Annotated in this window: 118 protein-coding genes, 2 tRNA genes and 4 rRNA genes (2 of these 124 cut by a window edge); 33 read left to right on the plus strand and 91 right to left on the minus strand. The window is 54.4% G+C overall.

What is annotated here, in order from left to right; translation table 11 throughout:
* Together KGP21_RS26180 and KGP21_RS26185 are read right to left on the minus strand one after the other, a co-directional pair.
* Positions 1 to 132, minus strand: partial view of an FAD-binding oxidoreductase gene (locus KGP21_RS26180; protein WP_094982857.1) — the start only. 1,323 nt of this gene lie to the left of the window's left edge; only the first 132 of its 1,455 coding nucleotides appear in the window; the start codon lies at positions 130 to 132; its stop codon lies beyond the left edge, outside the window.
* 70 nt (positions 133 to 202) lie between these two features.
* On the minus strand, positions 203 to 988 hold the full coding sequence (locus tag KGP21_RS26185) for an SDR family oxidoreductase (protein WP_071681636.1): 786 nt from the start codon (positions 986 to 988) through the stop codon (positions 203 to 205).
* Between the two features lie 464 nt (positions 989 to 1,452).
* Between KGP21_RS26185 and KGP21_RS26190 the strand changes: the two genes are divergently transcribed.
* Positions 1,453 to 2,733: a nitrate/nitrite transporter gene (locus KGP21_RS26190; RefSeq protein ID WP_071681657.1), complete on the plus strand. Its 1,281-nt coding sequence runs from the start codon at positions 1,453 to 1,455 to the stop codon at positions 2,731 to 2,733.
* Positions 2,734 to 2,753: 20 nt separating this feature from the next.
* Positions 2,754 to 4,202, plus strand: coding sequence for an FGGY-family carbohydrate kinase (locus KGP21_RS26195; RefSeq protein ID WP_021180846.1), 1,449 nt, complete (start codon positions 2,754 to 2,756; stop codon positions 4,200 to 4,202).
* 34 nt (positions 4,203 to 4,236) lie between these two features.
* Here KGP21_RS26195 and KGP21_RS26200 read toward each other — a convergent pair whose 3' ends face one another.
* Together KGP21_RS26200 and metH are read right to left on the minus strand one after the other, a co-directional pair.
* The gene (locus KGP21_RS26200; protein WP_071681639.1) at positions 4,237 to 4,803 is read right to left on the minus strand and encodes a glycerol-3-phosphate responsive antiterminator; all 567 of its coding nucleotides are present in this window, start codon (positions 4,801 to 4,803) and stop codon (positions 4,237 to 4,239) included.
* A 37-nt stretch (positions 4,804 to 4,840) separates the two neighbouring features.
* Positions 4,841 to 8,521 carry a methionine synthase gene (gene metH / locus KGP21_RS26205; protein ID WP_223500480.1) on the minus strand — a complete coding sequence of 1,227 codons (3,681 nt, stop codon included), beginning with the start codon at positions 8,519 to 8,521 and terminating at the stop codon, positions 4,841 to 4,843.
* 275 nt (positions 8,522 to 8,796) lie between these two features.
* Here metH and iclR point away from each other — a divergent pair, with 275 nt between their 5' ends.
* From iclR to edd, 3 genes are all read left to right on the plus strand, one after another.
* Positions 8,797 to 9,627, plus strand: coding sequence for a glyoxylate bypass operon transcriptional repressor IclR (gene iclR / locus KGP21_RS26210; protein WP_024484007.1), 831 nt, complete (start codon positions 8,797 to 8,799; stop codon positions 9,625 to 9,627).
* A 258-nt stretch (positions 9,628 to 9,885) separates the two neighbouring features.
* A complete protein-coding gene (gene gntK, locus KGP21_RS26215; RefSeq protein ID WP_059199047.1) occupies positions 9,886 to 10,425 on the plus strand; it encodes a gluconokinase in 540 nt (179 codons plus the stop codon).
* Between the two features lie 65 nt (positions 10,426 to 10,490).
* Positions 10,491 to 12,305 carry a phosphogluconate dehydratase gene (gene edd / locus KGP21_RS26220; protein WP_223500481.1) on the plus strand — a complete coding sequence of 605 codons (1,815 nt, stop codon included), beginning with the start codon at positions 10,491 to 10,493 and terminating at the stop codon, positions 12,303 to 12,305.
* 33 nt (positions 12,306 to 12,338) lie between these two features.
* Here edd and aceK read toward each other — a convergent pair whose 3' ends face one another.
* The 10 genes from aceK to KGP21_RS26270 all read right to left on the minus strand — a co-directional run bounded on the left by aceK (position 12,339) and on the right by KGP21_RS26270 (position 23,987).
* Positions 12,339 to 14,084 carry a bifunctional isocitrate dehydrogenase kinase/phosphatase gene (aceK, locus tag KGP21_RS26225; RefSeq protein WP_223501565.1) on the minus strand — a complete coding sequence of 582 codons (1,746 nt, stop codon included), beginning with the start codon at positions 14,082 to 14,084 and terminating at the stop codon, positions 12,339 to 12,341.
* 61 nt (positions 14,085 to 14,145) lie between these two features.
* A complete protein-coding gene (aceA, locus tag KGP21_RS26230) occupies positions 14,146 to 15,453 on the minus strand; it encodes an isocitrate lyase (RefSeq protein ID WP_021180852.1) in 1,308 nt (435 codons plus the stop codon).
* Between the two features lie 46 nt (positions 15,454 to 15,499).
* Positions 15,500 to 17,098: a malate synthase A gene (gene aceB, locus KGP21_RS26235; protein ID WP_094982862.1), complete on the minus strand. Its 1,599-nt coding sequence runs from the start codon at positions 17,096 to 17,098 to the stop codon at positions 15,500 to 15,502.
* Between the two features lie 375 nt (positions 17,099 to 17,473).
* Positions 17,474 to 18,403, minus strand: a complete 930-nt coding sequence (gene metA / locus KGP21_RS26240) for a homoserine O-succinyltransferase (protein WP_059199050.1) — start codon at positions 18,401 to 18,403, stop codon at positions 17,474 to 17,476.
* Between the two features lie 195 nt (positions 18,404 to 18,598).
* A 5S ribosomal RNA gene (gene rrf, locus KGP21_RS26245) occupies positions 18,599 to 18,714 on the minus strand.
* 52 nt (positions 18,715 to 18,766) lie between these two features.
* Positions 18,767 to 18,842 (minus strand) — tRNA-Thr (locus tag KGP21_RS26250).
* A 13-nt stretch (positions 18,843 to 18,855) separates the two neighbouring features.
* Positions 18,856 to 18,971 (minus strand): 5S ribosomal RNA (gene rrf, locus KGP21_RS26255).
* Positions 18,972 to 19,075: 104 nt separating this feature from the next.
* A 23S ribosomal RNA gene (locus KGP21_RS26260) occupies positions 19,076 to 21,983 on the minus strand.
* 242 nt (positions 21,984 to 22,225) lie between these two features.
* A tRNA-Glu gene (locus KGP21_RS26265) sits at positions 22,226 to 22,301 on the minus strand.
* A gap of 145 nt (positions 22,302 to 22,446) precedes the next feature.
* A 16S ribosomal RNA gene (locus KGP21_RS26270) occupies positions 22,447 to 23,987 on the minus strand.
* Together the 16S, 23S and 5S rRNA genes with 2 tRNA genes alongside form the textbook arrangement of a ribosomal RNA operon.
* Positions 23,988 to 24,503: 516 nt before the next feature.
* Here KGP21_RS26270 and KGP21_RS26275 point away from each other — a divergent pair.
* The gene (locus KGP21_RS26275) at positions 24,504 to 25,046 is read left to right on the plus strand and encodes a gamma carbonic anhydrase family protein (RefSeq protein WP_021808115.1); all 543 of its coding nucleotides are present in this window, start codon (positions 24,504 to 24,506) and stop codon (positions 25,044 to 25,046) included.
* Between the two features lie 33 nt (positions 25,047 to 25,079).
* Here the strand turns inward: KGP21_RS26275 and aroE are convergent, their stop codons facing one another.
* From aroE to dprA, 5 genes are read right to left on the minus strand one after another with little or no spacing between them, the layout of a single operon-like run.
* Entirely contained in the window at positions 25,080 to 25,898 is an 819-nt protein-coding gene (gene aroE, locus KGP21_RS26280) for a shikimate dehydrogenase (RefSeq protein WP_179249392.1), read from the minus strand.
* A gap of 11 nt (positions 25,899 to 25,909) precedes the next feature.
* Positions 25,910 to 26,479: an L-threonylcarbamoyladenylate synthase type 1 TsaC gene (gene tsaC / locus KGP21_RS26285; protein ID WP_021808117.1), complete on the minus strand. Its 570-nt coding sequence runs from the start codon at positions 26,477 to 26,479 to the stop codon at positions 25,910 to 25,912.
* Between the two features lie 7 nt (positions 26,480 to 26,486).
* On the minus strand, positions 26,487 to 27,032 hold the full coding sequence (locus KGP21_RS26290; RefSeq protein ID WP_021182205.1) for a type I DNA topoisomerase: 546 nt from the start codon (positions 27,030 to 27,032) through the stop codon (positions 26,487 to 26,489).
* A 25-nt stretch (positions 27,033 to 27,057) separates the two neighbouring features.
* The gene (locus KGP21_RS26295) at positions 27,058 to 27,531 is read right to left on the minus strand and encodes a DUF494 family protein (protein ID WP_021182206.1); all 474 of its coding nucleotides are present in this window, start codon (positions 27,529 to 27,531) and stop codon (positions 27,058 to 27,060) included.
* Positions 27,503 to 28,624, minus strand: coding sequence for a DNA-protecting protein DprA (gene dprA, locus KGP21_RS26300; protein ID WP_059199488.1), 1,122 nt, complete (start codon positions 28,622 to 28,624; stop codon positions 27,503 to 27,505). Before dprA ends, KGP21_RS26295 begins: the two co-directional genes overlap by 29 nt.
* Positions 28,625 to 28,756: 132 nt before the next feature.
* On the opposite strand from dprA, the gene def reads away from it, so the two are divergent.
* The 5 genes from def to mscL all read left to right on the plus strand — a co-directional run bounded on the left by def (position 28,757) and on the right by mscL (position 33,593).
* The gene (gene def, locus KGP21_RS26305) at positions 28,757 to 29,266 is read left to right on the plus strand and encodes a peptide deformylase (RefSeq protein WP_021182208.1); all 510 of its coding nucleotides are present in this window, start codon (positions 28,757 to 28,759) and stop codon (positions 29,264 to 29,266) included.
* Positions 29,267 to 29,283: 17 nt separating this feature from the next.
* Complete coding sequence (fmt, locus tag KGP21_RS26310) at positions 29,284 to 30,228, plus strand: methionyl-tRNA formyltransferase (RefSeq protein ID WP_071683074.1); 945 nt, start codon at positions 29,284 to 29,286, stop codon at positions 30,226 to 30,228.
* A gap of 72 nt (positions 30,229 to 30,300) precedes the next feature.
* The gene (rsmB, locus tag KGP21_RS26315; protein ID WP_223536543.1) at positions 30,301 to 31,590 is read left to right on the plus strand and encodes a 16S rRNA (cytosine(967)-C(5))-methyltransferase RsmB; all 1,290 of its coding nucleotides are present in this window, start codon (positions 30,301 to 30,303) and stop codon (positions 31,588 to 31,590) included.
* A 70-nt stretch (positions 31,591 to 31,660) separates the two neighbouring features.
* Positions 31,661 to 33,037 (plus strand): Trk system potassium transporter TrkA, encoded by a 1,377-nt coding sequence (gene trkA, locus KGP21_RS26320; RefSeq protein ID WP_021182211.1) that lies wholly within the window; start codon positions 31,661 to 31,663, stop codon positions 33,035 to 33,037.
* Positions 33,038 to 33,176: 139 nt separating this feature from the next.
* Positions 33,177 to 33,593 carry a large-conductance mechanosensitive channel protein MscL gene (gene mscL, locus KGP21_RS26325; RefSeq protein ID WP_021808121.1) on the plus strand — a complete coding sequence of 139 codons (417 nt, stop codon included), beginning with the start codon at positions 33,177 to 33,179 and terminating at the stop codon, positions 33,591 to 33,593.
* A 51-nt stretch (positions 33,594 to 33,644) separates the two neighbouring features.
* Here mscL and KGP21_RS26330 read toward each other — a convergent pair whose 3' ends face one another.
* From KGP21_RS26330 to fkpA, 41 genes are all read right to left on the minus strand, one after another.
* Positions 33,645 to 33,851, minus strand: coding sequence for an alternative ribosome-rescue factor A (locus tag KGP21_RS26330; protein WP_021808122.1), 207 nt, complete (start codon positions 33,849 to 33,851; stop codon positions 33,645 to 33,647).
* Between the two features lie 80 nt (positions 33,852 to 33,931).
* Positions 33,932 to 34,363, minus strand: coding sequence for a Zn(2+)-responsive transcriptional regulator (zntR, locus tag KGP21_RS26335; protein WP_223538549.1), 432 nt, complete (start codon positions 34,361 to 34,363; stop codon positions 33,932 to 33,934).
* Positions 34,364 to 34,514: 151 nt separating this feature from the next.
* Complete coding sequence (gene rplQ / locus KGP21_RS26340; RefSeq protein ID WP_004929726.1) at positions 34,515 to 34,904, minus strand: 50S ribosomal protein L17; 390 nt, start codon at positions 34,902 to 34,904, stop codon at positions 34,515 to 34,517.
* A gap of 40 nt (positions 34,905 to 34,944) precedes the next feature.
* Complete coding sequence (gene rpoA / locus KGP21_RS26345; protein ID WP_002919219.1) at positions 34,945 to 35,934, minus strand: DNA-directed RNA polymerase subunit alpha; 990 nt, start codon at positions 35,932 to 35,934, stop codon at positions 34,945 to 34,947.
* A gap of 26 nt (positions 35,935 to 35,960) precedes the next feature.
* Entirely contained in the window at positions 35,961 to 36,581 is a 621-nt protein-coding gene (gene rpsD, locus KGP21_RS26350; RefSeq protein WP_021182216.1) for a 30S ribosomal protein S4, read from the minus strand.
* A 33-nt stretch (positions 36,582 to 36,614) separates the two neighbouring features.
* The gene (rpsK, locus tag KGP21_RS26355) at positions 36,615 to 37,004 is read right to left on the minus strand and encodes a 30S ribosomal protein S11 (protein ID WP_004929731.1); all 390 of its coding nucleotides are present in this window, start codon (positions 37,002 to 37,004) and stop codon (positions 36,615 to 36,617) included.
* Between the two features lie 16 nt (positions 37,005 to 37,020).
* The gene (gene rpsM / locus KGP21_RS26360) at positions 37,021 to 37,377 is read right to left on the minus strand and encodes a 30S ribosomal protein S13 (protein ID WP_021182217.1); all 357 of its coding nucleotides are present in this window, start codon (positions 37,375 to 37,377) and stop codon (positions 37,021 to 37,023) included.
* Between the two features lie 146 nt (positions 37,378 to 37,523).
* The gene (gene rpmJ, locus KGP21_RS26365) at positions 37,524 to 37,640 is read right to left on the minus strand and encodes a 50S ribosomal protein L36 (RefSeq protein ID WP_002227352.1); all 117 of its coding nucleotides are present in this window, start codon (positions 37,638 to 37,640) and stop codon (positions 37,524 to 37,526) included.
* 33 nt (positions 37,641 to 37,673) lie between these two features.
* The gene (gene secY, locus KGP21_RS26370; protein WP_021182218.1) at positions 37,674 to 39,005 is read right to left on the minus strand and encodes a preprotein translocase subunit SecY; all 1,332 of its coding nucleotides are present in this window, start codon (positions 39,003 to 39,005) and stop codon (positions 37,674 to 37,676) included.
* 8 nt (positions 39,006 to 39,013) lie between these two features.
* Positions 39,014 to 39,448 (minus strand): 50S ribosomal protein L15, encoded by a 435-nt coding sequence (gene rplO, locus KGP21_RS26375; RefSeq protein ID WP_021182219.1) that lies wholly within the window; start codon positions 39,446 to 39,448, stop codon positions 39,014 to 39,016.
* 3 nt (positions 39,449 to 39,451) lie between these two features.
* On the minus strand, positions 39,452 to 39,631 hold the full coding sequence (rpmD, locus tag KGP21_RS26380; protein ID WP_004956161.1) for a 50S ribosomal protein L30: 180 nt from the start codon (positions 39,629 to 39,631) through the stop codon (positions 39,452 to 39,454).
* Between the two features lie 6 nt (positions 39,632 to 39,637).
* Positions 39,638 to 40,138, minus strand: a complete 501-nt coding sequence (rpsE, locus tag KGP21_RS26385; RefSeq protein WP_021182220.1) for a 30S ribosomal protein S5 — start codon at positions 40,136 to 40,138, stop codon at positions 39,638 to 39,640.
* 14 nt (positions 40,139 to 40,152) lie between these two features.
* Positions 40,153 to 40,506, minus strand: coding sequence for a 50S ribosomal protein L18 (gene rplR, locus KGP21_RS26390; protein ID WP_021182221.1), 354 nt, complete (start codon positions 40,504 to 40,506; stop codon positions 40,153 to 40,155).
* Positions 40,507 to 40,515: 9 nt separating this feature from the next.
* A complete protein-coding gene (rplF, locus tag KGP21_RS26395) occupies positions 40,516 to 41,049 on the minus strand; it encodes a 50S ribosomal protein L6 (protein WP_021182222.1) in 534 nt (177 codons plus the stop codon).
* A gap of 14 nt (positions 41,050 to 41,063) precedes the next feature.
* Entirely contained in the window at positions 41,064 to 41,456 is a 393-nt protein-coding gene (gene rpsH / locus KGP21_RS26400) for a 30S ribosomal protein S8 (RefSeq protein ID WP_021182223.1), read from the minus strand.
* A gap of 30 nt (positions 41,457 to 41,486) precedes the next feature.
* Positions 41,487 to 41,792: a 30S ribosomal protein S14 gene (rpsN, locus tag KGP21_RS26405; protein ID WP_021182224.1), complete on the minus strand. Its 306-nt coding sequence runs from the start codon at positions 41,790 to 41,792 to the stop codon at positions 41,487 to 41,489.
* 13 nt (positions 41,793 to 41,805) lie between these two features.
* The gene (gene rplE / locus KGP21_RS26410) at positions 41,806 to 42,345 is read right to left on the minus strand and encodes a 50S ribosomal protein L5 (protein WP_021808125.1); all 540 of its coding nucleotides are present in this window, start codon (positions 42,343 to 42,345) and stop codon (positions 41,806 to 41,808) included.
* A 14-nt stretch (positions 42,346 to 42,359) separates the two neighbouring features.
* Positions 42,360 to 42,674, minus strand: a complete 315-nt coding sequence (gene rplX, locus KGP21_RS26415) for a 50S ribosomal protein L24 (protein WP_021808126.1) — start codon at positions 42,672 to 42,674, stop codon at positions 42,360 to 42,362.
* Positions 42,675 to 42,684: 10 nt separating this feature from the next.
* Positions 42,685 to 43,056, minus strand: coding sequence for a 50S ribosomal protein L14 (gene rplN, locus KGP21_RS26420; protein WP_020837240.1), 372 nt, complete (start codon positions 43,054 to 43,056; stop codon positions 42,685 to 42,687).
* 166 nt (positions 43,057 to 43,222) lie between these two features.
* Complete coding sequence (rpsQ, locus tag KGP21_RS26425; protein ID WP_021182227.1) at positions 43,223 to 43,477, minus strand: 30S ribosomal protein S17; 255 nt, start codon at positions 43,475 to 43,477, stop codon at positions 43,223 to 43,225.
* Between the two features lies 1 nt (position 43,478).
* Positions 43,479 to 43,670, minus strand: coding sequence for a 50S ribosomal protein L29 (rpmC, locus tag KGP21_RS26430; RefSeq protein WP_002218942.1), 192 nt, complete (start codon positions 43,668 to 43,670; stop codon positions 43,479 to 43,481).
* The gene (gene rplP / locus KGP21_RS26435; protein WP_004929764.1) at positions 43,670 to 44,080 is read right to left on the minus strand and encodes a 50S ribosomal protein L16; all 411 of its coding nucleotides are present in this window, start codon (positions 44,078 to 44,080) and stop codon (positions 43,670 to 43,672) included. Before rplP ends, rpmC begins: the two co-directional genes overlap by 1 nt.
* Before the next feature lie 12 nt (positions 44,081 to 44,092).
* Positions 44,093 to 44,791: a 30S ribosomal protein S3 gene (rpsC, locus tag KGP21_RS26440; protein WP_004956187.1), complete on the minus strand. Its 699-nt coding sequence runs from the start codon at positions 44,789 to 44,791 to the stop codon at positions 44,093 to 44,095.
* A gap of 17 nt (positions 44,792 to 44,808) precedes the next feature.
* Complete coding sequence (gene rplV, locus KGP21_RS26445) at positions 44,809 to 45,141, minus strand: 50S ribosomal protein L22 (RefSeq protein WP_004391423.1); 333 nt, start codon at positions 45,139 to 45,141, stop codon at positions 44,809 to 44,811.
* 14 nt (positions 45,142 to 45,155) lie between these two features.
* Positions 45,156 to 45,434 carry a 30S ribosomal protein S19 gene (gene rpsS / locus KGP21_RS26450; RefSeq protein WP_004929772.1) on the minus strand — a complete coding sequence of 93 codons (279 nt, stop codon included), beginning with the start codon at positions 45,432 to 45,434 and terminating at the stop codon, positions 45,156 to 45,158.
* A gap of 14 nt (positions 45,435 to 45,448) precedes the next feature.
* Entirely contained in the window at positions 45,449 to 46,273 is an 825-nt protein-coding gene (rplB, locus tag KGP21_RS26455) for a 50S ribosomal protein L2 (protein WP_021182228.1), read from the minus strand.
* A gap of 18 nt (positions 46,274 to 46,291) precedes the next feature.
* Positions 46,292 to 46,594 carry a 50S ribosomal protein L23 gene (gene rplW, locus KGP21_RS26460; RefSeq protein WP_021182229.1) on the minus strand — a complete coding sequence of 101 codons (303 nt, stop codon included), beginning with the start codon at positions 46,592 to 46,594 and terminating at the stop codon, positions 46,292 to 46,294.
* The gene (gene rplD, locus KGP21_RS26465; protein ID WP_021182230.1) at positions 46,591 to 47,196 is read right to left on the minus strand and encodes a 50S ribosomal protein L4; all 606 of its coding nucleotides are present in this window, start codon (positions 47,194 to 47,196) and stop codon (positions 46,591 to 46,593) included. The genes rplW and rplD overlap by 4 nt, the downstream gene beginning before the upstream one ends.
* A 10-nt stretch (positions 47,197 to 47,206) precedes the next feature.
* On the minus strand, positions 47,207 to 47,836 hold the full coding sequence (rplC, locus tag KGP21_RS26470; RefSeq protein WP_004956193.1) for a 50S ribosomal protein L3: 630 nt from the start codon (positions 47,834 to 47,836) through the stop codon (positions 47,207 to 47,209).
* 31 nt (positions 47,837 to 47,867) lie between these two features.
* Positions 47,868 to 48,179 carry a 30S ribosomal protein S10 gene (gene rpsJ, locus KGP21_RS26475; protein WP_001181005.1) on the minus strand — a complete coding sequence of 104 codons (312 nt, stop codon included), beginning with the start codon at positions 48,177 to 48,179 and terminating at the stop codon, positions 47,868 to 47,870.
* Positions 48,180 to 48,652: 473 nt separating this feature from the next.
* Positions 48,653 to 49,132: a bacterioferritin gene (gene bfr / locus KGP21_RS26480; RefSeq protein ID WP_021182231.1), complete on the minus strand. Its 480-nt coding sequence runs from the start codon at positions 49,130 to 49,132 to the stop codon at positions 48,653 to 48,655.
* Between the two features lie 74 nt (positions 49,133 to 49,206).
* A complete protein-coding gene (bfd, locus tag KGP21_RS26485) occupies positions 49,207 to 49,401 on the minus strand; it encodes a bacterioferritin-associated ferredoxin (RefSeq protein ID WP_024485620.1) in 195 nt (64 codons plus the stop codon).
* Positions 49,402 to 49,534: 133 nt separating this feature from the next.
* Positions 49,535 to 50,719, minus strand: a complete 1,185-nt coding sequence (gene tuf / locus KGP21_RS26490) for an elongation factor Tu (protein ID WP_046808053.1) — start codon at positions 50,717 to 50,719, stop codon at positions 49,535 to 49,537.
* Positions 50,720 to 50,790: 71 nt separating this feature from the next.
* Complete coding sequence (fusA, locus tag KGP21_RS26495) at positions 50,791 to 52,905, minus strand: elongation factor G (RefSeq protein WP_021181636.1); 2,115 nt, start codon at positions 52,903 to 52,905, stop codon at positions 50,791 to 50,793.
* Between the two features lie 90 nt (positions 52,906 to 52,995).
* Positions 52,996 to 53,466, minus strand: a complete 471-nt coding sequence (gene rpsG / locus KGP21_RS26500; protein ID WP_021181637.1) for a 30S ribosomal protein S7 — start codon at positions 53,464 to 53,466, stop codon at positions 52,996 to 52,998.
* A gap of 91 nt (positions 53,467 to 53,557) precedes the next feature.
* A complete protein-coding gene (rpsL, locus tag KGP21_RS26505) occupies positions 53,558 to 53,932 on the minus strand; it encodes a 30S ribosomal protein S12 (RefSeq protein ID WP_021181638.1) in 375 nt (124 codons plus the stop codon).
* Positions 53,933 to 54,076: 144 nt separating this feature from the next.
* The gene (gene tusB / locus KGP21_RS26510) at positions 54,077 to 54,364 is read right to left on the minus strand and encodes a sulfurtransferase complex subunit TusB (protein WP_021181639.1); all 288 of its coding nucleotides are present in this window, start codon (positions 54,362 to 54,364) and stop codon (positions 54,077 to 54,079) included.
* A gap of 9 nt (positions 54,365 to 54,373) precedes the next feature.
* Positions 54,374 to 54,733 carry a sulfurtransferase complex subunit TusC gene (tusC, locus tag KGP21_RS26515; protein ID WP_021808024.1) on the minus strand — a complete coding sequence of 120 codons (360 nt, stop codon included), beginning with the start codon at positions 54,731 to 54,733 and terminating at the stop codon, positions 54,374 to 54,376.
* Positions 54,734 to 54,742: 9 nt separating this feature from the next.
* Positions 54,743 to 55,132, minus strand: a complete 390-nt coding sequence (tusD, locus tag KGP21_RS26520; RefSeq protein ID WP_021808025.1) for a sulfurtransferase complex subunit TusD — start codon at positions 55,130 to 55,132, stop codon at positions 54,743 to 54,745.
* Positions 55,132 to 55,854 carry a transcriptional regulator gene (locus KGP21_RS26525; protein WP_021181642.1) on the minus strand — a complete coding sequence of 241 codons (723 nt, stop codon included), beginning with the start codon at positions 55,852 to 55,854 and terminating at the stop codon, positions 55,132 to 55,134. Before KGP21_RS26525 ends, tusD begins: the two co-directional genes overlap by 1 nt.
* 326 nt (positions 55,855 to 56,180) lie before the next feature.
* The gene (gene fkpA / locus KGP21_RS26530) at positions 56,181 to 57,059 is read right to left on the minus strand and encodes an FKBP-type peptidyl-prolyl cis-trans isomerase (RefSeq protein WP_024482692.1); all 879 of its coding nucleotides are present in this window, start codon (positions 57,057 to 57,059) and stop codon (positions 56,181 to 56,183) included.
* A gap of 317 nt (positions 57,060 to 57,376) precedes the next feature.
* Between fkpA and KGP21_RS26535 the strand changes: the two genes are divergently transcribed.
* Positions 57,377 to 57,604, plus strand: coding sequence for a SlyX family protein (locus tag KGP21_RS26535; protein WP_021808027.1), 228 nt, complete (start codon positions 57,377 to 57,379; stop codon positions 57,602 to 57,604).
* A gap of 45 nt (positions 57,605 to 57,649) precedes the next feature.
* Here the strand turns inward: KGP21_RS26535 and slyD are convergent, their stop codons facing one another.
* From slyD to kefG, 4 genes are all read right to left on the minus strand, one after another.
* Positions 57,650 to 58,237: a peptidylprolyl isomerase gene (gene slyD / locus KGP21_RS26540; RefSeq protein ID WP_021181645.1), complete on the minus strand. Its 588-nt coding sequence runs from the start codon at positions 58,235 to 58,237 to the stop codon at positions 57,650 to 57,652.
* A gap of 94 nt (positions 58,238 to 58,331) precedes the next feature.
* A complete protein-coding gene (locus KGP21_RS26545; protein ID WP_037376686.1) occupies positions 58,332 to 58,535 on the minus strand; it encodes a YheV family putative zinc ribbon protein in 204 nt (67 codons plus the stop codon).
* 14 nt (positions 58,536 to 58,549) lie between these two features.
* On the minus strand, positions 58,550 to 60,361 hold the full coding sequence (gene kefB, locus KGP21_RS26550) for a glutathione-regulated potassium-efflux system protein KefB (protein WP_021808028.1): 1,812 nt from the start codon (positions 60,359 to 60,361) through the stop codon (positions 58,550 to 58,552).
* A complete protein-coding gene (gene kefG, locus KGP21_RS26555; RefSeq protein ID WP_071681295.1) occupies positions 60,361 to 60,915 on the minus strand; it encodes a glutathione-regulated potassium-efflux system ancillary protein KefG in 555 nt (184 codons plus the stop codon). Before kefG ends, kefB begins: the two co-directional genes overlap by 1 nt.
* Positions 60,916 to 61,049: 134 nt before the next feature.
* On the opposite strand from kefG, the gene KGP21_RS26560 reads away from it, so the two are divergent.
* Positions 61,050 to 62,969, plus strand: a complete 1,920-nt coding sequence (locus tag KGP21_RS26560; RefSeq protein ID WP_115159427.1) for an ABC transporter ATP-binding protein — start codon at positions 61,050 to 61,052, stop codon at positions 62,967 to 62,969.
* Positions 62,970 to 63,006: 37 nt separating this feature from the next.
* On the opposite strand, the gene KGP21_RS26565 is transcribed toward KGP21_RS26560, so the two are convergent.
* On the minus strand, positions 63,007 to 64,497 hold the full coding sequence (locus KGP21_RS26565; RefSeq protein ID WP_223498568.1) for a nicotinate phosphoribosyltransferase: 1,491 nt from the start codon (positions 64,495 to 64,497) through the stop codon (positions 63,007 to 63,009).
* Between the two features lie 10 nt (positions 64,498 to 64,507).
* Positions 64,508 to 65,368, minus strand: coding sequence for a ribose-phosphate diphosphokinase (prs, locus tag KGP21_RS26570; protein ID WP_223536545.1), 861 nt, complete (start codon positions 65,366 to 65,368; stop codon positions 64,508 to 64,510).
* A 192-nt stretch (positions 65,369 to 65,560) separates the two neighbouring features.
* Here prs and KGP21_RS26575 point away from each other — a divergent pair, with 192 nt between their 5' ends.
* Entirely contained in the window at positions 65,561 to 66,280 is a 720-nt protein-coding gene (locus tag KGP21_RS26575; RefSeq protein WP_021808033.1) for an NUDIX domain-containing protein, read from the plus strand.
* Positions 66,281 to 66,283: 3 nt separating this feature from the next.
* Here the strand turns inward: KGP21_RS26575 and tauD are convergent, their stop codons facing one another.
* From tauD to KGP21_RS26620, 9 genes are all read right to left on the minus strand, one after another.
* A complete protein-coding gene (tauD, locus tag KGP21_RS26580) occupies positions 66,284 to 67,132 on the minus strand; it encodes a taurine dioxygenase (protein ID WP_071681300.1) in 849 nt (282 codons plus the stop codon).
* Complete coding sequence (gene tauC, locus KGP21_RS26585) at positions 67,129 to 67,962, minus strand: taurine ABC transporter permease TauC (protein WP_021181658.1); 834 nt, start codon at positions 67,960 to 67,962, stop codon at positions 67,129 to 67,131. Before tauC ends, tauD begins: the two co-directional genes overlap by 4 nt.
* Positions 67,959 to 68,726, minus strand: a complete 768-nt coding sequence (gene tauB / locus KGP21_RS26590; protein WP_223536547.1) for a taurine ABC transporter ATP-binding subunit — start codon at positions 68,724 to 68,726, stop codon at positions 67,959 to 67,961. The genes tauC and tauB overlap by 4 nt, the downstream gene beginning before the upstream one ends.
* A 10-nt stretch (positions 68,727 to 68,736) precedes the next feature.
* Complete coding sequence (gene tauA, locus KGP21_RS26595) at positions 68,737 to 69,732, minus strand: taurine ABC transporter substrate-binding protein (protein ID WP_223536549.1); 996 nt, start codon at positions 69,730 to 69,732, stop codon at positions 68,737 to 68,739.
* Between the two features lie 93 nt (positions 69,733 to 69,825).
* On the minus strand, positions 69,826 to 70,953 hold the full coding sequence (locus tag KGP21_RS26600) for a Gfo/Idh/MocA family protein (RefSeq protein ID WP_223536551.1): 1,128 nt from the start codon (positions 70,951 to 70,953) through the stop codon (positions 69,826 to 69,828).
* Complete coding sequence (locus tag KGP21_RS26605; protein WP_021808038.1) at positions 70,950 to 72,014, minus strand: sugar phosphate isomerase/epimerase; 1,065 nt, start codon at positions 72,012 to 72,014, stop codon at positions 70,950 to 70,952. The genes KGP21_RS26600 and KGP21_RS26605 overlap by 4 nt, the downstream gene beginning before the upstream one ends.
* On the minus strand, positions 72,011 to 73,087 hold the full coding sequence (locus KGP21_RS26610; RefSeq protein ID WP_223536553.1) for a Gfo/Idh/MocA family protein: 1,077 nt from the start codon (positions 73,085 to 73,087) through the stop codon (positions 72,011 to 72,013). The genes KGP21_RS26605 and KGP21_RS26610 overlap by 4 nt, the downstream gene beginning before the upstream one ends.
* Positions 73,080 to 74,342, minus strand: a complete 1,263-nt coding sequence (locus KGP21_RS26615; RefSeq protein ID WP_223536555.1) for an MFS transporter — start codon at positions 74,340 to 74,342, stop codon at positions 73,080 to 73,082. The genes KGP21_RS26610 and KGP21_RS26615 overlap by 8 nt, the downstream gene beginning before the upstream one ends.
* Positions 74,343 to 74,389: 47 nt before the next feature.
* Entirely contained in the window at positions 74,390 to 75,307 is a 918-nt protein-coding gene (locus KGP21_RS26620) for a GNAT family N-acetyltransferase (protein ID WP_223536557.1), read from the minus strand.
* A 234-nt stretch (positions 75,308 to 75,541) separates the two neighbouring features.
* Here KGP21_RS26620 and KGP21_RS26625 point away from each other — a divergent pair, with 234 nt between their 5' ends.
* Complete coding sequence (locus tag KGP21_RS26625; RefSeq protein WP_223536559.1) at positions 75,542 to 76,522, plus strand: LacI family DNA-binding transcriptional regulator; 981 nt, start codon at positions 75,542 to 75,544, stop codon at positions 76,520 to 76,522.
* Here KGP21_RS26625 and KGP21_RS26630 read toward each other — a convergent pair.
* Entirely contained in the window at positions 76,514 to 77,296 is a 783-nt protein-coding gene (locus KGP21_RS26630) for a PhzF family phenazine biosynthesis protein (RefSeq protein ID WP_223536561.1), read from the minus strand. The genes KGP21_RS26625 and KGP21_RS26630 overlap by 9 nt on opposite strands.
* A 10-nt stretch (positions 77,297 to 77,306) precedes the next feature.
* Positions 77,307 to 77,909, minus strand: coding sequence for a LysE family translocator (locus tag KGP21_RS26635; protein ID WP_021808042.1), 603 nt, complete (start codon positions 77,907 to 77,909; stop codon positions 77,307 to 77,309).
* A 117-nt stretch (positions 77,910 to 78,026) separates the two neighbouring features.
* Between KGP21_RS26635 and KGP21_RS26640 the strand changes: the two genes are divergently transcribed.
* The 3 genes from KGP21_RS26640 to KGP21_RS26650 all read left to right on the plus strand — a co-directional run bounded on the left by KGP21_RS26640 (position 78,027) and on the right by KGP21_RS26650 (position 80,258).
* Positions 78,027 to 79,007, plus strand: a complete 981-nt coding sequence (locus KGP21_RS26640) for a hydrolase (RefSeq protein ID WP_021808043.1) — start codon at positions 78,027 to 78,029, stop codon at positions 79,005 to 79,007.
* Positions 79,004 to 79,237 carry a YheU family protein gene (locus KGP21_RS26645; protein ID WP_021808044.1) on the plus strand — a complete coding sequence of 78 codons (234 nt, stop codon included), beginning with the start codon at positions 79,004 to 79,006 and terminating at the stop codon, positions 79,235 to 79,237. Before KGP21_RS26640 ends, KGP21_RS26645 begins: the two co-directional genes overlap by 4 nt.
* Positions 79,238 to 79,388: 151 nt before the next feature.
* Entirely contained in the window at positions 79,389 to 80,258 is an 870-nt protein-coding gene (locus KGP21_RS26650) for a phosphoribulokinase (protein WP_021808045.1), read from the plus strand.
* A gap of 36 nt (positions 80,259 to 80,294) precedes the next feature.
* Here KGP21_RS26650 and KGP21_RS26655 read toward each other — a convergent pair whose 3' ends face one another.
* Together KGP21_RS26655 and KGP21_RS26660 are read right to left on the minus strand one after the other, a co-directional pair.
* Positions 80,295 to 81,473, minus strand: coding sequence for an amidohydrolase (locus KGP21_RS26655; protein ID WP_223536563.1), 1,179 nt, complete (start codon positions 81,471 to 81,473; stop codon positions 80,295 to 80,297).
* Positions 81,470 to 82,669, minus strand: coding sequence for an MFS transporter (locus KGP21_RS26660; RefSeq protein ID WP_059199473.1), 1,200 nt, complete (start codon positions 82,667 to 82,669; stop codon positions 81,470 to 81,472). The genes KGP21_RS26655 and KGP21_RS26660 overlap by 4 nt, the downstream gene beginning before the upstream one ends.
* Before the next feature lie 192 nt (positions 82,670 to 82,861).
* Between KGP21_RS26660 and KGP21_RS26665 the strand changes: the two genes are divergently transcribed.
* Positions 82,862 to 83,770, plus strand: a complete 909-nt coding sequence (locus KGP21_RS26665) for a LysR substrate-binding domain-containing protein (RefSeq protein WP_209529990.1) — start codon at positions 82,862 to 82,864, stop codon at positions 83,768 to 83,770.
* A 2-nt stretch (positions 83,771 to 83,772) separates the two neighbouring features.
* On the opposite strand, the gene KGP21_RS26670 is transcribed toward KGP21_RS26665, so the two are convergent.
* Positions 83,773 to 84,180 carry an OsmC family protein gene (locus KGP21_RS26670; RefSeq protein WP_021181673.1) on the minus strand — a complete coding sequence of 136 codons (408 nt, stop codon included), beginning with the start codon at positions 84,178 to 84,180 and terminating at the stop codon, positions 83,773 to 83,775.
* Positions 84,181 to 84,561: 381 nt separating this feature from the next.
* Here KGP21_RS26670 and crp point away from each other — a divergent pair, with 381 nt between their 5' ends.
* Both crp and KGP21_RS26680 read left to right on the plus strand, forming a co-directional pair.
* On the plus strand, positions 84,562 to 85,194 hold the full coding sequence (gene crp / locus KGP21_RS26675) for a cAMP-activated global transcriptional regulator CRP (RefSeq protein WP_005969523.1): 633 nt from the start codon (positions 84,562 to 84,564) through the stop codon (positions 85,192 to 85,194).
* A gap of 56 nt (positions 85,195 to 85,250) precedes the next feature.
* Entirely contained in the window at positions 85,251 to 87,326 is a 2,076-nt protein-coding gene (locus KGP21_RS26680) for a YccS/YhfK family putative transporter (protein ID WP_094981644.1), read from the plus strand.
* Positions 87,327 to 87,357: 31 nt separating this feature from the next.
* Here the strand turns inward: KGP21_RS26680 and KGP21_RS26685 are convergent, their stop codons facing one another.
* Both KGP21_RS26685 and KGP21_RS26690 read right to left on the minus strand, forming a co-directional pair.
* Positions 87,358 to 88,575, minus strand: coding sequence for an aspartate aminotransferase family protein (locus tag KGP21_RS26685; protein WP_223536565.1), 1,218 nt, complete (start codon positions 88,573 to 88,575; stop codon positions 87,358 to 87,360).
* A 94-nt stretch (positions 88,576 to 88,669) separates the two neighbouring features.
* Positions 88,670 to 89,245: an aminodeoxychorismate synthase component II gene (locus KGP21_RS26690; protein WP_059199470.1), complete on the minus strand. Its 576-nt coding sequence runs from the start codon at positions 89,243 to 89,245 to the stop codon at positions 88,670 to 88,672.
* A 216-nt stretch (positions 89,246 to 89,461) separates the two neighbouring features.
* Here KGP21_RS26690 and KGP21_RS26695 point away from each other — a divergent pair, with 216 nt between their 5' ends.
* Positions 89,462 to 89,821: a type II toxin-antitoxin system RelE/ParE family toxin gene (locus KGP21_RS26695; protein WP_071681329.1), complete on the plus strand. Its 360-nt coding sequence runs from the start codon at positions 89,462 to 89,464 to the stop codon at positions 89,819 to 89,821.
* Positions 89,805 to 90,128: a DNA-binding transcriptional regulator gene (locus tag KGP21_RS26700; RefSeq protein WP_021181678.1), complete on the plus strand. Its 324-nt coding sequence runs from the start codon at positions 89,805 to 89,807 to the stop codon at positions 90,126 to 90,128. The genes KGP21_RS26695 and KGP21_RS26700 overlap by 17 nt, the downstream gene beginning before the upstream one ends.
* Positions 90,129 to 90,337: 209 nt before the next feature.
* On the opposite strand, the gene KGP21_RS26705 is transcribed toward KGP21_RS26700, so the two are convergent.
* The 5 genes from KGP21_RS26705 to ppiA form a co-directional block, all read right to left on the minus strand.
* The gene (locus tag KGP21_RS26705) at positions 90,338 to 91,864 is read right to left on the minus strand and encodes a helicase HerA-like C-terminal domain-containing protein (RefSeq protein WP_223536567.1); all 1,527 of its coding nucleotides are present in this window, start codon (positions 91,862 to 91,864) and stop codon (positions 90,338 to 90,340) included.
* Between the two features lie 170 nt (positions 91,865 to 92,034).
* Positions 92,035 to 93,189: an IS481 family transposase gene (locus KGP21_RS26710; RefSeq protein WP_371824832.1), complete on the minus strand. Its 1,155-nt coding sequence runs from the start codon at positions 93,187 to 93,189 to the stop codon at positions 92,035 to 92,037.
* A gap of 554 nt (positions 93,190 to 93,743) precedes the next feature.
* Positions 93,744 to 94,469, minus strand: coding sequence for a two-component system response regulator BtsR (gene btsR, locus KGP21_RS26715; RefSeq protein ID WP_021181680.1), 726 nt, complete (start codon positions 94,467 to 94,469; stop codon positions 93,744 to 93,746).
* Positions 94,469 to 96,154 (minus strand): sensor histidine kinase, encoded by a 1,686-nt coding sequence (locus KGP21_RS26720; protein ID WP_021807483.1) that lies wholly within the window; start codon positions 96,152 to 96,154, stop codon positions 94,469 to 94,471. The genes btsR and KGP21_RS26720 overlap by 1 nt, the downstream gene beginning before the upstream one ends.
* Before the next feature lie 167 nt (positions 96,155 to 96,321).
* Positions 96,322 to 96,891 (minus strand): peptidylprolyl isomerase A, encoded by a 570-nt coding sequence (gene ppiA, locus KGP21_RS26725; RefSeq protein ID WP_021181682.1) that lies wholly within the window; start codon positions 96,889 to 96,891, stop codon positions 96,322 to 96,324.
* A 311-nt stretch (positions 96,892 to 97,202) separates the two neighbouring features.
* Between ppiA and KGP21_RS26730 the strand changes: the two genes are divergently transcribed.
* From KGP21_RS26730 to tsgA, 6 genes are all read left to right on the plus strand, one after another.
* A complete protein-coding gene (locus KGP21_RS26730; protein WP_037376515.1) occupies positions 97,203 to 97,508 on the plus strand; it encodes a PTS sugar transporter subunit IIB in 306 nt (101 codons plus the stop codon).
* A 16-nt stretch (positions 97,509 to 97,524) separates the two neighbouring features.
* Positions 97,525 to 98,850, plus strand: coding sequence for a PTS sugar transporter subunit IIC (locus KGP21_RS26735; protein WP_094981654.1), 1,326 nt, complete (start codon positions 97,525 to 97,527; stop codon positions 98,848 to 98,850).
* Positions 98,851 to 98,875: 25 nt separating this feature from the next.
* A complete protein-coding gene (locus KGP21_RS26740) occupies positions 98,876 to 99,214 on the plus strand; it encodes a PTS lactose/cellobiose transporter subunit IIA (protein ID WP_094981676.1) in 339 nt (112 codons plus the stop codon).
* A complete protein-coding gene (locus KGP21_RS26745) occupies positions 99,211 to 100,521 on the plus strand; it encodes a 6-phospho-beta-glucosidase (RefSeq protein ID WP_094981655.1) in 1,311 nt (436 codons plus the stop codon). The genes KGP21_RS26740 and KGP21_RS26745 overlap by 4 nt, the downstream gene beginning before the upstream one ends.
* Before the next feature lie 89 nt (positions 100,522 to 100,610).
* Positions 100,611 to 101,591, plus strand: a complete 981-nt coding sequence (locus tag KGP21_RS26750) for a LacI family DNA-binding transcriptional regulator (RefSeq protein ID WP_071681335.1) — start codon at positions 100,611 to 100,613, stop codon at positions 101,589 to 101,591.
* Positions 101,592 to 101,824: 233 nt separating this feature from the next.
* The gene (gene tsgA, locus KGP21_RS26755) at positions 101,825 to 103,009 is read left to right on the plus strand and encodes an MFS transporter TsgA (protein WP_021181688.1); all 1,185 of its coding nucleotides are present in this window, start codon (positions 101,825 to 101,827) and stop codon (positions 103,007 to 103,009) included.
* A gap of 55 nt (positions 103,010 to 103,064) precedes the next feature.
* On the opposite strand, the gene KGP21_RS26760 is transcribed toward tsgA, so the two are convergent.
* On the minus strand, positions 103,065 to 104,348 hold the full coding sequence (locus tag KGP21_RS26760) for a cytosine deaminase (RefSeq protein WP_115159412.1): 1,284 nt from the start codon (positions 104,346 to 104,348) through the stop codon (positions 103,065 to 103,067).
* Positions 104,349 to 104,635: 287 nt separating this feature from the next.
* On the opposite strand from KGP21_RS26760, the gene nirB reads away from it, so the two are divergent.
* From nirB to cysG, 4 genes are all read left to right on the plus strand, one after another.
* Entirely contained in the window at positions 104,636 to 107,185 is a 2,550-nt protein-coding gene (gene nirB / locus KGP21_RS26765) for a nitrite reductase large subunit NirB (RefSeq protein WP_021807477.1), read from the plus strand.
* A complete protein-coding gene (nirD, locus tag KGP21_RS26770; protein WP_071681341.1) occupies positions 107,182 to 107,511 on the plus strand; it encodes a nitrite reductase small subunit NirD in 330 nt (109 codons plus the stop codon). The genes nirB and nirD overlap by 4 nt, the downstream gene beginning before the upstream one ends.
* 71 nt (positions 107,512 to 107,582) lie before the next feature.
* The gene (gene nirC, locus KGP21_RS26775; RefSeq protein ID WP_021807475.1) at positions 107,583 to 108,383 is read left to right on the plus strand and encodes a nitrite transporter NirC; all 801 of its coding nucleotides are present in this window, start codon (positions 107,583 to 107,585) and stop codon (positions 108,381 to 108,383) included.
* Positions 108,384 to 108,436: 53 nt separating this feature from the next.
* Positions 108,437 to 109,840 carry a siroheme synthase CysG gene (gene cysG, locus KGP21_RS26780; protein ID WP_223498579.1) on the plus strand — a complete coding sequence of 468 codons (1,404 nt, stop codon included), beginning with the start codon at positions 108,437 to 108,439 and terminating at the stop codon, positions 109,838 to 109,840.
* A gap of 125 nt (positions 109,841 to 109,965) precedes the next feature.
* On the opposite strand, the gene trpS is transcribed toward cysG, so the two are convergent.
* The 3 genes in view from trpS to rpe are tightly spaced (at most 2 nt apart) and all read right to left on the minus strand, a layout consistent with a single transcriptional unit that may run on beyond the window.
* On the minus strand, positions 109,966 to 110,970 hold the full coding sequence (gene trpS / locus KGP21_RS26785; RefSeq protein ID WP_223536569.1) for a tryptophan--tRNA ligase: 1,005 nt from the start codon (positions 110,968 to 110,970) through the stop codon (positions 109,966 to 109,968).
* Between the two features lie 2 nt (positions 110,971 to 110,972).
* Positions 110,973 to 111,671 carry a phosphoglycolate phosphatase gene (locus KGP21_RS26790; RefSeq protein ID WP_021807473.1) on the minus strand — a complete coding sequence of 233 codons (699 nt, stop codon included), beginning with the start codon at positions 111,669 to 111,671 and terminating at the stop codon, positions 110,973 to 110,975.
* A protein-coding gene (gene rpe / locus KGP21_RS26795; protein WP_024482734.1) for a ribulose-phosphate 3-epimerase crosses the window boundary here: on the minus strand, positions 111,664 to 112,111 show its 3' portion. 230 nt of this gene lie beyond the right edge of the window; 448 of the gene's 678 nt are visible here — the last part of the coding sequence; its start codon lies off the right edge, out of view; the stop codon is at positions 111,664 to 111,666. Before rpe ends, KGP21_RS26790 begins: the two co-directional genes overlap by 8 nt.

The following is a 112,111-nucleotide window of genomic DNA, read 5'->3' on the forward strand; positions in this document are numbered from 1 at the left end:
GCCATGAATATCGGCATATTTGCGGAAACGGTCTACGCTGTTTTTCTGCAGCACTTTTTCGTCGGTAATCACCCGCTCTGGGCCAACAAGTTCTTTTAACTGGACGACAATTTCTTCACGGGACAGAGACATAAATAACCCTTCCTAAATTAAGAATAGATAAAATCGGCTTAAGTAAAATTAAAAGGAACCACCCATTAATTTAGCGAACCAAATAACCGCCATCGACAACCAACAAATGACCATTAACATAATCAGAGGCTCGACTGGCTAAAAATACCATCGCGCCCATCAGATCCTGCGTTTCACCCCAACGATTAGCCGGAATATGGTCAAGAACGCGCTTATTGGTTTCTGGGTTTTTACGCGTTTCGATCGTAATATCTGTCGCATAATAGCCTGGCGCAATACCATTAACCTGAATATTGTATTGCCCTAATTCATCGCAATAGGCCTTGGTAAAACCGGCCAACGCATGTTTAGTGGCCGAGTACGCCGGTGACCATTGGCCGCCCAAATAAGAGAACAGGGAACAGATATTAATGATTTTCCCCTGTTTTTTCGGGATCATGATTTTTGCTGCTTCATAGCTCAATTCAAAGGCTGCGGTCAGGTTAATATCGATCATCGGATCCCAGTCTTCGCGGCCGAAATCCAGTACCTTATTCAGCTTACAGATACCGGCGTTGTTCACCAAGATATCCACCGAACCGAAGGTCTCCAGACACTGGGCAATCACTCTGGCAGGCGCGCCTTTCTCAGTAATGTCCACCTGCATAAACTCAACCTTCACCCCTTGCCGCTCAATCATTTCGCGGGTTTCGCCCTTATCCATGATAAAGCTTGGGATGAACAGGTTGGCACCGGCTTTGGCCAACGCCATGGCAAATGCCTGCCCCAGACCGCTGTTGCCACCGGTGACGATGGCGGTTTTGCCTTTTAGCGAGAAGAAATCTAACGAGAACTCATTTAACGCGTTTATTGACATGATTTTGCCCCTTGGTCTGGAAAAAACGCAAAAAAAAGAGAAAAGCAACCTCCCTGCGCTTGGCAGAGAAGTTACTTTTCTCTTCATCTCTAGTAACTGGCAAAAAAAGTAACACATAGGGTCAAGGCTATTCCGTGATGCCTATCACAGTTTCATTTCTTGCCAGGTCGGATTGATATTAAAACTTATTTATTTCGCACTAACTCGGTGAATTACTATGCAATCAGATCCCGTCTAATGTTCCCTACTTCGGTTTTGTGATAACTCTCACAGATGAATTATAGGTTGCCGTGCTATTTATTACCGCAGTTACTGAAAGAGACGAAGAGAAAAGTAACTTCCTGCACTGCGGGAAGCTTGCTTTTCTCTTTTTTTGTTTAACGCGATGTACCCAATAACGGTTAAAAGAAGGGAGTCACTCCAAACATTAACCATTAATGGGTGTATTTATGCGGAACTTCACCATGGAAAAAAACAATTCCCACCGTTGGTTAACGCTGGCAATAATAAGTATCAGCGGCGGAGTAAGTTTCGATCTCGCCTATCTGCGTTATATTTACCAAATCCCGATGGCCAAGTTTATGGGGTTCTCCAATACCGAGATCGGCTTGATTATGAGTACTTTCGGCATCACCGCGATTATTCTGTATGCCCCTAGCGGGATCGTTGCCGATAAGTTCTCTCATAGAAAGATGATGACTTTCGCGATGATCGCCACTGGCCTGCTGGGGTTGCTGATGGCAGTCTATCCACCGTTCTGGGTGATGATCCTGATCCAGGTCGCCTTCGCGATCACCACTATCCTGCTGTTGTGGTCGGTTTCGATCAAGGCGGCCTCGCTGCTCGGCAACCATGAAGAGCAGGGCAAAATCATGGGTTGGATGGAGGGGCTACGCGGCGTGGGTGTGATGGCCCTGGCCGTATTCACCATGTGGATCTTCTCGCTGTTCGCGCCGGAAAACCCCAACAGCCTGAAGGCGGTGATCCTGATCTACAGCGGCGTATATATCCTGTTGGGCATTCTCTGCTGGTTCTTTGTTACAGACGGCTTTGTCACCAGTGACGAGAGCGAAAAACCGCATAAATTCAGCCTGGGGGATATTCTCTCGGTGCTCAAAATCAGCACCACCTGGTATTGCAGCATGATTATCTTTGGCGTCTATACCATCTACGCCATCCTCAGCTACTCCACCAACTACCTGACCGAAATGTACGGTATGACCCTGGTCGCCGCCAGCTATATGGGGATTGTGATCAACAAAATCTTCCGGGCCATGTGCGGGCCACTCGGTGGGATCATCACCACTTACACCCGGCTGAAATCACCCACGCGAGCTATTCAGTTACTGGCGTTAGTCAGCCTGGCCACCCTGGCCGTCTTGCTGATCACCAACCAGAACCCGACCTCGGTCGCCGTGGGGATTGGCCTGATCCTGTTGCTGGCCTTCACCTGCTACGCGTCACGTGGGCTGTACTTTGCCTGTATCGGCGAAGCCAGAACGCCAAAATACATTATGGGCACCACCGTGGGGATCTGCTCGGTGATCGGCTTCCTGCCCGACGTGTTTGTTTACCCGGTTATCGGCCATTGGCAGGACACGCTGCCCGCCGCCGAGGCTTATCACAATATGTGGCTGATGGGGTTAGGGGCAACCTGCCTGGTCGTGGTGTTCACCTTCCTGCTGTTTAACAACATCAAGCGCGCCGGCGCCAAAAACACAACAACACAGCCGGTCACCGAATAATTATCTCAAGGAGTTGCGACATGAAGAGCAAGTACCTGATGGGTGTGGACGTGGGCACCCAGAGCGCCAAAGTGGTGATTTTTGATCTGGACGGCAACGCCATTTGCGAAGGGAAACAGCAGTTACGCAAGATGGATATCCCAGCCCCGCTGCTGGCAGAACACCCGGACGACGATCTATGGGATTCACTTAAGGTGGCTTTCCGCCGCGCCATGCAGCGTTTTGGCGAACGTGGTGGCAAGCCGCAGGACATTCTGGCGATGGGCATTTGCATCGTCCGCTGTTGCCGGGTGCTGCTGAAGGACAATGGTGAGCTGGCCTATCCGGTAATCAACTGGATGGATAAGCGCCTGAACAAACCTTACGAATATATCGATGCCTATCAGGGCGTACGTTATGTGACGACCACCTCGGGTTACATCACCCATCGCCTGACCGGTGAGTTCAAAGACACCTGTGCCAACTACATCGGTTGGTGGCCGATGGACAACGACAGCCTCGATTGGAGCACCGATCCCGCCGCCTGGCAAAGCTGCAACCTGACGCGCGACATGGTACTGGACGTGGTGAAACCCGGTGAAATCCTCGGCCATATCACCCAGCAGGTAGCGCAGCAGCTTGGCATCCCCGCAGGTATTCCGGTGGTGGCTACCGCACATGACAAAGCGGTGGAAGCACTGGGTGCCGGTTCACTGGATGAAGGCGTCGCGCTGATTTCCCTCGGTACCTATATCGGTGCCATGGTACACGGCCATGCCAACGTGAAGGACGCGCAAAACTTCTGGCCGTTCCAGGCTTCTATCCCAGGGCGTTACCTGTATGAGTGCATGGGCGTGCGCCGTGGCATGTGGACCATCAGTTGGTTCCGCGATCAGTTTGGCGCGGCCGCACTGTCGGATGCCCATGACGCCGGAACCAGCATTGAGGAGTTACTGAATCAGGAAGCAGAGCGCGTTCCTGCGGGTTGTGAAGGCCTGATCACCGTACACGACTGGGCACCACCGTCAGAAGCGGAATTCCGTAAAGGGGCCATGATTGGCTTCGATGGCCGCCATACCCGTGCCCATATGTACCGTTCGGTGCTGGAGGGCATCGCCTTCACCATGAAAAACCATATGGACAAGATGGCGCTGGAGCTGAAAACCCCGTTCAAGCACCTGATTATTTCCGGCGGCGGGGCCAACAGCGATCTGTTTATGCAGATCTTTGCCGACGTGTTTGGCATCCCCACCAGCCGTAACGTGATGAAAGGTTCGGCAGCGGTGGGCTGTGCCATCAACGCCGGGATGGCGGTGAACGTCTTTACCGATTACGAACAGGCCGCGCAGAAGCTGGTACGAATGGGGGACAGTTTTACACCGAATATGGCTAATCATCGGTTCTACAATCAGTTGAATCAGCAGGTGTATCAACGGGTAAACCAACATCTGGACCCGCTGCTACAGGCACTCAGTCCGTTGGTCGACTAACTGGCAGGGGCACCGGCCTTCGGTGCCCTTATCATTACAATTTCAACTTCCATACGTCGTGATTGGTGGTGGCAACAGCGATGGCCCCGGCATTCAGCGCGGTTTGCGCATCATCCTCATCACACACCAAGCCACCGGCAATAATCGGCAAGTCGATCTTTTCTGCCACCCAACCGAGCACCTTAGGCATGCAACCCGGCAAGATTTCGATGCAGTCCGGCGTCGATTGCGCCACCTGCTTGTCGATATTGTGGAAGGAAATCGAGTCCATGATAAACAGCCGGTGAATGGTGTAGAAGCCTTGCTGACGCGCCGCCTTCACCATCGAGGCCTTGGTGCTGATAATGCCATCCGCCGCCGTGACGATTTTCAGGAAATTAATCACGATCTCCTTGTTGGAGCTGCCTTCCAGCAAATCAACATGCACAAAAGCGTATTTGCCAGCCTCCTTCACCTGCTGCACGATGCGCCCAATATTACAGATATTGCCGTACAGCACCGAGATGATCTGGCAGTTCGACTTGACCGCGATCTGCAGGCTCTCATTATCTTTTACCGCTGCGATCACCGGGTGCAGCTTTAACAGTTCTTCGATAGACACGTTGTTCCCCTGTCTCTTTCAGCCTGCTGGCTGAAAATTAATCTGCATCGTATCCCAGATTCGGGGCCAGCCAGCGCTCTACGTCACCGATCTTCATCCCCTTACGCTGCGCGTAGTCTTCGACCTGATCGCGCTGGATCTGGGCCACGGCAAAGTACTTGCTTTGCGGATGGCTGAAATACCAGCCGGATACCGCTGCCCCAGGCCACATGGCGAAGGATTCGGTCAGTTCCATGCCGGTATGGCGGTTAACGTCCAGCAACTGCCAGATCTCCGCTTTTTCGGTATGTTCTGGACAAGCAGGATAGCCGGGGGCCGGGCGAATACCTTGATAATTCTCACGGATCAGCTCTTCGTTACTCAGGTTTTCATCGGCGGCAAAGCCCCAGTGCAGCTTGCGCACCTGCTCGTGGAGATATTCGGCAAAGGCCTCTGCCAGACGATCGGATAACGCTTTGACCATGATCTTGTTGTAGTCGTCATGCTTGGCATCATAAGCCGCCGCCAAAGCATCCTCTTCCAAGCCGCCCGTGACTGCGAATGCGCCAAAATAGTCGGCTTTGCCGCTGCTTTTCGGGGCCACAAAGTCGGCCAGACAGTAGTTAGGGAAATCGGTCTTTTCCGTTTGCTGACGCAGATGACGGCTGACCACCAGCACCTCTTCACGGCTTTCATCCCGGTAGACTTCCACATCATCCCCGACGCGGTTGGCCGGGAACAGACCATAGACGCCACGCGGGTTGAGGCTACCGTTAGCGGCCAGCATATCCAGCATTTCGTTGGCATCCTGGAACAGGCGCTTGGCCTCTTCCCCTACCACTTCATCCTCCAGAATGCGCGGATACTTGCCCGCCAGTGACCAGGTCATAAAGAACGGCGTCCAGTCGATATAGTGACGCAGCGTGTCAATGCTGGCCTCAACCGGGAACACACCAAGTTTGTTCGGCACCGGAGGCTGGTAGTTTTCCCAGTCCAGCACCAAGGCGTTATCCCGTGCCTGTTGCAGGCTGACCGGCGGCGTACGCGGTTTTTTACGCCCGTGCTGGATACGCACAGTTTCGTACTCTTTGCGGGTACGGGCGACAAACTCGTCCCGCTGAGTGTCTGACAGCAGCGCCGCAACCACACCAACGGTACGCGAGGCGTTCTGCACGTAGGTAGTCGGGCCGCTGTAGTTCTGCTCAATCTTCACTGCGGTATGAGCCTTGGAGGTGGTTGCCCCACCGATCAGCAGCGGTAGGGTAAAGCCTTGGCGTTCCATCTCTTTTGCCACGTTGACCATTTCGTCCAGTGACGGGGTGATCAGGCCAGACAGACCGATAATATCCACGTTCTGTTCGCGGGCGGTTTTCAGGATCTTGTCCGTCGGCACCATCACGCCCAGATCGATAATTTCGTAGTTGTTACATTGCAGCACCACGCCGACGATGTTTTTGCCGATGTCGTGCACGTCGCCCTTCACCGTCGCCAGCAGAATTTTCCCGGCGGTGGTGCCTTTCTGTTTGCTGGCCTCAATGTAAGGTTCGAGATAGGCCACCGCCTGCTTCATCACGCGGGCCGATTTCACTACCTGCGGCAGGAACATTTTGCCCTCGCCAAACAGGTCACCAACCACGTTCATGCCAGCCATCAGCGGCCCTTCGATCACTTCGATCGGGCGATCCGCCTGCTGGCGCGCTTCTTCGGTGTCTAACTCGATAAATTCGGTAATACCTTTAACCAGCGAATACTCCAGGCGCTTCACTACCGGCCAGCCGCGCCATTCGGCCTGCTGCACCGCCACTTCATTGTCTTTGCTGCCCCGGTATTTTTCCGCCAGTTCCAGCAGACGCTCGGTGCCGTCCTGACGGCGATTGAGCACCACATCCTCAACTGCTTCACGCAGTTCAGTGCTGAGATCGTCATAGATCGCCAACTGCCCGGCGTTGACGATCCCCATATCCATGCCGTTGCGAATGGCGTGATACAGGAACACCGCGTGGATCGCTTCACGCACCGGATCGTTGCCACGGAACGAGAAGGAGACGTTGGACACACCGCCGGAAATCATCGCATGCGGCAGGTGGGTTTTGATGTCGGCACAGGCTTCAATAAAGTCGACGGCATAGTTGTTATGCTCTTCGATACCGGTCGCGACGGCAAAAATGTTCGGGTCAAAAATGATATCTTCCGGCGGGAAACCCACGCGCTCGGTCAGGATCTGGTAAGCACGGCGGCAAATCTCAAATTTGCGTTGGCGAGTATCTGCCTGACCAACTTCATCGAAGGCCATCACCACCACGGCGGCACCGTAGCGGCGCACCAGTTTGGCATGGTGGATAAAGGCTTCTTCGCCCTCTTTCATCGAGATCGAGTTGACGATGCCTTTACCCTGAATGCATTTCAGGCCCTTTTCGATCACGCTCCATTTGGAGGAGTCGATCATGATCGGAACACGGGCGATATCCGGCTCACCGGCGATCAGGCTGAGGAAACGCACCATCGCCGCTTCGGCGTCAAGCATCCCTTCATCCATGTTGATGTCGATGATCTGGGCGCCGCTCTCCACCTGTTGGCGGGCCACGGCCAGCGCCTCGTTATACTTTTCTTCTTTAATCAACCGTTTGAATCGGGCCGAGCCGGTCACGTTGGTACGCTCACCCACGTTGACGAACAGCGATTTGGCATCAATATTCAGCGGTTCCAGGCCGGACAGGCGGCAAGCTACCGGTAACTCTGGCAACTGCCGTGGCGGTACGCCCTCGACCGCTTTAGCCATTGCGGCGATATGCGCCGGAGTGGTGCCACAGCAGCCACCGATGATATTGAGGAAACCGGCGTGCGCCCATTCGCCCACCTGTTTGGCCATCTCTTCGGCATCGAGATCGTATTCACCAAAGGCATTGGGTAAACCGGCGTTTGGGTGAGCAGTAACATAGCTTTCAGAGATGCGAGACAACTCCGCCACGTATTGGCGTAACTCATCCGGGCCGAGCGCACAGTTCAGGCCAAAGGTCAGCGGCTTAACGTGACGTAGCGAGTTGTAAAACGCTTCTGTAGTCTGGCCGGAAAGAGTGCGGCCAGAGGCGTCGGTGATGGTGCCGGAAATCATGATCGGTAAGGTCACGCCCAGCGCTTCAAATTCGGTTTCGACCGCAAAGGCCGCCGCTTTGGCATTCAGGGTATCGAAGATGGTTTCGATCATGATCAGATCGACGCCCCCTTCCACCAGCGCGCGGGTTGATTCGCGATAGGCCTCTACCAATTGGTCAAAAGAGACATTACGGAAGGCCGGATCGTTAACGTCAGGGGAAATGGAGGCAGTACGGTTGGTTGGGCCCAGTACGCCAGCAACGTAGCGCGGTTTTTCCGGGGTGCGTGCCGTCCATTCATCAGCACAAGCGCGCGCCAGCAAGGCGGCCTGGTAGTTAATTTCGGCGGACAGCGACTCCATATGGTAGTCGGCCATCGCGATAGTGGTCGAGTTGAAGGTGTTGGTTTCGAGGATGTCGGCCCCCGCCTCCAGGTAACCGTTGTGGATCGCAGTGATCACCTCCGGCTTGCTTAACACCAGTAGGTCGTTATTGCCTTTCAGATCGCTTTGCCAATCGGCAAAACGCTCACCGCGGTAGTCTGCCTCCTCCAGCCGATAGCTCTGGATCATGGTGCCCATACCGCCGTCCAACACTAAAATACGCTGCGATAGCTGCTGACGCAGTTGTTCCACTCGATTTGTCACTGTAGCCCCTTCACACCCGATTATCCGCCCGACGACTTATTACCCCACATCCCAATGTTGTAGCGGCGCGGCACGCTGCGCCCGTCATGCATCCTGCAACTTGAAAGATGGAGGGTCTGACATCCTAGCACAGGTTATGGCGGCAAAGATGCGAGCGGGTATTGAGAGTTTTTCAGGTTCGCCGAACAACAGATCCGATGAGCGGAGAAGCAACTTGCAATTCATACTCAAAAAACGAAAATGAATTCCATCATACGGAAAGCACAAGGTGAATCATGGCCACTCCCGTTCCCGCCAAACGCGGTAAAAAACCCCGCGCCGCCGCACCCGCTACCAGCACGGCGACCGGCCAGGTCCAGTCATTGACCCGTGGCCTGAAACTATTGGAATATATTGCCGAAGCGCAGGGCAACGTAGCGCTAACCGATCTGGCCCAGCAAGCCGGGTTGCCCAACTCCACTACCCATCGCCTGCTGACGACCATGCAACAGCAGGGGTTTGTCCGTCAGGTGGGCGATCTTGGCCTGTGGACCATGGGAGCACATGCGTTTGTGGTGGGCAGCAGCTTCCTGCAAAGCCGTAACCTGCTGGCGATGGTGCACCCAACGCTGCGCCGCCTGATGGAAGAGTCGGGGGAAACGGTCAATCTGGCGGTGATGGACAAAGCCGAGGATCAGGCGGTGATTATCGATCAGGTACAATGCACCGCGTTGATGCGCATGTCAGCCCCGATTGGCGGCAAGCTGCCGATGCACGCCTCTGGCGCTGGCAAAGCCTTTCTGGCCAGCATGCAGGACGATGAGGTAACCCGGTTGCTGCATAAAAAAGGCATGCACACCTATACCCCACACACGCTCACGCCACATAACCTGAAAGAAGGGTTGGCGGTGATCCGCAAGCAGGGGTTCTCGTTCGACGATGAAGAGCATGCCCTGGGCCTACGCTGTCTGGCCGCCTGCATCTTTGATGAACACCGCGAAGCCTTTGCCGCCATCTCCATCTCCGGCCCGGTATCACGCATTACCGACGATCGCGTTACCGAACTGGGTGCGCTAGTGATCCATGCGGCAAAAGAAATCAGCCTGGAGTACGGCGGCGTACGGTGATTAGACGGGCGCAGCATTGCGCCCTAAGCCCTGAGCAAATTCCCGCTGTTATTTTTCTGTATCGCGCTGTAGAGACTTTGTTTCGCCTCCCGCGAAAAGTATGAATTCGATCACAATTAGCGATCTTGCCACCGAAAGCCGATTGCAACCTTTGGCGCTTCCCCTGACAATGTTACCGATAACATGTTACCGGTAACAATCATTCGTAAAATAATATAGCCGCAGCAGACTATGACTCGCAGGTGGGGGAACCAAACCATGATCAATAATCAGAATCGTGTTTACGTCATTATGGGCGTATCCGGCAGCGGTAAGTCTGCCGTCGCCAATGCCGTGGCCCAACGGCTATCCGCCAACTTCCTGGACGGTGACTTTCTCCATCCGCGCTGCAATATCCAGAAAATGGCCTCAGGCGAACCGCTCAATGACGACGATCGCGCACCATGGTTGGCCGCCCTGAACGACGCGGCTTTCGCTATGCAGCGTACCAATGCGGTCTCGATCATCGTCTGCTCTGCACTGAAAAAACATTATCGCGATCGGCTGCGTGCCGGTAATGACAATCTGTCATTCATCTATCTGCACGGCGACTTCCCGGTGATCGAGGCTCGGCTGGCTGCCCGCAAGGGGCATTTCTTCAAACCCCAAATGCTGGTGACCCAGTTCGCCACGCTGGAGCAGCCGGGCCAAGATGAAATTGACGTCCAGGCCATCGATATCGATCAGTCACTGGATGCGGTGATTGCCGACACTGTGCGGCATATCCAGAGTTTCCAACCACAAGAAGCCTGTGCATAACGAGATGTTCTGAACGACATAACTGGCCCTCGCCGCGCGCATTAGGGCTGCATTGTGAGGATGATATGATTAACAGCACCCTGGCACGTGTAACACAACGCATTATTGAACGTTCAAAAGAGAGCCGAGCTGCCTATCTGGCACGTATTAGCGCAGCCCGCACGCAGACGGTACACCGCTCGCAGCTAGCCTGTGGCAACCTGGCCCACGGTTTTGCCGCCTGCCAGCCCGACGATAAAGCCGCCCTGAAAAACATGGTGCGCAGCGATATCGCCATCATCACCGCCTACAACGATATGCTCTCTGCCCACCAACCTTATGAAAACTATCCACAACGGCTAAAGCAGGCGTTACACAGCGTTGGCGCCGTTGGCCAGGTCGCAGGTGGTGTGCCAGCCATGTGCGACGGCGTGACGCAGGGGCAGGACGGCATGGAGCTATCGTTGATGAGCCGCGATGTGATAGCCATGTCCGCAGCCATCGGCCTTTCCCATAACATGTTCGACGGCGCATTGTTTCTGGGTATCTGTGACAAGATTGTGCCAGGGCTGGTAATGTCCGCCTTGTCCTTCGGCCATTTGCCTGCCGTATTTGTGCCTGCCGGGCCGATGAGCAGCGGCCTACCTAATAAAGAGAAAGTACGTGTGCGCCAGCTGTATGCCGAGGGCAAAGCCGATCGCCACGCGCTGCTGGAAGCCGAGGCCGCCTCTTATCATGGCGTTGGTACCTGCACCTTCTACGGCACGGCCAACACCAACCAGATGGTGATGGAAGTGATGGGCCTGCATCTACCCGGCGCCTCTTTCATTCATCCAGACACGCCACTGCGCGATGCGCTCAATGATGCCGCCGCTCGCCAAGTCACCCGCCTGACAGAAACCGCCGGTAATTACCTGCCGATAGGCCAATTGGTGGATGAAAAAGTGGTGGTTAACGGCATCGTATCGCTCCTGGCCACCGGGGGCTCCACCAACCTGACGATGCATATGGTAGCCATGGCTCGCGCAGCGGGCATCATCATCAACTGGGACGACTTCTCTGAGCTTTCCGATGCAGTGCCACTGCTATGCCGCATCTACCCCAACGGCCCGGCGGATATCAACCAGTTCCAGGCGGCGGGCGGTGTGCAATTGGTCGTGCGTGAGCTGTTGAACAACGGCCTGTTGCATCAGGATGTGCATACCGTCGCCGGTTTCGGCCTGGAGCGCTACACTCAGGAGCCTTGGCTGGACAATGGCCAGTTGGCCTGGCGCAACGGGGCAGCAAGTTCGCTGGACGCTAACGTGATTGCCAGCATAGCCAAACCGTTCGAGCACCATGGCGGCACCAAGGTGCTGGCCGGTAATCTGGGCCGTGCGGTGATGAAGACGTCTGCGGTGCCTGCCGAAAATCAGATTATCGAAGCCCCGGCGGTCGTATTCGAAAGCCAGCACGATATCGTCCCCGCCTTCGAAGCAGGCAAACTGGATCGGGACTGCGTGGTGGTCGTGCGTTTCCAGGGGCCACAGGCCAATGGCATGCCTGAACTGCATAAGCTGATGCCACCGCTTGGGGTATTGATGGATCGCGGCTTCAAGGTGGCGTTGGTGACCGATGGCCGCCTGTCCGGCGCTTCCGGCAAGGTTCCTTCGGCGATCCATGTCACCCCGGAGGCGTACACCGGCGGTATGCTGGCCAAAGTACAAAGCGGCGATATGATCCGGGTGAATGGACACACCGGCGAGCTGCAACTGCTGGTTGCGGAAGCAGAGCTGGCCCAGCGCATTCCCTATCAACCCGATCTGAGCGGTGAAAGGAACGGCTGTGGCCGTGAGCTGTTCAGCGCGTTACGCAGCCAGCTTTCCGGGGCCGAACAGGGCGCCTGCTGCATCACGTTTTAATCCTGACCATGGCCCAGCCTGCTGGGCCTGCTATCAGCCAGCCTGCGCGTACCCCGAAGGTAGCCTCTGGCTGAAACGCCGCTTTTTACGGTAGGCAAACACATCCTCGACGTGCCCCTCCTTGATACGCTGCTGCAACCCTCGCCAGTAGTCCGCTTCAAACAGATCGCTGTGCATCTCCTCAAAGACCTTGCGGATGCGCCGGTCGCCACACAGGAAATGGCGGAACTCTTCGGGGAAAACATCGTTAGGTGAAATGCTGTACCAGGGTTCGCTGGCCAGTTCATCTTCCGGGTAGCGCGGCGGCGGGATATTACGGAAGTTCACCTCGGTCATGTAGCAAATCTCGTCGTAGTCGTAAAACACCACGCGCCCATGGCGCGTCACGCCGAAGTTTTTGAACAGCATATCGCCTGGGAAGATATTGGCCGCAGCCAGCTGTTTGATCGCATTACCATATTCTTCAATGGCGTCATGCATTTGCCGTTCGTCTGCCTGCTCAAGATACAGATTTAACGGCGTCATCCGCCGCTCCATATACAGATGCTTGATGACCACCCGATCGCCGAGATCTTCCAGCTTTTCCGGCACTTCACGCTGCAACTCCGCCAACAGTTGCGGGCTGATACGCGCCTTATCCACCACAAAATTCTCATATTCCTGGGTATCGGCCATCCGCCCGACGCGATCGTGCTCTTTTACCAGTTGGTAGCAGGCCATCACCTGTGCCTGTGTGACCTCTTTCTGCGGCGCAAATTCGTCTTTGATCACTTTGAATACCCGATCGAAGGACGGCAGCGTAAACACCAGCATCACCATGCCTTTCACGCCCGGCGCAATAATGAATTGCTCCTGCGACTGCGCCATAAAATTCAGGTATTCACGGTAGCATTCGGTTTTACCATGCTTCTGGCAGCCGATCGCCATATACAGTTCGGCGGTGGTTTTACCCGGCAGGATCTCCCGCAACCATTCGACCATCGCCGCTGGTAATGGGGCATACACCATAAAGTAGGAACGGGCGAAGCCAAACACGATGCTGGCTTCGGCCTTGCTGGTCAGGCAGGTATCAATGAACAACGCGCCGGACTCGCTGTGGTGGATCGGCAACAGAAACGGGTAAACCCCGTCGGCCACGCGCAGCTTACCGACCAACCAGGCCGCCTTGTTACGGTAGAACAGCTCATTGCCGATTTGGAACGTCGCTCTAGCTAGCTGTTGGGAGCTGAAGGTCTGTAGTAAGGCTTGGGTGATATAGCGAATATCGCGTGGCAGGTCTTCCCACGGCAGGCGCAGCGGCAAGTCGATCAACAGGCTATGCAGCATGGCAGCCAAATCACCATTGGGAGTAAAATCACGTGCCAACGGCCTGGGAATATCACGAAAGCGCCGTTCGGGCTGCGAGCTGAAAACGAACAGCTTGTCCGGGGTTAAATCCCGATGTTTGAACAGCCGACAGTAAACCGAATTAAAGAAGCTTTCGGCAATCTCAAAACGCGGGTAGTCGGGCAACAGTTCGGTATAAACCGCCTTCACCCTATTAGGGAAATCCGCATCGTAATATTTCTGCCCGGTGATGCATTTCAGTTGCTCTACCACCAGACCGACGTGATGATCGTAAAGATGGATACGTCGTTTCATCGCCTGTTGTACGGCGGGCCAGTCTGCCTGCTCAAAACGCTGCTGTGCTCCGGCCGTGACTTCAAGAAAGCGGCCATATTGCGCATCAAAGCCCTGCAGGATCGTCTGTGCAATCAACAGCTCCAGTTTTTCCGCCATCTTTGCCTCTGCCATTCAGGAATGAAACCAGAGCCTGGCGCCATGCCAGGCCCCTTGGGGATCAGAACTGCTGTTCTTCGGTGGAACCGGTCAGTGCCGTTACCGAGGAAGCGCCCCCCTGAATAATGGTGGTTACCTTATCGAAGTAGCCGGTCCCCACCTCCTGCTGATGCGAAGCAAAGGTGTAGCCACGCTCGACTGCGGCAAATTCCGGCTGCTGCACTTTTTCAACATAGTGCTTCATGCCTTCGCCACGCGCATAAGCATGTGCCAGATCGAACATGTTGAACCACATGCTGTGGATACCGGCCAGCGTGATGAACTGGTATTTGTAGCCCATGGCGGACAGTGCATCCTGGAAGCGGGCGATAGTCTGATCGTCCAGGTTCTTCTTCCAGTTGAACGACGGTGAGCAGTTATAGGCCAACAGCTTGCCCGGGAACTTGGCATGGATCGCATCGGCAAAGCGTTGAGCTGCTTCAAGATCCGGCGTTGAGGTTTCGCACCACACCAGATCGGCATAAGGGGCATAAGCCAAGCCACGGCTGATGGCCTGCTCAATACCAGCATGGGTGCGGTAGAAACCTTCGGCGGTGCGTTCGCCAGACACAAAGGCACTGTCATACGGATCGCAGTCGGAGGTCAGCAAATCCGCCGCATCGGCATCGGTACGGGCAATCAACAGGGTTGGCACACCGAGAACGTCAGCCGCCAAGCGCGCCGCAACCAGCTTCTGGATAGCTTCCTGGGTCGGTACCAAGACCTTGCCGCCCATATGGCCACACTTCTTCACTGCCGCCAGTTGGTCTTCAAAATGTACCCCGGCCGCACCGGCTTCGATCATCGCCTTCATCAGTTCAAAGGCATTCAGCACGCCGCCAAATCCGGCTTCAGCATCCGCCACGATCGGCAGGAAGTAATCGGTATAGCCTTTGCTGCCGGGTTCAATCTGGTTTGCCCACTGGATCTGATCCGCCCGACGGAAGGTATTATTGATGCGCTCAACCACCGTCGGGACCGAGTCGACCGGATACAGTGATTGATCGGGATACATGGCAGCAGCGGTATTGGCATCAGCCGCTACCTGCCAACCGGACAGATAGATCGCTTCGACACCGGCTTTCGCCTGTTGCAGCGCCTGGCCACCGGTCAGCGCCCCAAGGCTGTTCACGTACCCTTTGCGGGATTTGCCATGCAGCAGTTCCCAGAGTTTCGCTGCACCGTTTTGCGCCAACGTGCAAACCGGATTGACCGAGCCACGCAGGTTGATCACGTCTTCGGCGCTGTAAGGGCGGGTGATGCCCTCCCAGCGTGCTGATTTCCATTCCTGTTCCAGCTGTTGGATCTGTTGGGTACGAGAGGTCGTCATATTTTTATCCTTTTCAATACTGTAGGGTTAAAGGTCAGGAACGGTTTCAGGCCAGTAATTCGTAGCCGGGTAAGGTCAGGAAATCGATTAATTCATCTTGCGTGGTGATACGCTCCATCAGCTGTGCCGCCTCTTCGAAGCGGCCTGCGTGATAACGCGCTTCACCCAGTTCTTTACGAACGACCTGCATCTCTTCCTGCAGCATCTGGCGGAACAGGGCCTTGGTTACCTGTTGGCCATTGCTGAGGCTTTTCTCGTGATGGATCCACTGCCAAATTGAGGTACGTGAAATCTCGGCAGTAGCGGCATCTTCCATCAGGCCATAAATCGGTACGCAGCCATTGCCGGAGATCCAGGCTTCAATGTATTGCACCGCTACGCGGATATTGGCGCGCATGCCAGTTTCGGTACGCTCACCGTCACACGGTTCCAGCAGTTGCGCCGCCGTGATAGGTGCATCATTCTCACGCAGCACCTCTAGTTGATTCTGCCGCTCCCCCAGGATGCGGTTGAACACTTCCATCACCGTATCGGCCAAACCTGGATGTGCCACCCAAGTCCCGTCATGGCCATTGGTCGCTTCCAGTTCTTTATCCGCACGCACCTTGCCCAACACCACCGCGTTTTGCTCGGCGTCTTTGCTGGGGATAAACGCCGCCATCCCCCCCATCGCAAAAGCACCGCGGCGGTGGCAGGTCTTGATGAGCAAGCGAGAATAAGCACTGAGGAAAGGCTGGGTCATAGTGACGGACTGACGGTCCGGTAGCACCCGATCGCCATGGTTCTTCAGCGTTTTGATATAGCTGAAGATGTAGTCCCAACGGCCACAGTTCAGCCCGACGATATGATCGCGCAGGTGATACAGGATCTCGTCCATCTGGAATACCGCAGGCAAGGTTTCAATCAATACCGTGGCCTTGATGGTGCCGCGCGGCAACCCGAAGCGATCCTCGGTAAAGCTAAAGACTTCACTCCACCAGGCAGCCTCCTGCCAGGACTGGGTTTTCGGCAGGTAGAAATACGGGCCGCTGCCTTTTGCCAGCAGTTGGCGATAGTTATGGAAGAAATAGAGTGCAAAATCGAACAACCCGCCAGGGATCGCTTCCCCCTGCCACTGCACGTGTTTTTCCGGCAAATGCAGGCCACGTACGCGGGCAATCAACACCGCCGGGTTGGGTTTGAGCTGGTAAATCTTGCCGGCTTCATTGGTGTAAGAGATGGTGCCGTTGACCGCATCATGCAGGTTGATCTGCCCGTCGATAACCTTGTCCCAGCTGGGTGCCAGTGAGTCTTCAAAGTCGGCCATAAACACTTTGACGTTGGCATTGAGGGCATTGATCACCATTTTGCGTTCAACCGGACCGGTAATCTCAACCCGACGGTCGCGCAAGTCAGCGGGAACGCCGCGGATCTGCCAGTCACCCTGCCGAATGGAATCCGTTTCCGAAATAAATCCAGGCAGCTCGCCACGATCGATTTTCTCTTGCCAGCTGGCGCGTGCCGCCAACAGTTTGTTGCGTTGCGGCGTAAATTTCCCCACCAGTTCAGCCAGGAACTCGACCGCGTCATCCGTCAGTATCTGCCGCTCTGCAGAGCCGAAAGCCTGTGTAAACGCTAATTCTGTGCCTACCATCTGTTGCGTCATTGTCTTGATCCTTTCCATCATTCCACGCCGCCATTGCAGGCCAGGCGAAGCATTGTTGTCGGAAATCGGGTGAAAAAAAGACCGCCAACTGGTCAGATGTCATCCCGCAGGATCCTAGAATAACCAACAAAAATTAAAAATCAAAAACGATTTCCATTTTTTTAATAAATATTTTATTAACCTTTTACTATCAATTGATTAGATTATTTATCATTTATAGCTAACCAGGAAACCGGTTCCATTACGATAAAGGAATGCCGGTAATACATTGTTTTTAAATAAGTTATCGATGCTGAAACGTTGCAGGTTTGGCAGGAAAAACGGCAGGGTAAACCAGGGCGGCCTCGATTCAGCCACCCGGTGCAGAGAAAAATGTTACTCGAGGGTAGGATTCATATGACGCAGATCGAACGGCGTGATCTGGTAAACGTAGTAGTTCAACCAGTTGGAAAACAGCAGGTGACCATGGCTTCGCCATGAAGCTGCGGGGGGCAATTCGGGGTTATCATCGGGGAAATAATTTAGCGGTACGCTCGGGTTGAGGCCTGCATCGTTATCACGACAATACTCACCCGCTAACGTCAGGGCGTCATATTCCGGATGCCCGGTGACAAAGGCCATGCGCTTATCCTTGGTAGCGAACAGATAGGCGCCAGCCAGTTCTGATTCAGCCAGGATATCCAGATCGGTGTACTGCCGCAGGATCTCGGTTGGGAAATCAGCATAGCGGGAGTGAGGAGCCAGGAAGGTTTCATCAAAACCTCGGGTCAGCAAGGCATGTTGGTGCAGCGTACGATGCTGGTACACTCCGGAGAGCTTCACCTCACGCGTCTTCTTTGGAATGCCGTACAGGATGTTTAGCGCGGCCTGCACTGCCCAGCAGACAAACAGGGTTGAAGTCACATGATCCTTGGCCCACTCGATCACTCGCTCGATCTGCGGCCAATAGGCAACATCACAGAAGTCCACCAGGCCCAGCGGAGCGCCAGTGACGATCAGCCCGTCAAAGTTCTCATTCTGGATATCTTCAAAGTTACAGTAGAAATTATTCAGGTGCTCCGTGGGCGTATTCTTCGACTCACGGCTATCGATGCGCAGTAGCTGAATATCGATCTGCAATGGCGAGTTGGAAAGCAAACGCAGAAACTGGTTTTCCGTTTCGATCTTTTTCGGCATCAGGTTGAGGATAAGTACCTTTAACGGCCTGATTTCCTGTGTTTTTGCGCGTGAGGATGTCATGACAAACACGTTCTCATTACGCAAGAAATTGACCGCAGGTAACTCATCAGGAACACGAATCGGCATTGCTTACCCCTCACACATCCGTTTATACGTTTAGACTTCTAGATGCCCGAAGATAGCGCTTTTTTAGCGTCATGTCGAGGATTCAACGGGAAGGTGAAAATGTTTCATCGCCAGGCTGTCAGCCAGTATGGGGAATTTCAAACCGCACAAAAGCAAAAAGGCCATCCTTGCGGATGGCCTCTTGGCTTAATTGATGCTTGGCAGTGTCCTACTCTCGCATGGGGAGACCCCACACTACCATCGGCGCTACGGCGTTTCACTTCTGAGTTCGGCATGGGGTCAGGTGGGACCACCGCGCTATTGCCGCCAAGCAAATTCTTTTGATTCTTTTTTCTGCCGAACTTCTAAACCACTTAAATAAAGTGGTGCTGATACCCAGAGTCGAACTGGGGACCTCACCCTTACCAAGGGTGCGCTCTACCAACTGAGCCATATCAGCACGCTAATTTGATGCCTGGCAGTGTCCTACTCTCGCATGGGGAGACCCCACACTACCATCGGCGCTACGGCGTTTCACTTCTGAGTTCGGCATGGGGTCAGGTGGGACCACCGCGCTATTGCCGCCAGGCAAATTCGTTTCATTTCAACCGCTTCACTCTCGTGTCGCCATCGAAACCAATCTCGGAACTTCGCTGAAAATTGTCGTCTACTCTAAAACACCTTTGGTGTTGTAAGGTTAAGCCTCACGGATCATTAGTACTGGTTAGCTCAATGCATCGCTGCACTTACACACCCAGCCTATCAACGTCTTAGTCTTAAACGTTCCTTCAGGGACCTTAAAGGCCCAGGGAAGACTCATCTCGAGGCAAGTTTCGCGCTTAGATGCTTTCAGCGCTTATCTTTTCCGCACTTAGCTACCGGGCAGTGCCATTGGCATGACAACCCGAACACCAGTGGTGCGTTCACTCCGGTCCTCTCGTACTAGGAGCAACCCCTCTCAATCTTCCAACGCCCACGGCAGATAGGGACCGAACTGTCTCACGACGTTCTAAACCCAGCTCGCGTACCACTTTAAATGGCGAACAGCCATACCCTTGGGACCTACTTCAGCCCCAGGATGTGATGAGCCGACATCGAGGTGCCAAACACCGCCGTCGATATGAACTCTTGGGCGGTATCAGCCTGTTATCCCCGGAGTACCTTTTATCCGTTGAGCGATGGCCCTTCCATTCAGAACCACCGGATCACTAAGACCTACTTTCGTACCTGCTCGAGCCGTCACTCTCGCAGTCAAGCTAGCTTATGCCTTTGCACTAACCTCACGATGTCCGACCGTGATTAGCTAACCTTCGTGCTCCTCCGTTACTCTTTGGGAGGAGACCGCCCCAGTCAAACTACCCACCAGACACTGTCCTCACCCCGGATCACGGGGCCGAGTTAGAACATCAAACATTAAAGGGTGGTATTTCAAGGTTGGCTCCATGCAGACTGGCGTCCACACTTCAAAGCCTCCCACCTATCCTACACATCAAGGCTCAATGTTCAGTGTCAAGCTATAGTAAAGGTTCACGGGGTCTTTCCGTCTTGCCGCGGGTACACTGCATCTTCACAGCGAGTTCAATTTCACTGAGTCTCGGGTGGAGACAGCCTGGCCATCATTACGCCATTCGTGCAGGTCGGAACTTACCCGACAAGGAATTTCGCTACCTTAGGACCGTTATAGTTACGGCCGCCGTTTACTGGGGCTTCGATCAAGAGCTTCGCCTTGCGGCTGACCCCATCAATTAACCTTCCAGCACCGGGCAGGCGTCACACCGTATACGTCCACTTTCGTGTTTGCACAGTGCTGTGTTTTTATTAAACAGTTGCAGCCAGCTGGTATCTGCGACTGGCTTCAGCTCCGAGAGCAAGTCTCTTCACCTACGCGCCAGCGTGCCTTCTCCCGAAGTTACGGCACCATTTTGCCTAGTTCCTTCACCCGAGTTCTCTCAAGCGCCTTGGTATTCTCTACCTGACCACCTGTGTCGGTTTGGGGTACGATTTGATGTTACCTGATGCTTAGAGGCTTTTCCTGGAAGCAGGGCATCAACTACTTCTGCACCGTAGTGCATCGTCATCACGCCTCAGGGTTGGTAGCGTTCCGGATTTACCAGGAACACCCCCCTACACGCTTAAACCGGGACAACCGTCGCCCGGCTAGCCTAGCCTTCTCCGTCCCCCCTTCGCAGTAACACCGAGTACAGGAATATTAACCTGTTTCCCATCGACTACGCCTTTCGGCCTCGCCTTAGGGGTCGACTCACCCTGCCCCGATTAACGTTGGACAGGAACCCTTGGTCTTCCGGCGAGCGGGTTTTTCACCCGCTTTATCGTTACTTATGTCAGCATTCGCACTTCTGATACCTCCAGCAAACCTCACAGTTCACCTTCAACGGCTTACAGAACGCTCCCCTACCCAACAACGCCTGAGCGTCGCTGCCGCAGCTTCGGTGCATGGTTTAGCCCCGTTACATCTTCCGCGCAGGCCGACTCGACCAGTGAGCTATTACGCTTTCTTTAAATGATGGCTGCTTCTAAGCCAACATCCTGGCTGTCTATGCCTTCCCACATCGTTTCCCACTTAACCATGACTTTGGGACCTTAGCTGGCGGTCTGGGTTGTTTCCCTCTTCACGACGGACGTTAGCACCCGCCGTGTGTCTCCCGTGATAACATTCTTCGGTATTCGGAGTTTGCATCGGTTTGGTAAGCCGGGATGGCCCCCTAGCCGAAACAGTGCTCTACCCCCGAAGATGAGTTCACGAGGCGCTACCTAAATAGCTTTCGGGGAGAACCAGCTATCTCCCGGTTTGATTGGCCTTTCACCCCCAGCCACAAGTCATCCGCTAATTTTTCAACATTAGTCGGTTCGGTCCTCCAGTTAGTGTTACCCAACCTTCAACCTGCCCATGGCTAGATCACCGGGTTTCGGGTCTATACCTTGCAACTATTCGCCCAGTTAAGACTCGGTTTCCCTACGGCTCCCCTATACGGTTAACCTTGCTACAAAATATAAGTCGCTGACCCATTATACAAAAGGTACGCAGTCACACCACGAAGGTGCTCCCACTGCTTGTACGTACACGGTTTCAGGTTCTATTTCACTCCCCTCGCCGGGGTTCTTTTCGCCTTTCCCTCACGGTACTGGTTCACTATCGGTCAGTCAGGAGTATTTAGCCTTGGAGGATGGTCCCCCCATATTCAGACAGGATGTCACGTGTCCCGCCCTACTCATCGAACTCACAGTTAATGCATTTTAGTGTACGGGGCTATCACCCTTTGCTGCGCGACTTTCCAGACGCTTCCACTAACACAAGAACTGATTCAGGTTCTGGGCTGTTCCCCGTTCGCTCGCCGCTACTAGGGGAATCTCGGTTGATTTCTTTTCCTCGGGGTACTTAGATGTTTCAGTTCCCCCGGTTCGCCTCGTATGGCTATGTATTCACCATACGATAGTGTGTCGAAACACACTGGGTTTCCCCATTCGGGTATTGCCGGTTATAACGGTTCATATCACCTTACCGACACTTTTCGCAGATTAGCACGCCCTTCATCGCCTCTGACTGCCTAGGCATCCACCGTGTACGCTTAGTCACTTAACCTCACAACCCGAAGGTGTTTCTGTAAACAGAGACACTGTCGTGCTGTTTATTTGAGAGACTCTATGACAGGTTAATCCTTACCCCAATACTTCTACGGAGGGATAAGTTTCAGCTGTCATGTTTCAATTTTCAGCTTGTTCCAGATTGTTAAAGAGCAATATCTTAAACACGACTCGCAAGAGTCATCTTTAAGATAATCAGTCACGAATGACCGGTGATAATGTCTTTCACTCATTATCGGATGGCGTCCCCAAGGGGATTCGAACCCCTGTTACAGCCGTGAAAGGGCAGTGTCCTAGGCCTCTAGACGATGGGGACACAAAATCCGATTAAACCCAGGGTTTAACCGTTTCTCGTATCAGCATGAGTCCAGAAGACTCATTACATCAACAGGTAGCGCTTTGCTCATTACTTTTCATCAGACAATCTGTGTGGACACTGCACGCAACTGCATATCTTTAGGTAAGGAGGTGATCCAACCGCAGGTTCCCCTACGGTTACCTTGTTACGACTTCACCCCAGTCATGAATCACAAAGTGGTAAGCGCCCTCCCGAAGGTTAAGCTACCTACTTCTTTTGCAACCCACTCCCATGGTGTGACGGGCGGTGTGTACAAGGCCCGGGAACGTATTCACCGTAGCATTCTGATCTACGATTACTAGCGATTCCGACTTCACGGAGTCGAGTTGCAGACTCCGATCCGGACTACGACATACTTTATGAGGTCCGCTTGCTCTCGCGAGTTCGCTTCTCTTTGTATATGCCATTGTAGCACGTGTGTAGCCCTACTCGTAAGGGCCATGATGACTTGACGTCATCCCCACCTTCCTCCGGTTTATCACCGGCAGTCTCCTTTGAGTTCCCGCCATTACGCGCTGGCAACAAAGGATAAGGGTTGCGCTCGTTGCGGGACTTAACCCAACATTTCACAACACGAGCTGACGACAGCCATGCAGCACCTGTCTCACAGTTCCCGAAGGCACCAATCCATCTCTGGAAAGTTCTGTGGATGTCAAGAGTAGGTAAGGTTCTTCGCGTTGCATCGAATTAAACCACATGCTCCACCGCTTGTGCGGGCCCCCGTCAATTCATTTGAGTTTTAACCTTGCGGCCGTACTCCCCAGGCGGTCGACTTAACGCGTTAGCTCCGGAAGCCACGCCTCAAGGGCACAACCTCCAAGTCGACATCGTTTACAGCGTGGACTACCAGGGTATCTAATCCTGTTTGCTCCCCACGCTTTCGCACCTGAGCGTCAGTCTTTGTCCAGGGGGCCGCCTTCGCCACCGGTATTCCTCCAGATCTCTACGCATTTCACCGCTACACCTGGAATTCTACCCCCCTCTACAAGACTCTAGCTTGCCAGTTTCAAATGCAGTTCCCAAGTTAAGCTCGGGGATTTCACATCTGACTTAACAAACCGCCTGCGTGCGCTTTACGCCCAGTAATTCCGATTAACGCTTGCACCCTCCGTATTACCGCGGCTGCTGGCACGGAGTTAGCCGGTGCTTCTTCTGCGAGTAACGTCAATGAACAGTGCTATTAACACCGAACCCTTCCTCCTCGCTGAAAGTGCTTTACAACCCGAAGGCCTTCTTCACACACGCGGCATGGCTGCATCAGGCTTGCGCCCATTGTGCAATATTCCCCACTGCTGCCTCCCGTAGGAGTCTGGACCGTGTCTCAGTTCCAGTGTGGCTGGTCATCCTCTCAGACCAGCTAGGGATCGTCGCCTAGGTGAGCCATTACCTCACCTACTAGCTAATCCCATCTGGGCACATCCGATGGTGTGAGGCCCGAAGGTCCCCCACTTTGGTCCGAAGACGTTATGCGGTATTAGCTACCGTTTCCAGTAGTTATCCCCCTCCATCGGGCAGTTTCCCAGACATTACTCACCCGTCCGCCGCTCGTCACCCAGGAGCAAGCTCCTTGTGCTACCGCTCGACTTGCATGTGTTAGGCCTGCCGCCAGCGTTCAATCTGAGCCATGATCAAACTCTTCAATTAAAAGCTTGATTTGCTGCAACTCGTGCAGCGATGCTCGAAAATTAACTTTCGTAATCATTCATTCGCATGAATGACTGCTTGGTCACTCTTCAAGACTTGATATTTTTTTGCTACCGAAGCAGCTGGATATCGTCTTGTGAGTGCCCACACAGATTGTCTGATAAATTGTTAAAGAGCAGTGAGTTACGCGCTTTCGCTTGCTAACTCGAGGTGGCGTATATTACGCTTTCCTCTTTCAGAGTCAACCTTAATTTCAGGTTTTTTCTCTGCGACCCCCGGAGACTCTGTGAAGTTGTTCACATGTTCCGTGTCGATGGAGGCGCATTATAGGGATCCCATTTTTTTCCACAACCCCTTTTTAGATCTTTTCTTACCGACTGCGCACTTTTCCGCCCTTTCGCACGGATCTTGCCCGATCAAGGTCGTTTTACCGACGATCCCCCGTGTTAACTGGTTGTAATTCCACCGTCAAAGTCTAGTATTGCCGGTAATAAGATCCTTATACGAGGCAATCCCATGTCCAATTCAGTGCGTCCTTATCTGCATTACTCCCCTCAAATTGGCCAACGCGTCATGATCGATCCTTCCAGCGTAGTGATCGGCAACGTTGATCTGGCTGATGACGTCAGCGTTTGGCCCTTGGTTGCCATCCGCGGTGATGTCAACGCGGTAAAGATCGGCGCACGCAGTAATATCCAGGATGGCAGCATTCTGCATGTCACCCATCAATCCGATTATAATCCGGCGGGTTACCCTTTACTGATCGGCGAGGATGTCACCGTTGGGCATAAAGCCATGCTGCATGGTTGTACCATCGGTAATCGCGTTTTGGTGGGGATGGGCTCCATTCTGCTCGACGGTGCCGTAATAGAAGATGATGTGATGATTGGTGCAGGTAGCCTGGTCGCACCCGGCAAGCATCTGGAGAGTGGCTACTTATATGTAGGCAGCCCTGCACGCCGGGTTAGAGCCTTGACCCCGGCGGAACTGGAAGGGCTACGCTATTCGGCCAATAACTATGTACGTTGGAAAGACGAATATCTCAGTGAAGATATCTAACTGCCCCGCCCTGCTTGCCAGAGCGGGGCCCCCTCACACCGCCATTTCCTGACGTAATTGCTGCAATACCGGTTCGATCTCCGGCATCACGCCATGCCATAAAAAGAAAGCATGGGCAGCCTGCCCCACCAGCATGCCTAAACCGTCCGCATAATGTTGCGCCCCCAACTGCTGAGCCCAGGCCAGGAATGGGGTGCTGCCCTGTTGGTAGAACATGTCATAGCACCGGGTCGTGCTGTGGATAATACTGTCAGGCAGTGCCGGGATCTCCCCCTTGAATCCTGAAGCAGTCGCGTTGATCACTAAATCAAAATGCTGTTGATCCAGCCGATCCAGCGGCAAGGCAGCGATCTCCCCCAGATGCCGGAACGCCGCTGCCAACTCCTCGGCACGGCTGAAGGTGCGGTTGGTCAACACCACTTCACAACCAAAAGAGAGCAATGGCAGGATCACGCCGCGCGCAGCACCACCGGCTCCAACCAGCAACACGCGGTCACTTGGCAGAATCAAACGTTGGCGTTCAAGATCAGACAGCAAACCGATACCGTCGGTGTTATCCCCCAGCAGCTTTCCATCGGGCAATACCTTTAGCGTATTCACCGCACCGGCCATTGCCGCCCTTTCGCTAAGTTCGCTTGCTGCCTCATAGGCACATTCTTTAAAAGGGACGGTGACGTTGGCCCCTTGGCCACCAGCAGCAATAAACCGTTGCAAGGTAGGTACAAATCCGTCCAACGGAGCCAGTACCGTGCCGTAGGGGTGTTCGATCCCGGTTTGCTGCGCAAACAGCGCGTGGATGCGTGGGGACTTGCTATGAGCAATCGGGTTACCGAATACCGCGAACTTCTCCATAGATCTAGCCTCTAGCCCTGACGGATCTGCTCACCGGTCAAAGCATCTCTGATTTCAGAAGGGTTTAACCGGCCACCCACGTTACCTGCCAGCACCGGGAAAGCGTCACCAAACTGCTGTATCACTTCGGCTACGGTGCGGCACGGCTCCTCACCGCTTAAGTTGGCACTGGTTGACACCAGCGGCTTACCGAACTGGCGGCACAGCTGTTGCACCAAAGGATGATCGCTAACGCGCACGGCCAACGAACTAAAGCGCCCTGTCAGCAGGGCTGGCGTTTGCGGTTTTGCCGGGATCACCCAGGTTACCGGGCCAGGCCAACTGGCAAAGATCGTGGCACGCTGCTGCTCGTTCAATGCGCCATCATCAATATACGGCGCTAGCTGAGCATAATCGGCAGCGATCAGGATCAAGCCTTTTTCCCACGGACGTTGTTTCAAGGCCAACAGCTGTCTGACGGCCTGTTCGCTATCTGGGTCACACCCCAGACCGAATACCGCTTCTGTTGGATAAGCGATTACTTGCTGGTTTTCCAGCGCGGCAATAATAGGCGCGAATGCGGAAGTTTGTTCTGGGTTCATAGCTTGATTATTCTGAGATAGCGACGGGTTTTCCGCACAGTTTACTGGCGCAGCAAAGCGTTGGGCCTTTTGCCGTGCGCTTTTCCATCAGTAATGGATAGTGGCAGTAAGCACACTCACCGGCGACGGGTTTAAAATTGAGTACAAACTGACATTCCGGATAGCGATCGCAGGAATGGAACACCTTGCCATAGCGAGATTTGCGCTGCAGCAGTTGGCCTTGGCCACACTGAGGGCAGGCGATGCTGGTTTCATCCGGTTTGTCGATCACTTCAGTATGATCGCAGTCGGGATAATGGCTGCAACCGATAAACATGCCATAACGTCCCTGGCGCAACACCAGCGTTGCCTGGCATTTCGGGCATTGCTGGCCCTCCAGCACTTTGACGATATGGCCATCCGCCTGCGCTTTCAAAGGCCGGATATACTCGCACTGCGGATATTGAGAACAGCCGAGAAAGGGGCCGTGGCGACCACTGCGGATCACCAACTCGGCCCCGCATTCCGGACAGGGTTCATTTTGCCTCGCGGCAAAAATCGCTGGTTTTGTCATAACGTCTTCTATGCCTGTTACCTACTCAGTGCAGGTAACCTTCGTTTACTTCAAATAACAGTTCTTCCATCTGCTGATAGGCGCTCTCATATCCGGGGATATTGAACAACACCATCAGCACTACCCATTTCAGATCTTCGAGATCAAATTCCGTATTATCCAAAGCCATAACACGATCGATAACCATTTCACGGGTTTCGAGGTTCAATACCTGGATCTGTTCTAGGAACAGGAGAAAACCACGGCAACCGGCATCTAAACGCACGCTCTCTTCTTCGGTGTAGATCCGCATAGCCAGCGGATCGGCATCCATAAAATAAGGGGCATTCTCGCCTTCCTGGAGGTCTGCAAGCTTTTCGAGCCAATTCAACGCGTTGAAGATATCATCACGATCAAATCCTGCTTCGGTAAGATCGTCGGTCAAGGTATCCTGATCAACGTGCATCTCTGGCTCATTGTGGATATAGGTCTCAAACAAATACATGAGTACGTCGAACATGGCATGCCCTCCTTATTCGGACATAGCCGCCGGGTACAGCTGCGATCCAACCTGCTAACTCCAGATCGAGTAATTTGATTACTACCTCTGGCACAGGTTGGCCGGCACGTTCAGCGACGACGTCAACAGGTGTCACCTCATCTCCTACGTTAGCCAACACATCGGCAAATGGCAATTCAACTTCGGCCTCTGATGCAGAAATAGTTGTATTTTCGCTCACGGACAGCCATTGCAGCCCACTTCCCAGCTGTTCTGCGATATCTTTTGGGCCGGTGACCAGGCTGGCCCCCTGCTGGATCAGCCAATGAGTTCCCTCGCTCATCGGGTTACCCAATGCTCCCGGCAGGGCAAACACTTCGCGCCCCTGTTCTAACGCATAGCGCGCGGTGATCAGCGACCCGCTACGCAATGAAGCCTCTATGACCACCACGCCCGCGCTTAACCCACTAATAATACGGTTACGACGCGGGAAATGAGCCGCCAGCGGCAAATCGGTAGCCAGATGCTCGGAAATCACCGCGCCACCCTGCTCAATGATTTGCTCCGCCAGCCGGCGATGGCGGCGTGGGTAGATATTTGCCAGACCGCTACCCAATACCGCAATGGTGACCCCTTCAGCCTCCAAAGTGGCACGGTGACAAATCCCGTCAATGCCAATCGCCAAGCCGCTGGTGATGGCGAAACCGCAATGCACCAACCCGCTGGCAAAGTAACTGCCCCACTGCTCGCCATAGTGGCTGAACTGACGGCTACCCACCATAGCGATTTGCGGCTGTTGCAAAACCTCTATATCGCCCTGCACCATCAGTAATAACGGCGCGTCATCGATATGCGCCAAGAGTTCGGGATACGCTGGCTCACCGTATCGCACCATCTGATTGCCCGGCTGCTCCAGCCAGTTGAGCGTTGCCTTGAGATATTGCCCATGCCCCCGCCGAAACTGCCTTTGCTGCTGGTCATTCAGCCCCAGGGGCTTAAGCAACCGATAAGGATCGCCGCCTTCGGCAATCAGGCGATCGATAATCTGGCTGGCCTGCGGGGCGTCGATCTTTGTCACCGCATGCATACGTAGAGCGATTTCTTCTGGCCGCATGGAGCATTCCCTCGCTGCAATTAGGGGATTACCAATTCGTGCAATTGGTCTGGGATGCTGTCAATCAGGCCAAGAAATGTCTAGAATAGAAGCTAATCACTGTTCATCACTCGGATACAGATCTTAAGATATATGTCAGTCTTGCAGGTATTACATTTCCCAGACGAGCGGCTACGCAAAATTGCGGCCCCGGTAAAAGAAGTCAATGCAGATATCCAGCGCATCGTGGATGATATGTTTGAAACCATGTACGCAGAGGAAGGCATTGGCCTGGCTGCGACACAGGTCGATATTCATCAGCGCATTATTGTCATCGACGTTTCTGAAAACCGCGATCAACGCCTGGTGTTGATCAACCCGGAACTGCTGGAAAAAAGCGGTGAAACCGGTATCGAAGAAGGCTGCCTTTCCATCCCTGAGCAACGCGCCCTGGTGCCACGCGCAGAGAAAGTGAAGATCCGCGCCCTCAATCGTGAAGGACAACCTTTTGAGCTTGAGGCCGATGACCTGCTGGCAATCTGTATCCAGCACGAAATGGATCATCTGGTTGGCAAACTGTTTGTCGATTACCTGTCGCCGTTGAAACGCCAACGTATCCGTCAGAAACTGGAAAAAATGGCCAAGCTTGAAGCTCGCGCCTAACCGATCAGGAAATCAACGTGTCTGACTCTTTACGGATTATTTTTGCCGGAACTCCAGACTTTGCAGCGCGTCACCTAGACGCGCTGTTGTCATCTGGGCACCAGGTGGTCGGCGTCTTCACCCAGCCCGATCGCCCCGCAGGCCGCGGTAACAAACTGACGCCAAGCCCGGTCAAGGTGCTGGCCGAACAGCATCAAATCCCCGTTTTCCAGCCTAAGTCACTGCGCCCGCAAGAGAATCAGCATCTGGTTGCCGACCTGAATGCGGACGTGATGGTGGTGGTAGCCTATGGCCTGATCCTGCCGAAAGCCGTGCTGGATATGCCTCGCCTGGGCTGTATCAACGTTCATGGTTCTCTGCTGCCACGCTGGCGCGGTGCGGCACCGATCCAACGCGCTTTGTGGGCTGGCGATAGCGAAACTGGCGTAACCATCATGCAAATGGACGTGGGTCTCGATACCGGCGACATGATGCACAAGATCGCTTGCTCGATCGAAGCCACGGATACCAGTGCCAGCCTGTACAACAAGCTGGCAGAACTGGGGCCACAAGGGCTGTTGATTACCTTGCAGCAATTGGCGGCGGGTACGGTGCAGCGAGAAGTTCAAGACGAAGCGCTGGTGACCTACGCAGAAAAGCTGAGCAAGGAAGAGGCACGCCTGGATTGGAGCCTTTCTGCCGAACAGTTGGAACGCTGTATTCGTGCTTTCAACCCTTGGCCAATCAGCTATTTCACCATCGACGATCAACCGGTGAAAGTCTGGCAGGCAACCGTGCTGGCGGAAACCGCCAACGCAGAACCGGGTACTATCGTGCACGCCGACAAGCACGGCATTCAGGTGGCTACCGCGCAAGGTATTCTCAACCTCACGCAGCTCCAGCCTGCTGGTAAAAAACCGATGTCGGCACAAGATTTACTGAATTCTCGCCGCGAATGGTTCACGCCGGGCAACCGGTTATAAGCCACTCCCATTGCCCGGCCATTGTTGCCGGGCTGTTCGTTTCTTAATGCCGATCGTAATCCGCCTTAGCCTATGAAAAACAATTACAATCTCCGAAGCATTGCTGCCAAGGCCATCGGCCAGGTACTGGATCAAGGGCAGTCGCTCAGCACCATTTTGCCCGCATTACAAAAAAACATTTCTGATAAAGACCGTGGGCTATTGCAGGAGCTCTGCTTTGGTACGCTGCGGGTGCTGCCGCAGCTCGAATGGTGCATCCAGCAGTTAATGGCAAAGCCTATGACCGGTAAACAGCGCCCACTGCACTATTTGCTGATGGTTGGCCTGTATCAGTTGCTGTATACCCGTATTCCACCGCACGCAGTGTTAGCCGAAACGGTTGAAGGCGCGGTCGCCTTGAAGCGCCCACAGCTGAAAGGATTGATTAACGGTGTACTGCGCCAGTTCCAACGCCAGCAAGAAGAACTGCTGGCACGTGCAGCCAATAACGAAAGCCGCTATCTGCACCCTAGCTGGTTGCTTAAACGCATCAAACTGGCTTATCCGGCACAGTGGGAACAGATCGTTGATGCCAATAATCAGAAGCCGCCAATGTGGCTGCGCGTTAATCGTCTGCACCATACCCGTGAAGATTATCTGCAGCTTATGCAGCAGGCTGGCATTGCTGCCGAGCCTCATGCGGAGTATCGCGACGCAGTGCGCTTGTTGGCCCCGTGCCCAGTAACGGACTTGCCCGGCTTCTCCGAGGGCTGGGTAACGGTACAAGACGCCTCCGCTCAAGGTTGCGTTGATCTGCTGGATCCGCAAAACGGCGAACAGATCCTCGATCTTTGCGCAGCCCCCGGCGGCAAAACGACCCATATTCTGGAAGCCGCTCCTAAAGCTCACGTGCTCGCCGTGGATATTGACGAACAGCGTTTAAGCCGGGTGAAAGAAAACCTGCAGCGCCTGCGCCAGCATGCAGAAGTTCGCCAGGGTGATGGCCGCACCCCGCAGGAATGGTGCGGTGACCAACAGTTCGATCGTATCCTGTTAGATGCCCCTTGTTCCGCCACCGGCGTTATTCGCCGCCACCCGGATATCAAATGGCTGCGTCGTGACAGCGATATCGCCGAACTGGCCGCCTTACAGAGTGAGATTTTGGAAGCCATCTGGCCACGCCTGAAACCCGGCGGCGTGATGGTCTATGCCACCTGCTCTATTCTGCCGCAGGAAAATAGCGAGCAGATGGCCGCGTTCCTGCAACGTCACGGCGATGCCAAGCTGGTTGAAACCGGCGATGTACAATCACCAGGTAAACAGAATCTTCCTCATCCTGAGGATGGCGATGGTTTCTTTTACGCTAAGCTGATTAAAATATAACTGTTCAGGGAGCGCCCGCGGGCATTCTCAACTATCGGCTACGGCCGTCGCAGATCGAGCAGAGAAATCGATGAAAATAATTATTCTTGGCGCAGGACAAGTAGGCGGAACACTGGCTGAAAACCTGGTGGGTGAAAATAACGATATCACCGTGGTCGATACCGATACCGGGCGCCTACGCCAGTTGCAGGACAAGTTTGACCTGCGCGTCGTCCAGGGGCACGGCTCCCACCCACGTGTGTTACGTGAAGCCGGTGCCGAAGATGCCGATATGCTGGTTGCCGTCACCAACTCTGACGAAACCAATATGGTCGCCTGCCAGATCGCTTATACGCTGTTTAACACCCCGAACCGCATTGCACGGATCCGGGCGCCGGATTATATCCGTGAGTCCGAGAAGCTATTCCATCCAGAAGCGGTGCCCATCGACCACCTGATCTCACCCGAGCAGTTGGTTATCGATTACATCTACAAGCTGATCGAATACCCTGGCGCCTTGCAGGTGGTGAACTTTGCCGACGGCAAGGTCAGCATCGCCGCTGTGAAGGCCTATTATGGCGGCCCACTGGTGGGGAATGCTCTGTCTGCCATGCGTGAGCATATGCCACATATCGATACTCGCGTGGCGGCTATTTTTCGCCATGACCGCCCGATACGCCCGCAAGGCTCGACCATAATCGAAGCCGGCGATGAGGTGTTCTTCGTTGCCGCATCACAGCATATCCGCGCAGTAATGAGTGAGCTGCAACGGCTCGAAAAGCCCTATAAACGCATCATGATCGTCGGCGGTGGTAACGTAGGTGCCGGACTGGCGCATCGGTTGGAAAAATCGTACAACGTGAAGCTGATTGAGAAAAACCAGCAACGTGCCGCCGAACTGGCAGAGCAACTGCACGATACCATCGTATTTTACGGTGATGCCTCCGATCAGGAACTGCTGGCCGAAGAGCATGTCGAGCAGGTGGACGTATTTATTGCCATCACCAACGATGACGAAGCCAATATCATGTCTGCCATGCTGGCCAAGCGCATGGGGGCCAAAAAGGTGATGGTATTGATCCAGCGCCGTGCCTATGTCGATCTGGTCCAGGGCAGCGTGATTGATATCGCAATTTCGCCACAGCAGGCCACCATCTCCGCGCTGCTGGGGCACGTACGTAAAGCCGATATTGTCAGCGTCTCCTCATTGCGCCGCGGCGTTGCCGAAGCCATTGAAGCGATTGCCCATGGCGATGAAAGCACCTCCAAGGTGGTAGGCCGTATGGTCGAAGAGATTAAGCTGCCGCCAGGTACCACCATTGGCGCGATCGTGCGCGGCGATGATGTGATCATTGCCAACGGCAACAGCCGGATCCAGCAAGGTGACCACGTGATCATGTTTATTACCGATAAGAAATTTGTGCCAGACGTTGAGCGCCTGTTCCAACCAAGCCCGTTCTTCTTATAGATACTTAAATCATGCGAATGATTTTTTGACACATCCCAAGTCGAGGATTAGGAAAAACAAAAAATTTTCCTATACTGATTGTGTCAAAGGGGAATTGCTTTGTTAAAATTGCGTTACTAATTTTTTGAGGGGTGTTTTGATGGGTATGTTAAAAGAGTTCCGCGAATTTGCCATGCGTGGCAACGTGGTCGATCTGGCAGTAGGTGTGATCATTGGTGCGGCATTCGGTAAAATTGTGTCTTCCCTGGTTGCCGACATCATCATGCCACCTTTGGGGCTGCTGATCGGTGGCGTTGATTTCAAACAGTTCCATCTGGTACTGCGTGAAGCCAAAGACAATGTCCCAGCGGTAGTGATGAACTATGGCTCCTTCCTGCAGAATATCTTTGATTTCGTGATCGTCGCCTTTGCGATCTTTATGGCCATCAAATTGATGAACAAAATGCGCCGTAAAGAAGTTGAAGAGCCGGCCGCACCGCCAGCGCCAACCGCAGAAGAGAAGCTGCTGACAGAAATCCGCGATCTGCTGAGTCAGCAACAGCAGCCGAAGCTGTAATTCACCGCTTATAACGCTAAAAGCCATCTTACGAGATGGCTTTTTTGTGGGTTAAAACCAGAAGGCCAGTGGTAAATTGTCGTTGGGCAATTTACCACTGGCCTCCCAGTTACCGCCTTTTGCATGTTTGTCTTTACGCCGGTAGCTGCCTTTCCCTTTACTGTTCTTCTCTACCCGTTGGCGGAAAAGAGGGTCATGTAGCAACGCCTCAATGGCATTGTCCTGGATCTTGCCTTTGGTATGACGATATTGAGTCATCATGGTCTTCCTGTTGGTTGGTGATAATAAACGCGCCGATAATACTGCTGGCCAGATAAAAATTAAAGCCCCATACGCCGTTAAACCGCACTTTTAGCTTTCTCTTCGCTGGCTCCCTGCTCCAAAGCCTCCAGGATCGAACAATAATTGCTGGTGTGTTCGCTACCACAGCAGGCATCGCTGAGCCTTTTCAGCGACTTACGCATTCTGGTTAACTCGATCAGCTTGCTTTCAACCTCATGCAGGCGCGCATCAACGATGGACTTCGACTCTTCGCAGGTGTGATGCTCTGGATCTACACGGATAGACAGCAACTCGGCAATAGTTTCCAGCGTAAAGCCCAGTTGCTTGGCATAGCGGATAAAACGCAGGCGTTGTAAGTCCTGATCGCTATACAGCCGGTAGCCGCCCTCGGTACGAACATGATGATCCATCATGCCTTGCTTCTCGTAATAGCGCACAGTATCTGGCGTTACGCCAGCCAGCTTGGCTAATTGCCCAATCTTGAACATCATGACTTCTCCGTGTTGCACTTATCACTGATAGCCTGAGCATAGCGAATATGGGGAGGGATCTTAAGCATTGCCGGGAGGGAAGAGCACGTTTGGCGAGCTACAGATGTAAAAAAACCGGGCAAGCCCGGTTTTTTTACGCTTCCACAGATTACTCTGCAGTTGCTACTTCTGCTTGAGACTCAGCACGATCAACCAGCTCGATGTATGCCATCGGCGCGTTGTCGCCTGCGCGGAAGCCACACTTCAGAATGCGAGTGTAACCACCGGCACGGCTCGCAAAACGCGGGCCTAGCTCGTTAAACAGTTTTGCCACGATCTCGTTATCACGAGTACGGGCGAATGCCAGACGACGATTAGCAACGCTGTCGGTCTTGGCAAGAGTAATCAGCGGCTCAACAACGCGACGCAGCTCTTTCGCTTTTGGCAGGGTCGTCTTGATGATCTCATGACGAACCAAAGAGCCGGCCATGTTACGGAACATAGCCTGGCGATGGCTGCTGTTACGGTTCAGTTGACGACCACTCTTACGATGGCGCATGACCTTATCCTTCTCAGTAAAACCTTAACCTGTGATCCGGTTACTCGTCAGCAATGCTAGCCGGTGGCCAATTTTCCAGGCGCATGCCCAGAGAAAGTCCACGGGAAGCCAGCACGTCTTTAATCTCAGTAAGAGATTTTTTACCCAGGTTAGGCGTTTTCAACAGCTCAACCTCGGTACGCTGTACCAGATCACCGATGTAGTGGATAGCTTCTGCCTTAAGGCAGTTAGCAGAGCGGACAGTCAATTCCAGATCGTCAACAGGGCGCAGCAGGATCGGATCGAACTCTGGTTTCTCTTCTTTCACTTCCGGCTGACGTACATCACGTAGGTCAACGAAAGCTTCCAGTTGTTCAGCCAGAATGGTGGCCGCACGGCGGATCGCCTCTTCAGGATCGATCGTACCATTGGTTTCCATCTCGATGACCAGCTTGTCCAGGTCAGTACGCTGTTCTACACGCGCTGCTTCAACATTGTAGGCAATACGCTCTACAGGGCTATAGCAGGCGTCAACCAACAGACGACCAATCGGGCGCTCATCTTCTTCCGAATGAATTCGGGCAGAAGCCGGCACATAACCACGACCGCGCTGAACTTTGATACGCATGCTGATAGCAGCGTTCTCATCGGTCAGGTGGCAGATAACGTGCTGCGGCTTGACGATTTCGACATCACCATCATGGGTAATGTCGGCAGCGGTCACAGGGCCAATGCCAGATTTATTCAGGGTAAGAATAACTTCATCTTTCCCTTGAACTCTCACCGCCAGCCCTTTCAGGTTGAGCAAGATCTCCAGGATATCTTCCTGTACGCCTTCTTTGGTGCTGTACTCATGTAGTACACCATCAATCTCAACCTCGGTCACCGCGCAACCCGGCATAGATGAAAGCAGAATACGGCGCAGTGCGTTGCCAAGAGTATGGCCAAAGCCACGCTCTAACGGCTCAAGGGTCACCTTGGCGTGCGTCGAACTGACTTGCTCGATATCTACCAGGCGCGGTTTTAGAAACTCTGTCACAGAACCCTGCATTGTGTCCTCTCTTTGAAACTCAAGCCTTACTTGGAGTAAAGCTCGACGATCAGGTGTTCGTTAATGTCGGCGGACAGATCGGTACGTTCAGGAATACGTTTGAACACACCTTCCATCTTCGCAGCATCAACTTCCAGCCAAGTCGGCTTTTCACGCTGCTCAGCCAGCTCCAGAGAAGCCTTAACACGAGACTGCTTTTTAGCTTTCTCGCGGATGCTGACTACGTCATTCGGAGATACCTGATAAGAAGCGATGTTAACAACGCGACCATTTACCATAACGGCTTTATGGCTAACCAGCTGACGTGATTCTGCACGAGTGGCGCCGAAGCCCATACGGTAAACTACGTTGTCCAGACGACCTTCCAGAAGGGTCAACAGGTTTTCACCGGTGTTGCCTTTCAGGCGGGTTGCTGCTTTGTAATAGTTACGGAACTGACGCTCCAGAACACCGTACATACGGCGAACTTTTTGCTTTTCACGTAACTGTACACCGTAGTCAGACAGACGCGGTTTACGCGCACCGTGTTGACCAGGTGGCTGTTCAATTTTGCACTTTGAATCTATCGCGCGAACGCCAGACTTCAGGAACAGGTCTGTGCCCTCGCGGCGGCTAAGCTTGAGCTTAGGACCCAAATATCTTGCCATTTTCTTTCTCCAACAATCCGAAAAGCAGGGGCGTTACACGCGACGCTTTTTCGGTGGACGACAACCGTTATGAGGAATCGGAGTCACATCGGTAATATTAGTGATGCGGAAACCAGCCGCGTTCAGAGCGCGGATAGTAGACTCACGACCAGGACCAGGTCCTTTAACCATAACTTCCAGGTTCTTGATACCGTATTCTTTAACTGCGTCAGCACAACGCTCGGCTGCAACCTGAGCTGCAAACGGAGTTGACTTACGAGAACCACGGAAACCGGAACCACCGGCTGTTGCCCAACCCAAAGCATTACCCTGACGATCGGTAATAGTCACAATGGTGTTGTTGAAAGAAGCATGGATATGAGCCACGCCGTCAGAGACTTGTTTTCTTACACGCTTACGTGTACGAACAGGTGCCTTTGCCATTATTCAATCACCCCGATTATTTCTTGATCGGTTTACGCGGACCCTTACGGGTACGTGCGTTGGTCTTAGTACGCTGACCGCGAACTGGCAGACCACGACGATGGCGTAAACCACGGTATGTACCAAGATCCATCAGACGCTTGATGCTCAGGGTAACTTCACGACGCAAATCACCTTCAACAGTGAATTTGGCAACTGCTTCACGCAGTTGTTCAATTTGCTCTTCAGACAGCTCACTGATCTTAACATTTTCAGCAATACCCGTCTCAGCACAGATAGACTGTGAACGAGTTTTGCCGATTCCGAAGATCGACGTTAACGCGATAACGGTATGTTTATGATCAGGAATGTTAATGCCTGCTATACGGGCCACTATGCACTCCTACTAATTTTTACGGCAACACCATTCTGAAAAGCCCGTTTTCAGGATACTCAAATAATGTTGCAGCTACATACAAAAGATTGGCTGGCTAATCTAGCCAGCTCAACCCAACTTTGCAAGAAAAATATGCGAGATAATCAGCCTTGACGCTGTTTATGCTTCGGCTCGGCGCTGCAAATCACACGAACGACACCGTTACGCTTAACGATTTTGCAGTTACGACATAATTTCTTGACGGAAGCACGAACTTTCATTTTTACTCTCCGTAACTTCTCAAACGCACCAGATTAGCGGTTATAGCCTTTCAGGTTTGCTTTCTTCAATGCAGACTCGTACTGACTTGACATCATCAGAGTTTGCACTTGAGCCATAAAGTCCATGATGACGACAACCACGATCAGTAGCGAGGTACCACCAAAGTAGAATGGTACTTTCATTGCATCACGCATGAACTCCGGGATCAGGCAGATGAAAGTAATGTACATCGCGCCCACCAGGGTTAAACGCGTCATCACTTTATCGATATATTTCGCCGTTTGCTCTCCCGGACGAATTCCTGGTACGAAGGCACCGGACTTCTTCAGGTTATCTGCTGTTTCACGCGGGTTGAAAACCAACGCCGTGTAGAAGAAACAGAAGAAGATGATTGCAGACGCATAGAGTAACACATAAAGCGGTTGTCCAGGCTGCAAATACAGCGAAATCGTTGTCAGCCAGTTCCAACCGGTACCGCCCCCAAACCATGATGCAATCGTGGCAGGGAACAGAATAATGCTGGAAGCGAAGATTGCCGGGATTACCCCTGCCATATTCACTTTCAACGGTAAGTGTGTGCTCTGTGCTGCGTAAACACGACGACCCTGTTGACGTTTCGCATAGTTAACGACGATACGACGTTGACCACGTTCAATGAAAACAACGAAGAAGGTTACTGCAAACACTAATACTGCAACCAACAGCAACAAGAGGAAGTGCAGGTCGCCTTGCCGAGCTTGCTCAATAGTATGGCCAACTGCCGGCGGAAGACCCGCCACAATACCCGCGAAGATAATGATTGAGATACCGTTACCGATACCACGTTCAGTAATCTGCTCACCCAGCCACATCAGGAACATTGTCCCGGTAACCAGACTCACAACCGCAGTAAAGTAGAATGCAAAGCCTGGGTTTAACACCAGGCCCTGCATACCAGGCATATTCGGCAGACCGGTAGCAATACCGATCGACTGGAATATGGCCAACACCAGCGTACCGTAGCGGGTGTACTGGCTAATCTTGCGACGGCCAGCCTCCCCTTCTTTCTTGATTTCCGCCAACGCTGGGTGAACCACCGTCAGTAACTGGATAATGATCGAGGCCGAAATGTACGGCATGATCCCCAGAGCAAAAATAGAAGCACGGCTGAGAGCACCACCAGAGAACATGTTAAACATTTCAATGATGGTGCCTCTCTGCTGTTCGAGCAGTTTGGCAAGCACAGTGGCATCGATACCAGGAATCGGAATGAAAGAGCCAATGCGGAAAACAATCAGCGCGCCGATAACAAACAAAAGTCTGCGCTTCAGCTCGCCGAGTCCGCCTTTAGCACTTTGAAAATCTAATCCTGGTTGCTTAGCCATCAGCTTACTTATTCCTCAATTTTACCGCCAGCAGCCTCGATAGCAACACGAGCGCCTTTGGTGACACGCAGACCACGCAGGGTAACCGGACGAGTGATTTCGCCAGAAAGCATAACTTTCGCGAACTCGATCTGGGTACCAACAACGTTAGCGGCTTTCAGCGTGTTCAGGTCGATTACGTCGCCTTCAACAAGAGCCAGTTCAGACAGACGAACTTCTGCCGTGATCATAGCTTTGCGAGAGGTGAAGCCGAATTTCGGCAAACGACGATATAAAGGCATCTGACCACCTTCAAACCCACGACGTACGCCACCGCCAGAACGTGAGTTCTGACCTTTGTGACCACGACCGGCGGTTTTACCCAGGCCAGAACCAATACCACGACCTACACGCTTAGGCGCATGCTTGGCACCTTCAGCCGGAGACAGAGTATTTAAACGCATCTGTTACTCCTCAACCTTAACCATGTAGGAAACCAGGTTGATCATACCGCGTACAGCAGGAGTATCCTCGCGCTCTACGGTGTGACCAATACGACGCAGACCCAGACCGAGCAGTGTAGCTTTATGCTTCGGCAGACGGCCAATGGAGCTGCGAACTTGTGTAACTTTGATAGTCTTAGCCATGGTCAATTACCCCAGAATGTCTGCAACGGATTTACCACGCTTGGCAGCGACCATTTCAGGAGACTTCATATTAGCCAAAGCGTCGATAGTTGCACGAACCACGTTGATCGGGTTGGTGGAACCATAAGCTTTAGCCAGTACGTTGTGCACCCCAGCAACTTCGAGAACGGCGCGCATTGCACCACCCGCGATGATACCGGTACCTTCATGAGCTGGCTGCATGAACACACGGGAACCCGTATGAGCACCTTTAACAGGGTGCTGCAGGGTGCCGCCGTTCAGCGCGACATTCATCATGTTGCGACGGGCTTTTTCCATCGCTTTCTGGATCGCTGCTGGAACTTCGCGTGCTTTGCCGTAGCCAAAACCAACGCGACCGTTACCATCACCAACTACTGTCAGTGCGGTAAAGCTGAAAATACGGCCACCTTTTACGGTTTTAGATACGCGGTTTACCGCGATCAGCTTTTCCTGCAGTTCGCCAGCTTGTTTTTCGATGTGAGCCATCTTAAACCTCTTCCTTAGAACTGAAGGCCAGCTTCACGGGCAGCATCTGCCAGTGCCTGGACTCGACCATGATATTGGAAACCGGAACGGTCAAAGGATACTTTCGCAATCCCTTTTTCCAACGCGCGCTCAGCCAGAGCTTTACCTACGGCTGCTGCTGCGTCTTTGTTACCGGAGTACTTCAATTGCTCAGTGATAGCTTTTTCTAAAGTAGAAGCGGCTACCAGAACTTCAGAACCATTAGGAGCAATGACCTGTGCGTAAATGTGACGCGGGGTACGATGTACCACCAGGCGGGTTGCACCCAGTTCTTTGAGCTTACGGCGTGCGCGGGTCGCACGACGGATACGAGCAGATTTCTTATCCATAGTGTTACCTTACTTCTTCTTAGCCTCTTTGGTACGCACGACTTCGTCGGCGTAACGGACACCCTTGCCTTTATAAGGCTCAGGACGGCGGTAGGCACGCAGATCTGCAGCAACCTGGCCAATAACCTGCTTATCAGCGCCTTTCAGCACGATTTCAGTTTGGCTTGGGCATTCAGCAGTAATACCTGCTGGCAGCTGGTGATCGATTGGGTGAGAGAAGCCCAGGGCTAAATTCACCACGTTGCCTTTAACAGCAGCACGATAACCAACACCTACCAGTTGAAGCTTCTTGGTGAAACCTTCGGTAACACCGACAACCATTGCGTTCAGCAGAGCGCGCGTGGTACCCGCTTGGGCCCATGCGTTAGCAAAACCTTCGCGCGGTGCGAAAGTCAGTGCGTTAGCTTCTTGCTTCACTTCAACGGCGTCATGGACTGTACGAGTCAGCTCGCCGTTCTTACCCTTAACCGAAATAACCTGACCGTTGAGTTTTACCTCTACGCCGGCAGGAATGACGACGGGTGCTTTTGCAACACGAGACATTCTTTCCTCCCGAATTAAGCTACGTAGCAGATAATCTCGCCACCAAGACCAGCTTGGCGAGCTGCACGATCGGTCATAACACCTTTAGAGGTAGAAATAACAGCGATACCCAGACCGGCCATAACTTTTGGCAGTGCATCTTTTTTCTTATAGATGCGCAGACCTGGACGACTGATACGCTGAATGCTTTCTACCACTGCCTTGCCCTGGAAGTACTTCAGTACCAGTTCCAGAACAGGCTTGGTGTCGCCTTCAATTTTGAAATCTTCAATAAAACCTTCTTCCTTCAGCACGTTGGCAATTGCCACTTTCAGCTTGGAGGAAGGCATGGTGACCGCAACTTTGTTCGCGGCTTGACCGTTACGGATACGGGTCAGCATATCCGCGATCGGATCTTGCATGCTCATCTGTCTTTACTCCCGTGATTCAATTGGTAATTACCAGCTAGCCTTTTTCAAGCCTGGTACTTCACCGCGCATAGCGGCTTCACGTAGCTTGATACGGCTCAACCCGAATTTGCCCACATAACCATGTGGACGGCCAGTTTGACGGCAGCGTTTACGCTGACGAGACGGGCTGGAATCACGCGGCAGAGACTGGAGCTTGAGAACAGCATCCCAACGATCTTCGTCAGAAGAGTTCACACCAGAAATGATAGCTTTCAATTCCTCGCGTTTAGCGCGGTACTTGTCAGCCAGTTTCACGCGAACGACTTCGCGTGCTTTCATTGATTGCTTAGCCATTAGTAACCCTGCCTTACTTGCGGAACGGGAAGTTAAAAGCAGCCAACAGCGCGCGGCCTTCATCATCAGATTTCGCAGAAGTGGTAATGGTAATATCCAAACCACGAACGCGATCGACTTTGTCGTAGTCGATTTCTGGGAAGATGATTTGCTCACGCACACCCATGCTGTAGTTACCACGGCCATCGAATGACTTAGCGGACAAGCCACGGAAGTCACGGATACGTGGAACAGCAATGGAAATCAGACGCTCAAAGAACTCCCACATGCGTTCGCCACGCAGAGTTACTTTACAGCCGATCGGATAGCCCTGGCGGATTTTGAAGCCTGCAACAGATTTGCGTGCTTTGGTGATGAACGGCTTTTGACCGGAGATTGCTGCCAAGTCAGCTGCTGCATTATCCAGCAGTTTCTTGTCAGCGATCGCTTCACCAACACCCATATTCAGGGTGATCTTCTCGACCCGAGGGACTTGCATGACAGAGTTGTAATCAAACTGAGACATCAGTTGTTTGACTACCTCGTCTTTGTAGTAATCATGCAGTTTCGCCATCGTCATACTCCAAATTACTTGATAGTTTCGCTATTTGATTTGAAGAAACGGACTTTTTTGCCGTCTTCGAATCTAAAGCCTACACGGTCAGCCTTACCGGTAGCCGAGTTGAACAGCGCAATGTTGGAAACCTGAATAGCAGCTTCTTTTTCAACAATGCCACCTGGTTGGTTCAGGGCCGGGACCGGCTTCTGATGTTTCTTAACCAGGTTGATACCTTCAACAATGACCTTACCAGCAGACAGGACATTTTTTACTTTACCGCGTTTACCTTTGTCTTTCCCGGTAAGCACGATAACTTCGTCATCACGACGGATTTTCGCTGCCATGGTTCGCTCCTTAGAGTACTTCTGGTGCCAGAGAGATAATTTTCATGAACTTCTCATTACGCAGTTCACGAGTTACCGGCCCAAAAATACGCGTACCGATAGGTTGCTCGCTGTTATTGTTTAAAATAACGCATGCATTACCATCGAAGCGAATGACAGAACCGTCCGGGCGACGTACACCCTTCTTGGTGCGCACCACTACCGCCTTCAGCACATCGCCTTTCTTCACCTTACCGCGCGGAATTGCTTCCTTGATGGTAATTTTGATGACGTCGCCGATGCCTGCGTAGCGACGGTGCGAGCCACCTAGAACCTTGATACACATTACGCGACGTGCACCGGAGTTGTCGGCCACGTTCAGCATAGTCTGTTCTTGGATCATGTTAGTGCTCCGCTAATGTCAACTACAACTTTAGGACCTATTACTAGGTCGTTGAAAAGCCCCATAACCGAGGGCGCAGCATTATAACACCGCTTCCAGAGTATGGGTAGAAAAAATAAACGGCTCACTTTCTGAGCCGTTTATTAAGTTAGAGTCAGCTACTCTATTACAGAATCGCTTTATCTACAATGCGAACCAACGTCCATGACTTAGTCTTGGACAGTGGACGGCATTCGCGGATTTCTACCACGTCACCGATACCACATTCGTTGTTCTCATCATGTACATGCAGCTTAGTCGTACGCTTGATGAATTTCCCGTAGATCGGGTGCTTCACCGTACGTTCGATAGCAACAACCATGGATTTCTCCATTTTGTCACTAACAACACGACCTTGCAGAGTACGGATAATATCAGTCATTTTACGCACCCGCCTTTTCAGTCAGTAAAGTCTTAACGCGTGCGACATTACGACGCACTTGTTTCAACAGGTGAGTTTGTTGCAGTTGGCCACTCGCCGCCTGCATGCGTAAGTTGAATTGCTCACGCAGCAGGTTGAGCAGCTCAGTGTTCAGCTCTTCAACACTTTTTTCACGCAGCTCTTGTGCTTTCATTACATCACCGTCTTAGTTACAAAGGTGGTTTTGATCGGCAGTTTAGCTGCTGCCAGCTTGAACGCTTCACGGGCGACTTCTTCTGGAACGCCGTCCATTTCGTACAGGACTTTGCCAGGTTGGATCAGGGCAACCCAATACTCCACGTTACCCTTACCTTTACCCATACGCACTTCAAGAGGCTTCTCGGTGATTGGTTTGTCCGGGAATACACGGATCCAAATCTTACCTTGACGCTTCACTGCACGAGTCATTGCACGACGAGCTGCTTCGATTTGACGAGCAGTCAGACGGCCACGGCCAACAGCTTTCAGACCGAAAGTGCCGAAGCTAACATCCGTACCTTGCGCCAGACCACGGTTGCGGCCCTTGTGCACCTTACGGAATTTTGTACGCTTTGGTTGTAACATCAGCGACTCTCCTTACTTGCGGCCTTTACGCTGCTGCTTTTTAGGTTGAGCAGCCGGTTCCGGTTGTTCAACTGCAGCCATACCACCCAGGATCTCACCTTTGAAGATCCATACCTTAACGCCGATTACACCATAAGTGGTGTGCGCTTCAGATGTGTTGTAATCGATATCCGCACGCAGTGTATGCAACGGAACACGACCTTCACGGTACCATTCGGTACGCGCGATTTCAGCACCGCCAAGACGGCCGCTTACTTCAACTTTGATACCTTTAGCGCCAAGACGCATTGCGTTCTGTACAGCACGCTTCATAGCACGACGGAACATAACGCGACGTTCCAGCTGTGAAGTGATGCTGTCAGCAACCAATTTTGCGTCCAGTTCCGGTTTACGGACTTCGGCGATGTTAATTTGCGCAGGAACGCCAGCGATATCCGCTACGACCTTACGCAGTTTTTCGACATCTTCACCTTTCTTGCCGATAACGATGCCAGGACGAGCGGTGTGAATAGTCACACGGATGCTCTTCGCTGGACGCTCGATAACGATGCGAGAAACGGAAGCTTTCGCCAGTTCTTTAGTCAAGAATTGGCGAACTTTAAAGTCGCTGTCCAGGTTGTCAGCGAATTCTTTGGTATTCGCATACCAAGTAGAGTTCCAAGGTTTGACAATACCCAGGCGAATACCATTAGGATGTACTTTCTGACCCATTGCTAGTCTCCAGAGTCTCAGCGATCGGACACAACCACAGTAATGTGGCTGGTGCGCTTCAGGATGCGATCTGCACGACCTTTTGCACGAGGCATAATGCGCTTCATGCTTGGGCCTTCGTCTACGAAGATTTTCGTGACTTTCAGATCATCGATGTCAGCGCCATCGTTGTGTTCTGCGTTAGCAATGGCAGACTCCAGCACTTTCTTGACCAGACCAGCAGCTTTCTTGTTGGTGTAGGCCAGAGTTTCCAGAGCTTGCGACACTTTCTTACCGCGGATCAGGTCTGCAACAAGGCGAACCTTCTGAGCAGAAGAACGAGCGTGGCGATGTTTAGCGATAGTTTCCATCTCTTCCTCCTACCTTAGCGCTTTTTAGCTTTTTTATCAGCCGCATGGCCGCGATAAGTACGAGTCGGCGCGAATTCACCCAGTTTGTGACCGACCATTTCATCGGAAACAAATACTGGTACGTGCTGACGACCATTATGGACAGCGATGGTCAAACCGATCATGTTAGGAAAGATCGTTGAACGACGGGACCAAGTGCGCAAAGGCTTCTTGTCACCGCTTTCCACCGCTTTCTCTACCTTCTTCAGCAAGTGCAGGTCAATAAAAGGACCTTTCTTGAGAGAACGTGGCATGGCTTATCCTCTAATTATTTTTTACTACGGCGACGTACGATGAACTTGTCAGTACGCTTGTTGCTACGGGTCTTCTTACCTTTGGTCTGAACGCCCCACGGAGTTACCGGGTGCTTACCAAAGTTACGACCTTCACCACCACCGTGCGGGTGATCGACTGGGTTCATCGCCGTACCGCGAACGGTAGGACGAATACCACGCCAACGTGCAGCACCTGCTTTACCCAGAACGCGAAGCATATGTTCAGCGTTACCGACTTCACCCAGGGTGGCGCGGCAATCAACTGGAACTTTACGCATTTCGCCAGAGCGCAGACGCAGAGTTACGTAGGAACCATCACGTGCGACGATCTGAACGTAGGCACCAGCAGAACGAGCCAGCTGGCCGCCTTTACCTGGTTTCATTTCTACGTTATGAACCGTTGAACCTACTGGGATGTTGCGCATAGGCAGGGTGTTACCCGCTTTGATTGCAGCATCAACACCAGATTGGATCTGGTCACCAGCTTTCAGGCCTTTCGGCGCCAGGATGTAACGGCGTTCGCCGTCCTTGTACAGAACCAGCGCGATGTTCGCGGAACGGTTCGGATCGTACTCCAGACGCTCAACCACAGCAGGGATACCATCTTTGTTGCGTTTGAAGTCAACCAGACGATAATGTTGCTTGTGGCCACCACCGATATGACGGGTGGTGATACGGCCATTGTTGTTACGACCACCGCTTTTGCTCAGTTTCTCAAGCAGCGGGGCATAAGGTTTACCCTTGTGCAGCTCAGGGTTAACCACTTTAACAACGTGGCGACGACCCGGAGATGTAGGTTTACATTTAACAATTGCCATTGTTCTTACTCCTCCGACTTACTCTGCGCCGCCGATGAAGTCCAAGTTCTGGCCTTCCTTCAGGGTGACGTAAGCTTTTTTCCAGTCGCTACGACGACCAACACGCTGACCTTGACGCTTCACTTTCCCTTTTACTACCAGGGTGTTAACGTCTTCGACTTCGACTTCAAACAGTTTCTGCACTGCAGCTTTGATTTCTGCTTTGGTCGCGTCTTTGGCAACTTTGAGTACGATGGTGTTGCTTTTTTCCATCGCAGCGGATGCTTTTTCAGATACGTGCGGTGCACGCAGCACTTTCAGCAAACGTTCTTCACGGATCATGCCAGCATCTCCTCAACTTGCTTCACAGCATCAGCAGTCATAACCACTTTGTCGAAGGCGATCAGGCTAACTGGGTCGATACCTGCTACATCGCGCACGTCAACCTTGTACAGGTTGCGAGCTGCCAGGAACAGATTCTCATCCAGTTCACCGGTCACGATCAGCACATCTTCCAGGGCCATATCTTTCAGTTTCTGTGCCAGCAGCTTAGTTTTAGGCGCTTCTACAGAGAACTTCTCGACAACGATCAGACGATCTTGACGTACCAGTTCGGACAGGATGCTTTTCAGCGCGCCGCGGTACATCTTTTTGTTTACTTTCTGACTGTGGTCTTGTGGCTTCGCAGCGAAGGTTACACCACCAGAACGCCAGATCGGGCTCTTTACAGTGCCTGAACGCGCACGGCCAGTACCTTTCTGGCGCCACGGTTTTTTACCGGAACCAGTCACTTCAGCACGGGTCTTCTGAGCACGGGTACCTTGACGGGCACCTGCTGCATAAGCAACAACAACCTGGTGTACCAGCGCTTCGTTGAAATCACGACCGAAGGTAGTTTCGGAAACAGTCAGCGCGCTTTGCGCGTCTTTCAATACTAATTCCATTGCTATCCCCTTACGCCTTCACAGCTGGTTTAACGATCAGGTTGCCACCGGTTGCGCCCGGTACAGCACCCTTAACCAGCAGCAGGTTGCGCTCAGCGTCAACACGTACTACGTCCAGGCTTTGAACGGTTACACGCTCGTCACCCAGGTGGCCAGCCATTTTCTTGCCTTTGAACACTTTGCCCGGAGTCTGGTTCTGACCGATAGAACCCGGAACGCGGTGAGACAAGGAGTTACCGTGGGTTGCATCCTGAGTACGGAAGTTCCAGCGCTTTACAGTGCCAGCAAAACCTTTACCTTTGGAAGTACCGGTAACATCGACTTTTTTAACGTCAGCGAAGATTTCTACGCTGATTTCTTGACCTGCAGCGAACTCTTGACCTTCTTCAAGGCGGAATTCCCACAGACCACGGCCAGCTTCGACGCCAGCTTTAGCGAAATGACCCGCTTCCGGTTTGGTCACACGGTTAGCTTTTTTGCTACCGGTAGTGACCTGAATGGCACGGTATCCGTCGTTGTCCAGGTCTTTAACCTGAGTCACGCGGTTCGCTTCAATTTCAATCACGGTTACTGGGATAGAAACGCCATCTTCAGTGAAGATACGAGTCATGCCCACTTTTTTACCGACTAAACCAATCATTGTTTCAACCTCTCAATCGTCAATGACCTGATTAACCCAGGCTGATCTGCACGTCTACACCGGCAGCCAGATCCAGACGCATCAGAGCATCAACGGTTTTCTCAGTTGGCTCAACGATGTCAACCAGACGCTTGTGAGTGCGGATCTCGTACTGATCACGCGCGTCTTTGTTGACGTGCGGGGAGATCAGAACGGTAAAGCGCTCTTTGCGAGTTGGCAGCGGGATCGGACCACGGACTTGCGCACCAGTGCGCTTGGCAGTCTCGACGATTTCCGCAGTTGATTGATCGATCAGACGATGATCAAACGCTTTCAGGCGGATACGGATTCTTTGGTTCTGCATGAGACCAGAGCTCCAATTATTTATAAACGTAAATAATTACTCCTCACACCCATTTCGATTGATGGGGGAGTGTAATCGTCAACATATAACCCCCATATCGGGAGTATTGTTCGAAGGGCAAAACGTGCTTGCCAATCGACTGATTCGCTAAAATCAGGCTTACCAAGATTAGGTAAGCCCGCGCATTATACGCAAACCAGGCCAGGTTGCAAGCCACGGATGGAAATATGCTCAGAATGAGCGGTATTTAATGCGTTTTACCCCTCACCCCAACCCTCTCCTTAAGTGAGAGGGAGCCGATCGGCGCTGTTAGCAAGTTCAGAAGATAATCTGTAACAGGGGAATGTGAGGACTGGTATGGGGTTAAAGCTGGTATGTGATAGTGGAATGTAAAGGATGAATATCGTAGTTAAGTTGTGGCACGGGCTGTCCCCTCTCCCTGTGGGAGAGGGCTAGGGTGAGGGGCCGTGATGTCAGTCTTTACGTTCCAGCACTTGCGCCTGGCAATAGTTTTGGATGCCAAGCCGCTCGATCAGGCTCAGCTCAGTCTCCAACCAGTCGATATGCCCTTCCTCATCGGCCAACACCTCTTTCATCAGATCGCGGCTGACGTAATCATGGATAGAGTCGGCATAGGCGATACCTTCCCGTAGGTTCTTGGCACCATCCAGTTCCAGAGCCAAATCGGACCTCAGCATCTCTTCGACATCTTCGCCGATATTCAGCTTGCCAAGATCTTGCAGGTTCGGTAGCCCTTCAAGGAACAGGATACGCTCGATGTAGCGATCGGCATGTTTCATCTCATCGATCGACTCGTGATATTCCTTCTCATTGAGACGCATCAGGCCCCAATTTTTGAACATACGCGCGTGCAGGAAGTATTGATTGATGGCAACCAGCTCGTTACCGAGCAGCTTGTTGAGGTGAGCAATGATCTTTTTATCGCCTTTCATAGGTAAATCCTCCTGGGCAGTTCTAAAAGTGTAGAAGCTGCGGGCCAAGAGTCAAAAAATAACCCTACTATTTATTAGGCGACTTCGTGCATATGAATCAGGGTTGCGCGTTCCTCCACCATAATTTGCCTTGCCTGACGAATGCATTTACCGCAGTCGGTTCCAATCGGCACCAGCTCACGCAGTTGCTTCATGGTATGGGGATTGTGCTGACGCACCGCTTTGCGGATCGCTTTGTCGGACACAGCATTACACAAACATACGTACATAGAGAGACTCACTTCTTAACCAATGCAGTAAGTCTAAATAAGAATCGTTTTTATTTCAATTAAGATTGGTAAAAAATTGTATAAAAAAAGGGCACCGAAGTGCCCTCTTTTAGTGCTTATAAATTATTCGCGATTAAGCGATAACTTTAGCAACAACGCCCGCACCTACAGTACGGCCGCCTTCACGGATTGCGAAACGCAAGCCTTGGTCCATAGCGATTGGGTGGATCAGGGTAACAACCATGTTCACGTTATCGCCTGGCATTACCATCTCTACGCCTTCTGGCAGTTCGATGGTACCGGTCACGTCAGTTGTACGGAAGTAGAACTGTGGACGGTAGCCTTTGAAGAATGGAGTATGACGACCACCTTCTTCTTTGCTCAGGATATACACTTCTGAATCGAACTGAGTGTGTGGCTTGATGGAACCTGGTTTAGCCAGTACCTGACCACGTTCGATGTCTTCACGCTTGATACCACGCAGCAGAACACCAACGTTCTCACCAGCACGGCCTTCGTCCAGCAGTTTGCGGAACATTTCAACGCCGGTACAGGTAGACTTAACGGTGTCTTTGATACCAACGATTTCAACTTCTTCGCCAACTTTAACGATACCGCGCTCAACACGACCGGTAACTACGGTACCACGACCGGAGATGGAGAAGACGTCTTCGATTGGCAGCAGGAACGGCTGGTCGATAGCACGCTCTGGTTCTGGGATGTAAGAATCCAGGTGACCGGCCAGCTCGATGATTTTAGCTTCCCACTCAGCTTCGCCTTCCAGTGCTTTCAGCGCTGAACCACGAACAACCGGCAGGTCATCACCAGGGAAGTCATAAGCAGACAGAAGTTCACGAACTTCCATTTCTACCAGTTCCAGCAGCTCTTCATCATCAACCATGTCGCATTTGTTCATGAATACGATGATGTAAGGAACGCCAACCTGACGACCCAGCAGGATGTGCTCACGAGTCTGAGGCATAGGGCCGTCAGTCGCAGCGACAACCAGGATAGCGCCGTCCATCTGAGCAGCACCGGTGATCATGTTTTTCACGTAGTCGGCGTGCCCTGGGCAGTCAACGTGCGCGTAGTGACGAGTCGGGGTGTCATATTCAACGTGAGAAGTGTTGATGGTGATACCACGAGCTTTTTCTTCTGGCGCGTTATCGATCTGGTCGAAAGCACGTGCAGAACCACCGTAGGTTTTAGCCAGAACGGTAGTGATTGCAGCGGTCAGGGTAGTTTTACCGTGGTCAACGTGGCCGATAGTACCAACGTTAACGTGCGGTTTGGAACGTTCAAATTTTTCTTTAGACACGGCTATATTCCTTAACTCTTTTGCTCCCCCCTCATGGAGGGAGCACTGATCAATGTGTTAAACCCGAAAGCTTATTTACCACGGGCTTCAATAACGGCCTGAGCGACGTTGTTCGGCGCATCATCGTACTTCAGGAACTCCATGGAGTAAGAAGCACGGCCTTTGGTCAGAGAACGCAGTTGAGTTGCGTATCCAAACATCTCGGACAACGGAACTTCAGCGTGAATCTGAACGCCAGTAGCGTTGGATTCCTGACCTTTCAGTTGACCACGACGACGGCTAAGGTCACCGATGACGTCACCAGTGTTCTCTTCCGGCGTTTCAACTTCAACCTTCATGATAGGCTCAAGCAAAACAGGTTTTGCTTTCTTAAAGCCATCTTTAAAGGCGATAGACGCGGCCAGTTTAAACGCCAATTCGGAGGAGTCAACATCGTGGAAAGAACCGAAATGCAGACGCACACCGAGATCAACTACCGGATAACCGGCCAGTGGACCAGACTTAAGTTGCTCCTGGAGGCCTTTATCAATGGCAGGGATGTATTCCGTTGGGATCACACCGCCTTTAATGTCATTGATGAACTCGTAACCTTTCGGATTTGAGCCCGGCTCCAGTGGGTACATGTCGATAACAACATGACCATACTGACCACGACCACCAGACTGCTTGGCGTGTTTACCTTCGATGTCAGTAACTTTCGCGCGAATCGCTTCACGGTAAGCAACCTGTGGTTTACCCACGTTCGCTTCAACGTTAAATTCACGACGCATACGGTCAACCAGGATATCCAGGTGAAGTTCACCCATACCTGCGATGATGGTCTGACCTGATTCTTCGTCAGTCCATACGCGGAATGATGGGTCTTCCTTCGCCAGACGGCCCAGAGCCAGACCCATTTTTTCCTGGTCAGCTTTGGTTTTTGGTTCTACCGCTACGGAGATTACCGGCTCAGGGAACTCCATACGCTCAAGAATGATCGGGCTAGCAGGATCACACAGCGTATCACCGGTAGTTACGTCTTTCAGACCGATTGCTGCAGCGATGTCGCCTGCACGAACTTCTTTAATCTCTTCACGCTTGTTAGCGTGCATCTGAACGATACGGCCCAGACGCTCACGCGCGGCCTTAACGGAGTTCAGAACTGTGTCACCGGAGTTAACAACGCCAGAGTACACACGGAAGAACGTCAGGTTACCCACGAATGGATCGGTAGCGATTTTGAACGCCAGTGCAGAGAACGGCTCTGAGTCGTCAGAATGACGCACAGCCGGGGTATCTTTACCGTCGTCCAGAATACCGTTGATAGCTTCAACGTCATTTGGCGCTGGCAGGTATTCGATAACCGCATCCAGCATTGCCTGTACGCCTTTGTTTTTAAAGGCAGAACCACAGGTTACCAGAATCACTTCGTTGTTCAGCACGCGCTGACGCAGAGCTTTCTTGATTTCTTCCTCGGTCAGCTCTTCGCCGCCCAGGTATTTGTCCATCAGCTCATCTGAGGCTTCAGCTGCAGACTCAACCAGATTCTGGTGCCATTCAGCAGCCAGTTCTTGCATGTCAGCTGGGATCTCTTCGTATTCGAAGGTCACGCCTGCATCAGCTTCGTTCCAGTTGATGGCTTTCATTTTCACCAGGTCAACAACACCGGTGAATTTCTCTTCTGCGCCAATTGCCAGCTGCAATGGAACCGGGTTTGCGCCCAGACGAGATTTAAGCTGACCAACAACTTTCAAGAAGTTGGCACCCATACGGTCCATTTTGTTAACGAACGCGATGCGTGGCACTTTATATTTGTTAGCCTGACGCCATACGGTCTCAGACTGTGGCTGAACACCACCAACAGCACAGTAAACCATTACCGCGCCATCAAGCACACGCATGGAACGTTCTACTTCGATGGTGAAGTCAACGTGCCCTGGGGTGTCGATGATGTTTACACGGTGCGGCTCAAACTGCTTGGCCATACCAGACCAGAAAGCAGTTGTCGCTGCAGAAGTAATGGTAATACCACGCTCCTGCTCTTGTTCCATCCAGTCCATGGTGGCGGCGCCGTCATGAACTTCACCGATTTTGTGGTTTACACCGGTGTAGAACAGGATACGTTCGGTAGTTGTGGTCTTACCGGCGTCGATGTGAGCACTGATACCGATATTACGGTAGCGCTCAATGGGTGTTGTACGAGCCATTTGATTCCTCTATTGCCTTAGGCGGTTCGGTGAAACCAAGCGGGTTGGCTTCTTGAAGCGCCCACTTGGTTAGCATAACTACTGCGTGGATTACCAGCGGTAGTGGGCGAACGCCTTGTTGGCTTCTGCCATACGGTGAACGTCTTCACGCTTCTTAACAGCAGAACCTTTGTTCTCTGCTGCATCAGACAGTTCGTTCGCCAGGCGCAGAGCCATGGATTTATCACCACGTTTACGAGCTGCATCAACGATCCAACGCATTGCCAGGGCATTACGACGAACCGGACGAACTTCAACTGGTACCTGGTAAGTAGAACCACCAACGCGGCGAGACTTAACTTCTACAGTCGGGCGCACGTTGTCGAGAGCGACTTCGAAAGCTTCCAGGTGACCTTTACCAGAACGCTGAGCCAGGGTCTCCAGCGCGGTATAGACGATTGCTTCTGCAGTAGATTTCTTACCATCTACCATCAGAATGTTTACAAATTTAGCCAACAGCTCGGATCCGAACTTAGGATCTGGCAGGATTTTACGTTGGCCTATTACGCGACGACGTGGCATGGAAATACTCCGTTGAAAATTTCAGGATTGTCCAAAACTCTACGAGTTTATTTTGACATTAAAATGTTTGGCCTTACTTAACGGAGAACCATTAAGCCTTTGGCTTCTTCACGCCGTACTTGGAACGAGCTTGCTTACGGTCTTTAACGCCGGAGCAGTCAAGTGCACCACGAACGGTGTGGTAACGCACACCTGGCAAGTCTTTAACACGACCGCCACGGATCAGGATTACGGAGTGTTCCTGCAGGTTGTGGCCTTCGCCACCGATGTAAGAACTCACTTCGAAACCGTTAGTCAAACGCACACGGCAAACTTTACGCAGTGCGGAGTTTGGTTTTTTCGGGGTGGTGGTATATACGCGAGTACATACACCACGTTTCTGCGGGCAGGCTTCCAGCGCTGGAACGTTGCTTTTAGCAGCCTTCACAGAGCGTGGTTTGCGAACCAGCTGATTAATCGTAGTCATTAAAAAAAGCTCCTGGGTTTTGCTTCGTTTTTTGCTTCGTAAACATGTGATAAATCCCCCGTATGCACTTTTGGCACAGTACGAGGACGCAGAATTTTATGGCTGACTGGTAGAGGTGTCAAGAAATATACAACATCACCCGCATTACCATGCCATTTGGCTGTGGTGTTTCTCGGTTAACACAACGAAGTCAGTATAACCGATTAGCGTGATTTTGGGTGAAAAATGAACAGACAGGCCTCTGGCTTCCAGATCGTCCTGCAGCGCATAAAGGGATATGGGGGCATTGAGCAATAAATCAAGGCTGGCGCTACCGGACAGGCCGGCCAGTACGCCGTCTTGCAACAACAACAGAGCATCACCTTCTCTGGTGAGCCTTAACAACGCAGGCAGGTCGCAACGGGTTGGGGAATGGCTGAGGGTATACAGCATCAAAGTATCCTAGAAAGTCATGACCACATCGTAAGTGGCCAGTTTCTGGCGCAGAGTATCTGGCGGCAGAGTTTCGGCCTTCAGCACCCAGTCGGTGACCTGTTGCAGGCCGCGCTCCTGGATGGCCGTTGCGCAGAGATAGCAGTTTTCAACGTCATACAGCGGCAATACGCCAAAAGTGGCGATGTAATTGCGGGCCAGGATCTTTTCGGGTTGTTGGCCCGGCAGCAGTTGCAACACACCATCGCCGACAAAAAATACGCCGATATCCTCGCTCAGTGCCGACGTCGCCAGTACCGCATCCAGCCCTTCCCTGCCAGCCGCACTGCCATGTGGCCCTTGGGTAAATACAAACGCAACTCGCTTCATTCTGCTCACTTAAAACTGTATCAGGCGATCGTTGCTCAGCGCCGCTTCGGCCAATGAGCCCAAACCGCTGAGGGTAAACCCCGGCTGCAGGTTGGCAGCCACCAACGCCAACTGTGCGGCTTCTTGCTCATCGGTCACGCCACGGCGCAAAGCTGCCGCCACACAGACATTAAGCTCCACGCCATGTTGCTGCGCCAGAGCCACCCACGCCCGCACCAGATCGAATTCATCGCTGGCTGGAGAGGTCAGTTGGTTGGCATTCAGCACCCCTTCACGATAGAAAAAAACGCTGGTAATGCGGTGGCCTGCCGCCAACAGGGCCTGGGCGAATTGCCAGGCGCTGCTCGCTTGCTGAGTACCATAAGCCGGGCCGGTGACCAATAGGCAGTAGTTAAGCATCAGCGCTCATTGCCCAGCAAATCGCCACTCTTGAACTGGCGGATATACAGGTAGACGGTATGCTTGGAGATATTCAGGCGATCGGCAACCTGATTGATCGCGTCTTTGATATCAAAAATGCCTTTCTCGTACAGGTTGAGTACGATCTGGCGATTTTTGGCGTTATTGGACACGTTGCGATCGGCATTCACCTCTTCGATGGTGAACTCCAACGTCTGCGCCACCAGATCGTCAACCGAGGAGGCGAAGTTGACCGAGGAAGCCACCTCCTGCGTTTCCGGCGGCATAAAGGTCTGGATAATCTGCGAGAACGGCACATCGAGATTCATGTTGATACACAGCAGGCCGATCACCCGCTGTTCGCGATTGCGGATGGCAATCGTTACCGACTTCATCAACACGCCACTTTTGGCCCGGGTGAAATAGGCTTTGGAGACGCTGCTGTCATCGCCCGCCATATCATGCAGCATACGCAGTGCCAGATCGGTGATCGGCGAACCGATTTTACGCCCGGTGTGTTCACCATTGGCAATACGCACGGCGGAGCATTTCAGATCCTCCAGGGAGTGCAGCACGATTTCGCAGTGCCCACCAATCAGCATCGCCAGCCCATCGACCACGGCTTCATACGACTTCAGGATTTCATGGTCCGTCTGACTAAACGGACGCTCATTCAGCAAATCAAGTTCGCTGGCTTCGCTGGATAAAAGCGAATTTGACATCGAAGATACCACCTACATAGATCGCCTGTGCCAGGGGACGCAACTAAAACGGCTCGTGCAGGAGACAATCGCTGCCGGGAGCAGTTTTAGGTACACGCCCTAAGGGGCAGGCGCATGATTCATAAGTTCAGACCCAGAGTCTAGCAAAACGGTCAGATGCTGGTTCTTACATTTGCGCGTGGTATTGACGTTAAGCCCGATGCCCGGCAGGCGTCAAGCGATCAGTAAAGACAGGGAGTAAAGTTGCAGGATATTTTGCATTCTTGGTAGCGCAGAAATGAAAACCGCCGCGAAGGACATTCGCGGCGGTTGGGAAAATCTTAGACTTACTTGGCTTTAGCGTCTGCTGCAGCTTCATCAGCCGCTTTTTCTGTTTTGTCGTCAGCCTTGGCTGCTGGTTTCACATCCAACAGTTCAACATCAAACACCAACGTGGAGTTGGCAGGGATCCCTGGAACGCCATTTTTACCGTAGGCCAGTGCCGGTGGGATAACCAGTTTGATCTTGCCGCCTTTCTTGATGTGCTTCAGGCCTTCAGTCCAGCCAGGGATCACACCGTCCAGACGGAATGACAATGGCTCGCCGCGATCGTAGGAGTTGTCAAACACGGTGCCGTCGGTCAGGGTACCTTTGTAGTTTACCACTACGGTATCGCTGTCTTTCGGTGCTTCACCGGTCCCTTCTTTCTCTACTTTGTACAGCAGACCAGATTCGGTTTTCTTCGCGCCTTTTTCTTTGGCGAAGGTTTCAGCGTATTTAGCGCCTTTCGCTTCGTTTTCTTTCGCGTCCTGCTCCATCTTCGCCTGAGCAGAAGCCTTCACGCGCACTTCAAAACCTTGCAGGGTTTTTTCGATGTCAGAGTCATTCAGCTTGCTCTGCTTGGCAAACGCGTCCTTAACAGCCCCGAGCATCACGTCTTTGTCCAGCTTGATGCCCAGCTTTTCCTGTTCATCCAGCGAGTTTTCCATGTAGCGGCCGAGTTGAACACCCAGTGCGTAAGCAACCTGCTCATCGTCATTCTTGAACTTACCGGTGCTTGGTGCTTCTGCAGGTTTAGCCGCTTCAGCAGCAGGCGCAACCTCACCGGTAGTGGTAACGGTAGCTGCATCAGCAGGTTTGGCTGCATCAGCTGCCATAACTTGGGTCGCATTCAGAGCAAGCGCCATAGTGGTTGCCAGAAGCGTGACTTTAAACAAAGATTTCATCCATTTCTCCAGTGTCTGAAGCGGTGCCTCAAACCATCATTAAGTAAGTTAACCGGGCTACTATAGCTGCCTGAAACAAAACAAAACAGTCACACAGGTAACCAATCGAGTCAAGATGTGACCTCATATTGGTAGCAAAGTTCAAGAAAAATAATTATCGCATTGATAATTAACACCTTTATTTGACGGCCTTGCGAGTTGAATTGCCCGCCTTGCAGCAGTGATAAACCGCTTGCCGAAATTGGCAGGCACAAAGCCGAGCGCTACTGATAACATAGTGCCAGAATCCCGGATTTAACAGTGCCAGAGGTAACATCATGCACGAGCAAAACTACGACAGCCTGCTGCAGCGGTTGGAAGAGATGGAAAGCCGCCAGGCCTTTCAGGAAGTGACGATTGAGGAACTCAATCAAACCGTGGTACAGCATCAGCTTGAAATGCTGAAGATACAAGAACATCTGCGGCTGCTGACCGACAAACTGCGCGCCAGCCAACCTTCGATGATCGCCTCGCAGTCGGAAGAGACACCTCCCCCGCATTACTAAAAAAGGCCGCCGAAGCGACCTTTTGTTGCAGTTACAGCACCAGGATTAGTGGCAGCCGCAACCACCGTTGCCACCACAGCCGCCTTTCTTGCCGTGGTCATGATCGTGGTCGTGATCGTGGCCATGACCGCCACAGCAGCCGTCACCGTGTTCATGGTGATGATCGTGCTCACCGTGAACGTGGCCGTGGGCCAGTTCTTCTTCGGTCGCTTCACGCAGCGCCACAACTTCTACGTGGAAGTTCAGGTCTTGGCCAGCCAGCATGTGGTTACCATCAACCACTACGTGGTCACCATCAACTTCGGTGATTTCAACCGGAACCGGGCCCTGATCGGTATCAGCCAGGAAGCGCATGCCTACCTGCAGTTCATCAACGCCCATAAAGACGTCTTTAGGAACGCGCTGCACCAGGTTTTCATCGTAGTTGCCGTAAGCTTCGTTAGCGGCGACATGAACGTCGAAACGATCACCCGCTTCGTGACCTTCGAGTGCTTTTTCCAGACCTGCGATCAGAGAGCCATGCCCGTGCAGATAGTCCAACGGTGCACTCACCGGAGACTCATCAACCAAAACACCGTCTTCTGTACGTACTTGGTAAGCCAGGCTGACCACCAAGTCTTTTGTTACTTTCATGATATCTCCTACCGTTGGAAACTAAATCGGTGGAGATTGTAGCGGAAATCTCCAGCGCTGTACCCTTCAGCATAAAAAATCACGGCAGATAACGCTACTCTGGGTGAAAAATACCGATCACCTGCTCCTGCGGGCGAACGTGTTTTTCCACCTGTTGCTCGGTCTGGCGCTGATGGTGGCCACACTTGACACACTCCACTACTTCAACCTGGTCTTCACGCCAAACCGCCAGCGTATCCATAGCGTTACAGCTTGGGCAAACCGCCCCGGCGATAAATCTTTTACGAGTTGCAGACATCATTGTGCTCCGAATTATTCGTATTCATCATCCCAGCCGTCGAACTGCCGTTTTTCTTTTTGCATTTCGCGGTGGAAAAGTTCTTCCAGCTCGCGCCGGGCTTCTTTCACGCGGGAAATCTGAGCCACGTCCCCCAGATGCGGTGGCATCAATTCACGCAGCATGCGCATATCCAGACGGCGAAAATGCTGCTGAGCGCGATAAGCCTGATGCGGGTGCATCCCCAACTCCGTTAACGCCTTGCGCCCTAGCTCCAGGGCGCTGGAGAAGGTTTCACGACTAAACTGTTTTACGCCAGCCTGCAACAACTCGTGCGCCTCCACACGCCCCCGCGCCCGCGCCAAAATGGACAGGTTGGGGAAGTGCTGCTGGCACAGATGGACGATGGCCATGGTATCTTCCGGCTCATTACAGGTAATGACGATAGATTTGGCCTTTGCCGCACCGGCTGCCCGCAGCAACTCCAGTTCCGTGGCATCTCCGTAGTAAACCTTGTAACCGTATCGGCGCAATACGCCAACCGCGCTAACGTCCCGCTCAAGCACGGTGATACGCTTCTTATTAGCCATCAGTAAGCGGCCAATCACCTGCCCGAAGCGGCCGAAACCGACGATAATGACCTGCGGATCGTCATCTGCCACGTAGGGCGCCTCTTCATCCTCATCTTTGGCGTTATAGCGGCGGGCCAGAATGCGATCGATAATCTGCATCAGCAGCGGCGTGGTCATCATTGAGAGCGTCACCACGACCAGCAGCAAGGCCAGTTGATCGTCGTCGAAAATATGCTGCGTCGAAGCCGCCGAGAACAGCACGAAGGCAAACTCACCGCCTTGGCTCAGCACCCCGGAAAATTGCAGACGTACCGAGCGCCGCAGGCCAAAGATACGCGCCAGCGAGTACAACACACCCGATTTCACCGCCACCAGGATCACCACGCCCAGCAGTACTTCCAGCAGATGGGTATACAACACCCCCATATTCAGCGCCATGCCTACCGAGATGAAGAACAACCCGAGCAGCAGCCCTTTGAAAGGCTCTATGGCGATTTCCAGTTCATGGCGATATTCGCTCTCTGCCAGCAGCACCCCGGCGATAAAGGTCCCCAATGCCATCGACAGGCCAAGGGCATCCATAAACAGCGCAGCCCCCAGCACCACCAACAGCGCGGCGGCGGTAAATATTTCACGCACCCCAGATGAGGCGATATAACGGAATAACGGGCGTAACAGGAAGCGCCCCCCGATCAGCATGCCGCCGAAGGCCGCGACCTTCATGGCGATTTTCGCCCAATCGTCGCTGGTACCCGCTCCCCCGGACAGGATCGGGATCAACGCCAGCGCCGGGATCACCGCCATATCCTGAAACAGCAGCACCGAGAAGCCTAACTGCCCCCCTTCGTTGCGGTTCATGCCTTTTTCACGCATCAGTTGCAGCGCCATGGCTGTCGATGACATGGCTAGACCAATGCCACCTATCACCGCCGCCTGCCAGGCAAAATGGCTGAAGTAAAGCAGCGCACCGAGCACGGCCGCCGTGACCAATACCTGCCCGGCACCGACACCAAAGATCGAGCGACGCAGTTCCCACAGTTTGGCCGGGTTCAGTTCCAGCCCGATGATAAACATCAGGAACACCACGCCCAACTCGGAGAAGTGCAGAATTTCATCCACATCCCGGATGAATCCCAATCCCCACGGGCCAATGGCAATACCGGCGATCAGATAGCCTAAAACAGCTCCGATCCCAAGACGGCGGGCGATCGGCACCGTCAACACCGCAGCAAACAGGAACAGCAATATGGCGGTTAATAGCGAGGAACCTTCCATCAGTGCCTCCCGGTGTGCGGCAACGGGTTACGCAGCCAGTCGCCATAAGCGCTGGCGTGACTGCTCAGCACTTCCGGTTTCTGACGGCGCGCCCAGTAAACGATCATCGGCGTCAGCCAGTGCATATGGCACATGGCCGCGGTCAGCTCAAAAGGGCGCAGAATATCCTCGATCGCATAACGATTGTAACCGCCAGTGCGATAGGCACCTTCCGGTTCCCCAGTGGTGATCACCGAACGCCAGTATTTGCCCGCCAGCGCATTACCGCCGATACCACTGGCAAACCCGCGGGACAGCACACGGTCCAGCCATTCTTTCAGCAACGCCGGGCAGCTATAGGTATATAAGGGGTGTTGGAAAACGATGACCTGATGGTCGCGGAGCAGTTGTTGTTCGTGATGGATATCAATAAAGAAATCCGGATAGTGCGCGTATAAATCGTGCACGGTAACATGTTCCAACTGCTGTGCCGGTTGTAACAAAACCCGGTTCGCTACCGAGTCCTGGGATTCCGGATGGGCATACAGCAGCAAAACCTTCGGCGGCTGTGACATCATTCCCCTCCAAAGCGTCGTCAGGGTGGCGGATTTCCGTTACCATGCAACGCAAAGACTAATAATAGGACTGCTACGCGTCCTGTTAACGTAAACTCAATTCAATTTAACATACTCTGAACAAACGGCGCTTTATGATTGTTTTCTCCTCGCTACAAATCCGACGCGGCACCCGCGTCCTGTTGGACAACGCCACGGCGACGGTTAATCCAGGTCAGAAGGTCGGCCTGGTGGGTAAGAACGGCTGTGGGAAATCCACGCTGCTGGCCCTTTTGAAAGGTGAGATCGCCGCAGACGGTGGTAGCTACACCTTTCCAAACAACTGGGCGCTGGCCTGGGTGAATCAGGAAACACCGGCACTGGAAGTGCCTGCCATTGAGTATGTTATCGATGGCGATCGGGAATTCCGCCAGTTGGAAGCCGAATTACAGGTGGCAAACGATAACAACGACGGCCACGCCATCGCCACGCTGCACGGCAAGCTCGATGCTCTGGATGCCTGGACCATCCGTTCCCGTGCCGCCAGCCTGTTACACGGTTTAGGCTTTTCCAATGAACAGCTGCAAAGCCCGGTGCGTGCCTTCTCCGGCGGATGGCGCATGCGCCTCAACCTGGCTCAGGCTTTGGTTTGCCGTTCCGATCTGCTGTTGCTGGACGAACCCACCAACCACCTGGATCTGGATGCAGTGATCTGGCTGGAACGCTGGCTGAAAAGCTATCAGGGTACCCTGGTGCTGATTTCGCATGACCGTGATTTCCTCGACCCTATCGTCGACAAGATCCTGCACATCGAAAATGAGACCATCAACGAATATACCGGCAACTATTCCTCCTTCGAGCGCCAGCGCGTCACCAAACTGGCACAGCAGCAGTCGCTGTATCAGAGCCAACAGGAGAAAGTGGCACATCTGCAAAGCTACATTGACCGTTTCCGTGCTCAGGCCACCAAGGCCAAACAGGCACAGAGCCGCATCAAGATGCTGGAGCGGATGGAGCTGATTGCCCCTGCGCACGTCGATAACCCGTTCACGTTTAGCTTCCGCCAACCCGAAAGCCTGCCGAATCCATTGCTGCGGATGGAAAAAGTCAGCGCAGGCTATGGCGACAAAGTGATCTTGCAGTCAATCAAGCTCAACCTGGTACCCGGCTCACGTATTGGCCTGTTGGGGCGTAACGGTGCCGGTAAATCAACGCTGATCAAAATGCTGGCTGGCACGCTGGAGCCGCTCAGCGGAGAGATCGGGCTGGCAAAGGGCATCAAACTGGGTTACTTCGCCCAGCATCAGTTAGAGTTCCTGCGCGCCGATGAGTCGCCACTGCAGCATCTGAGCCGCATCGCCCCTCGCGTGTTAGAACAGCAGTTACGCGATTATCTTGGCGGCTTCGGCTTCCAGGGCGATAAGGTCACCGAAATCACCGAACGTTTCTCCGGCGGTGAAAAGGCACGGCTGGTGCTGGCGCTGATCGTCTGGCAGCGCCCTAACCTGCTGCTGCTCGATGAACCGACCAACCACCTGGATCTGGATATGCGCCAGGCGTTGACTGAAGCGCTGATCGATTTCGAGGGGGCGTTGGTGGTGGTTTCGCACGACCGTCACCTTTTGCGTTCTACCACCGACGATCTGTATCTGGTGCACGATGGCCAGGTGGAACAGTTCGAGGGCGATCTGGACGATTACCAGCAGTGGCTTAGCGATCTGCAAAAGCAGCAGGCACAGCAGGATGCCGCACCAAAGCAGGATAACGGCAACAGCGCCCAGGCGCGTAAAGACCAAAAGCGCCGTGAAGCCGAATTCCGTACGCAAACCCAACCACTGCGTAAGCAGATCGCCAAGCTGGAACAACAGATGGATAAGCTGGGTGCCGAATTGGCCGCGGTGGAAGAACAGCTGGCAGACTCGGCGCTGTACGACATCAGCCGTAAAGCCGATCTGACCGCCTGCCTGCAAAAGCAAAGCCAGGCCAAGTCCGCTCTGGAAGAAACGGAAATGACCTGGCTGGATGCCCAGGAACAGCTGGAAAATCTGACCCAGGCGTTTGAGTCGGAGAGTTAATCATAGTTGCCCCTTTTCTACTGAGAGGGGGCAACCTTTATCTGTAGCAGGCAATGCGCTGGCGGATCTGTTCCAGTGAGTCCTGGTTATAGAGTTTGCCATCCAGGAAGCGCGTTTTCAGTTCACCCTGCTGCTCCTGCTGCCAGTCCTGATTATCCAGCAGTTGATATTCTCCTTCCCCATCGCGGATCACCCGCAACAAACCGCGTGCAGATTGTTTCAGGCCGCTGTCGGTCTTCGGTTGTTTGAAGATGGGACGCCCCACCCCGTTCACCTCACCGTAGGTGGCCTTCATCGCGAAACCAAAGGTATCGCGGGTATTATACTGATAAGTAAAGGAACCCACGCCAAACACTACGTTAGAGCTGGCAAAACCTTTCGCTTCCAGGCGTTGCAGGATTTCCTGGGCGCGTTCCAGAGTGATGGAGTCGCCATAAATCAGCCCGACATGGGGATCCAACACTTTGTAGCCCTTGCTGTTAACCGTGCCACCAAAGATTTCCCACAACACTTCCACCGAGCCTTTCTCTTCGGCGCTGCGTTGCGCACTGCGATCGCTGTCGTTGCCGGTTCCACAAAGAATAGCCACCGGATCGCCACTGTCTGGGCGGAAGACTACCCTGCCATCGCGCGCCATGATTTTGCTGTGCAACTCACGGGTAAACTCCGTTAGCACCTGCCAGTAATCCCAGGTATCCGACACGATGGAAACCAATCCATTTGGGTAGAGATCTTCAATCAAACGGCGGAACGTTTCGATCTCCGTTGCCTGCTCTCCCATGCACATCACGCTATGTTCGGTGGCGGGGATGCTGCCAGCCACGAAGTAATCTTCTGCGGTTGGATAATACCTCTGTGCGTACAGCACCGCCGGAATGTTGTCGGTGCCCTTGAAGCTGAGCAAATGCCCGGTACCGGCCTGCGCGACATCATGCATCCCTGACATGCCGCGGAAGGAAAAATCGTGGCATTGGAAATCCAGATGCGCCAGGTCATCGCAGGTTTTATCCGCCCACATCTGGCAGATCTTGCGATAATGATGGGCAAGGGTGGCATTGGTGGAAGCCTTCCACAGTTCGGCCGAGATCACCGTTTCCAGGTAGTTGACCAGCCAGAAGAACTCCTCACGCGTATTGGTAATGGTCAGCACTGGTACCTTCATCCTCACCTTGCTGCCTTCGTCCAACCCTTTGATATGCAGCGGTAGATAACCCAACCGATGCAGGGCGCGAATATGCTCCACGCAGACCCGATCCTGACCAATGTAGCTATCCATCAGCGTTTTATATTCCCCCACTACCTGCTCTTCCGGTTGGGCAAAAAACTGCTGGTTGAAGAGATCCACCATGAACCACTGTAAAAAGCCCTGTAAACCGAAGAACACCAGTTGGCCGTCCGGCAACGGGGAAGCAAAGAACCGATCGCTGCGCGGCGTGAAGTTGGAGTAGATCCGCGTAGTACCCAGCGGATATTGCTCACGGTGAGACACTTTGTAGCCATCAATCGCCAGAATAGGATTGGTTAACATAGTCGGTTCCTTAGTGAGCGTAGATACGCGCAATATCAATCAGTTCAACACGTTGCTCAGCGAGTTCCGCCGCAGCATAGGAAGTGGTGGTATAGATGTTATCAATGCCTTGATTCAGCAAAGCCGCGGTACCTTTGGAAAATACCCCGTGGGTGACATATAGGCTGACCGTACAAGCCCCCGCCTGGCGCAACACCTGGGCCGAGCCGATAAAGGTGCCGCCACCGTCGCACAGGTCATCCACAATCAGCACGTCTTTGCCCTGCACATCGCCAGCCAGCAGTTCGAAACCCGTCAGTTCGCCGCTGAACACGTTCCGGTGTTTGGTCAGGATGCCGTATTGCGCAATGCCAAAGTGGGCCGCCACCGCGTGAATTTTTTTCAGCGCTCCGGCATCCGGAGCCACCAGGAACAGTTGCTGCTGAGTCAGTAAATTGGCCAGTCTGCGGTTGTGCTGCATACACTGCTGCTGAGTAATGATGTGCATGTTGTCGATCACGGCGGCAGCCACTTCGCTGTGTGGATCCAGCACCGTCACACGATCAAACGCCAAGGTGTTGAGTAATTGGCCGAAAACCTTGAGCGCAAAGCTATCGCCGGAGGCCATATGGCGATCCTGGCGGGCGTAGGGCAGATAAGGCAGCTCAAGCAGGCTTTCTTTGATCAGAAACTGGTGGCGTACCGCCTGCGTCAACTGTGCCAACAGCATGAAGTCATCCATGCTGCGCATTGCGCTGGCACGAATACGCATCTGCGAAGTCCCCGTTGTTTCAGGCTGTGCAAACCGGGCATACACCGCCCCATCGGGAAACTGTCCGGTTGTCACCTTCACTTCAATGTCGTTCAAAAACAACTGCAGTTGTGCGCTCATATTCTTCCCTCCATCAATAACTGTCCCTGGGACACTTATATAATTGTCCAAGAGACAGTTATTGGCAAGCAAAAAAATGTCTTAATCGCAGCAAATTCGCTTAACCATTTGTTTATTTGAGCTTTTAATAATTATCATTAGCCGGCAGCTATTGTTATATTGTCCCAAAGACCTTTTTAGCCGAGCGCCAGCATGACCACCCAAGCCGAGTACCTGAAAAACTACGATCCGCGCCTCTTCCCCTCACCGCTTGTCACCGTCGACAGCGTGCTGTTTACCGTGCACGGCGGGAAACTGTGCGTGCTGTTGGCCAAGCGCGCTAATCACCCTTTCCTCAATCAATGGGGATTGCCCGGCGGGTTTATCGATTTGCAGCGCGACACCTCAACGCAAGCGACGGCCGAACGTAAACTGAGGGAAAAAACCGGTGTGGTACCGCCCTATCTGGCGCAGTTGGCCAGTTTTTCTGGCCCGGAAAGGGATCCGCGTGGCTGGAGCCTGACCACGGTCTACTTTGCTCTGATCGCCCATGCCGATTGCCAGCCGCATATCGCCGACGTGAATGACGTCGCCTGGGTGCCATTGGACAACCTGCAAACACAGCAGTTAGCTTTCGACCATCAAACGATCGTGGAAGCGGCACTTCAGCGGCTACGGCAAAAAACGGCTTACTCCATGCTGCCGGTCTATTGCCTGCCAGCGGAGTTCACACTTTCCCAATTGCAGGAAGTGATTGAGATCATTTTGTCGCATACGGTGCAGCGCAAAAGCCTGATGCGGCGTTTTGACGCTTCGGAAATGTTTGAGGAAACCGGTGAGAGAGTGGCAACAGGCGCACGCAAGGCACGCCTGTACCGTAGGAAAGCGGGGGTAGATATGAGAAACTTTTCCAGAAACCTGATGGTGGAGTGATCCTCAGGCGCGATAGAACGGCTTATCCCCCAAAATGGTCGCACGGTGCATAATGCGCCGCTGCGGCAGGTAATCCGCATTGGCGTAATGCTGCGTCACCCGGTTATCCCAGATGGCAATATCATTGGCCTGCCAGCGCCAGCGCACCTGAAACTCCGGCTTGGTGATATGCGCAAACAGGAAGTTCAGCAGAGCATCACTCTCCTTCGCCGCCAGATCGACAATCCGCGTAGTAAATCCTTCATTAACGAACAGCGCCTGCTTGCCGGTCACCGGATGGGTGCGGATCACCGGATGCAATAACGGTGGATTTTTCTGCACGGCCAACTGCCAGCGCTGATGCTCTTCCTCACTGCCACGATGTTTATATTCGGGGAACGACTTGGTGAAGTCATGCTCCGCCTGCAACCCGGCCAACAACTTTTTCAGCGGTGAGGACAACGCCTCATACGCGGCAATCCCGCTGGCCCACAGCGTGTCGCCACCGGTCGTCGGCAGCTGCTTGGCGGCTAAAATCGCCCCCTGCGGCGGGTTTTCGATAAAGGTGACGTCGGTATGCCAGTTGTCGTTATCCGGCGGATTATCGTCATGGGTATCCAGCACGATGATCTCCTCCACATCGGGAGCATGCGGATACACCGGGTGAATATGCAGATCGCCGAAACGCCCTGCCAGCTCGCGCTGTTGTAATGGCGTGATGGGCTGATCGCGCAGGAACAGCACCTGATGCTTGAGCAAAGCATGGTAAAGCTGTTCAAACTGGCCGTCGCCCAATGGCCGCGCCAGATTGACGTTTTCCACCAGCGCGCCGATATAAGGCCCCAACGGGGTAATTGCTAAACGTTCGTTCATTGCTGTACTCCATGCCAGGGGGTCAAACGGCGCTGTAAGGCACGTAGCCCCAGCTCCAGACCAAATGCAATTATCGCAATCACGCTGATACCGGCGATGACCACGTCGGTCGCCAAAAACTCACCGGCGGACTGCACCATAAATCCCAGACCGCGCGTGGCAGCAATCAGTTCAGCGGCCACCAGCGTAGACCAGCCGACGCCCAGGCCAATACGGATGCCGGTCAGAATTTCCGGTAGCGCACTAGGCAACACCACAAAGCGCAGCAATTGCCAGCGGTTGGCTCCCAAAGCCTGCGCGGCACGAATGCGCACCTGCGCTACGCTGCGTACACCTGCCACGGTCGAAAGCGTCACCGGGGCAAAAATCGCCAGGTAGATCAGCAGGATTTTCGAGGTTTCACCGATGCCAAACCAGATCACCATCAGCGGCAGATAGGCCAGCGGCGGCACCGGACGATAAATTTCAATCAGGGGATCAAGCAGGCCGCGCACGGTCTCACTCAGCCCCATCGCAATGCCCACCGGGACGCCGATGACCACAGCAGCCAGTAATGCCACCAGGATCCGCCCAAGACTCGCGGCTAGGTGTTGCCATAGCGTGGCATCCATAAAGCCTTGTGGGCTGGCAATGACCACCAACTGATGCAATACCTGCTGCGGTGCGGGCAGAAATAACGGGCTGATCAGCTGCAAGGTAGTTACTGCCCACCAAACCGCCAACACCACCAGCAAGGTTGCCGTGCTCAGCTTGAGGCTACGCGGCAGCGTGAAACGAGATTGGCGCACCGCTGTCGGTACTGCGGCTTTAAGAACAGAATGCAGGCTCATAGCAAGGCCTCGCGCTGTTGGAACACCCGGCCCAGCACGTATTCACGCAGGGCGATAAACTCAGGATCGGACTTGATGGCGCGGCAAGCCTCTCCGGCGGCATAGCGCTGGCCAAAATTCAGCGATAAACGCTCCACCACCTGCCCAGGACCAGGAGAAAGCAGTAACAGCTCGCTGGCCAGGAATACCGCTTCTTCGATGTCATGGGTGATCAACAGCACCTGCTTGCCAGTATCACGCCAAATATTTAACAGCAGTTCCTGCATCTGTTCGCGAGTGAATGCGTCCAGTGCCCCGAAAGGCTCATCCAGCAGCAACAGCCGAGGGTCGGCTGCCAAGGCGCGAGCAATACCCACCCGCTGACGCATCCCACCGGACAGTTGCCAGATGAAGTGTTGCTCATAGCCGGCCAGCCCAACGCGTTGCAACATCTGCTGCGCCACCTTGCGGCGCTGCGGTTTGGCCGCACCGGCCAGTTGCAAGCCAAACTCCACGTTATCCACCACGTTGCGCCACGGCAGTAAGCCTTCATGCTGGAAGACCACGCCCCGCTCGGCACCCGGGCCTTTGACGGGGACATCATCCAGCGTAATGCTGCCTGCCGTTGGCTCAATAAACCCGGCGATCAAATTCAGCAGCGTGGTCTTGCCGCAGCCAGAAGGCCCTAACACCACCACCAGTTGCCCTCTGGCTATCTGGAAAGATACATCGCGCAGCGCCACACGCCCCTGATAATCGGCCGAAAGATGGTTAACGTTTAGCATGGCGGATCCCTTACGACTGCGGCGCAGCCTGCAGCTGTTTGACAAAACGGTCGGTCACATAGGCGCTGTAATCACTGTCCACCTGCGGGATCTTGCCTTGTTGCTTAAGGAACTCGGCGGTATCGCGAATAGCTTTATCTACCGGCTGGCCCAGTTGAGTGATCTGATCGGCGACCGGCAGGTAACGGTTACCCTTCACCAGTTCCGGTACCTGCTCTGCCGGCACTCCGCTCAGGCGAGCTAGCGTACTCAGGTTACTTGGGTCTTTCAGCCACTGCTCCGGCTGTGCCAGGTAGGCCTTCTGTGCTTGCAGGGCGCTGGCAGCAAACGCGGTGACGACCTCAGGATGCTGCTTGGCAAAGTCTTTACGCACTACCCACACGTCCAGCGTTGGTGAGCCCCACTGGCCAACCTGTTCGGAATCAGTCAGCACCTTGCCTTGTTTGGCGAGTTCATTGACCACCGGAGCCCATACGTAAGCCCCGTCGATATCCCCACGCTGCCAGGCCGCCGCAATGGCTGGCGGTTGCAGGTTGAGAATTTGCACCTGGTCAGGTTTGATGCCCCAGTGTTTCAGAGAGGCCAGCAGGCTGTAGTGAGTGGTGGAAATGAACGGTACCGCAATGCGCTTACCGATCAGATCCTGGGGAGATTTGATGTCCTTTTTTACCACCAGCGCTTCGGAACTACCCAGCTGCGAGGCGATCAGGAACACTTCGATAGGGAGCTTCTGGCTGGCGGCCACGGCCAGCGGGCTGGAGCCGATATTGCCAATCTGCACGTCGCCAGAGGCCAGCGCACGCAACACGCTGGAGCCGCTGTCGAACTTGCGCCAGTCAACGGTCGCGCCAGACTGTTTGGCAAAGCTGTTTTCCGCCTGCGCCACCTTGGCGGGTTCGGCGGAGGTCTGGTAAGCCACGGTGACGTCCACTGCCTGGGCACTGGCCGCACCGAGCGATAAAGCCAACAATACTGCACTGCTTAATGAGAAAAGTTTGCTCGCCATGATCCGCTCCGTTGATAAAATTCTGTGCTGTGACCAACAGTTTTATCTGAGCGGCGCTCGGCAATAAAAGAATAAAAAAATCTTCTTTATTACTTATGGCGATATCAATTCCACCCACTCTCCCCCGGCACGGCTACTGCGCTGGGCGGCATCAATAAACGCCATCCCTTGCACGCCGGTTTCAATCCCTGGTAACAACGGTGCCGCCGTAGGACCATCACGCAAACAGCGGGCCGCTTCACGGTAAATCTGGCCAAACCCTTCTAAATAGCCTTCAGGATGCCCTGCGGGTACGCGGGCCAGCAGGCGGTTTTCTGCATGCTGAAATGCCGAAGCGCGGGTGATGCAATAGGCGGGCGCGTCAAAAGGCCGTATCCACAACTGGTTCGGGTTTTCCTGGCAAAACTCCAGGCTGCCCTCACTGCCGTAAACTCGTAACTTCAGCCCATTCTCATGACCACAGGCCACCTGGCTGGCCCAGAGCCGACCTTTGGCACCGTTGGCATAACGCATCTGCACCCGCACATCATCGTCCAGCTTGCGCCCGGCGATGAATGACGTCAGCTCCGCGCTGATCGCCTCAGGCAACATGCCGCTGACAAACTCAGCCAACTGCCAGGCGTGGGTACCTACGTCACCAATGCAGCCGGATCCGGCTTTTTCCGGCTGCGCACGCCAACCGGCCTGCTTGTTGTCGGTCAGCTCCAGCGGTTTCGCCAGCCACTGTTGCAGATATTCCACCTCGACGAAGCGGATCTCGCCCAACTCCCCCGCCAACACGCGGCTACGTGCCTCACGCACCAGCGGGTAGGCGCTGTAGTTATGGGTCAGGATCAGTTGTCTGCCGCTTTGGCGCACCGTTCGTGCCAGTTGCAGAGCCTCGGAGTAAGAGGTGCATAGGGGCTTATCGCAGATCACATCAATCCCGGCGTTGAGAAAAGCGCTGGCGACTGGAGCGTGCAAATGATTCGGGGTCACGATCGCGACAACATCAATCCCATCCTCTCGTGCCGCTTCTGCCTGCGCCATCTGGTTAAAATCGGCATAGCAGCGATCCGGTTGCAGATGCAATAATGCCCCGGTGCGCAGACAATTTTGCCTATCGGAGGAGAAAGCCCCGGCGACCAGCTCAAACTCATCATCCATCCGCGCCGCCAACCGATGCACCGCGCCAATAAACGCGCCTTCACCGCCACCTACCATTCCCAGCTTTAATCTCATGATGCATCCTCCACGCCCAGCATGGCTCTGACTCGCGCCCGGTCAGTATCCACCGCTGCAAAATCATCAAAGGCCCGTTCCGCTACCGGAATAATATGGCGGGCGATAAAGGCGGCACCTTCTCGTGCTCCGGCCTCCGGCGACTTAAGGCAGCACTCCCATTCCAACGTAGCGACTCCAGGGAAGCCGTACTGCGTCAGCTTGCTGAAAATGGCCGGGAAGTCGATCTGCCCGTCCCCCAGAGAACGGAAGCGCCCAGGTCTTTCCAACCATGGCTGGTAACCCCCATACACGCCACTGCGGGCGCTGGGGCGGTACTCGGCATCTTTGACGTGAAACGCGCGGATACGTGGGTGATAACAATCGATAAAGCCGAGATAGTCCATCTGCTGCAAATGCAGATGGCTCGGATCATAGAGAATATGGCAGCGGGGATGATTGCCGACCTTGGCCAGAAAGCGTTCAAAGGTCACGCCGTCATGTAAATCCTCCCCCGGATGCAGCTCATAGCACACATCTACACCAGCCCGATCGAAGGCGTCCAGGATCGGCAGCCAGCGCTTGGCCAACTGTTCGAAGGCCTCTTCCAGCAGTAACGCATTATGCGGTGGCCATGGATAGAAATAGGGCCACGCCAGCGCCCCAGAGAAGGTTGCATGGGCAGTTAGCCCCAAGCGCTGAGATGCCTGAGCCGCCATCAGCAGTTGCTCCGTTGCCCAGGCCTGCCGCAGCTGTGGTTTACCCCGCGCTTCTGGCGGGGCAAAACCGTCAAAGGCCAGATCGTAGGCTGGATGGACGGCGACCAGTTGCCCTTGCAAATGCGTCGACAGCTCGCTGATGCGAATACCGTGCCGCCCAAGCCGGGCGACGATCTCATCGCAATAATCCTGGCTACGCGCCGCCAGCGCCAAATCGAAAATGGCTGGCTCCAACGTGGGGATCTGGATATTGGTGAAGCCCAGCCCGGCAGCCCACTCCGCCAAGCCATCCAGCGTATTAAACGGGGCCTGCTCGGCGATAAACTGCGCCAGAAACAGCCCTGGCCCCTGCATCGTCTTCATGCTTCTCTCCCTAATATCACCGTACGTTGGCTGCGAACCGCTTCGTCCGCCGCCAGCACCACCCGTAAGCTGTTCAATGCATCCTGAAGATGCTGATTGAGATCCAGTCCCTCACGAATAGCCTGTAAAAAGTACCGCTGTTCACTCAGGCACAGCGCCAAATGGTCCGGCTCATCCTGGCAGTCGAGCCAGCGATCTGGCCGCGTAAAGCGGTTCTCGTCGTCCAGATCGGCATAATGCACCCGCAATGATTCGGTTTTGGTATGCCCCCCGACATCGTCAGAGGCCCTTTCCTGATGACGGGCTACGATCGAAACCGCGCCACGCGGCCCAATGACGTCTTTCACAAAGTAGGCCGTTTCACTGACCATCGGCCCCCAGCCAGCTTCGTACCAACCGACCGAGCCATCGGCAAAACGCACCTGTAGCTGGCCGTAGTTATACATCCCCTGCGGCAGGTCATCGCTCAGCCGGGCGCCGATAGCGCTCACGCTGATCGGTTCGGCCTGGGCCATCTGGCACATCACGTCCAGATAATGTACGCCGCAATCGACAATTGGCGACAGTGACTGCATCAGGTTGCGATGCACATTCCACATCTGCCCGTGGCTTTGCTGGTTGAGGTTCATCCGCATCACCAAGGGCTTACCCAAACCCCGAGCGAGCTCCACAAACTGCTGCCAGGAGGGGTGATGGCGCAGGATATAGCCCACCACCACCTGTCGTTGTGCCTGATGAGCAGCAGCAATCACCCTTTCGGCCCCTGCTACCGTGGTGGCGAGCGGCTTTTCGATAAACAGATGACATCCCGCCGCCAGCGCCGCCAAGGCGTAGGCTTCGTGGGTATCCGGATAAGTGGTCAGGCACACGGCATCAGGCCGGGTTTGCGCCAGCGCCAACTCAAAGTCACTAAAAGTGGGATAACCGCCCCCCAAACGTTGATTGAGCAGCTCACGCGATTCACCCCGTGCCACCAGCCCGCAGATTGTCACCCCTTCCATAGCGTGGTAAGCCTCGGCATGGGATGCCCCCATATTGCCGCAGCCCACCACCAGCACCCGCAAATCAGCCATCACGTTTCTCCCCTGCTGGAACATCCCGGTAGTTGAAGGTGAAGAAGAACAGCGCGGCGATCGCTAATGCGCCGAAGGCCGGGTACCACCAGAAGTGCTGCCATTGCGGCAACGCCGCAGCGCCGTCCGCCGTCACCATATGGTTAAACAGCGCACCGCTGATCTGCGAACCAATCAACATACCGATGCCGTAGGTGAACAGCACCAGCAGGCTTTGTGCCTGGCCTTTCACTTTGTCGCCCGCCACTTTATCGGTATAGATAAAGCCGATAACGAAGAAGAAGTCATAGCACATGCCATGCAGGATGATGCCGAGGTAGATCATCCAGCGCATTTCTTCGGTAATGCCCAGTGCAAACATCACATAGCGCAGGAACCAGGAAAGCATGCCGATCATCAGCATGTACTTGATCCCCAACCGGGCAAACAGGAACGGGATCAGCAGCATGAATAACAGCTCAGACATTTGCCCCAGCGACATCACGCCACCCACGTTGGTGAAACCGGCCGCGGCAACGAACGGCGCGGCATAGGCGTAATACGCCGCCAACGGGATGGAGATCAGCGTGGCACAGATGATAAATACCAGGAAATGGCGCTGCTTGAGCATTGCGAAAGCATCCGCACACAGCAGATCGCGCATTTTTACTGGCTTGCCGCGCTCCGGTGCAGGGGTATGCGGCAGCGTAAAGCTGTAAATCGCCAATACCAACGAAGCTACGGCAGCCAGCATGAAGATATCGGTACTGTCCGACAGGCCGCTGGTGCCGACAATCAGTCCGGCGACAATCCAACCAAAGGTGCCGAACGCCCGCACTACCGGGAAGGCTTTCTCGCTGTTACTCAGGCTGTAAAACGCCACGTTATTGCTCAGGGCAATGGTGGGCATGTAGCACAGCATATAACCGAAGATAATCCACAGCAGGCCGCTGCCCTGCCCTTCGGCAAAGAATCCAGGCATCATCCACAGCAGGCCAGCCCCAATCAGGTGCAGCACGGCCAACACTTTTTGCGAGGCAAAGAAGCGATCGACCACCATACCCAACACAAAAGGCGACAGGATGGAGGCAATTGGCCCGGTGGAATAGGCATCGCCTATGATCGCGGCCAGACCATATTTGCCCATCACCACGCCGAGCGTGACGTACCAGGCTCCCCAGACAAAAAACTGCAGGAACATCATCAGTGCCAATCGTGGCACCACCCATTTGAACGTGGTGCTTTTGGCCCCCTGGGCCAGGCTATCTGTTTGCATAACTCCCCCATCGGTGTTGGTTGGTTATTACGGCAATGACGCCGGTGCTAACCGCTTTCCGGCAAAAAGGACGGCATCACCACGCCGCCGGGTTGTTGCGCCTGGCCTTTCACCTGCGCGACATGTAATTCACAAATTCGCCCTCCCCAGCGCAGCAAAACCTGGCTAAGCGCGGAACGCTCTGCGGGTACCAATACCACCGGTGTCGTACCGCGATGATGGCGATCGAGCATCCAGCCAAGTAACTCCAGGGCGATCTCTTCGCTATGGCAGCACCCCGGCCCCAACATACGGGAGGCCGGATGCGCCACCGAGGCCAGATAACCGCCGATGCGATCGTCCAACTCCCAGACGGCAACCCGCCACAGTCCACTGGTGTCATTGAGGAAGTAATCGATATCGCGCTGACGTTCGATGCCCAGTATTTCGCGCTCCAACTCCAGGATGGCGGGTAGGTCGTCAAGCCGGGCTGCCCGTACCTGGCCGCGAGTCAGGCGTGGGTAAGCAAATCCCTGGCTCGGCACCGGGATCGCCATATCCTGATAGAGGGCATACGGGGTAAATCCCCCACGCTGGTAGAGCGAATAGGAATCCAGGTTCAGCGCGCTGGAAAGCAAACGAACCGGTAAGCCACCCGCCAGTTCATCGGCCTTGGCCAACAAACGGCTGGCAATCCTGCGGCCAAAATAATCGGGATGAACATTCATGATGCCCAACCCCAAATGAGTTTCACGTGGGTGGAAGAAACAGGAGCCACAGATCGCCCCTTGTTGATCGCGCGCAATCCAGTGATAGCCGTTATCCAACTGCTGGTAAACATCAACAAACAGTCCACAGCTTTCCGGCCCGGCATAGAAGATGTTGCCCAGCCCGTGGCGCTGATACCAAGCATTAGTTGAGCAATGGATCAAAGCGGCAATCTCGCTGCGATCCTCTGCTTGCGCTAACTGAAGCTGTATCTCCATCTGCCACCTCCTATTGCGTCGCCATTCGGGGTAATTTCGGTCTAAATTTGAAATGTAATCGATTTCATTTTGCAATAAATAAAATGTAATCGATTTCTTTTTTTCGGCAACCGGATTGATATGATTAAAAGTAGGGAGAAGATGAATTTGTAATCGCTGTCACAAACTCTTCGTAGTGATGGTACTTTTTGCCGCATACTGTGCGAGGCAAACGGGCAGAAGGAAAAGCAAACCATGTCGATAGCAAAGGTGGCGAAAATCGCTGGCGTCTCAGCGGCCACCGTCTCACGGGTGTTGAACGGCCAACAGATCGTCAAACCAGCCACTCGCGATAAGGTCCTGGCGGCGATCCGCGCATGTGACTATCAACCCAACCTGCTGGCACGCCAGTTGCGCACTGCCCGCAGCGGGATGCTGCTGGTGCTGGTGTCCAATATCACCAACCCCTTTTGCTCCCTGGTGGTACGCGGTATCGAAGAAGAAGCCGAACGCCACGGTTACCATATTTTGCTGTGTAACTCGGAATCCAACCCCACCCGTGAATCCGCTTACCTCAGCCTGCTAAGTGGCAAGGTAGTCGACGGCGTGATCACCATGGATGCCATCAGCTGTTTGCCGGGGCTGACCGCCATGATCGGTGATTTCCCCTGGGTGCAATGCGGCGAAGGGGATACCCAATTCCGCGCCTCCTCCGTCACCATCGATAATCACCGGGCCGCCATGGCCGGTGTGCAGCACCTGGCAGCCAAAGGCCGCCAGCGGATCGCGTTGCTCAACGGCGATATGCGTTATCTGTATTCACAGCAGCGGGAACAGGGCTACCGGCAGGCGTTGGCCGAGCTGGGGCTGGACTATTGCCGGGTGGAATACGTCGAAGGGCTGGATTACGCCGCTGGAGCCAAGGCGATGAGTGATTTGCTGGCAGACGGGCCACGGCCAGATGCGGTATTTGCCATTTCGGATGTAATTGCCGGAGGCGCGATGAGTGCCTTGCACCAGCAGGGCTTGCGTATTCCAGAAGATATCGCGGTGATGGGATTTGACGGTGTACCGTTTGGCAGCATCACCACTCCGCCGCTAACCACCATCGTACAGCCCATGCATCAGTTCGGCGTGCGTAGCGTGCAGTTGCTGCTGGAGAAAATTCAGGGCCAGCAGTTGCCCCCTTGCCACGACGTGCTGGATTGGCAACTGCTGGAACGGAGTTCAACCTGAAAGAGAACCACGCAAGAAGATGCGCGCGTAGCCACCCAGCAACGTACGTTCTCCTTGCTGCTCGCAGAACAACTCGCCGCCGCGCGATGACAGCTGCTTAGCATGCAATACGTGGCGGCCAAGGCGCGCCGTCCAGTAAGGCATCAGTATGCAATGGGCGGAGCCGGTGACCGGATCTTCGCTGCGATCCATTGAGAAATAGCGCGAGACAAAATCCACCTCATCACCCGGAGCCGTGACGATCACGCCGCAACCGAGATGGTCGATCAGCTCGGCGATCGCAGGCTGCACCGCCCTGACCTGCGATTCATCGGCCAATACCGCCATCAGCGACTGGGCTCGCCACACTTCCTGCGGTTGCACACCGAGCAAAGCAGCCAACTGTGGCGGCTCAGCAATTTTCTGTGGTGGGCGAGAAGGGAAATCCAGGATCAGCCGTTCACCGTCGGCCGCATCACGTTTGACATACAGTTCACCGCTGGCGGAACGGAAACGGATATCGCTCAACCCCGGGTTGACCACGTTTAACAACACGTGCGCCGTAGCCAAAGTAGCATGCCCGCACAGATCCACTTCCCGCGTCGGCGTGAACCAGCGGATCGCATACATGTCGCCATCCTGCCAGACAAAGCTGGTTTCCGGCAGGTTCAGTTCATTGGCGATGGCCTGCATCTGCGCTGCCTCCAGCGGTTGTGGCAGCAGGCAGACACCGGCCGGGTTGCCCCGCAGTCTCTCGCCGATAAAGGCATCCACATGGAAATAGTTTTCGTTCATCAGCGTTCCCTCAATGCCAAATCAGTAATACACAGGCGGCGGTTAACAACCCCATCGACACGTTAAAGATTATCCAGGCTTTCTTGCTGCGCAGCAGGCGGCCAATCACCGTACCAAAACCCAACCAGATGATCCCGGCAACGATGTTGACGGCAAAGATACCGAAGGCGATGGCCAGAATCGAGTGGTTGTATTTATCTCCCGCCAGGCTAAAGCTCGCCACTGCCCCAAGCGCCATCAGCCAGGCCTTGGGGTTGAGGAATTGCAACAGCCAGCCTTGGTACAGGCGCACCGGCTTTGGTGGCGGCGCGTCGGTTTCCAGCTTTTCATAGGCCGCCGTCGCCACTTTCCACGCCAGCCACAACAGATAAAGGCTACCGAGGATTTTCAGGATCAGGTGCAATGAAGGATAAATCAGGATCAACCCACCAACGCCAAATGCCACCAGCACCAAGATACTTTGCATACCCAGCATGATGCCGATCATCAGCCATAATGAACGCATAAAGCCGAAATTGGCCCCTGAGGTGGTGAGCAACATATTATTGGGGCCAGGGGTGATCGCGGCCACCCACAGGAAGCCTAGCATCGAAAGAAATAAACTCAGTTCCATGAAGCGGGTGCTCCTCACCCAAATGACTTTTTTGCAGTATGATTGCTAATACATGTGTTTGAAGCTAACAGTGCGGTTCGGATCACACAATAGCCGCCAACAAGAATTTTATTCATTATGTATGAATCCTTTCGCCCCCTGACCGGGGCCAGTAATCCACACCTGCAAACCCTGCTGCCACGGCTGGTGCGCCGCCGCATACGGCTACAACCCCATTGGCAGCGGCTGGAGTTGCCGGACGGCGATTTCGTCGATCTGGCCTGGAGTGAAGATCCGCAACTGGCGCGCGATAAACCGCGCGTGGTGCTGTTCCATGGATTAGAGGGTAATTTCTACAGCCCTTACGCACATGGGCTGCTTAATGCCTGGCGCGAGCAAGGTTGGTTGGGCGTGGTGATGCATTTCCGTGGTTGCAGCGGCGTGCCTAACCGTAAGCAACGCATCTATCATTCCGGCGAAACGGAAGATGCCCGCTTCTTCCTGCGCTGGTTGCGTGACAGCTTTGGCGAAGTGCCAACGGCAGCGGTTGGGATTTCCCTTGGCGGCAATATGCTGGCCTATTATCTGGCCCAGCAGGGCAATGACAGCCTGCTACAAGCGGCAGTGGTCGTTTCTGCCCCGCTGATGCTGGAGCCATGCTCAATCCGCATGGAGCAGGGATTCTCCCGCGTTTATCAGCGCTACCTATTGGGCCAACTCAAGCAAAATGCCACCCGCAAGCTGCTGCACTATCCAGGCACCTTGCCGTTGGATCTGTCGCAACTGAACAAGCTGCGGCGCATTCGTGAGTTTGATGATGTGATCACCTCACGCATTCACGGCTTCAGCGACGCGGTCGATTACTATCGCCGTTGCAGCGCCCTACCGCTGTTGCCGCAGATCACCACGCCACTGCTGATCATTCACGCTAAAGACGATCCGTTTATGACCGATGCGGTGATACCCGATCTCGCCAGCCTGCCGCCTAATATCGAATATCAGCTGACGGAGTGCGGTGGCCACGTCGGTTTTGTCGGCGGCACCTTGAAAAAACCACAAATGTGGCTGGAGCAACGAATCCCGGCCTGGCTTTCTTCTTTTTTGGAACCCACCAAGTGATTATTCCCTGGCAAGAAATTGAACAAGAGACTCTCAACAGCCTGATCGAATCCTTTGTATTACGCGAAGGAACCGACTACGGCGAGCACGAACGTTCGCTGGAACAGAAGGTCGACGACGTGCGCCGCCAGTTGAAAAGCGGCGAAGTGGTGCTGGTGTGGTCAGAACTACATGAAACCGTCAACATCATGCCTCGCGGGCAGATCCGCGCCGGGCAGGAGGAAATTTAGTCTTATTGCGCGCTATGACTGAGGGAAAAAATCAGGTAACAATGCAGTATTGCAAACCAACGCGCACAATTTCGCCTTGGGCGAAAGGGTATCAGCCATACTAAAAATCTCATTCTGAGCCTGCGCATTTAATACGGAGTGACCCTCGACCATGTCTGCCAAACATCCCGTTATCGCGGTGACCGGTTCCAGCGGAGCCGGCACCACCACCACCAGCCTGGCGTTCCGCAAGATTTTTCAGCAGCTAAACCTGCGCGCCGCCCAGTTGGAGGGCGACAGCTTCCACCGTTACACCCGGCCGGAAATGGATGCGGCAATCCGTAAAGCCCGCGATATGGGCCGCCATATCAGCTACTTCGGCCCGGAAGCCAACGACTTTGGCCTGCTGGAGCAAAGCTTTATCGAATACGGCAAGAACGGCACCGGCCGCTCACGTAAATATCTTCATACCTACGACGAGGCGGTGCCTTACAACCAGGTTCCTGGCACGTTCACGCCTTGGGAGCCACTGCCCGCCCCCACGGATGTCCTGTTCTACGAAGGGCTGCACGGCGGCGTAGTGGCCGATCAGATCGACGTAGCCAAACATGTCGATCTGCTGGTCGGCGTGGTGCCGATCGTCAACCTGGAGTGGATCCAGAAGCTGATCCGCGATACCGGCGAGCGTGGCCATTCCCGTGAGGCGGTGATGGACTCGGTAGTCCGTTCGATGGAGGATTACATCAGCTACATCACGCCACAGTTCTCGCGCACCCATATCAACTTCCAACGCGTCCCGACGGTAGATACCTCCAACCCGTTTGCCGCCAAGGCAATCCCCTCACTCGACGAAAGCTTGGTGGTGATCCACTTCCGGGGCCTGGATCAGATCGATTTCCCCTACCTGCTGGCAATGCTGCAAGGATCGTTTATCTCGCATATCAATACGCTGGTGGTACCGGGTGGCAAGATGGGGCTGGCAATGGAACTGATTATGGCACCGCTGGTGCAGCGGTTGATGGAAGGCAAGAAGATCGAATAAATTATCGGGCGCGGCTAATTTCCGCGCCCGCCGTCGTTAGCGCATCAACAGGTGGCGGATAAAACCGACGTGCAGTTTCACGCCAATCTGCATCGCCGCCTCGTCCAGTTTAAAACGGGGATTATGCACGCCGTAGGTGGCACCGATCGCCTCGTTACCGCTGCCGATAAACAGGAAGCACCCCGGCACTTTCTCCTGATAGGAGGAGAAATCTTCGCTGCCAAACATCGCGGTAGTCAATTCCCGCAACGCCTGTGGCCCCACGGCTTCGGCCACCACCTCGCGCGCAATGGCGCAGGCATCAAGGTGGTTATTGCCGATAGTATAGCCACGTGTCCAGTCAACCTTATAGCTGGCACCGTGCGCCTGGCTGATCCCAGCGACGGTTTGCTCTACCAACAGCGGCACCCGATCACGGACTTCCTGATTATGAGTACGTAACGTTCCTGCCAACCGGGCAGTGTCTGGAATGACGTTATAGCTGTCTCCTGCCTGGAAGGTTGCCACCGTCAACACCGGGGCATTTAACGGATCAAGTTTACGTGCCACGATCTGCTGTAATGCGCTAACGATCTCCGCACCAATCGGCACCGGATCGATACACAGATGCGGCATCGAGCCATGTCCACCCTTACCCTGCAGCACGATGTCGAAGTTATCGCTGGAGCCACTGAACACGCCCTGCTTCAAGCCCACCTCACCGGTCGGGAAGTTGGGCATGACATGCAGGCCGAAGATCATCTTCACGCCATCCAGAACACCCAGGTCTACCAGCTGTTGGGCTCCGCCCGGTGGCACTTCTTCGGCATGCTGGAAGATAAAACGCACCGAGCCTTGCAGCTGCGCCTGCAACTGGCACAACACGCTGGCCGCGCCCAGCAACATCGCGCTGTGGGCATCATGGCCGCAGGCATGCATCACCCCTGGCCGGGTCGAGCAGAAAGGCTCGTCGCTTTCCTCCTGGATCGGCAAGGCGTCAATATCGGCGCGCAAGGCATAGCACGGCCCCGGCGCTGAGCCCTGCAATTCAGCCACTACGCTATTTGGCGTAGGGCGTGAGATCTTCAACGGGCCAAGGTGAGCCAATTGTGCAGCGATGTAATCTGCCGTCTGCGCCTCTTGAAATGACAACTCTGGATTGGCATGCAGGTGGCGACGCCACTGCAATACCTGTTGTTCCACGTCGGCAATCAGCTGTTCAATGTTCATTTTCATACTCCTTGATTCAGTGCCGGTTGGCGCGCTTTACCTGCCAATGGCAGGATCACCAGCCCGGAAACCACCATAGCCAGTGCCAAAAAGATAAACGTTGTCATGTAGTTGTGGCTGATGGTGATCAAATACCCCATGGCGATAGGGGCCACAAAGCCACCCAAAGTGCCGCCGGTGTTTATCAGCCCCATCGCTGCCCCCATCACTTCCGCAGGCAGGCGCTTCATCGGCAGAGTAAACACCGTGACGAACGAGGCCATCAGGAAGATATAACCCAGGAACAAGAACAGGCTAGCCGTCAGCGCCGATTCGCTGGTAAACACCAGCCAGATGCACAAGGCGCTGATCAGGGAACTGAAGAAGATCACCCACGGCTCAAGCCCTTGCAGATAGCGCCCGACCAGCCAGCCGGTACCGAGTGAGGAGATCCATATCCCCAGACCGCCGGCGGCCACCACCATGCTGGAGACGTCAATCGGCATTCCGCGCTGCTGTACCAGGAATTTCGGCAGCCAGGCCATCAGGCCGTACGACGGGATGTTGATACAGAAAATCGCCACAAACAGCAGCAACACGATGGGGTTTTTCAGCAAGGCCTTATAGTTGGCAGCGGCTGCCCCAGCTTTGGCGGATGCTGCCTGTGGTGGATTAGGAACCAGCCACAAGATGCAGGCGGCAATCACGAATGCCAACAGGCCAAGCGCAGAGAACGACCCACGCCAGCCGATGTGATCCAGGCAGTAGACCGCGACCAGTGGCCCGACGGTCATCGCCAACCCGGCGGAGGACAGCAGAATGGACTGCGCGAAGGTGCGCTGTTCCAGTGGGAAATTCGCCACCACTGCCTTGGCGCAGGAACACGGGTAGCCGGAGTGGCCAATACCCGACAGGAAGCGGAACGTCACCAGCAGGCCCAGGCCGAACCCCAGAATGCCGAAGCACAGGGCGAATCCCCCCAGCAGCAGTAACGAACTGCACAGCACTTTCTTAAAACCAAAGCGGTCATTGAGCCAGCCCGCCGGTATCTGGAACAGGGAATACGCCAGGAAAAACATCCCGGTAATGTAGCCCAGCTGTTCCGGCTGTAGATTGAACTCGCGTTCGATAGGTAACAGCGCAAAACCCATCACGGTTTTATCGATGTACACCACGACATAGCCCACAAACAGCAAAAAAATCATTAGCGAACGATTTTTCATCGCCGATATTCCTTTAAGTTATCACCCAGGCTGCCCACCAGCGTGACGGGCGTAGTTTAATAATGTGATCCAGGTCACTTTATAGTTTTAATAACAGTCACTTACAGAAACATGCTGAAATTATCGCCTTTTGCCGAACGGCATAAGATACAATTTTGTAAGGGGTGATGCTTTTTATTGATAGGGTGGGGAATGCGCTATTTACCGAAGTTACAACAGTTGAAAGTCTTCCAGCAGGTGATCCGCAGCGGCAGTATTCGCGGGGCGGCACGCGCGCTTGAGCAATCTCAACCGGCGGTGAGCCGCACCATCCGTGAACTGGAACAGATCCTGGAAACTCAGTTGATCAATCGCAGCAGTCAGGGAATGACGCTGACCGAAACCGGCCGCGCCTTCGCCCTGCGAATGCAGTTGATCCTGGAGGAATTGCAGCGCGCCGCCGACGAGATCCAGCAGTTGAATCAGCATTCGCAAGGTAACGTCGCCATTGGCTGCTCTTCGCTACTCGCCCTGACGGTATTACCGGAACTGGTCGAAGCCTTCAAACAGCCGTTTCCACAGGCCAATCTGCTGATCCGCGAGGCGCAGCTTTCTACGCTACTGCCAGCATTGCGCGAAGGCCGCCTGGATTTTGCCGTGGGTACCGTCAGCCCGGAACTTCCGCTGGAGGATCTGGTGCGTGAACCGCTGTTCAACGCCTCTTTTTGCATTATCGCACGCCAGGGGCATCCACTGGCGCAGGCAACCTCGCTGGACGAACTGCATAAGGCCAAGTGGTTGTTACCGGAAACCGATATGGGCTATTACCAGCAGTTGCGGGCGGTATTAGGCACCTTCTATCAGCAATTGAGCCGTTCGCCCATTCGCTCGGACTCTGTGACCTGTGGCTTGAATATGGTGCTGGAGGCGGATTATTTGACTATCGTGGCGCGGGCGATGAGTGCACCATTCTTTTTGCAGCGTCGGCTGGTGGCATTGCCTATCGACACGTTGCCACAAGCGCAATATTGCGTGCTGTATTCACAGAAATCGCCGCTAACCGTGACGGCACGGCGATTTCTTGATTTATTGCGTGCCCACTGCCTGCGCTACCCTTGGTAGGATCAGGCCACTTCGCGGATTTCGAAGCTGTGGGTAATGCTGGCGGCTTTACCCAGCATCAAGGAGACGGAGCAGTATTTCTCGGCGGAAAGATCCACCGCGCGCTCGACGATCTTATCGGTCAGCCCTTTGCCGGTGACGATAAAATGCAGATTGATATGGGTAAACAGACGCGGTGCTTCTTCACGACGCTCGGAGGTCAGTTTTACCTCACAGTCACGCACATCGTTACGCCCTTTTTGCAGGATCGACACTACGTCGATGGCGCTACAGCCGCCGACGGACATCAACACCATTTCCATCGGGCTTGGCGCTTTATCGCCAGCGTTGCCATCCATCAAAACCTGGTGACCAGACGCAGACTCACCCAGGAATGTCAGCCCTTCTACCCACTTAACTCTTGCCTGCATGTTACACACTCCGGTTAATTTCTTAAAAACAGGGTACGCTTTCGCATACATTCTGGCAACGTAACCTGACGCTAATCATGCTGAAGCGAGACAACACAAGACACCCGCCTCACTCTGTGCTACAAACAGAGCCGCAATAACTCTTTCCAGGTCACCGATTTCAGGGATATGTCCAAGGAAAGGCCCCTATATTGGTTTGTTAACAGAATGTAGCTTGCAGCTCTCCCTGCAAGTTAATATGCTAGAGCACAAGCGTATTTCTATAACACGCCTCAAAACCTGTTGATAGCCACCATTAAAACACCGGGCTATAAGCACGTTTTACAGGGAACTCTGACCCCTGTGATACAAGGCAGCGATAACAACAGAGGATAACAGCGAATGGTTCTCGGCAAACCGCAAACAGACCCGACTCTCGAATGGTTCCTGTCTCATTGCCATATCCACAAATATCCATCGAAGAGTACGCTTATTCACCAAGGTGAAAAGGCCGAAACGCTTTACTACATCGTCAAAGGCTCCGTCGCGGTGCTGATTAAAGATGAAGAAGGCAAAGAGATGATCCTGTCCTACCTTAACCAGGGGGATTTCATCGGCGAGCTAGGATTATTTGAAGAAGGCCAGGAGCGTAGCGCCTGGGTACGGGCCAAAACCGCCTGTGAAGTGGCTGAAATTTCCTACAAGAAATTCCGCCAGTTGATCCAGGTTAACCCGGATATCCTGATGCGCCTGTCCGCACAGATGGCTAACCGCCTGCAAGTCACCTCAGAGAAAGTGGGTAACCTCGCCTTCCTTGACGTAACCGGCCGCATTGCACAGACCTTGCTGAACCTGGCAAAACAGCCTGATGCCATGACTCACCCAGACGGCATGCAGATCAAAATCACCCGCCAGGAAATTGGCCAAATCGTCGGTTGCTCACGTGAAACCGTCGGTCGTATTTTGAAAATGCTCGAAGATCAAAACCTGATCTCCGCGCACGGCAAAACCATTGTCGTGTACGGTACGCGTTAATCCCCAGGGAAACGGTGCAGCAATGCGCCGTTTCTTTACCTGCTGAATAGCCAACCATGTGGCGCCGCCTGATCTACCACCCGGAAGTCAACTACGCACTGCGGCAAACGCTGGTGTTGTGCCTGCCGGTGGCGTTTGGTTTACTGATTGGCAACCTGCAACTCGGCATGCTGTTCTCGTTGGTGCCCGCCTGCTGCAACATTGCCGGGCTGGATACGCCACACAAACGCTTTTTCAAACGCCTGGTCGTAGGCGGCTCCCTGTTCGCACTCAGCAGCCTTCTGCTGCAACAAGCCCTGCTGTGGGATCTGCCGTTACCCTTGCTGATGCTGGCAATGGCGCTGTTGCTCGGCGTCAGCGGTGAGATCAGCCCGCTGCACGCACGCCTGCTACCAGCCGCATTGGTCGCCGCCATCTTTTCCCTCAGCATGGTAGGCACCGTGCCAATCTGGCATGCCCCTTTGCTGTATATCGTCGGCACCGCCTGGTACGGGCTGTTTACCTGGGCCTGGTTCAAGCTGTGGAAAGAGCAGCCGATGCGCGAATCCCTAAGCCAGCTGTATATGCAGTTAGCCGACTATTTTGAAGCCAAATACTCATTACTGACGCAGCACACCGATCCTGAAACTGCCCTGCCGCCGCTGTTGCAACGCCAGCAGAAAGTGATGGACCTGATCAGTCTGCTATACCAACAGCTTAATTTCCTGCCCCATGCCAATAACCTGGAGCAAAAGCGCCTGCGGCGTACGTTTCAGGTGGCGCTCGATTTGCAAGAGCACATCACCGTCAGCCTGCATCTGCCGGAAGAAGTGCAAAAGCTGGTAGAGCAAAGCCAGGCCGAAGCGATCATCCGCCGCAACGCCCAGGTGATCGCCACGCGCCTGCGGGTGGTGGCCGACGATATTCTCTATCATCGGCACTCTGCGCGTTTCAGCATGAAGAATGAGCTGGCGGCGCTAGAAAAAGTGGCCTCACAGCACGCCGATAACCCGGTTGGCCAGTTCTGCTATTACCACTTCAGTCGCATCGCACGCCTGCTGCGCACTCAGCACCCACTTTACCGCCGTAATCTGATGGCCAATCAGTCACGCCTGCCGTTCTGGCCTGCAGTGGTGAGCTATCTATCGTTCAAATCCAACGCCTTGCGTAACGCCGCCAGGCTGGGGGTCATTCTGGCGGCAGGCAGCAGCCTGGGCATGCTGTTCAATCTGCCAAAACCCTATTGGATCTTGCTGACCATTATGCTGGTCAGCCAAAACGGCTATAACGCCACGCGGGTGAGGATCCAGCACCGTGCCCTCGGCACGTTGGCCGGGCTGGTGATTGCCGCTGGACTGTTGCAACTACAGATGCCGGAGAACGTGACGCTGAGCATCATGTTGGCCATCACCCTGGCGGCCTATCTGATCCTGCGGAAAAACTACGGGCTGGCGGTGATGGGCTTCACCGTGACCGCCGTCTACACCTTGCAGCTCCTGGCGCTGAACGGTACCCATTTCCTGGTCCCCCGCCTGATCGATACCCTTATCGGCTGCGTACTGGTGTTTGGTGGCACGATCTGGCTATGGCCGCAGTGGCAGAGCGGCATGCTGCGTAAAAACGCCCATCAGGCTCTGGAGCACGATCAGACTGCACTGCGTTTATTGCTGGAAGAACAGGAACCCGACCCCAGCGAACTGGCCTACACACGCATGCAGGTCAATCAGGCGCATAACGCCCTGTTTACCTCGCTCAATCAGGCGATGCAGGAACCGGGATTTGAATCGAATTATCTGGCTGATATGCGGCTGTGGATCACCCATAACCAGTTTATTGTTGAACACCTGAATGCGATGACCATTCTGGCGCGCGAGCACTATATGCTGACGCCAAAGCTGGCTCAGGAGTATCTGCAAACCTGTGAGATCGCCTTACAGAGCTGTCAGCAGCGGTTGGAATATGACGGCCCGAGTACCAGCAACAGCATCATGCAGCCGCCGGACCTGCATCCAGATATGCCGATCACCGAGATGGAACGCCACTTGAGGCGGATCCTTTCTCACCTGACCGTGATGCATACCATTTCGTCATTGGCATGGCGCCAGCGCCCACATCATGGGATCTGGCTGAAGCGCAAACTGCGGGAAAGCTGAGGTTAGCGGGACCGCAGCCCCGCAGACTTGATCAGCCGTTAATCACATCCTGTACGGCCAATTCGAACAGCGCCATGCCTTCGTCGATATCTTTCAGCTCAACCACCAACGAAGGGGCAAAACGGATCACATTTGGCCCGGCATTGAGGATCATCAAACCACGTGCAGCAGCGGCAGTGAGGAAATCACGCGCTTTGCCGTGATAGCCCGCCTTCAGTTCCGCGCCAATCAACAGCCCCATGCCACGAATATCGCTGAACACATCGTATTTCTTACCGATCTCCTGCAAAGCCTGAACAAACAGCCCACGACGCTGCTCAATCCCGCTTAGCACCTCTGGCGTGTTGATCACGTCCAACGCTGCCTCTGCCACTGCACAGGCCAGTGGGTTGCCGCCGTAGGTGGTGCCGTGGGTGCCAACCTGCATCACCGAGGCGATCTCTTCGGTGGTCAGCATCGCGCTCACCGGGAAACCGCCGCCCAGCGCTTTGGCGGTGGTGAGGATGTCTGGCGTAATGCCGTAATGCATATAGGTAAACAGCTTGCCGCTACGGCCCATACCGCTTTGCACTTCATCAAACACCAGCAGCGCCTGATGTTGGTCGCAAAGTTCACGTACGCCCTTGAGGAAGACAGGATCGGCGGCGGTAATGCCCCCTTCACCCTGAATAGGCTCCATCACTACAGCACAGGTGTGATCGTCCATCACCGCTTTCACCGCGGCCAGATCGTTGAAAGGTACATGCGCGATATCGGCCGGTTTCGGCCCAAAGCCGTCGGAATATTTTGGCTGCCCGCCCACGGAAACGGTGAACAGCGTACGGCCATGGAAAGCGTTATTAAACGCGATAATCTTGGTTTTATACGGGCTATGACGGGTGATGGCGTAATGACGAGCGAGCTTGAAAGCCGCTTCGTTAGCCTCCGCACCCGAGTTGGCGAAAAACACCCGGTCGGCGAAGGTGGCAGCGATCAATTTACTGGCCAGGCGCAGCGCGGGCTCATTGGTGAATACGTTGCTGGTATGCCACAAGGTTTCGCCCTGCTGCTTTAGAGCCTCAACCAGTGCCGGATGGCAGTGCCCCAACGCAGTCACCGCGATGCCACCAGAGAAGTCGATATACTCTTTCCCCTGCTGGTCCCATACGCGGCTCCCCTTGCCCTTCACCGGCACAAACTGGGCGGGTGCATAAACAGGCAGGATAACCTGATCAAAGGTGCTGCGGGTAACTGCGGTTTTTTCGGTCATTACTGGCTCCAGGCGGCTAACTATCAAGTGAAAATATAATCACAAAATATGCATAAAAAACCAATCAAGGGCAAGCTTAAAAAACCACTAACGGCTAACTTCCAAGGAAATTACCCAGCAGTTGGTGCCCCTGTTCGCTGAGAATGCTCTCTGGATGGAACTGTACGCCTTCCAGCGCCAGCGTCCGGTGGCGGATCCCCATGATCTCATCCCGTTCGCCGTCACGTTCGCTCCAGGCGGTCACCTCAAAGCACTCCGGCAACGTCGCCGCGTCCAGGATCAGTGAATGGTAGCGGGTGACGGTCAGTGGATTATTCAATCCCTTGAACACGCCGAGATTTTGATGGCGGATAGCAGAGGTTTTGCCATGCATAACCTCTCGAGCGCGAACCACGTCGGCACCAAACGCCTGGCCCAACGCCTGATGCCCAAGGCAAACCCCAAGGATCGGCAACTTGCCGGCAAAATGGCGGATCGCGGCCAGCGAGATGCCCGCCTCGTTCGGCGTACAGGGGCCAGGGGAGATCACCAGATGTTGCGGTGCCAGCCGCTCAATATCGGCCAGTTGCAGTTCATCGTTACGCTTCACCAGCACTTCGGCACCCAGTTCGCAGAAGTACTGATAGAGGTTGTAGGTAAAAGAGTCGTAGTTATCGATCAGCAGCAGCATGTTTAAATGAACTTAGTATGAAGGATCGTTACGGTCGCCCGTATCAAATAGCTAGATAGCCGAGTTTATCTAACCTTCGCCGTTACACCTATAGCCACGTTCGAACAGTAATCCATAAAGACAGCCAGTTTTGCTGATTGGAAAACGTTGAATCAGCCAAAAAAGAGAGTAATCTAGCACTAAGTGCTATAGTTAAGGTAACAGGATGTCAACCTAATGCGCGTATTTAAAACCAAATGGTTTGCCAAAATGGCCGAATCTCATGGCATCAAAGATAGGGAATTATGCCGGGCTATTGACGCAGTGATAGAAGGGAAGGCCGATGACCTCGGAGGCGGAGTATACAAGAAGCGCCTAAGGGAGAATCGTGATCGCGCGATAATATTAGCCAAAGGCGGAGTGCATTGGTTTTACACGTTCCTGTATGCTAAACAGGATATGGCCAACATCGATAAACGTGAACTTGCTGGATTTCGAGAGTTAGCAAAGTACTATGCGGTACTTACAGATGAAAAGATTATGGCATTGATTACAAATAAAGAGCTGGTGGAGATTTGTCATGACCGCAAAAAGTAAATTCAAAAGTCCTGCGTTTGAAGCCATCCATAGTGCAGCTTCTGGGTTATTCAGCGTCGATGCCATCCCGCAGGAGACGATGCGTAGCTTCGATCAAGCCTGCATCAGCAGCGTCAAAGATCTTCAACCACTTGAAATCAAAGCATTGCGGGAAAAACTCAATGTCAGCCAGCCAGTCTTTGCCCGTTATCTAAACACCAGCGTTTCTACAGTACAAAAATGGGAAAGCGGCGCAAAACGCCCCAGTGGCCTGTCGTTGAAGTTACTTACCGTGGTCCTGAAACATGGGCTTAAGGTGTTGATTTAATGACTTGCTCAATCATCCAGTTTCACACCAAGCATCCTGAGCAGTTTTAGGGCTTTAGCCTGGAAATTGCTCAGATGCTATCAGAGAAATTTGTGAGGCAAGCCATTTCGCAGACACTGTCTGCGAAATCTGCTCTGACTGCCAAGTTTGAAACCGCTGGCAAAGCTAAACGGACGCAGTATTCTGCACCCCACAAAATAATCACAGACCTACTTTTTGCGGCCACCCATGATCGAGCCTAAAACGCCGCGCAGGATCTGGCGGCCCAGATCGCGCGCCATGCTCTTGGCGGCGGTCTGTACGATGCCGTCGTGTTTACCGCCGCGTGGACCAGTGGAGCCGAACAGGATTTCGTTCAAGCCGCCCATCAAGCCACCGCCGCTTTCCTGCCCTGCGGCCGGTTTCTGAGCCGGTTGCCCAGGCTGTGGCGTACCCACAGTGGCAAAACCACCTGCGGCCAGTTTTTCATAGGCAGATTCACGATCCACCATATCCTCATAACGTCCGTAGAGCGGGGATTTATTGATGGCGCTGTTCATCCCTTCGGCCCCCAGCATGCCCATTTTCGATTCCGGAGCGATCACCATCGCACGCTCCACCACGTCCGGCCGCCCTTTCTCATCCAGGAAGGAGACTAGTGCCTCGCCCACGCCTAGCTCGGTGATTGCCGTTTCCGCATCAAAGTCTGGATTGGCGCGCATGGTTTGTGCCGCCGCCTTCACCGCTTTCTGATCGCGTGGTGTAAAGGCCCGCAGCGCGTGCTGGACACGGTTACCCAACTGGCCCAAGACACTGTCCGGGATATCCAACGGATTCTGAGTGACAAAGTAGATGCCCACGCCTTTGGAGCGGATCAGGCGCACCACCTGCTCAATTTTAGTCAGCAATGCCGGCGGCGCATCGTTAAACAGCAGGTGGGCTTCGTCGAAGAAAAACACCAGCTTTGGCTGTTCCGGATCGCCCACTTCCGGCAAATGCTCAAACAGCTCCGCCAGTAGCCACAGCAAAAACACCGCATACAGCTTCGGCTGGTTAATCAGCTTATCCGCCGCCAGCAGGTTGATAATGCCGTGCCCGTTGGCATCGGTTCTCATCAGATCGTTGATATCCAACATCGGCTCGCCAAAGAACTGATTGGCACCCTGCTGTTCCAGCGTCAGCAAACCACGCTGGATCGCCCCGATCGAGGCCGAAGAAATGTTGCCGTACTGGGTTTGGAACTGTTTGGCGTTATCCCCGACGTACTGCACCATCGCACGCAGGTCTTTCATATCCAGCAACAGTAAGGCGTTGTCATCGGCGATCTTGAACACCAACTGCAACACGCCGCTCTGCACCTCATTCAGATCCAACAGGCGGCCTAGCAGCAGCGGGCCAAGATCGGAAATAGTGGCGCGGATAGGATGGCCCTTTTCACCAAAAATATCCCAAGGGATCATTGAACAGGCTTGGGGTTGCCAGCCGGTAACGCCAATTGCCGCCAACCGCGCCTGCAACTTCTCGGAGGGAATACCTTCGGCCGCAATGCCCGACAGATCGCCTTTAACGTCCGCCAGGAATACCGGAATGCCAATGCGCGAGAATTGCTCCGCCATCTTTTGCAGGGTGACCGTTTTGCCCGTACCGGTCGCCCCGGTGATCAACCCGTGGCGGTTAGCCAGGGCAGGCAAAATGACCAGTTCCTGCGCCGGTTTCCCGTCTTTCATCGCTTTGGCAATAATCCGTGCTTCGCTCATTTTCTGTTCCTATAACCCTGTGCGGCGCGAATGCGCCCGTTGATATCATCAAGGCTATAAGCGAGACGTAAACCCGTCAAGGACAAACAAAAGGGCCCCTCACCCCAACCCTCTCCCTGTACAGACCGGGGACATGGTTGACAGGTGTTCAAGGACATGGTGAACACTTTTTAACATCCTTTACCCATGATGATCGACCTATTTCTCAGGTCGATCATCCCCACTTTCGTGCTGTACCACCATACCTCGTAGTAGCCCTCTCTCTCACTTTCCTTCAGTCCGACATATTCACCGATAAAGGCCTTGCCCACTTTCAGACCCATCCCTTTCAGGCTCAGTTTTCCACTGACATCCACTTTCCTGACCAAAACCCCCTCGTCATACTCGGCTGCCGCCGGATTGCCATTGTACTGTCGCGATGAAGGCTGATAACGGGACGCCGGTACCGCCATTGACAGGGCTTCGTGTGGACGCTCCAGGTTGTAGGTATCTCGCCAGGCGTCGAACACCTCCTGCAACTGCGCGGCATGGGTAAACCACCGTCCCTGCAGGAGCTCTGCCTTCAGGCTGCGGTGGAAGCGCTCCAGCTTACCCTGAGTCTGAGGATGATAAGGCCGAGAGTGACCCACCCGGATACCCTGACGCATCAGCCACAGTTCCAGCGCGGTCCAACTGCCCGTCGTGTCGCCCCAGGGGGCCCCATTATCCATGGTCATTCTCTCCGGCAAGCCATAACGTTCGAACACCGCTATCAACTGAGACTGCACGGTGACACCTCGTTCGTCCGGGCAGTGCGCCAGACAGAGCGAGAAGCGCGAATGGTCATCCAGCAAGGTCAGCGGATGACAACGCCCTTCGGCGAAGGGGAAGTGGCCTTTAAAGTCCATCTGCCAGAGTCGGTTCGGTGCGTCATGTTCAAAGCGTCCGACGGTGGGCGTCGGTGACGGACCGCCCGGTAGCAGGTCATGGCGGCGCATCAGGTTATGCACGGTGCTGGCGGCCGGTAACGTATGCCCCTGCATCTCGAGCCACCGCTTGAGCTTGCGCGCGCCCCACATCGGATGGGCCAGGTGCGCAGCGCGGAGGTGTTGGACAACGGTGTCAGAGGTTCTGCAGGGGGAATGGTGTGGCACTCGAGAACGTTCGTTCAGACCGGCGCGCCCATCAGACTGCCAGCGATGTAACCACTTGTATGCGGTAGCAGGCGCTATGCCAAACTGGCGGCATAGCGCACGGATATTAGCGCCTTCTTGCGAGGCGAAAAGCACAAACTCGGTACGTAATGACATGGCAGATCTCTCATCCCACGGCATAAGCAACTCCACTCAGAAGTACTCATACCTATGTTGTAAGTGTCTACCATGTCCCCGAACAAGTGTTCATGATGTCCCCGGTCTGTACACTCCCACAGGGAGAGGGAGCTATTAGCCCCTGCTCTTTTGCAAGTGAAAGAGGCCACCTCAGCAAACTCTTCAAGCCGATATCAATCGTAGGAGTCAATCTGCGGCACATTAGGGTCCCTCATGCCAAACCGTATCGCGGGACGTGCAACCAGCCCTTCCTTTAGTAAGAGGGAGCTGATACAGAGCCGATATCAATCGTAGGAGTTAATCTGTGGCACGTTAGGGTCCCTCATGCCAAACCGTATAGCGGGACGTGCAACCAGTCCTTCCTTTAGGGAGAGGGAGCTGATGCGGAGCCGATATCAATCGTAGGAGTCAATCTGTGGCACATTAGGGTCCCTCATGCCAAACCGTATAGCGGGACGTGCAACCAGTCCTTCCTTTAGTAAGAGGGAGCTGATGCGGAACCGACATCAATCGTAGGAGTCAATCTGTGGCACATTAGAGTCTCTCATGCCAAACCGAGTCGCTTAACGTTATCCGCGTAACCCCAGCTCTTCTTTCAGCGATTTGAGATAGCGGCGGCTGACCGGTACCGGCTCCCCCACCGACATAATCATTTCCGCCGTGCCACTTTCTTCAAAACGGATCTCTTTGACCTGCTCAAGGTTCACCAGATATTGCCGGTGGCAGCGCACCAATGGCGTGCGGCTTTCCAACGTGCGAAGCGTCAGTTCGGTAAAACACTCCATGCCGTCATTGCGTACCACATACACCCCGGTCGAGCGTGAGCGGATAGCGATCACCTCGTCGAAACGCAGCAGGTAAATCCGGCTGTGGCCGGTGCAGGGAATGTATTTCAGGTAGCCCGCGCTTTCATCCAACGCCGCAATATTCTGCGGAGCACGGCGCTGATGCAGGCGCTGCAGGGTTTTATTCAGCCGATTCGGCTCCGCCGGTTTCAGCAGGTAATCAAACGCATGCTGCTCAAAGGCCTGCACCGCGTATTCGTCATAGGCCGTCAAAAACACGATGTAGGGCATACGGTTCGGATCGAGCATGCCAACCATTTCCAATCCGCTGATACGCGGCATCTGGATGTCCAGGAATACCACGTCCGGTTGCAAGCGGTGGATTTGGCTGATGGCCTCAATGGCATTGGCGCATTCACCAATAATGGTAATGCCCTCTTCCTCTTCCAGCAGGTGGCGCAGGTTATCGCGGGCAAAGGGCTCGTCATCGACAATCAGTACGTTCAACATCAAGCAGCCCTCGCCAAGGGAACGTTAAGGGTGATGCAAGTATAGGCTTCAGGTTCGCAGGTGACCTGCACGCCATAATCTTCACCATAGCGCACGCGGATACGCCGATCGACCAGGTTCATCCCCAACCCGCTGCCACCGGTCTGCTGACGGAACAGCCCGGCGTTATCCGTCACCTGCAACAGCAAGTGATCGCCCTCCAGACGAGCACCAATATCGACACGGCCAATCCCCAACAGGTGGGAAGTACCGTGCTTGATGGCATTTTCCACAATCGGCTGCAGCGAGAACGCAGGTAAACGCACTGCCAGCAACTCTTCCGGCAGCGAAACGGTGATCTCCAGCCGATCGGCAAAACGGGCCTTTTCGATCTGCAGATAGGCGTTCACATGTTCGATCTCGTCCGCCAGGCTCACCTCATCGTCGGAGCGCTTGAGGTTTTTACGGAAAAAGGTCGACAGATACTGCACCAGTTCGCAGGCCCGGTCGCCATCGCGGCGGATCACCGCCACCAGCGTATTCAGGGCGTTGAACAGGAAATGCGGATTCACCTGCGCATGCAGCAGTTTGATTTCCGACTGGGCCAGCAGCTGTTTATGGCGCTCATATTGCCCGGCCATGATTTGCGCCGACAGCAGGCTGGCAATCCCTTCCCCCAGCGTGCGATTAATGGTGCTAAACAGCTTGGTCTTGGGTTCATACAGTTTGATGGTGCCAATCACTCGCTGGTTTTCACCACGCAGCGGGATCACCAGTGTCGAACCTAGTTTGCAATTGCCGTTGATGGAGCAGCAGTAAGACAGCTCATTGCCGTCGGCATACACCACCTCGTTGTTATCGATGGCGCGATGGGAGTGGACCGAGGAGATCGGCGTGCCCGGCAGATGGTGGTCGTCACCAATGCCGATAAAGGCCAGCAGCTTGTCACGGTCGGTGATCGCCACGGCGCCGATGCCCAGCTCCTGATAGACCACCCGTGCCACCTTCATGCTGTTTTCCTGGTCAAACCCCTGGCGCAGAATACCCTCGGTACGTTCGGCAATCTTCAACGCCTTGGAGGAGAAGGCGCTGGTGTATTTCTCAAACATCGCCCGCCGATCAAGCAGGATCTGCATGAACATGGCGGCACCGATGGTATTGGCGATCAGCATCGGCAGGACGATGTGCTCCACCAGCAGCACCGCTTCGGGGAACGGACGCGCGACGATCAGGATAATCGCCATTTGCAGCACTTCGGCCACCAACGCAATCCCGGCGACAAACAGCGGGTTGAACAGCAGATCGATACGCCCGCGCCGCATGGCAATGCTGTGCACAATACCGCCAACCAGACCTTCGGCCACCGTGGAGATCGCACAGGCGACGTCTGTCATGCCCCCCAGTGTATAACGATGCAAGCCGCCCGTTAGGCCAACCAGGAAACCGACGGAGGGCCCACCCAGCAGCCCGCCCAACACGGCGCCGATAGCGCGGGTATTGGCGATGGAGTCTTGAATATGCAGGCCAAAATAGGTGCCCATAATGCAGAACACCGAGAAAATGACGTAGCACAGCAACTTGTGCGGCAGGCGAATGGTCACCTGCATCAACGGAATAAACAGCGGCGTCTTGCTCAGCAGATAGGCAATGACGAGATACACGCACATCTGCTGTAGCAGCAGTAACACCTGGTTAAATTCGTACATAAAAACGGCTCATCCTGAACAACGGGGGCGATCAAAAAAGTGCCGGGTATCCGGTCTGGTTTTAGGCGGGCAATTAAATCACGTGGGATCGAAAAAAACAGTGATGCAGGCAAACATTCAGGAGGGAAAAGCAGGCCGGCCCCCAGCTAGAGACCGGCTTGGGTGATTTATGGCAGCACTTTGGCCGACAGGATCACGATAGGTTTACTCGGGACATTCTGGTAAGGACCGACGTTGCCAGTGGGTACCTGGGAGATTTTATCTACTACGTCCATACCTTTAACGATTTTGCCAAATACCGCGTAGCCAAAATCACGCTGGCCATGATCGAGGAACGCATTGTCTGCCACGTTCAGGAAGAACTGGCTGGTGGCGCTGTCTTTATCGGCGGTACGCGCCATGGAAATGGTGCCACGCAGGTTACGCAGGCCGTTGTCGGCTTCGTTTTTGATCGGTGCATTGGTGGTTTTCTGCTGCATATCCGCAGTAAAACCGCCACCCTGAACCATGAAACCCGGGATCACGCGGTGGAAAACGGTGTTGTTGTAGTAACCGCTGTTCACGTAGTCAATGAAGTTCTTGGTTGAGACCGGTGCCTTCTGACTGTCGAGCGCCAATTCGATATTCCCTGCCGAGGTGGTCAGCATGACGTGGGTTTCACCGGCGGCTAATGCGGCGGGTGCCATGGCTGTCAGTGAACACAGCGCAACGAAGGTCACTAAAGTACGTTTGAACATGAACGGGTCCTTTCTTTGAGATACAAACAACGGAAAGCGCTTTGATTCTAAAGAGCTGCGCCCGGCAGCGCCAGCCATTTACCTATATTTACTCAATTGCCGGACGTTTCTGAGTGCGCCCGGTTTTTTCCTGCCGACAGTATGATCCCCGTACTGATTTTTGCCAAGCCGATCACGCATTATTTGCCGATTTTCGCCCTTCATCGGTTTTTGCGACACAAATCCCGGTTTGGTTCTGCAATCCAGCTAGGCTAAATAAATGAGAGCGCTCTCATTTGCGCTGATAACCATAATAATACTGGAGAGCAATGATGAAAAAGATAGTGCTGTGCTGTGCCGCGGGGATGTCCACCAGCATGCTGGTCAAACGCATGCAAACCGAAGCGCAAAAGCGCGAACTGGCCGTGGAGATTGTGGCGGTACCGGCTGCGGATTTCGAAGCTGAGTTGCCAACTGCCAGCGTGGTGCTGTTGGGGCCACAGGTAAAGTACGAACTGGCCCGCTTCAGCCAGCTTGCCGGGCCGCATGGCCTGCCGGTTGCCGTCATCGACATGATGGATTACGGCACCCTGCGCGGTGACAAGGTATTAGACCAAGCCCTCAGCCTGATCGCCTGACGCCGCGGAGAACCCCATGAGCCTATACGCTTCCCTGATGCGCGTGGTCGAAAGCCATATCGCGCCACTGGCTGGCCGGATCGGTAGCCAGCGCCATATTATTGCCATTCGTGACGGTTTTATCAGCGCTATGCCATTTTTGATCGTCGGCAGTATCATGCTGATCGTCGCCAACCCGCCGTTTGACGCGACCACCACCTCCAGCTTTGGGCAAGCCTGGTTAGGGTTCGCCAAGAAGCACTGGGACACCATCACCATGCCGTTCTTTATGACCATGGGGTTGATGAGCGTATTTGTCTCTATTGGTACCGCCTACAGTCTGGCAAAGCACTACAAAATGGATGCGCTGACCGCTGCGCTGCTGTCGCTGATGGCATTCCTGCTGGCCTCCGCGCCACAGGTCGACAACAAGATGTCCCTCGATTTTCTGGGTGGCCAGGGGGTATTCACCGCTCTGATCTGCGCCATTTGGTCGGTCGAACTGATCCGCCTGCTGAAAAAGTACAACATCACCATTCGCATGCCAGAGCAGGTTCCCCCTGCCATTGCCCGCTCGTTTGAACTGCTGTACCCAGTGGTTGGCATTCTGTTGACGGTCTACCCCATCAGCCTCCTGATGCAGAGCGAATTCCAACTGCTGCTGCCCGCTGCGATTATGCAGGTGTTCCAGCCGCTGATTTCCGTCGGCGATACGCTGCCAGCCATCCTTTTGGCGGTGCTGATTGCCAACCTGCTGTGGTTTGCCGGTATTCACGGCGACAACATCGTGACCGGCCTGCTGAATCCGATCTTTATGGCTAACCTGGCCACTAACGCCGCGCTGGTCGCCAACGGTGCAGCCATGACCCAAACGCTGACCGCGCCATTTTGGTCATTCTATGTCTGTATCGGCGGCTCAGGCTCCACGCTGGTGTTGGCCTTCCTTTATCTGCGCAGCCGTTCCATTCATCTACGCACCATCGGCAAGCTGAGCGTGGTCCCGGCGGCTTTCAATATCAATGAACCGCTGCTGTTCGGTTCGCCGGTGGTGATGAACCCAACGCTGTTTATCCCGTTGATTGTGGTGCCGATGGTTAACGCCACTCTGGCTTATTTCGCCCTGCACTGGGACATGGTGGAGAAAATGGTGGCGATGGCCCCCTGGACCGCTCCGGCACCGCTGGGAGCGATGATCTCCGCCTCCTGGGATATCCGTGCCGCCGTATTGGTGCTGGTGCTGATGGTGATTGACCTGGCGATCTGGCTGCCGTTCTTCAAGGTGTATGAAAAACAACTACTGGCGCAGGAACACGAGCAGGCCGAGGCTGAACGTGAAGCCAGCAACGCCGCCACCGCACAGTAACAGGAGAGATAACGTGACTGAACTGATGGCTGAAGTCAGCCAGGATTTTGAAAGCACCATTATGGAGCTGCTGGTATTTGCCGGTAGCGCCCGCAGCAGCGCGCTGATGGCTTTGCAACAGGCCCGTGCCGGTGATTTCACCGGTTCCGCCGAGCATATGGCCGAATCCAAGCAGGCGGTGAAACAGGCCCACCGCATTCAAACCCAACTGATCGGCATGGACGAAGGCTGCGGCAAACTGGCCATCACCCTGATCACCGTACACGCACAGGATCACTTGATGAACGCCATGGTCATTCAGGATCTGGCCGACGACATGATCGAACTTTATCGCCGTCAGGTACAATCGGAGTCCCGCTCATGAGCGCATTAAAAATCGCCATTATTGGCGGCGGTAGCAGCTACACGCCGGAGCTGGTGGAAGGCCTGATCCTGCGAATTGAAGAGTTGCCGGTGACCGAACTGGCGTTGGTGGACGTTGAGCCTGGCCGGGAGAAGGTCGAGATCATTGCCGCATTAACCCAGCGTATGCTGGCCCGTAACGGCCTGGAGCAGGTGAAGGTCAGCGTGCATTTCGATCTGGACGAGGCCATTCGCGGTGCCAGTTTCGTTCTCACCCAGTTCCGCGTGGGTCAGTTGCCTGCCAGGGCAGCCGACGAGCGCCTGGGCCTGAAATACCAACTGATCGGCCAGGAAACTACCGGCGTTGGCGGCTTTGCCAAGGCGCTGCGCACCATTCCGGTGATGCTGAATATCGCCCGCAAGGTAGAACAACTGGCACCCGATGCCTGGATCATCAACTTTACCAACCCGGCTGGTATCGTGACCGAAGCCGTTTCGCGTTATACCAAGGCGAAAATTATCGGCCTGTGTAACGTGCCGATCAGCATGCATCACATGATCGCCAATATGCTGCAGGCCCCTTACGCCGAGGTACAGCTGCAATTTGCCGGGTTGAACCACATGGTGTGGGTCCACCAGGTGCTGCAAAACGGCAAGGACGTGACCGACAAGGTACTCGACATGCTGTGTGACGGTGCCGCGCTGACCATGAACAACATCAAGGAAGAGCCTTGGCCACCAGAGTTCCTGCGCGCCGTAGGGGCGATCCCCTGCCCTTATCACCGCTATTTCTACCAGACCAAAGAGATGCTGGCAGAGGAGATTTCCGCCGCAGCCGAACGCGGTACCCGTGCCGAACAGGTGATGAAAGTAGAGAAGGAATTGTTCGAGCTGTATGCAGACCCACATCTCGACAGCAAGCCCGAGCAGCTCAGTTTCCGTGGTGGTTCCTTCTATTCCGAAGTGGCGTTAGAGCTGATCCGTGCCATTCACAATAATCTCGGCACGCAATTAGTGGTCAATACCGCAAATCGTGGCGCTATTCGCGGTTTGCCAGACGATGCTGTGATAGAAACCAACTGTATCGTCGATGCTCAGGGTGCCCATCCGCTGACGTTTGGCCAACTGCCGGATTCGATGCATGCGCTGACCCAGCAGGTTAAAGCCTATGAACGCCTGACGATAGAGGCCGCCGTGCATGGCGATAGCCGCAGTGGGCTGCTGGCACTGGTCACCAATCCTCTGGTCGCCAACGCCCAAATTGCCCAGCCGCTGCTGGAAGAAGTGCTGGAGGTGAATAAAGCCTATTTGCCGCAGTTTAACGCATAACCATCAACATTGGGTTCGGCTCGCCGGACCCACTTATCTCCTGTAATCTGATCAAGTGGGGGGATAAGCCCGTAATCAGGAGCAGTAAAATGGTGACACTGGAAGATGTCGCAGCGATAGCGGGCGTATCCCGCGCGACTGTGTCACGCGTGGTCAACGGCGACAACAAGGTCAAAGCGCTCACCCGCGAGAAGGTCAAACGGGCGGTGGCCGAACTGGGCTATACCCCCAACCCCGCGGCCAGGGCGTTGGCATCCAGCCAAAGCAATACCTTGGGCCTGGTCACCACCTCATACCGAGGGGGCTTCTTTGGTGCCCTGATGGATTTCGTCCAAACCGAAGCCGAGTCCAACGGTAAACAGCTGCTGGTAACCCAAGGCCGCAACAGTGCGGAAAATGAACTGCTGGCGATCCAACGCCTGTTCAGCCTGCGTTGCGACGGAGTGATCCTCCACGTGCGCTGCCTCAGCGACGATCGGCTGCGTCAGTTGGCGGCCGAACAGCGCTCCTTTGTGCTGCTGGATCGCCTGGTCCCTGGCCTGGAAGATCGCTGTGTCACCTTCGATCACGTTTATGCCAGCCAGCTTGCTACCCAGCAGCTCATCGATGCCGGCCATCGGCGCATTGCCTGTATCAGTGGCCCAGCCCAACGAGCCTCCAGCCAACAGCGGTTACAAGGGTTCCTCAATGCGATGCAGGCCGCCAACCTGCAACCGCTAGGCTGCCCGGAAGGGGTCTATGACCTGGAAAGCGGCTACCAGTGCGCTGACCAGTTGCTGCGCAGCAAAGCGCTGCCTACCGCGATCTACTGCTGCAACGAAGAAATGGCGATTGGTGCCTTGCTGGCGATTAATGAACGGCATCTGCGTGTACCGCAGGATATCTCATTGATCTGCTATGACAGCGGCGAGCGAGCGCCTTTTGTCCGCCCGGCGCTCACCAGCGTGCATTTCCCTATTACCGAAATGGCGCAATATGCCGCTCGTCTGCTGATAGATCCACTGACCGCACCGGTGAGCTTTGAGCCGACCATCATCCAGCGCGATTCGATCGCCACACCCGGTAGCTGATCACATAAAAATCTAAAAACCTTTCATCCCTTGCATCAAAAAATCGATGCTCGTCACATAAACTCCCGTTGTCTATGCTAGGATCCGCCTCCTGGTGGCCTGATCGGGATCTTTTCCAGTTTTTAGCAGGAAAAACCTGCGGCCTTATGCCAGCTTTAAACCCCAGGGATCTCAGGTTACGTCCTGACTGCCCACGGGTATAAACCACAACAAAGATAATCAGGCCTATATACATGAATGACAGCAACCGCATCCGGCTAACCTGGATCAGCTTCTTCTCTTATGCGCTGACCGGTGCATTAGTGATCGTCACAGGGATGGTGATGGGAAACATCGCAGAGTATTTCAATCTGCCGGTTTCCAGCATGAGCAATACCTTTACCTTCCTTAACGCGGGTATTTTGATTTCAATCTTCCTCAATGCCTGGCTGATGGAAATCATTCCGCTGAAACGTCAGCTGATCTTTGGCTTTATCCTGATGCTGCTGGCCATCGCCGGGCTGATGGTGGGCAAAAGCCTGACCCTGTTCTCGCTGTGCATGTTTGTGCTCGGTGTGGTCAGCGGTATCACCATGTCGATCGGCACCTTCCTGATCACCCATATGTATGCGGGCCGCCAACGTGGTTCACGCTTGCTGTTTACCGACTCCTTCTTCAGCATGGCCGGGATGATCTTCCCAATCATCGCCGCAATGCTGCTGGCGCGCAGCATTGGCTGGTACTGGGTTTACGCCTGCATTGGGGTGCTGTACCTGGCCATCTTCGTGCTGACGCTGTGTTCCGAGTTCCCGGTTCTGGGTGACAAAGGGGAGAAAAGCAGCGAGCCGGTGGTGAAAGAGAAATGGGGCATCGGCGTGCTGTTCCTGGCTATCGCCGCGCTGTGCTACATCCTTGGCCAGTTGGGCTTTATCCAATGGGTGCCGGAATACGCCACCAAAACCTTCGGCATGAATATCGATCAGGCGGGCAAGGTAGTCAGCAACTTCTGGACTTCTTACATGATCGGTATGTGGGTGTTCAGCTTCGTGCTGCGCTTCTTTGACCTGCAACGCATCGTCACCGTGCTGGCCGCGCTGGCAACGGGTGCCATGTACCTGTTTATCAGCACCGATAATCCTGAGTACCTGAGCTACTACATCATGGCTCTGGGCTTCGTCTCCAGCGCGATCTACACCACGCTGATCACGCTCGGTTCGCAGCAAACCAAGGTTTCCTCACCGAAACTGGTCAACTTTATCCTGACCTGCGGCACCATCGGTACCATGCTGACCTTCGTGGTCACCGGCCCGATCGTTGCCAGCAGCGGGGTCCATGCCGCACTGACTACGGCCAACGGCCTGTATCTGGCCGTGTTTGTGATGTGTCTGCTGCTCGGTTTTGTGACCAAGCACCGTAACCATGGGCATACCACGCACTAACTGTTGCTAGTTTTCCCCATGAGGGTTCTGCCAACGCAGAACCCTTTTTTTATGTCTAACGCCTGAAGTCGACCTGCTCTTCCTGCTCCAGATACAGCGTGGTTTGCGCAGGCTGGGTGGCCGCGATGACCGCACCCGCACGGATCGAATAGCGTACCGGCGTCTGGCGGCGTACTGCGTCAAAACCGCTGTCTGCGGGTAAGATCACCAAATCGGCACTATTGCCTGCACGCAAACCGTAATCCGTCAGGTTCAAAGTTCGTGCGCTGTGGGTGGTGATCAGATTCAAACCGTCATCGATCTGGCCATAACCCATCAGTTGGCAGACGTGGAGCCCCATATGCAGCACCTGCAACATATTGGCGGTGCCCAGCGGATACCAGGGGTCAAACACGTCGTCATGACCAAAGCAGACGTTGATGCCCGCCTCCAGCATCTCCTTCACCCGTGTGATGCCACGCCGTTTAGGATAGGTATCGAAACGCCCTTGCAGGTGAATATTCACCAACGGGTTGGCCACGAAGTTGATACCGGACATTTTCAGCAGCCGGAACAGCCTTGAGGTATAGGCCCCATTGTAGGAATGCATCGCGGTGGTGTGGCTGGCGGTGACCTTGGCGCCCATCTCCAGCTTCAATGCCAGCGCGGCCACGGTCTCCACAAAACGGGACTGCTCGTCGTCAATCTCGTCGCAGTGCACGTCCACCAGCCGATCGTATTTCTGTGCCAGAGCAAAGGCCTTGTGCAGCGACTCTACGCCGTATTCGCGGGTGAATTCAAAATGCGGGATAGCCCCGACCACATCCGCCCCGAGCCGTAACCCCTCCTCCAGCAGGGCTTCCCCATTGGGATACGACATGATCCCTTCCTGAGGGAAGGCCACGATCTGCAGCGTGATCCAAGGAGCGACCTCCTGCTTGACCTCCAGCATGGCGCGCAGCGCGGTCAGCGTAGGATCGGAGACGTCGACATGGGTGCGCACATGCTGCACGCCGTTGGCGATTTGCCATTTCAGCGTCTGCCAGGCGCGCTGTTTCACGTCCTCATGGGTGAGCAGTGCTTTACGCTCCGCCCAGCGCTCAATACCTTCAAACAGCGTGCCGGACTGGTTCCATGCGGGCTGCCCGGCGGTTTGCGTGGTATCCAGGTGGATATGCGGCTCGATAAACGGCGGCAGCGCCAGCCCGCCTTCGGCATCCAACACGTCGCTGCGCCACTCCAGCCCCTCAGGCTGTGGAATGATATGCGCGATCCGCCCCTGCTCAATAGCCAGTTGCCATAGCCCTTCATGCCCGCTCAGGCGCAGGTTATCGATAAACTTGACCGGATTGTTCGCCATTTTTTTCCTCTGCTCGGCTCACCATTTCTTTCATCATACTGGGCAATGACGAGCTGACAAAATCGCCGCTTGGTGCCTCTCCCCTTTCGCTACTCCCCAAGGAGTATTTTTTCCATTAACTGGCTCGATTCAGCTAAAGTTGAGTAAAAACCGCAACTTATCAAATATCGATAAAAATCATAGATATACCACCTTAGAGGTATATAGGGGCTAGCTTGACCTGTATCAATAAATTGCCTTCTGGGAGGAATAAGGTACATCCAGGAAATCAGAATTTTGAGGCAATAATGAGCAGAGTCCAACTCGCGGTTATCGGCAACGGCATGGTCGGCCACCGCTTTATCGAAGATCTGCTGGAAAAGGCAGACAAAGACCAGTTCGACATCACCATCTTTTGTGAAGAGCCACGCATCGCCTACGACCGCGTGCATCTCTCCTCCTATTTCTCCCACCACACTGCCGAAGAGCTTTCGCTGGTCCGCGAAGGCTTCTACGAAAAACAGGGCGTCAAAGTGCTGGTAGGCGAGCGCGCGATCACCATTAACCGCGCAGAGAAAGTGATCCACTCCAATACCGGCCGCACGGTGTATTACGACAAGCTGATCATGGCGACCGGCTCCTACCCGTGGATCCCGCCGATCAAAGGTTCAGAGACTCAGGACTGCTTCGTTTACCGCACCATTGAAGATCTCAACGCTATCGAATCCTGCGCCCGCCGCAGTAAACGTGGCGCGGTAGTAGGCGGTGGCCTGCTCGGCCTGGAAGCGGCTGGCGCACTGAAAAGCCTGGGCGTGGAAACCCACGTGATCGAGTTCGCGCCGATGTTGATGGCAGAACAGCTCGATCCAATGGGCGGCGACCAGCTGCGCCGCAAGATCGAGCGCATGGGTGTCAAAGTCCACACCGGTAAGAACACCACCGAAATTATCAACGGCGGCAAAAGCGCACGCAAAACCATGCACTTTGCCGACGGCAGCGAGCTGGAAGTCGACTTTATCGTCTTCTCCACCGGTATCCGCCCGCAGGACAAACTGGCTCACCAATGCGGGCTGGCTACCGCCCCACGCGGCGGCATTGCGATTAACGATAACTGCCAGACCTCCGATCCAGACGTTTATGCCATTGGCGAATGCGCCTCCTGGCAGCAGCGCACTTTCGGCTTGGTCGCGCCGGGCTACAAGATGGCTCAGGTCACCGCCGACCATCTGCTGAGCCGTGAAAACAGCTTCCAGGGTGCCGATATGAGCGCCAAACTGAAGCTGCTAGGGGTCGATGTTGGGGGCATTGGCGATGCGCATGCGCGTACCGAAGGCGCCCGCAGCTACGTCTATCTGGATGAAAGCAAAGAGGTTTACAAGCGCTTGGTCGTCAGCGCGGACAACAAAACGTTGCTCGGCGCGGTGCTGGTCGGCGATACCAGCGACTACGGCAACCTGCTGCAGCTGGCACTGAATAATATCGAACTGCCGGAAAACCCGGACAGCCTGATCCTGCCAGCCCATGCCGGCAGCAAGCCTGCCATCGGCGTAGATTCACTGCCAGAAACCGCACAGATCTGTTCCTGCTTCGACGTTAGCAAGGGCGATATCATCAAAGCGGTGAATATGGGCTGCCATACCGTGGCGGCGATCAAGTCCGAGACCAAGGCCGGTACCGGCTGCGGCGGCTGTATTCCACTGATCACCCAGGTGCTGAATGCCGAACTGAGCAAACAGGGCATCGAGGTTAACCATCACCTATGCGAACACTTTGCCTATTCCCGCCAGGAGCTGTACCACCTGATCCGGGTTGAAGGCATCAAGACCTTCGACGAGCTGTTGGCGAAATACGGTAAGGGTTACGGCTGCGAAGTGTGTAAACCGACCGTCGGTTCACTGCTGGCCTCCTGCTGGAACGAGTATGTGCTCAAACCGCAGCACACGCCGCTGCAAGACACCAACGACAACTTCCTGGGCAACATCCAGAAAGACGGCACTTACTCGGTGATCCCACGCTCTGCCGGTGGTGAAATCACGCCGGAAGGTCTGATCGCCGTCGGCCAGATTGCCAAAGAATACAACCTGTACACCAAGATGACCGGCTCGATGCGTATCGGCATGTTCGGTGCGCAGAAAGACGATCTGCCCGCCATCTGGAGCAAGCTGATCGCCGCCGGTTTCGAAACCGGCCACGCCTACGCCAAAGCGCTGCGGATGGCGAAAACCTGCGTCGGCAGCACCTGGTGCCGTTATGGCGTGGGTGACAGCGTTGGCTTCGGCGTGCAGCTTGAACACCGTTACAAAGGCATCCGTACCCCGCACAAGATGAAGTTTGGCGTTTCCGGCTGTACCCGCGAGTGTGCCGAGGCGCAGGGGAAAGACGTCGGCATTATTGCCACCGAGAACGGCTGGAACCTGTACGTCTGTGGCAACGGCGGGATGAAACCACGCCATGCCGATTTGCTGGCCGCCGATCTCGACAACGAAACGCTGATGCGTTACCTCGACCGTTTCATGATGTTCTACATCCGCACCGGCGATAAGCTGCAGCGTACCTCGGTCTGGCTGGAAAGCCTGGAAGGCGGCATCGATTATCTGCGCAAGGTGATTATCGACGACAAGCTGGGCATCAACGCACAGCTGGAAACCGAAATTGCCCGCCTGCGCGAAGCAGTGATCTGCGAATGGAAAGCAACTGTCGAAAATCCTGCATCGCAGGTGCGTTTCGCTCACTTTATTAACAACAGCCAGCGCGATCCTAACGTGCAGGTCGTGGCCGAGCGCGAGCAACATCGCCCAGCTCGCCCGGATGAACGCATTCCCGTCACCTTGCTGGAAACCGAGGAGAACAACGCATGAGCCAGTGGATCACCGTTTGCCCCATCGCCGATATTCTGCCCGCGACCGGCGTGTGTGCGCTGATCGGTACCCAGCAGGTGGCGATATTCCGCCCCTATGCCGACGAACGGCTGTTTGCCATCAGCAATATCGACCCGTTTGCCCAGGCCAGCGTGCTCTCTCGCGGACTGATTGCCGAGCATCAGGGTGAATTGTGGGTCGCCAGCCCACTGAAAAAACAGCATTTCCGCCTGCACGACGGTTTCTGTCTGGAAGATGAGAGCCGCTCCGTGGCCAGCTTCACCAGCCGGGTAGTCGACGGCCTGGTTCAGGTGGCAATGCAATAAAACACGATGCCCCTTGGTTAAGGTTAACCAAGGGGCACGGCACCAATTTTTATTACTTCCCAGGGAAATTTATGTTCACCGACACCATCAACAAATGTGCTGCCAACGCGGCACGCATCGTCAAACTGGCCAAAGAGAGTCCGCTCGGCTTCTGGATCAGTTCCGCTATGGCCGGGGCCTATGTCGGCCTTGGCATCATCCTGATCTTTACCCTCGGCAACCTGGTGGATCCGTCTATCCGTCCGTTGGTCATGGGTGCCACCTTCGGGATCGCACTGACGCTGGTGATTATCGCCGGTTCAGAGCTGTTCACTGGCCACACCATGTTTCTGATGCTGGGCGTCAAAGCCGGTACCATCAAGCACCGCCAGATGTGGGCCGTGCTGCCACAAACCTGGTTGGGTAACCTGCTCGGTTCGGTGCTGGTCGCGCTGATGTATTATTACGGCGGCGGTAGCCTGCTGCCGATGGATACCAGCCTGGTGCATACCGTGGCGCTGGCCAAAACCACCGCCCCGGCAGAAGTGCTGTTCTTCAAAGGCGTGCTGTGTAACTGGCTGGTTTGCCTGGCGATCTGGATGGCACTGCGCGTTGAAGGCGCGGCCAAATTCATCGCCATCTGGTGGTGTTTGCTGGCGTTTATCGCTTCCGGTTACGAGCACTCGGTGGCTAACATGACGCTGTTTGCCCTGTCCTGGTTCGGCCACCACAGCGAAGCCTATACCCTGAGCGGTATCGGTCATAACCTGCTGTGGGTGACTCTGGGCAATATGGTCTCTGGTGCCGTCTTTATGGGCCTCGGTTACTGGTATGCCACACCACGTGCCCAACGTCCACAGGCTGAGATTGCCGCCGCTCGCCAAACCGCATAATGATTTTTGGGGTGAGCAATCGCCCCCGTTAGCCACTTCTCCGAGGATTGCCGATGGATTACTTACCCATTTTCTGCCAACTGCAACACAAAGCCTGCCTGCTGGTCGGCGGCGGGGAAGTCGCTGAACGTAAGGCTCGCCTGCTGCTGGACGCCGGTGCGCAGTTAACCGTCAACTCGCTCGAATTCAGTGAGCAATTCCTGATCTGGGCCGAACAGGGCCAGGTGACTCTGGTAGAAAGTGAGTTTTCTGCCGACTTGCTGGCAGAAAAATGGTTAGTGATTGCCGCCACCGATCGGGTGGAAGTCAACGCCCTGGTCTATCAGTGCGCCAACCAACAGCAGGTGTTCTGCAACGTGGTGGACGACCCCAAACGCGCCAGCTTTATCATGCCTTCGATTATCGATCGTTCGCCGATTATGGTGGCCGTTTCTTCCGGGGGCAAAGCCCCGGTGCTGGCACGTCTGCTACGGGAAAAACTGGAAGCCATTCTGCCGCAGCATCTGGGTCAACTGGCTCAGTTGGCGGGTTCATTGCGCCAGCGGGTGAAGCAGGAGTTTGCCAGCATTGGCGCTCGTCGCCGCTTCTGGGAAAGGTTGTTCGTACACGACAGACTGGCGCAGTCCCTGGCCAACGGCGATACCCCGCAGGCCAACCAGCAGGTTGAAAAGCTGTTCGCCGATCGGCCTGAAGAACAGGGTGAAGTGGTGCTGGTAGGTGCAGGCCCCGGCGATGCTGGCCTGCTGACGCTGAAAGGTCTGCAGCAGATCCAACAGGCTGACGTTGTCGTTTACGACCGCCTGGTCTCTGAAGAAATTATGGCCCTGGTGCGCCGCGATGCCGAGCGTATCTTTGTAGGCAAGCGTGCCGGATATCACTGCGTACCTCAGGAACACATCAATCAGATCCTGGTGGAGCAGGCCAGACGAGGCCTGCGTGTCGTCCGGCTAAAAGGGGGCGACCCCTTCATCTTTGGCCGGGGTGGCGAAGAACTGGAAACGCTGGCCGAAGCGAATATTCCCTTCTCGGTAGTGCCGGGGATCACTGCGGCTTCGGGTTGTTCGGCTTACAGCGGCATCCCCCTCACCCACCGCGATCACGCGCAAAGCGTGCGTTTGGTGACGGGCCACGCCAAGGCCGACGGCGGATTGGACTGGGCACAGCTTGCCGCCAAACAGCAGACGCTGGTGTTCTATATGGGGCTAACTCAGGCGGCAGAAATCCAGCAGCAGCTGATCGCTCACGGTATGGCGGCCTCAATGCCCGTAGCTCTGGTCGAAAACGGCACCTCAACTCGCCAACGTGTGATAGAAGGCGAGCTGGCGCAACTGGGTGAGCTAGCCAAACAGGCTGCCAGCCCAAGCCTGATTATCGTTGGCAGCGTTGTCAGCCTGCGCAGCAAGCTGAACTGGAATGCCTGCCGGGAAACACCAGCAGATTTGAGCAAAATAGCATAAAAAAAGCGACCCTTTGGCCGCTTCAGATAGGTAGTAATGTTGCTAAGTTTGTCGTTACCAAACAGGTTCGATCCCAGGGGGGCCGCATGCGGCGCCCCTACTGGCTGAGACTCTGTCTACATCCATTAAGGATGCGGTACAAAACCTACGGCTTCATATACCTTCGCCAAGGTTTCCTGCGCACGAGCACGGGCTTTCGCTGCGCCATCACGCATCACCTGCTGTAACAGAGCCTCATCGTTGCGGAAACGGTGATAACGCTCTTGCAGCTCGACCAACATACCAGATACGGCCTCTGCTACGGCGCCCTTCAGGTGACCATACATCTGGCCCTCAAACTCGGCTTCCAGCTGAGCAATGCTCTTGCCGGTCACGCCGGCAAGGATATCCAACAGGTTGGATACCCCCGCTTTATTGGCAACGTCGTAACGAATGACCGGCGGATCCTGGGAATCGGTCATCGCACGTTTGATCTTCTTGGTCACCGCCTTCGGATCTTCCAGCAGGCCGATCACGTTGTTACGGTTATCGTCCGACTTGGACATCTTCTTGGTCGGCTCCTGCAGCGACATCACGCGCGCACCGGATTTCGGAATAAACGGCTCCGGCACCTTGAACACGTCGCCATACAGCGCGTTGAAGCGCTGGCCGACATCACGGCTCAGTTCCAGATGCTGTTTCTGATCTTCACCGACCGGCACCTGATTGGTCTGATACAGCAGAATGTCTGCCGCCATCAGCACCGGATAGCTGAACAGACCGGCGTTGATGTTTTCCGCATAGCGCGACGACTTGTCTTTGAACTGGGTCATGCGGCTCAGTTCGCCGAAATAGGTGTAGCAGTTCAGCACCCAGCTCAGTTGCGTATGTTCCGGCACATGAGACTGCACGAAGATGGTACTTTTCTCTGGATCGATGCCACAGGCCAGGTACAGCGCCAGCGTATCCAGGGTGGCTTTACGCAGCTGTTGTGCATCCTGACGCACGGTGATGGCATGCAGATCGACGATGCAGTAGATGCAATCGAACTCGTCCTGCAACTGCACCCACTGGCGCAGCGCCCCCATGTAGTTGCCGATAGTCAGTTCACCGGACGGCTGCGCGCCGCTGAAAACGATGGGCTTACTCATAGTTAAATTTCCCGATCTTCTAAAGATGACAGCCCAAGTGCGGGCAACAAATCGGCGAAGCGCTCCAACACGCGGTCGGGGTGGCTCAGGGCGATCGCTTCACCGTAGTTATATCCGTAAGTCAGACCGACGCTCGGGCAACCTGCCGCCTGCGCCGCCTGAATGTCATTGCGCGAATCCCCGACGAACAACACTTCACCGGCCCGCAGGCCAAGCTTGCCGAACACCAGATACAGCGGGGCAGGATGTGGCTTTTTCTCCACCACGTCGTCACCGCCGATGATCAGCGAGAAAAAGTCGATAATGCCGAGCGCCGTCAGCAAAGGGGCTACAAAGGGTGTCGGCTTGTTGGTGACCAGCGCTAGCGGGTAGCCAAGCTTGGCCAACCGGGCCAGCGTCTCTATTACCTGTGGAAACAGGCGGCTGCCGCTTTCTACGGTTTGCCCATAGAAATGGTCGAAACGTTGACGCATTTGCAGGCACAGCTCTGGCGTGGCTTCCACCTCTGCCCAGCGCAGCGCACGCTGGACCAGCACATCGGCACCGTTACCAATCCAGGTGCCAACACGGGCCTCACCGGCCTGCGGCAGACCCATTTCCGCCAACGCCATATCGATGGCCGCCGCCAAACCCGGCGCACTGTCTACCAGCGTGCCGTCGAGATCGAAGGCCAGACCACGGATAGCGCTAAAATCAGCCATGACTCACCTTGGCCAGCTCGCTGCGCATTTGATCAATCACCGCGCGGTAATCCGGCTTGCCAAAGATGGCCGAGCCTGCCACGAACATGTCCGCACCCGCCGCTGCGATCTCGGCAATGTTGTCTACCTTCACGCCGCCGTCCACTTCCAGGCGAATGTCGCGGCCGCTTTCGTCGATCAGTTTGCGAACCTGACGCAGCTTGTCTAACGTGCCATGGATAAAGGATTGACCACCAAAACCAGGGTTGACCGACATCAGCAGGATCACGTCGATCTTGTCCATCACGTAATCGAGATAGCTCAACGGGGTCGCAGGGTTAAACACCAGGCCCGCCTTGCAGCCGTTCTCTTTGATCAGTTGGATGGTACGGTCGACGTGTTCAGAAGCTTCAGGATGGAAAGAGATGTAGGTTGCCCCCGCCTTGGCAAAGTCCGGCACG

Source organism: Serratia sp. JSRIV004, assembly GCF_019968705.1.
Classification (GTDB): Bacteria; Pseudomonadota; Gammaproteobacteria; order Enterobacterales; family Enterobacteriaceae; genus Chania; species Chania fonticola_B.

Bases quoted from the DNA above. Each gene is read 5' to 3' on its own strand.
- KGP21_RS26185 (WP_071681636.1), bottom strand. From the start codon at position 988: ATGTCAATAAACGCGTTAAATGAGTTCTCGTTAGATTTCTTCTCGCTA.
- KGP21_RS26190 (WP_071681657.1), top strand. From the start codon at position 1,453: ATGGAAAAAAACAATTCCCACCGTTGGTTAACGCTGGCAATAATAAGT.
- KGP21_RS26195 (WP_021180846.1), top strand. From the start codon at position 2,754: ATGAAGAGCAAGTACCTGATGGGTGTGGACGTGGGCACCCAGAGCGCC.
- iclR (WP_024484007.1), top strand. From the start codon at position 8,797: ATGGCCACTCCCGTTCCCGCCAAACGCGGTAAAAAACCCCGCGCCGCC.
- gntK (WP_059199047.1), top strand. From the start codon at position 9,886: ATGATCAATAATCAGAATCGTGTTTACGTCATTATGGGCGTATCCGGC.
- edd (WP_223500481.1), top strand. From the start codon at position 10,491: ATGATTAACAGCACCCTGGCACGTGTAACACAACGCATTATTGAACGT.
- aceK (WP_223501565.1), bottom strand. From the start codon at position 14,084: ATGGCGGAAAAACTGGAGCTGTTGATTGCACAGACGATCCTGCAGGGC.
- aceA (WP_021180852.1), bottom strand. From the start codon at position 15,453: ATGACGACCTCTCGTACCCAACAGATCCAACAGCTGGAACAGGAATGG.
- aceB (WP_094982862.1), bottom strand. From the start codon at position 17,098: ATGACGCAACAGATGGTAGGCACAGAATTAGCGTTTACACAGGCTTTC.
- metA (WP_059199050.1), bottom strand. From the start codon at position 18,403: ATGCCGATTCGTGTTCCTGATGAGTTACCTGCGGTCAATTTCTTGCGT.
- KGP21_RS26275 (WP_021808115.1), top strand. From the start codon at position 24,504: ATGTCCAATTCAGTGCGTCCTTATCTGCATTACTCCCCTCAAATTGGC.
- aroE (WP_179249392.1), bottom strand. From the start codon at position 25,898: ATGGAGAAGTTCGCGGTATTCGGTAACCCGATTGCTCATAGCAAGTCC.
- tsaC (WP_021808117.1), bottom strand. From the start codon at position 26,479: ATGAACCCAGAACAAACTTCCGCATTCGCGCCTATTATTGCCGCGCTG.
- KGP21_RS26290 (WP_021182205.1), bottom strand. From the start codon at position 27,032: ATGACAAAACCAGCGATTTTTGCCGCGAGGCAAAATGAACCCTGTCCG.
- KGP21_RS26295 (WP_021182206.1), bottom strand. From the start codon at position 27,531: ATGTTCGACGTACTCATGTATTTGTTTGAGACCTATATCCACAATGAG.
- dprA (WP_059199488.1), bottom strand. From the start codon at position 28,624: ATGCGGCCAGAAGAAATCGCTCTACGTATGCATGCGGTGACAAAGATC.
- def (WP_021182208.1), top strand. From the start codon at position 28,757: ATGTCAGTCTTGCAGGTATTACATTTCCCAGACGAGCGGCTACGCAAA.
- rsmB (WP_223536543.1), top strand. From the start codon at position 30,301: ATGAAAAACAATTACAATCTCCGAAGCATTGCTGCCAAGGCCATCGGC.
- trkA (WP_021182211.1), top strand. From the start codon at position 31,661: ATGAAAATAATTATTCTTGGCGCAGGACAAGTAGGCGGAACACTGGCT.
- mscL (WP_021808121.1), top strand. From the start codon at position 33,177: ATGGGTATGTTAAAAGAGTTCCGCGAATTTGCCATGCGTGGCAACGTG.
- KGP21_RS26330 (WP_021808122.1), bottom strand. From the start codon at position 33,851: ATGACTCAATATCGTCATACCAAAGGCAAGATCCAGGACAATGCCATT.
- zntR (WP_223538549.1), bottom strand. From the start codon at position 34,363: ATGTTCAAGATTGGGCAATTAGCCAAGCTGGCTGGCGTAACGCCAGAT.
- rplQ (WP_004929726.1), bottom strand. From the start codon at position 34,904: ATGCGCCATCGTAAGAGTGGTCGTCAACTGAACCGTAACAGCAGCCAT.
- rpoA (WP_002919219.1), bottom strand. From the start codon at position 35,934: ATGCAGGGTTCTGTGACAGAGTTTCTAAAACCGCGCCTGGTAGATATC.
- rpsD (WP_021182216.1), bottom strand. From the start codon at position 36,581: ATGGCAAGATATTTGGGTCCTAAGCTCAAGCTTAGCCGCCGCGAGGGC.
- rpsK (WP_004929731.1), bottom strand. From the start codon at position 37,004: ATGGCAAAGGCACCTGTTCGTACACGTAAGCGTGTAAGAAAACAAGTC.
- rpmJ (WP_002227352.1), bottom strand. From the start codon at position 37,640: ATGAAAGTTCGTGCTTCCGTCAAGAAATTATGTCGTAACTGCAAAATC.
- secY (WP_021182218.1), bottom strand. From the start codon at position 39,005: ATGGCTAAGCAACCAGGATTAGATTTTCAAAGTGCTAAAGGCGGACTC.
- rplO (WP_021182219.1), bottom strand. From the start codon at position 39,448: ATGCGTTTAAATACTCTGTCTCCGGCTGAAGGTGCCAAGCATGCGCCT.
- rpmD (WP_004956161.1), bottom strand. From the start codon at position 39,631: ATGGCTAAGACTATCAAAGTTACACAAGTTCGCAGCTCCATTGGCCGT.
- rpsE (WP_021182220.1), bottom strand. From the start codon at position 40,138: ATGGCTCACATCGAAAAACAAGCTGGCGAACTGCAGGAAAAGCTGATC.
- rplR (WP_021182221.1), bottom strand. From the start codon at position 40,506: ATGGATAAGAAATCTGCTCGTATCCGTCGTGCGACCCGCGCACGCCGT.
- rplF (WP_021182222.1), bottom strand. From the start codon at position 41,049: ATGTCTCGTGTTGCAAAAGCACCCGTCGTCATTCCTGCCGGCGTAGAG.
- rpsH (WP_021182223.1), bottom strand. From the start codon at position 41,456: ATGAGCATGCAAGATCCGATCGCGGATATGCTGACCCGTATCCGTAAC.
- rpsN (WP_021182224.1), bottom strand. From the start codon at position 41,792: ATGGCTAAGCAATCAATGAAAGCACGCGAAGTCGTTCGCGTGAAACTG.
- rplE (WP_021808125.1), bottom strand. From the start codon at position 42,345: ATGGCGAAACTGCATGATTACTACAAAGACGAGGTAGTCAAACAACTG.
- rplX (WP_021808126.1), bottom strand. From the start codon at position 42,674: ATGGCAGCGAAAATCCGTCGTGATGACGAAGTTATCGTGCTTACCGGG.
- rplN (WP_020837240.1), bottom strand. From the start codon at position 43,056: ATGATCCAAGAACAGACTATGCTGAACGTGGCCGACAACTCCGGTGCA.
- rpsQ (WP_021182227.1), bottom strand. From the start codon at position 43,477: ATGACTGATATTATCCGTACTCTGCAAGGTCGTGTTGTTAGTGACAAA.
- rpmC (WP_002218942.1), bottom strand. From the start codon at position 43,670: ATGAAAGCACAAGAGCTGCGTGAAAAAAGTGTTGAAGAGCTGAACACT.
- rplP (WP_004929764.1), bottom strand. From the start codon at position 44,080: ATGTTACAACCAAAGCGTACAAAATTCCGTAAGGTGCACAAGGGCCGC.
- rpsC (WP_004956187.1), bottom strand. From the start codon at position 44,791: ATGGGTCAGAAAGTACATCCTAATGGTATTCGCCTGGGTATTGTCAAA.
- rplV (WP_004391423.1), bottom strand. From the start codon at position 45,141: ATGGAAACTATCGCTAAACATCGCCACGCTCGTTCTTCTGCTCAGAAG.
- rpsS (WP_004929772.1), bottom strand. From the start codon at position 45,434: ATGCCACGTTCTCTCAAGAAAGGTCCTTTTATTGACCTGCACTTGCTG.
- rplB (WP_021182228.1), bottom strand. From the start codon at position 46,273: ATGGCAATTGTTAAATGTAAACCTACATCTCCGGGTCGTCGCCACGTT.
- rplW (WP_021182229.1), bottom strand. From the start codon at position 46,594: ATGATCCGTGAAGAACGTTTGCTGAAAGTGCTGCGTGCACCGCACGTA.
- rplD (WP_021182230.1), bottom strand. From the start codon at position 47,196: ATGGAATTAGTATTGAAAGACGCGCAAAGCGCGCTGACTGTTTCCGAA.
- rplC (WP_004956193.1), bottom strand. From the start codon at position 47,836: ATGATTGGTTTAGTCGGTAAAAAAGTGGGCATGACTCGTATCTTCACT.
- rpsJ (WP_001181005.1), bottom strand. From the start codon at position 48,179: ATGCAGAACCAAAGAATCCGTATCCGCCTGAAAGCGTTTGATCATCGT.
- bfr (WP_021182231.1), bottom strand. From the start codon at position 49,132: ATGAAAGGCGATAAAAAGATCATTGCTCACCTCAACAAGCTGCTCGGT.
- bfd (WP_024485620.1), bottom strand. From the start codon at position 49,401: ATGTACGTATGTTTGTGTAATGCTGTGTCCGACAAAGCGATCCGCAAA.
- fusA (WP_021181636.1), bottom strand. From the start codon at position 52,905: ATGGCTCGTACAACACCCATTGAGCGCTACCGTAATATCGGTATCAGT.
- rpsG (WP_021181637.1), bottom strand. From the start codon at position 53,466: ATGCCACGTCGTCGCGTAATAGGCCAACGTAAAATCCTGCCAGATCCT.
- rpsL (WP_021181638.1), bottom strand. From the start codon at position 53,932: ATGACTACGATTAATCAGCTGGTTCGCAAACCACGCTCTGTGAAGGCT.
- tusB (WP_021181639.1), bottom strand. From the start codon at position 54,364: ATGCTGTATACCCTCAGCCATTCCCCAACCCGTTGCGACCTGCCTGCG.
- tusC (WP_021808024.1), bottom strand. From the start codon at position 54,733: ATGAAGCGAGTTGCGTTTGTATTTACCCAAGGGCCACATGGCAGTGCG.
- tusD (WP_021808025.1), bottom strand. From the start codon at position 55,132: ATGCTTAACTACTGCCTATTGGTCACCGGCCCGGCTTATGGTACTCAG.
- KGP21_RS26525 (WP_021181642.1), bottom strand. From the start codon at position 55,854: ATGTCAAATTCGCTTTTATCCAGCGAAGCCAGCGAACTTGATTTGCTG.
- fkpA (WP_024482692.1), bottom strand. From the start codon at position 57,059: ATGAAATCTTTGTTTAAAGTCACGCTTCTGGCAACCACTATGGCGCTT.
- KGP21_RS26535 (WP_021808027.1), top strand. From the start codon at position 57,377: ATGCACGAGCAAAACTACGACAGCCTGCTGCAGCGGTTGGAAGAGATG.
- slyD (WP_021181645.1), bottom strand. From the start codon at position 58,237: ATGAAAGTAACAAAAGACTTGGTGGTCAGCCTGGCTTACCAAGTACGT.
- KGP21_RS26545 (WP_037376686.1), bottom strand. From the start codon at position 58,535: ATGTCTGCAACTCGTAAAAGATTTATCGCCGGGGCGGTTTGCCCAAGC.
- kefB (WP_021808028.1), bottom strand. From the start codon at position 60,361: ATGGAAGGTTCCTCGCTATTAACCGCCATATTGCTGTTCCTGTTTGCT.
- kefG (WP_071681295.1), bottom strand. From the start codon at position 60,915: ATGTCACAGCCGCCGAAGGTTTTGCTGCTGTATGCCCATCCGGAATCC.
- KGP21_RS26560 (WP_115159427.1), top strand. From the start codon at position 61,050: ATGATTGTTTTCTCCTCGCTACAAATCCGACGCGGCACCCGCGTCCTG.
- KGP21_RS26565 (WP_223498568.1), bottom strand. From the start codon at position 64,497: ATGTTAACCAATCCTATTCTGGCGATTGATGGCTACAAAGTGTCTCAC.
- prs (WP_223536545.1), bottom strand. From the start codon at position 65,368: ATGAGCGCACAACTGCAGTTGTTTTTGAACGACATTGAAGTGAAGGTG.
- KGP21_RS26575 (WP_021808033.1), top strand. From the start codon at position 65,561: ATGACCACCCAAGCCGAGTACCTGAAAAACTACGATCCGCGCCTCTTC.
- tauD (WP_071681300.1), bottom strand. From the start codon at position 67,132: ATGAACGAACGTTTAGCAATTACCCCGTTGGGGCCTTATATCGGCGCG.
- tauC (WP_021181658.1), bottom strand. From the start codon at position 67,962: ATGAGCCTGCATTCTGTTCTTAAAGCCGCAGTACCGACAGCGGTGCGC.
- tauB (WP_223536547.1), bottom strand. From the start codon at position 68,726: ATGCTAAACGTTAACCATCTTTCGGCCGATTATCAGGGGCGTGTGGCG.
- tauA (WP_223536549.1), bottom strand. From the start codon at position 69,732: ATGGCGAGCAAACTTTTCTCATTAAGCAGTGCAGTATTGTTGGCTTTA.
- KGP21_RS26600 (WP_223536551.1), bottom strand. From the start codon at position 70,953: ATGAGATTAAAGCTGGGAATGGTAGGTGGCGGTGAAGGCGCGTTTATT.
- KGP21_RS26605 (WP_021808038.1), bottom strand. From the start codon at position 72,014: ATGAAGACGATGCAGGGGCCAGGGCTGTTTCTGGCGCAGTTTATCGCC.
- KGP21_RS26610 (WP_223536553.1), bottom strand. From the start codon at position 73,087: ATGGCTGATTTGCGGGTGCTGGTGGTGGGCTGCGGCAATATGGGGGCA.
- KGP21_RS26615 (WP_223536555.1), bottom strand. From the start codon at position 74,342: ATGCAAACAGATAGCCTGGCCCAGGGGGCCAAAAGCACCACGTTCAAA.
- KGP21_RS26620 (WP_223536557.1), bottom strand. From the start codon at position 75,307: ATGGAGATACAGCTTCAGTTAGCGCAAGCAGAGGATCGCAGCGAGATT.
- KGP21_RS26625 (WP_223536559.1), top strand. From the start codon at position 75,542: ATGTCGATAGCAAAGGTGGCGAAAATCGCTGGCGTCTCAGCGGCCACC.
- KGP21_RS26630 (WP_223536561.1), bottom strand. From the start codon at position 77,296: ATGAACGAAAACTATTTCCATGTGGATGCCTTTATCGGCGAGAGACTG.
- KGP21_RS26635 (WP_021808042.1), bottom strand. From the start codon at position 77,909: ATGGAACTGAGTTTATTTCTTTCGATGCTAGGCTTCCTGTGGGTGGCC.
- KGP21_RS26640 (WP_021808043.1), top strand. From the start codon at position 78,027: ATGTATGAATCCTTTCGCCCCCTGACCGGGGCCAGTAATCCACACCTG.
- KGP21_RS26650 (WP_021808045.1), top strand. From the start codon at position 79,389: ATGTCTGCCAAACATCCCGTTATCGCGGTGACCGGTTCCAGCGGAGCC.
- KGP21_RS26655 (WP_223536563.1), bottom strand. From the start codon at position 81,473: ATGAAAATGAACATTGAACAGCTGATTGCCGACGTGGAACAACAGGTA.
- KGP21_RS26660 (WP_059199473.1), bottom strand. From the start codon at position 82,669: ATGAAAAATCGTTCGCTAATGATTTTTTTGCTGTTTGTGGGCTATGTC.
- KGP21_RS26665 (WP_209529990.1), top strand. From the start codon at position 82,862: ATGCGCTATTTACCGAAGTTACAACAGTTGAAAGTCTTCCAGCAGGTG.
- KGP21_RS26670 (WP_021181673.1), bottom strand. From the start codon at position 84,180: ATGCAGGCAAGAGTTAAGTGGGTAGAAGGGCTGACATTCCTGGGTGAG.
- crp (WP_005969523.1), top strand. From the start codon at position 84,562: ATGGTTCTCGGCAAACCGCAAACAGACCCGACTCTCGAATGGTTCCTG.
- KGP21_RS26680 (WP_094981644.1), top strand. From the start codon at position 85,251: ATGTGGCGCCGCCTGATCTACCACCCGGAAGTCAACTACGCACTGCGG.
- KGP21_RS26685 (WP_223536565.1), bottom strand. From the start codon at position 88,575: ATGACCGAAAAAACCGCAGTTACCCGCAGCACCTTTGATCAGGTTATC.
- KGP21_RS26690 (WP_059199470.1), bottom strand. From the start codon at position 89,245: ATGCTGCTGCTGATCGATAACTACGACTCTTTTACCTACAACCTCTAT.
- KGP21_RS26695 (WP_071681329.1), top strand. From the start codon at position 89,462: ATGCGCGTATTTAAAACCAAATGGTTTGCCAAAATGGCCGAATCTCAT.
- KGP21_RS26700 (WP_021181678.1), top strand. From the start codon at position 89,805: ATGACCGCAAAAAGTAAATTCAAAAGTCCTGCGTTTGAAGCCATCCAT.
- KGP21_RS26705 (WP_223536567.1), bottom strand. From the start codon at position 91,864: ATGAGCGAAGCACGGATTATTGCCAAAGCGATGAAAGACGGGAAACCG.
- btsR (WP_021181680.1), bottom strand. From the start codon at position 94,469: ATGTTGAACGTACTGATTGTCGATGACGAGCCCTTTGCCCGCGATAAC.
- KGP21_RS26720 (WP_021807483.1), bottom strand. From the start codon at position 96,154: ATGTACGAATTTAACCAGGTGTTACTGCTGCTACAGCAGATGTGCGTG.
- ppiA (WP_021181682.1), bottom strand. From the start codon at position 96,891: ATGTTCAAACGTACTTTAGTGACCTTCGTTGCGCTGTGTTCACTGACA.
- KGP21_RS26730 (WP_037376515.1), top strand. From the start codon at position 97,203: ATGAAAAAGATAGTGCTGTGCTGTGCCGCGGGGATGTCCACCAGCATG.
- KGP21_RS26735 (WP_094981654.1), top strand. From the start codon at position 97,525: ATGAGCCTATACGCTTCCCTGATGCGCGTGGTCGAAAGCCATATCGCG.
- KGP21_RS26740 (WP_094981676.1), top strand. From the start codon at position 98,876: ATGGCTGAAGTCAGCCAGGATTTTGAAAGCACCATTATGGAGCTGCTG.
- KGP21_RS26745 (WP_094981655.1), top strand. From the start codon at position 99,211: ATGAGCGCATTAAAAATCGCCATTATTGGCGGCGGTAGCAGCTACACG.
- KGP21_RS26750 (WP_071681335.1), top strand. From the start codon at position 100,611: ATGGTGACACTGGAAGATGTCGCAGCGATAGCGGGCGTATCCCGCGCG.
- tsgA (WP_021181688.1), top strand. From the start codon at position 101,825: ATGAATGACAGCAACCGCATCCGGCTAACCTGGATCAGCTTCTTCTCT.
- KGP21_RS26760 (WP_115159412.1), bottom strand. From the start codon at position 104,348: ATGGCGAACAATCCGGTCAAGTTTATCGATAACCTGCGCCTGAGCGGG.
- nirB (WP_021807477.1), top strand. From the start codon at position 104,636: ATGAGCAGAGTCCAACTCGCGGTTATCGGCAACGGCATGGTCGGCCAC.
- nirD (WP_071681341.1), top strand. From the start codon at position 107,182: ATGAGCCAGTGGATCACCGTTTGCCCCATCGCCGATATTCTGCCCGCG.
- nirC (WP_021807475.1), top strand. From the start codon at position 107,583: ATGTTCACCGACACCATCAACAAATGTGCTGCCAACGCGGCACGCATC.
- cysG (WP_223498579.1), top strand. From the start codon at position 108,437: ATGGATTACTTACCCATTTTCTGCCAACTGCAACACAAAGCCTGCCTG.
- trpS (WP_223536569.1), bottom strand. From the start codon at position 110,970: ATGAGTAAGCCCATCGTTTTCAGCGGCGCGCAGCCGTCCGGTGAACTG.
- KGP21_RS26790 (WP_021807473.1), bottom strand. From the start codon at position 111,671: ATGGCTGATTTTAGCGCTATCCGTGGTCTGGCCTTCGATCTCGACGGC.